The following is a 112070-nucleotide window of genomic DNA, read 5'->3' as shown; positions in this document are numbered from 1 at the left end:
ACCACGCTCACCATCGCCGGCGACGGCACGCAGGAGACCTGGCTGCGTGAACTCACCCGTCGCCACCGCGTGTCGCGCGCCGTGTCGTTCGCGGGACCGGTCGGCCACGACGGGCTGATCACCCTGATGCAGGCGTGTGACGCCATCGTGTTGCCCAGTCGCTACGAACCGTTCGGGATCGTGGCACTGGAGGCCGCCGCGACCGGCGCCCCGCTCGTCACATCGACCGCCGGCGGTCTCGGCGAGGCCGTCGCCGACGGGCTCACCGGTTCGAGTTTCCTCCCCGGCGACATCGCCGGGCTCGCGACGGCGGTCCGCGCGGTGCTCGACGATCCGGCCGCGGCGCAGCGACGGGCCCGCAACGCTCGCGACCGGCTCACCGAGGAGTTCTCGTGGCCGTTGATCGCCGAACGCACCGCGGAGGTGCTGACCGGGGCCAAACGCAGGATCCGACACCACCTGGGCCGGCCGTCGATCGTGGAACGTCCCCTCCCCGACCGTGACATCTGAGAAAAGCGGACATCCGAGAAAGCGGACATCCGAGGAACCGGATCTTTGCGAAAGCGGATGTCGAGAAGCCGTGGTCGTCCCGCGACCACCGCCGGTTAGCCTGCACGCATGGACTTCGACATCGACACCACCTCGCCTGTTCTGGTCACCGGGGCCACCGGTTATGTCGCCGGATGGCTGATCTCGGATCTGCTCGACGCCGGGGTCACCGTGCACGCCGCGGTCCGCGATCCGGACAACGAGCGCAAGACCGCACACCTGCGCCGACTGGCCGACAACGCGCCCGGTGAGATCCGCTTCTTCGCCTCCGATCTGCTGCGTGACGGCTCCTACGACGAGGCGATGGCCGGGTGCGCCGTCGTGTTCCACACCGCGTCGCCGTTCACCACCGATGTGAAGGACCCGCAGAAGGAACTGGTCGATCCGGCGGTGGAGGGCACGCGCACCGTGCTCGAGTCGGCCAACCGCACCGAGTCGGTATGTCGGGTGGTGCTCACCAGTTCGGTGGCCGCGATCTACACCGACGCCGTCGACTGCGAGCGCGCCGGCGGCACACTGGACGAGGACGACTGGAACACCTCGGCGACGCTCGACTACGAGCCGTACAACCTGTCGAAGACCCTGGCCGAGAAGAAGGCCTGGGAGATCGCCGACGCGCAGTCGCGGTGGCAGCTGGTGGTGATCAACCCGTCGTTGGTGATCGGACCCGCGATCGGGCCGAATCCGACATCGGAGAGTTTCGCGATCGTCAGCCAGCTCGGCAACGGCATGATGGCGTTCGGGGCGCCGCGCATCAAGATCGGCGTCGTCGACGTCCGCGAGGTCGCCGCGGCGCACGTGCGGGCGGCGTTCCTGCCCGACGCGAAGGGCCGCCACATCCTGTCGGCCGCCGACACCGACCTGCTCGAGATGGGCAAGGCGCTGCTGCCCCGTTTCGGCCGCCGACGTCCGCTCCCCCGCTTCCCGCTGCCGATCCCGGTGCTGGTGGCCGTCGCCCCGTTCGTCGGTCGCGACCGTCGTTTCGTGAAGCGCTGTTCGGGACGGCCGTTGCGCCTCGACAGCTCGAAGAGTCGCAGCGCGCTGGGGATCTCGTACCGACCGATGCGGGAGTCGTTGGAGGACATGTTCGCCTCGATGCTCGACGCCGGTCAGGTCAAACTGCTCCGTTGAGCGATCGCCGGGTGCGCTCCTACGAGGGGCGGGCCGCGGCTTTCTTGCGTTCGATGTCGGCGAGCGCGCGTTCGAGTTCGGCGCGCTGCTGCGCGCCCTGCTCCCAGGCCTCCGCCCGGTTGCGCACCACCTTCGCCGGCGCGCCGACCGCGATCGAGAAGTCGGGGACGACGCCGCGGACCACGGCATGCGAGCCGAGTACGCACCCGCGCCCGACGATGGTGTTGCGCAGGACCGACACCTTGGCCGCGATCCACGTGTCGGGGCCGATACGAACCGGTCCCTTCACGATCCCCTGGTCCTTGATGGGGACGGTGATGTCGTCCATGCGGTGGTCGAAGTCGCAGATGTAGCACCAGTCGGCGACGAGGGTGGAGGCGCCGATCTCGACGTCGAGGTAGGCGTTGACGACATTGTTCGCGCCGAACACCGCCTTGTCACCGATACGCAGCGAGCCCTCGTGACAGCGGATGGAGTTGCCGTCGCCGATGTGCACCCACCGACCGATCTCCATGCGGGACAGCTCGGGCGTCGCATGGATCTCGACGTTGCGGCCGAGGAACACCATCCCCCGCAACACGATGTGCGGGTTGGCCATCCGGAAGCGCCACAGGCGGACGTAGCGCACCAGGTACCAGGGTGTCCAGGCGCGGTGGCTGATCACCCACCGCAGGGAGTCGAGCGTGAGAAACCGCGTCTGAGCAGGATCGCGACGCCGTCCGGCGCGTCGCCGCGAACGCAGCGAGGCGTTCCACATGCTCGTCATGGCCTCACACCCTAACGCCAGGCGTGTCACCGCCTGAGCCGGGGCCGACCCGCCTCGCGATAGGCTCACCGTCGATCGATCACCGCAAAGGAGCACCATGCGACGCACCCGAACGCGACGGCCCACCGGCGCCGCGGCAGTGGCTCGTGTCGCCGCGGTGCTCGCCGTCGCCGCCGTGGCCGTCAGCTCGTGTTCCGACGGCACCGACGACGTGCGGTCGATCCCGAGCGCCGGGTGGTCGAGCTACGGCGGCAACGCCTCGAACTCCAACTTCGCCTACCCGACCTCACCGAACGATCTGGAGCTGTCGTGGACCCGCCCGACCGGGGGTCCCATCTCGGCGCCGCTGACCATCTCGGGTCGCCAGAACGTCGGTGTGACGTCACGAACCGACAACGGCTGCAACGTCTTCGTGCTGGATTCGCGCGCCGGTCGGAAGAACTTCTGCAAGCGGATGGCCGCCGGTGTCGAACTGAACTCCATGCTCGTCGACCAGTACGACAACGTGTACCTCGGGGAGGCCGGCCTGTTCCTGGCCTACACGGGCAGCGGCGGGATCCGGTGGCGCTTCCCCACCGTCGGAGTGCCGGTGTCGGCGAAGTTCGCCGCGCCCGGCACGGTGCTGGTGACGACGACACAGGGGCAGGTGCTGCTGCTGGATTCGCAGACCGGTCAGGCCGTGGCCCCGGGGGTGTCGTTGCGACCCGATGCCGACGCGTCGCAGCCGTCGTTCGGTCTCGGCGACTGTGTCTCGGCCGGGCCGAACTGTGCGATCGGCGCCAGCCCTGCGGTCGACGAGCAGGCACAGAGGTTCTATCTGAACTTCTGGCCGCAGGGTGCGATCGCCTCGGAGGTACGGGCGCTGAGTTACAGCGAGGTCAACGGCGACCGCGCGCTGCGTGACAGCTGGACCACCCAGATCCCCAGCGGCGTGATCGGGACACCCACGCTGTCGTCGGACCGCACGACGCTCTACGTGTTCGACCGGCTCGGCAGCATCTATGCCCTCGATGCCGCGACCGGGAAACGCAAGTGGGACTACTTCATCGGCGGGTACGGCTTCGGGACGATGACGGTGTCGCCCGACGGCACGATCATCCCGACCGGTGTGATCGGTGCACCGTTGATCTCGGTGAAGGACCGCGGCGACCGCGCCGAGGCCGGGTGGCGCCGCAACGATCTCCAGGCGGTCAGCCTGTCAACGCTCACCGAGGCCGGCACCGCGTGGGTCGTGGCGCGCAACCCGCAGACGAAGGCGCTGAAGCTGCTCGAGGTGTCGTCGTCGGACGGCACCACGAAGCGGACGCTCGATCTGCCGCAGGCGGTCGGGTTCACGACCGGCGTGGCGGTGTCGGCGTCGGGTCGTGTCGCCACGGCCACCAATCTCGGCGAGATCTACTTCTTCGACGCACCGAAGAGCTGATCGCTCTCACGCCGCCCAGGTGATCGGCCACCGGGGCCAGGTGACGTCGATCCGTGGGGCACGCGTGCGCCGCTCGGCCACGAGGTGGGCGAGCTGGTGTTCGATGTCGAGGACCCGGGGCGATTCTTCGACTGTCGGCGGGTCGATCCATGGATCACGACTGGTCGAATGCCGTTGCAGCAGTTGATCGATCCGGTGCAGCTGGTTGGCGCGAAGGGCGTCAGGTGGGTCGGTGTTGCGTCGCCAGCCGTACCGGCCGCGGTCGGGTCCATCGGTGATCTTCTCGGTGGTCCATTGGTGCGGCTCAGTCCCGACGGCGCGGTTGTGGGGTCCACACGCGGGCGCCATGTCGGTGGAGTCGGTAGTGCCGCCGTCGGCCCAATCCTGTTCGGCGTGGTGCATCTCGGTGTGCGCGAACGGGACCGAGCAGTCGTCTTTGCTGCAGCCCTTGTACTTGGCGAACGCCATCAGCCGTTGCGCGGGTGAGGCGAGGCGCCGGGATCGTCCGAAGAAGAGTGGCTCGTTGGTGATGTCGCTGAACACCGCGAGGTGGGTCTGGGCGTCAGCGGCCAATTTCACGACATCGGTGATCGGGAGGTCGCTGCCGGTGGCGGTGCGTGCGATGCCGGCGTGTTCACGCAGCTGGGCGTCGGTGATCGAGACGATGATCTGTGACGGCAGTCCGCGATGTGACCCGCCGAGGAGTCCGCCGGTGACTGCGGCGTCGAGAAGAGCCTTCAGCGCATCGTGATTGCGTTGACTCTGCGAGCGGCAGTCCCGGTCGGCTGCTTGTTTCAGCAATTCCGGATCGGCATCACCGTGATCGCCCTTCGGGGACTGCTCGTCATCCGGATTGTTCATCCCAGGAGCCGCCCATTTCGCCAACACAACGTCGAACAGAGCGCGCGTCATCGGATCGAGTGTCGCGGTGAGCTTCGACATCAACTGCGAGTCCTGGCACCCCAGCGACAGTTTCCGATTCCGAGCCCGATCGCGGTCGTCGGTGAGGGTGCCGTCGGGGTCGAGGTGCGCGAGGATGCGTACTCCGACCGCGCCGAGCTCCTTGGGTGTGAGCGTCGTGGCGAACTCGGCGAGAGCCTTCTCGGCAAAGGCGCGGTGTTCAGGTTCGACCGCGGTGGGGATCTTGTTCATCACGTCGAGTACGGCGTGGACGTGGTCGGGGCCGATCGAACCTGCGGCCAGTTCGCGAGCGGTGTTCGGGCACACCGGCGGTAGCTTCTCGCCGGTCATCGCGTGCATCGGTTCGAGCGCCTGCACTTGTGTCAGACGCTTCTTTGGTTGTGTGATGCGCAGTTTGGTCTGCAGGAACTCGGTGAGGGTCACACACCCGACGGCGCGGTGCGCGTCGCGGTCGGAGACCTCGAGAATGCGGCGGTTACCGATGGACGCGAGTTGGCGGACAGCGGTTTCATGGGTGATCGCCAGTTGCGCGACTGTCTCGTCGTCGTAGGCGTCCGAGGCCTCTTCGGCAATCTCTTTCACAAGGGTTTGCAGGGCAGCGTATTTCGCGACAAGATCGCTCACGTACTACCCCCTCCCCAGGTGGTTCTGTACATCCAGGTTAGCACGGATGTTCGATACTTGGGAGGTTGATTTCAGTGAATAGTGTTGAACGCAAGTGTATTTCGGGTGGGCGTAGTGCGTTCTACCCTACTGACGGCGAAGGCTACTGAGACTTCCGGCCGGTGATGACGATGTTGTAGAAGAACTTCGGGGGCACGACCTTGCGGAGGACGTTCTCGTCGAGCCAGGTGAGGCGCTTCCAGCCACCGAAGGCGAAACGTGCCCAGCCCCAGCCCAGCTTCTCCGGCGGCACGGCCGCCTCGAAGGTGCGCACCGGCCATCCGAGCATCGCCGCGGCGAACTCCTCGGTGGTGGTCGAGACGTCGACGGCGCCGGCGCTGCGCGAGATCGCCTCCAGCTCTGCGGGATCGAAGGTGTGGATGTCGACGACGGCCTCGAGCGCCGCGGCGCGCGAGGACTCGTCGAGTTCGGCCTGCGGTCGCCGCCACGACTGCAGCGGACCGAGCTTGGTGACCGTGGTGGTCGCGGCCCAGGTCGCGCGGCTGAGCCAGCGCGCGTAGAAGTCACCGATCGTCGACGGCTCGCCGGCGAAGATGAAGCGGCCGCCCGGCTTGAGGACGCGGAGAACCTCGCGCAGCGCCTGCTCGACATCGGGGATGTGGTGCAGCACAGCGTGTCCGACCACGAGGTCGAAGGTGTCGTCCTCGTAGGGGATCGTCTCCGCGTCGGCGACACGGCCGTCGACGTCGAGGCCGAGGTTCGTTCCGTTGCGCAGCGCCACCTTGACCATGCCCGGCGACAGGTCGGTCACCGAACCGCGCTCGGCGACTCCCGACTGCATCAGGTTGAGGAGGAAGAACCCGGTGCCGCAACCGAGTTCGAGGGCACGCCCGTAGGGCAGCGTCTCGGTGGCCCCGGCGGCGTCGAACCGACCGCGCGCGTAGTCGATGCAGCGCTCGTCGTAGGAGATCGACCACTTCTCGTCGTAGGTCTCGGCTTCCCAGTCGTGATAGAGCACCTGGGCGAGCTTGGTGTCGGCGAGCGCGGCCTGCACCTGTTCGGCCGAGGCGTGCGGATTGGGTGCGGGATCGTGCGGGGAGGCGGTCATGTGCAGCTCACTTACCGGTGAAGGAGGCCTTGCCCGGCCCGTTGTCGACGAAGGATTTCATGCCGATGGCGCGGTCATCGGTGGCGAACAACGAGGCGAACAGGTGCGCCTCGATCTTGAGTCCGGTGTCGAGATCGGTGTCGAGGCCCTCGTCGATGGCGGCCTTCGCCGCGGCCAGCGCGACACTGGCGCCACCTGCGAACTTCGACGCCCACGCGAGCGCGGCGTTGTAGACCTCGTCGGGCGCGACGACCTCGTCGACCAGACCGATCCGCAACGCCTCCTCCGCTCCGACGAACCGTCCGGTGAAGACCATGTCCTTGGCACGGGGCGCACCGATGAGACGCGCGAGGCGCTGTGTGCCGCCTCCGCCGGGGATGACACCCAGCAGGATCTCGGGGACACCGAGCTTGGCGTTGTCGCCGGCGATGCGCCGGTCGGCGCCGAGGGCGACCTCGAGTCCACCGCCGAGGGCATAGCCCGTGATCGCGGCGACGGTCGGCTTGGGGATCGAGGCGATCGCACCGAGGCCCGCCTGCAACCGCCCGGCGACCTTGCTCATCTCGGCGAAGGTCATGTCGTTCATCTCTTTGATGTCGGCGCCGGCGGCGAGCACCTTCGGGCCGCCGTAGACGACGACGGCCTTGATCGTGTCGTCCTCGGTCGCGGCGAGCGCGGCGTCGGCGAGCTCCTGCTGGACCTGCCGGTTGAGGGCGTTCATCGGCGGCCGGTTGAGCAGGATCGTCCCGACCCCGGGGTGATCGGCGCTGGTCTCGAGGGTCACGAATTCAGGCATGGACGCAGGCTACCGGTAGCGACGCCTATCCCATCGGCGGGGAGCGGCGCCACCCATCGCGCGCGGACATCGATCGAACAGCCGTTAGTCGGCCTCATCACCCGCCTAGTGTGTCCGTTGTGACGACGACCCCGATCCACGCCGAGCTCCGCCGGATCAGCCGCCTGCTGCCGCGCAACCCGATCAACGCCCGCACGGTGCCGCTGGTGCGCGCCGCGACGAGGCTTCTCGCGCTCGTACCGGACCGCGGCGTCGAGACCGTGCGCCTGCCGTCGGGCGCATCGGTCCGCGTGCACCGTCCTCCGACGGCGCCGACAGCGCAGCACCCGGCTCCGGCGATGGTGTGGATACACGGTGGTGGATACCTGTTCGGCACCGCGCGCCAGGACGACGCCCTGTGCGCTCGCTTCGCGCGGACTCTGGGCATCACGGTGGCCGCGGTCGACTACCGACTCGCACCCGAACACCCGTTCCCCGCGCCCGTCGACGACTGCCTCACCGCCCTGCGGTGGCTGGCCGACCAGCCGACGGTGAACAGCGACGCGCTCGCCATCGGGGGCGCCAGCGCGGGTGGCGGTCTGGCGGCGGCACTCGCGCAGCGGGTCCACGACGAGGGCGAGTTCACCCCGGCCCTGCAGTTGCTGGTGTACCCGATGCTCGACGACCGCACCCCAACCCCCGATGCGGACTCCGCGCGGGGGCATCGACTCTGGAGCGGGGCGTCCAACACCTACGGGTGGTCGTCCTACCTCGGCGACACCGACCGCGACCGAGCGGTACCCGCCCGTCGCGCCGACCTCGCCGGGTTGCCACCCGCCTGGATCGGCGTCGGCACCAACGACCTCTTCCACGACGAGGACCTCGCCTACGCGCGACGGCTCACCGAGGCGGGTGTCGCGTGCGAGACCGTGGTGGTGCCGGGCGCCTTCCATGCCTTCGACAAGGCCGCCCCCGGCGCGACGGTGACGCGGGACTTCTTCGACGCCCAGTGCGCCGCGCTGCGGGGCGCACTCGCCTAGGGTCGATCCATGGCAGCCGAATCCGCCGGCTCTCCCGTCGAGCTCACCGTGGGTGACCGGACGGTGCGCGTCTCGAGCCCCGACCGCGTCTACTTCCCCACCCGCGGCGAGACCAAACTCGACCTCGTCGAGTACTACCTGTCGGTGGGCGACGGGATCGTCCGCGCCCTCCGCGACCGTCCGTGTATGTTGCATCGCTACCCGAAAGGCGTGGCAGGGCAGAAGGTGCACCAGAAGCGCATCCCGGCCGGTGCGCCGGAGTGGCTCGAGACCGTCGAGATCTACTTCCCGCGGTACGGGCGCACCGCCGACGAGGTGTGCGTGACCGAACTGGCGACCGTGGCGTGGGCCGTGCAGATGTCGACCGTCGAGTTCCACCCCTGGAACTCACGCAGGTTCGACACCGAGAAGCCCGACGAGTGGCGGATCGATCTCGACCCGATGCCCGACTGCGACTTCGACAAGGTCCGTCGCGCCGCCCACGTCGCCCACGAGGTCCTCGACGAACTGGGCATCCGGGGTTTCCCCAAGACCTCGGGCGGGTCGGGGCTGCACGTCTACGTCCGCATCGAACCGGAGTGGTCGTTCACCGACGTCCGCCGGGCCGCACTCGCTTTCGCGCGAGAGGTGGAGCGCCGCAACCCCACCGACGTCACCACCACCTGGTGGCGCAAGGACCGCGATCCGACGGCGGTGTTCGTCGACTACAACCAGAACACCCGTGATCACACCATCGCGGCCGCCTACTCGGTGCGCGGCAACCCCGATGCGACGGTGTCGACGCCGATCGAGTGGTCGGAGATCGACGACGTCGACCCGCGGGATTTCACCATCGCCACCGTGCCGGCGAGGTTCGCCCGCCTCGGCGACCTGCACGCCGAGATCGACGATGTCGCACACCGCCTCGACACCCTGCTCGAGTGGGCCGATCGCGACGGCGTCACCGCCGACGCACCCGAACCCGATGCGACCCCCGATCCGTCAGAGAGCACGTCCACCGAAGCGAACGGAGAACTCCACTCGTGATGCACCCCCGCGCCGACCGATCTGCCGCACCCGTCCGGGACCCACTCGTGCTGGGACGCCGGGCGTTCCTCGCCTCGGTGGGCGGTGTGGTGGCTGCGGGGTTCCTGTCCGCGTGCGGTGACGACTCGACGCCGCGGCCCACCATCACCCCCGACCTCTCCGGCGCCGACACCACCGTCCGGGTGCAGAACGATCTGTACCGCCACGTCAACGGGAGCTGGCTGAAGACCTATCAGATCCCCGCCGACAAGGCCGGTTTCGCGACGTTCACCGAACTCGACGACACCGCGCGGGAACAGTTGCGCGCCATCATCGAGAAGATCCCCGCCTCGGCCACCGGCGAGGACGCGAAGGTGCGTGACCTCTACGCCAGCTACATGGACACCGCGGCCATCACCGCCGCCGGGGTCGGTCCCGTCACCCCGCTCCTCGACGCCATCTCCGCGGCGCAGACCAAAACCCAACTGACGCAGGGCCTCGCGTCCCTGTCGACCGCGGGCGGCTCCGGGATCATCGATTTCTACGTCGCGCCCGACCAGGAGAACGCCACCCGATACGTCGCCAACATCGTCCAGTCCGGCATCGGTCTGCCCGACGAGTCGTATTACCGCGAGGACAGCTACGCGAAGACCCGCGCCCAGTACGTCGAGTTCCTCACGACCCTCGCCCGCGAGGCCGGGCTCGCCGACCCTGGGGGTGTCGCGACCCGCGCGATGTCCGTCGAGACCGCGGTCGCGAAGGGGCATCTCACGACCGTCGAGAGCCGCGACGCGAAGGCGACCTACAACCCGAAGACGTGGGCACAGTTCACCGCCGAGGCACCCGGGATGGACTGGGAGGCATGGCGTTCGGGTCTCGGAGCCACCGAGTCGCAGTTCTCGCGCGTGGTGCTCACCGGGAACAAGGTCAGCGCGACGGTCGGCACGGTGTGGCGCGACACCCCTATCGACACCCTGCGCGACTACATCCGCATGATCGTGCTGCGCAGCTACGCCCGCTACCTGTCACCGGCGTTCGCCGACGCCTCCTTCGACTTCTTCAGCAAGACTCTCAACGGCGTCGAGCAGCAGCCCGAGCGCTGGAAGCGCGGGGTGACGGTGGTCGACACCCTGCTCGGCGAGGCGTTGGGCAAGAAGTATGTGAAGCAACACTTCTCGTCGACCGCGAAGTCCGACGCCAAGAAGCTGGTCGGCAACCTGCTCGAGGCGTACAAGCGCAGTTTCGAGAAGATCGACTGGTTCAGCGACGCGACCCGCAAGGAGGCGCTGACCAAACTGGGCAAGATCAACGTCAAGATCGGGTATCCCGACACGTGGCGCGACTACTCCGACGTGACGATCAGTCGCACCGACCTGGTGGCGAACTACCGCAACGGATACGCCTTCGAGTCCAGGCGCCAGACCGCCAAACTGGGCACGAAGGTCAACAAGGACGACTGGCAGATGACGCCGCAGACCGTCAACGCCTATTACGACCCCACCTTCAACGAGATCGTCTTCCCCGCGGCGATCCTGCAGTCCCCCTTCTTCAGTCCCGACGCCGAGATCGCGGTCAACTACGGCGGGATCGGTGCGGTCATCGGCCACGAGATCGGTCACGGTTTCGACGATCAGGGCTCGCAGTACGACGGCGACGGCAACCTGCGGGATTGGTGGACCGCGGCCGACCGCGCTGCCTTCACCACGAAGTCCGACGCCCTCATCGCGCAGTACAACACGCTGGTTCCGCAGGGACTCAAGCCCGATCAGCACGTCGACGGCGCCCTCACCGTCGGCGAGAACCTGGCCGACCTGGGCGGGTTGTCCATCGCATTGTCGGCGGCGTCGATCGCTGCGGGGTCCGACGGCCAGAAGGACTTCGACCGGACCGACGTGTTCCTGTCGTGGGCACGCATCTGGCGCAGCAAGGACCGCCCGGCCGCTCTGGCCGAGCAGCTGGCCACCGACCCGCACTCACCCGGCGAGTTCCGGTGCAATCAGGTGGTGCGCAACCTCCCCGACTTCTACTCGACGTTCGGGGTGGCCCCGACCGACGCGTTGTATCTGCCGGAGGCGCAACGGGTTCAGATCTGGTGACCCACGGCGGGGGTCACAGGTCGCCGTAACGATCCGATCCGTCGAACTCGATGCGCACCGCGGTGCCGTCGGAGATCAGTGTCGGCGTGATGGTCTCGATGGTGCGGGGTGCCGCCATGAGGTCGGCGACGGTGTCGAACCCCGCGAGATGGTCGAGTTGGGCCCACGTCGGCGGCAGCAGGAATGCCTCGCGGGCCCGCCACCGCGCCATCACGTCGTCGATGCGGTGCCACCCGGCCGAGGCGGCTTCGGTGGTGCGGTCGTCGGCGACCTGACCCGTCGGCAGCACGGCGAGGAAGAATCGGGTGTCGTAGCGACGCCGCTCGCCCAGCGGGGTGATCCAGTGCGCCAGCGGCGCGAGCAGATCGGCCCGCAACACGAGGCCGTTGTCGCGGAGGAACCCCGCGAGCGAGATCGTCTTGTCGACCAGGTCGGCGCGGGCCGGGTCGTGCGTCGAGGTGTCCGACAGCACGTCGTGTGCCCCCGACCCGGCGAGCAGCACCCCGCACTCCTCGAAGGTCTCGCGTACTGCGGCACACACCAGCGACTGCGCCAACGGCTCGCTGTCGTCTGAGCCGAATTGCTGTGCCCACCAGTCCGGTTGGGGTCCGGTCCAGGCGATGTCGGCCTCGGCGTCGCGGGGGTCGACCCCTCCGCCGGGGAACACCGTCATCCCACCGGCGAAGGCCATCTGCGCCACGCGCCGGATCAGGAACACCTCGATGCCCGGACCGTGGGTGTCGTCGGCGGGTGCATCCCGGACGAGGACCACGGTCGCGGCGTCACGGACCGGGACCGACTCGGGGTCGTCGACGGGGCGGAAGTCGCCGGGGGTGCTCATTCGCGGGCCCGCCGGTGGCCTCCCGCACGACGGGCCCGGCGGGCGAACCACCGGCCGTCGATCCGGTCGAGGGCGATGGTCTGGCTGAACGCGGCGGTGAGGTTGTCCGCGGTCAGCACGTCGTCGAGCAGTCCCTGCGCCACCACCGCGCCCTGCGACAGCAACAGCGCGTGGGTGAACCCCTCGGGGATCTCTTCGACATGGTGGGTGATCAGGACCGTGGCGGGCGCGTCGGGATCGGCGGCGAGAACGCCGAGTCGGGCCACCAGTTCCTCGCGTCCGCCGAGGTCGAGTCCCGCGGCCGGCTCGTCGAGCAGCAGCAGCTCGGGATCGGTCATGAGGGCGCGGGCGATGAGCACCCTTTTGCGTTCCCCCTCCGACAGGGTGCCGAAGCGCCGGTCGGCGAGGTGCTCGGCACCCATCGACTCCAGGGTCTCGACGGCCTGGGCACGATCGACGTCCTCGTACTCCTCACGCCAGCGGCCGAGGACCGAGTAGCCGGCGGAGATCACCAGATCGGTCACCACCTCGTGGTCGGGGATGCGTTCGGCCAGCATCGACGACGTCACGCCGATGCGCGTCGAGAGGTCGCGGATGTCGGTGTGACCGAGGCGTTCACCGAGCAGGTTCGCGGTGCCCGAGGTCGGGTGCGTCTCGGCGGCCGCCATCCGCATCAGCGACGTCTTCCCGGCACCGTTGGGACCCAGGACGACCCATCGTTCGTCGAGTTCCACCTGCCAGGTGATGGGGCCGACCAGCGTCGTCCCACCCCGGACCAGGGTGACGTCGGTGAAGTCGACGAGCAGATCGGGATCGGGCGAGGGCGGCGGGGACACATCGGCCTGGGGCTCAGCGGGGTCGGTCGCATCGGGGTCGGGCACGTTCCCATCGTGCCGCACCGCGACGCCTGTGGTGGGTTCCGACTCGGGTCGGCGACGGTTTCGCCGATCTTCGTCCGGCGAGTGCGTCAGACGAGTGCGAAGTCCGCGAAGTCGAAGCCCGGCACCACGATGCAGCTCACCAGCGAGGCCTCGTCGTCGGCCGATCGCGCGCGTTGCCAGACCCCCGGCGGGACCACGTACTGCGGGCTCTGACCGGCGACGATGTCGGGTCCGAGGACGACCGCTGTCTCGTCGGCGGGCGCGTCGCCCGTGCCTCCGAGCATCAGTTCCACCGCGGCGCCGCGGTGGTGCAACCAGATCTCGGCGCCTCGCACCGTGTGCCACGCCGACTCCGCGCCCGCGGGCAGCAGGAACAGGATGGCCGTACCCGCGGCACGGTCGCCGACATAGCCCCCGGGACCTCCGGATGTGGCCAGCACCGCTTCGGGGATCACGAGATCGCTGCGCCACGTCTCGCGAAACCAGCCGCCCTCGGGGTGCGGCCGGAGATCGAGGTGTTCAGCCCAGTCGGGGAGTTCGCTCATGCCCCGAACCCTCTCATCCCTGCGGTGCCTGTGTGCGTCGCGCCGTGCGGCCGGACGAGAAGGCGCCGCGCGCGGCGACGACCGTCACCGACCCGGGTTCGACCTCGGTGAACCCCGCGTCGCGGACGGCGATGGTGTCCCGACCGTCCGCGTCGACGGCCCGCGACCAGTCGTCGGGTGGGGCGACGGCGACCGTGAGCGGACATCCCGCACGCCACCAGGTCTCGCACTCCGCGAGCGGGTACAGCGCGGCGGCGAGCATCGCACCGTGGCCCACCTGCGCGGCGAGTTTGCCGACGGTCATGTCGAGGTGCGGGTTGACCCAGAGCACGAGTTCCTCGCCGTCCGCCGCGGGCGGCGTGAGGTCACCCTCGACGTCGGTGCCGCCGATCTGCAGTCGCGCGATGCGGCGGTCGAGACCACCGACGGGTCCCGGCACGATCGCGCGGGCCTGCGCGGCACCCGCGGTGACGGTGAGGCCGTCGACCTCGGCCGCCGCGACCCAGTGCGCGCCACGCGCGCGTCGACTGATCTTGCGGATCCGGGCGCCACACCATCCGGCGACGGGATCGTGCCACGGACCGGGCCCGATGTCACCGTCGGCATCCCACTCCGGGTCGACGCGCTCGTCGAGGCAGAGCAGCACGCTCGCGCGGGCGGCCGCGGTGAGGAGGTCACGACGGGGCGGCGGGTCACCCTTCTCGATCCGGAGCACGAGCGGCATCGCGAGGACCCGGCTCGGGTCGGCGGGGTCGGGGGCACCACCGTGCCGCCGCGACAGCAGTCGATACCGGTCGGCGAAGGTCATGGGTGTGTGCGCCGGTCAGGCGAGGGGGACGCGACGCAACATGCCGTCGAGGGCGTCGGCGGCCTCGATCTCGTCGCGCGTGACGCCCAGGATGAACAGCACGGCGTCGAGGAACGGGTGCGACAGGGCGGCGTCGGCGACCTCCTGCAGCGCGGGTTTGGCGTTGAACGCGATCCCGAGGCCGGCGACGGTCAGCATGTCGATGTCGTTGGCGCCGTCGCCGACGGCGACGGTCTGCTCCATCGGCACGCCGACCTGATCGGCGAACGCGCGCAACGCGATGGCCTTGCCGGGACGGTCGACGACCTCACCGATCACCCGGCCGGTGAGCTTGCCGCCGACGATCTCGAGGGTGTTGGCGCGCACGAAGTCGAGTTCGAGGTCGTGGGCGAGCGGATCGATCACCTGCCGGAAGCCGCCGGAGACCACACCGCAGTGATAACCGAGGCGATGGAGTGTGCGGATGGTGGTCCGTGCGCCCGGCGTGAGTTCGAGTGACGCAGCGACCTCGTCGATCACCGAGGCGTCGAGTCCGGCGAGGGCGGCGACACGCTGGTGCAGGGACTCGGCGAAGTCGAGTTCGCCGCGCATGGCCGCCTCGGTGACCGCGGCGACCTCGGCCTCCCGGCCGGCCTTCGCGGCGAGCATCTCGATGACTTCGCCCTGGATGAGGGTCGAGTCGACGTCGAACACGATGAGCCGCTTGGCGCGACGCGCGAGACCGGCGCGCTCCACGGCGACGTCGATGCCGTGGCGTGTCGCGATCTTGGCCAGTCCCTTGCGCAGGGCGGCGTCGGCGGCGACGTCGTCGCGGCTGACGCTGATGAGCAGTTCCAGCCCGGTCAGCGGGTAGTCGGCGATTCCGCGGATCGAGTCGATGTTGCCGCCCTGGGCGGCGAGATCGGTGGCGACGGCGCTGAACGCGCGGGCGGTCACCGGGTTGCCCAGCATGACCACCGCGTGCGACGACACCGTCCGCACGCCCGGGTCGGCGCCGACATCGACGCTGACATCCATGTCGATGGAGCTCATCGCCTGTTCGACGGTGTCCTGCAGGCTCTCCGGATCGCCGGAGCACAGCACCAACACCCCGAGGGTGAGACGCCCACGGATGACGACCTGTTCGACGTCGAGGAGGTCGACACCGTGGCGAGACAGCGCACCGAGCAGTACCGAGGTGACACCCCGACGATCCGGACCTGTCACGGTGATGAGCACAGCCGTACCCGGCGAGGTCATCGGAGTGTCTCCATCGGCGCCCGACGCGGGGTCGGGTGACATGTCAGCTCGGGTCGGAATCCGCCGACGACTCGTGCGAGCCCACGGTGACCGGATCGCGCTTCGCCTCTTCCATGTGCTTGCTCGCCTGGCCGACGTGCGCCTCGGCGTGCATCCGCTCGATCATGTGCGGGTAGTGCAGCTCGAACGCCGGTCGCTCCGAACGGATCCGGGGCAGCTCGGTGAAGTTGTGGCGCGGCGGCGGGCAGCTGGTGGCCCACTCGAGCGAGTTGCCGAAGCCCCACGGGTCGTCGACGGTGACGACCTCGCCGTAGCGGTAGCTGCGGAACACGTTCCACAGGAAGGGCAGTGTCGACAGACCCAGGATGAAGGCACCGACCGTGGACACGACGTTGAGCGTCGTGAACCCGTCCGACGGCAGGTAGTCGGCGTAGCGACGCGGCATGCCCTCGTTGCCCAGCCAGTGCTGCACGAGGAAGGTCGCGTGGAAACCGATGAACGTGAGCCAGAAGTGGATCTTGCCCAGCTTCTCGTCCATCATGCGGCCGGTCATCTTCGGGAACCAGAAGTAGATGCCCGCGTAGGTGGCGAACACGATGGTGCCGAAGAGGACGTAGTGGAAGTGCGCCACCACGAAGTAGCTGTCGGACAGGTGGAAGTCCAGCGGCGGGCTGGCGAGCAGCACACCGGTGAGTCCACCGAAGAGGAACGTCACGAGGAAGCCGACGGAGAAGAGCATCGGCGTCTCGAACGTCAGATGGCCCTTCCACATCGTGCCTATCCAGTTGAAGAACTTGACCCCCGTGGGCACCGCGATCACGAACGTCATGAAGGCGAAGAACGGCAGCAACACCGCGCCGGTGGCGTACATGTGGTGCGCCCACACCGCGACCGACAGCGCCGCGATGGCGAGGGTCGCGTAGATCAGCGTGGAGTAGCCGAAGATCGGCTTGCGGGAGAACACCGGGAAAATCTCCGACACGATGCCGAAGAACGGCAGCGCGATGATGTAGACCTCCGGGTGCCCGAAGAACCAGAACAGGTGCTGCCAGAGGATCACGCCGCCGTTGGCGGGATCGTAGAGATGGGCGCCGAATTGACGGTCGACCTCCAGACCCATCAGCGCAGCGGTGAGCAGCGGGAACGCGAGCAGGATCAGGACGCTGGTCACGAGGATGTTCCACGTGAAGATCGGCATGCGGAACATCGTCATGCCGGGTGCACGCAGGCAGACCACGGTGGTGACCATGTTGACCGCGCCGAGGATGGTGCCGAGACCGCCGACCGCGAGGCCCATGATCCACAGATCGGCGCCCGCGCCGGGTGAGTGGATGGCGTCGGTCAGCGGGGTGTAGGCGGTCCATCCGAAGTCGGCGGCACCACCGGGGGTGATGAAGCCGGCCAGCACGATGAGGCCACCGAAGAGGAACAGCCAGTAGCTGAAGGCGTTGAGGCGCGGGAACGCCACGTCGGGCGCGCCGATCTGCAGCGGCAGCACCACGTTGGCGAAGCCGATGACGATCGGGGTCGCGTAGAGCAGCAGCATGATCGTGCCGTGCATCGTGAACAGCTGGTTGTACTGCTCGGTGGAGAGGAACTGCATGCCCGGGTGGGCGAGCTCGCCGCGGATCAGCAGGGCCATGAGGCCGCCGATCAGGAAGAACGCGAAACACGTGACGAGGTACATGATGCCAAGCATCTTGTGGTCGGTCGTCGTGATCATCTTGTAGATGAACGACCCCTTGGCACCCGTGCGGTCGGGGTAGGCCCTAACCGGAGCCACCTGGGTGGGCTGGTCTACGGCGGTCACAGATCCTCCTGCCTGCGCGCGGCCCGAGAGCCCGCGACAACAAAGTGCACTGGGTTGATCGTAAACCCTCAGACCCCTCTGAGCCGAGCGGGTCCTACGTTCTGTCGTACTACGGAGGCGGCCCGCGCGGCGGAGCCACGGGACGATCCGGACACGGTGCTAGCGTGAGCGTCGACATGAGGGTGGTCGACCCTCGGGCCCGGAGCGGAAGACTGCAGGTGAACGGTATTTCCAAGCGTCGATCGACGATCGTGGCGGCACTCGCGGTCGCGACCGCGACGGCCCTGACCGTGACGGCGTGCGGCGACACCGGCACCCCGCCCGGAGAGGGCAACGTCACCACCACGACGACCAAGATCGCCAACGCGTACCTCGTCGCTCCCGAACGCAACTTCGACAACGCCTGCGGCGCACCGTCGACACCCGACTCCGGGCAGTCCGATGTCGCCCGTATCGCGGTCACCGATCCCGCCCTGCTCGACGCCGTCTGCGCCCTCGGGATCCAGTCGAAGGTGGTGGCGGTCGCCGCCGAGCGCGGATCCATCGCCCGCAACCTCGGCCCCTCCGTGTTGTCGCTGCCCACGATCGGTACGAACCCGTCGCCCGCCGCGGCGCGCGCCGCCGACGCCGATGTCGTCCTCGGATACGACGCATCCCGCGCGACCGCGTTCGGCGGCCGAGCGGTCACCATCGACCGCACCCTGGGGTGGCGCGAACAGTTCGCCGCCGTCGCCGACGGACTGGGCCGCGGCGAGACCGGGCAACGGCGCCTCGACACCTTCGCCGAGCAGGCCCGCCGCGCCGGATTGCGCGTCGACGCCTCTCACTCGCAGGTCGGGCTGGTGCGCTTCGGTGAGAACAGCGAGACCATCGAGGGCACCGGATCGTTCGCGGGCACCATCCTGTCGGCGATGGGTGTCCAACGTCCGGCGACGCAACGCGGCGCCGGAGCGATCACGGTGAACGACGACAACTTCACCGACGCCGACGCCGACCTCATCTACGTCAGTTTCCGGACGAAGGCCGCCCAGGAACACGGCTCGTCGGTGATGCGCAGCGACAAGTGGCTCGACATGGGAGCCCCCGGATACAACCGCGTCCTCGTGGTCGACGACGACATCTGGTACGGCACCGGCGGTCTCGCCGCGGCAGCGGTCGTACTGGGCGACGCGACCCGCTCGCTCAACTCCTCGAGCTGACCCTCGCGGCCCGGGCACCCTTTGACGCCGGGTGACCGCAACGGTGTCGCCCGGATCATGCACGCATCAGCATGAGCTCATGACCGTCACCGATGACCTGCTGAGCAACAACGCCGACTACGCCGCCGGCTTCTCCGGCCCGCTCCCCCTGCCCCCGAGCAAGCACGTCGCGGTTGTGGCCTGCATGGACGCGCGGCTCAACGTGTACGGGATCCTCGGCCTCGAGGAGGGCGAGGCGCACGTGATCCGCAATGCGGGCGGTGTCATCACCGACGACGAGATCCGCTCGCTCGCGATCAGCCAACGACTCCTCGGGACGACCGAGATCATCCTCATCCATCACACCGACTGCGGGATGCTCACCTTCACCGACGACGAGTTCAAGCGCGGCATCCAGGACGAGATCGGCCAGAAGCCGGCGTGGTCGGCCGAAGCGTTCCCCGATCTCGACGAGGACGTCAAGCAGTCTCTCGCCCGCATCGAGAACAGCCCGTTCGTCACCAAGACGACCTCGCTGCGCGGGTTCGTCTTCGACGTCGCCACCGGCAAGCTCACCGAGGTCACCCGCTAGCAACCAGCTCTGCTGCCGCACACGCTCAGTCGGCCAGAAGTGACTCGAAGGCCGACGCCAGTGCCGCGCGCTGGTCAGCCGTCACCTTGTCGGTGAGGTTCGCCCGGATCGAGGCGGCGTGCGCTGGTCGTGCCGGAGTGAGCGCGCGCTCCCCGACCTCGGTGATGCTCACCGTGACCGAGGGGGTGTCGCCGACACTGCGCGCCACCAGATCTCGCTTCTCCATGCGGGTGATCTGGTGCGAGACCCGACTCTTGTTCCACCGCATCGATGTGGCCAGCTCCCCCTGGCGCAGCGTTCCGTGGCCGAGGTCGACCAGACGCGTCAGCACCCCGAACTCCGCCCCGGTCAGATCCGACGCCGCGAGGATGTCGCGCTCCACCGCGGCGTTCACCTTCTCCCCGACCAGCTTGAACTGGTGCCACAGCGCGAGTTCCGTCGGCGTGAGGCGAGCGCTCGATGTCATGAGGCCACCGTATCGACCGCAGGGTTGTCACGACAACCATGCCGACCTATCGTGGTTGTCATGACAACCCGCGCTCCTGCTCCTGGCCCTGCCCCTGCCATCGTCACCGGCGCTTCCCGATCGATCGGCCGCGCCATCGCCGAGCGCCTCGCACGTGACGGCCACCCCGTGGTGGTGAACTACTCCCGCGACGCGGGTGGGGCCGATGAGACGGTGCAATCGATCGTCGCGGCCGGCGGCAGAGCGATCGCCACCCGGGGAGACGTCGCGTCGCCGACGGACGTGGAGGAGCTGTTCGCCACGGCACGAACAGAATTCGGCGCCGTCGGGATCCTCGTCAACAACGCCGGCGTCAGCGTCCTGGGTGAGCTGTCCGAACTCGACGACAACGCCTATGACCGTGTCTTCGACGTCAGCACACGGGGCACGTACAACGGAGTGCGTTCAGCAGCCAGGCATCTGGCCGACGGCGGTCGGATCGTCAACCTGTCGAGCACCGCCGTGGCGGTCACGACGCCGCGGATGGGCGTCTACCTCGCGGCGAAGGCCGCGGTGGAGACGTTCACCCGGGTCGCGGCGAAGGAGCTGGCATCGCGCGGGATCACCGTCAACGCGGTCGCGCCGGGACTGGTGCGGTCCGAGATGTTCGCCGACGGCAAGACCCCCGAGCAGCTCGCCGCCATCGAGAAGGCCTCCCCCGCCGGCCGACTCGGCGGCGTCACCGAGATCGCCGACGCCGTCGCCCTGCTCACGTCATCGGAGGCGAGCTGGATCAGCGGTCAGATCGTCCGCGTCAACGGTGGCGTCGCCTGAACGACGACACGCCCCGGCCGTGGCCGGGGCGTGTCGCAGCAAGTGGAGCGTGTGTCACCGGGACTCTAGAAATCCCAGCCGAAGGCTGCCTAGAAGTCCCAGTCGTCGTCCTCGGTGTTGACGGCCTTGCCGATGACGTACGAGCTTCCCGACCCGGAGAAGAAGTCGTGGTTCTCGTCGGCGTTGGGTGACAGCGCCGAGAGGATCGCCGGGTTCACGTCGGTCTCGTCGCGCGGGAACATCGCCTCGTAGCCCAGGTTCATCAGGGCCTTGTTGGCGTTGTAGCGCAGGAACTTCTTGACGTCCTCGGTGAGACCGACCTCGTCGTAGAGGGTCTCGGTGTAGTCGGTCTCGTTGTCGTAGAGCTCGAACAGCAGCTCGAAGGTGTAGTCCTTGAGCTCCTGGCGACGCTCGGGGGTGCACACCTCCAGCGCACGCTGGTACTTGTAGCCGATGTAGTACCCGTGCACGGCCTCGTCGCGGATGATCAGACGGATGAGATCGGCTGTGTTGGTGAGCTTTGCGCGGCTCGACCAGTACATCGGCAGGTAGAAGCCCGAGTAGAACAGGAACGACTCGAGCAGCGTCGAGGCGACCTTGCGCTTGAGCGGGTCGTCGCCACGGTAGTAGTCCATGACGATGTTCGCCTTGCGCTGGACGTTGACGTTCTCCTCCGACCAGCGGAACGCCTCGTCGATGTCCTTGGTGGAGCACAGCGTCGAGAAGATCGAGCTGTAGGACTTGGCGTGCACCGACTCCATGAACGCGATGTTGGTGAGCACCGCCTCCTCGTGTGGGGTGGCCGCATCGGGGATCAGCGACACCGCACCGACGGTGCCCTGGATGGTGTCGAGCAGCGTCAGGCCGGTGAACACCCGCATGGTGAGCTGCTTCTCGAGATCGGTGAGCGTGCCCCACGACGGGATGTCGTTGGACACCGGCACCTTCTCGGGCAGCCAGAAGTTGCCGGTCAGCCGCTCCCAGACCTCGGCGTCCTTCTCGTCGGGCACCCGGTTCCAGTTGATCGCCGACACACGGCTGACCAGCTTGATGGGCGCCCCGTCGGCGGGTGAATGGCTCTGTGTGGAGGTCATCGTGCGCTCCTGATGATCGGTTCGGTCGGGAAACTGGCTGCGAGACTGGGGTTCACGGACATGCGGGGAGTCACAACATGCACGAGACGCAACCCTCGACCTCGGTGCCCTCGAGCGCGAGCTGACGCAGGCGGATGTAGTACAGCGTCTTGATGCCCTTGCGCCATGCGTAGATCTGCGCCTTGTTGACGTCGCGGGTGGTGGCGGTGTCCTTGAAGAACAGGGTCAGGCTCAGGCCCTGATCGACGTGCTGCGTCGCCGCGGCGTAGGTGTCGATGATCTTCTCGTAGCCGATCTCGTACGCGTCCTGGTAGTAGTCCAGGTTGTCGTTCGTCATGTACGGCGCCGGGTAGTACACGCGGCCGATCTTGCCTTCCTTGCGAATCTCGACCTTCGCGGCCACCGGGTGGATCGAGCTGGTGGAGTGGTTGATGTAGCTGATCGATCCGGTCGGCGGCACCGCCTGCAGGTTCTGGTTGTAGATGCCGTGCTCGCGCACCGATGCCCGCAGCTGACGCCAGTCGTCCTGCGTCGGGATGTGCACGCCTGCCTCGGAGAACAGCTCGGCGACACGTGCGGTGGCCGGCTCCCAGGCGCGGTCGGTGTACTTGTCGAAGAACTCGCCGCTGGCGTACTTCGACTTCTCGAAGCCGCCGAACGACTGGCCGCGCTCCTGGGCGATGAGGTTCGAGGCGCGTAGCGCGTGGAACAGCACCGTGTAGAAGTAGATGTTCGTGAAGTCGATGCCCTCCTCGCTGCCGTAGTAGACGCGCTCACGGGCGAGGTAGCCGTGCAGGTTCATCTGACCGAGGCCGATCGCGTGAGAGCTGTTGTTGCCCTCCTGGATCGACGGGACCGAGGTGATCGCGGTCTGGTCGCTCACCGCGGTGAGTCCACGGATCGAGGTCTCGATGGTCTGCCCGAAGTCGGGCGAGTCCATCGTCTTCGCGATGTTCAGCGACCCCAGGTTGCACGAGATGTCCTTGCCCACCGTGGAGTAGGACAGGTCGTCGTTGAACGTCGACGCGGTCGAGACCTGCAGGATCTCCGAGCACAGGTTCGAGTGGGTGATCTTGCCGTCGATCGGGTTGGCGCGGTTCACCGTGTCCTCGAACATGATGTACGGGTAGCCCGACTCGAACTGCAGCTCGGCGAGGGTCTGGAAGAACTCGCGCGCCTTGATCTTGGTCTTGCGGATCCGACGGTCCTCGACCATCTCGTGGTACTTGTCGCTCACGTTGATGTCGGCGAACGGCACCCCGTAGACGCGCTCGACGTCGTACGGGCTGAACAGGTACATGTCGTCGTTGCGCTTGGCCAGCTCGAAGGTGATGTCGGGGATCACGACACCCAGCGACAGCGTCTTGATGCGGATCTTCTCGTCGGCGTTCTCACGCTTGGTGTCGAGGAAGCGGTAGATGTCGGGGTGGTGCGCGTGCAGGTACACCGCGCCGGCACCCTGACGCGCGCCGAGCTGGTTGGCGTAGCTGAACGAGTCCTCGAGCAGCTTCATGATCGGGATGACGCCCGAGGACTGGTTCTCGATCTTCTTGATCGGTGCGCCGTGCTCACGGATGTTGCTGAGCAGCAACGCGACTCCGCCGCCGCGCTTGGACAGCTGCAGCGCGGAGTTGATCGAACGGCCGATCGACTCCATGTTGTCCTCGATGCGGAGCAGGAAGCACGAGACCGGCTCGCCACGCTGCTTCTTGCCCGAGTTGAGGAAGGTCGGGGTGGCCGGCTGGAAACGGCCCGAGATGATCTCGTCGACGAGGTTGCGCGCGAGGTCGGTGTCGCCGTCGGCCAGCGTCATGGCGACCATGCAGACACGGTCCTCGAAGCGCTCGAGGTAGCGCTTCCCGTCGAACGTCTTGAGCGTGTACGAGGTGTAGTACTTGAACGCCCCCAGGAAGGTGGGGAACCGGAACTTCTTCTTGTAGGCGTAGCCGAAGAGGTCCTTGACGAACTCACGGTCGTAGCGCTCGAGGACCTCGGGCTCGTAGTAGTTCTCCTCCACGAGGTAGTCGAGCTTCTCGTCGAGATCGTGGAAGAAGACGGTGTTCTGGTTGACGTGCTGCAGGAAGTACTGGTTGGCCGCCTCCCGATCCTTCTCGAACTGGATCTTGCCGTCCGCGTCGTACAGGTTGAGCATCGCGTTGAGCGAGTGGTAGTCCATCTCGGCAGGCTCGTGCCCGGCCGGGCCCGGGTGCACTCCCGAGTTGCTCGCCGAGGCGTCGGTCGCGTCTTTGACGGGGGTAACGGTTGGCGACACTGGAGTGCTCCTGTTTTCGGGGGTGGCGTACGAGATGGGAGGCATCACGCGGGGGGACGTGACGAGAAGCTTTGTGTACGAGTCGATCTGACCGACGGCGGCCCGCTTCCGCAGGGCGCGGCGCCGACCGTCAGCAGGCGGTGGGCACGCCGGCGAGCAGTGGTCGCCGGTCGGCGGCGAATCGCGCCAGACCGGCGCGGACCCGCTCGACGTCCTCGGCGGTGCCCATCAGTTCGAAGCGGTAGAGGTACGGGACACGGCACTTGGCCGCGATGACATCTCCGGCGTGGCAGAACTCCTCGCCGAAGTTCGTGTTCCCCGCGGCGATGACACCGCGGATCAACGAACGGTTGTGCTCGTCGTTCAGGAACCGGATGACCTGCTTGGGCACGAAGCCCCCGGTCGCGCGGATCGGGCCGTCGCCGGCGTCGGACGGCTTGCCGCCGCCGTAGGTCGGGCAGATCAGCACGTACGGCTCGTCGACGGCGAGGGTGCCTGCGGTCACCGGGATCCGCACCGACCGCATCCCCAGCTTCTGCACGAACCGGTGTGTGTTCTCCGAGACGCTCGAGAAGTACACGATCAACGGGTCGGGCGAGATCACCGGGGACTCGGCGTTCACGGGGAGGTCGGGGGTCGTGACGGGCACGATGGACCTCCTCGAGCGGGTGGGACGGTGAACGGAGCGATCAGGCGGCGACGGTGGCGAGCGCCTTGATGCGGTCGGGACGGAAGCCCGACCAGTGATCGTCGCCGACCACCACGACGGGCGCCTGGAGGTAGCCCAGCGCCATCACGTAGTCGCGGGCCTCGTCGTCGACGCTGATGTCGACGATGTCGTACTCCAGCCCCTGCTTGTCCAATGCCTTGTAGGTGGCATTGCACTGAACACATGCCGGCTTGGTGTAGACGGTGATGCCCATGGATTTCTCCTCGAGATAGTGACGCTGCGGTGGTCGCGACGGTGATGACAACGGCCCGGGGTGGAGCGGTGATGACAGTGGTGTGATTCGGGCGAGAGGGGGTCGTCGTGACTCATGGCTGACGTGGTCTCTCGGTCTGCAAAACACTACACCTAGTGGGTGACATCTGTCAGCAACACAACAGCTTGCGAATGACATTCATGGAAGTCCCAGGTCGCAGCCCTTTCGCCCGATGCGCCGTCGGCGTGTCGCACGTCACAGTAGGCCGGACATACGACAGTGGCGGCACCACATGTCGTGATGCCGCCACAGCGTCTGCGCCGACGATCCCCCACCGCGCTGCGGACAGGGGTCACCGAGGGGCTCGGGTCAGGCCGCGACACCCACCGCATGGGTGAGGTCGGCGACCGCGTCACGTACCTGCGCGACGATCTCGGGAACCTGCGAGACGGTCCGCTCACCCAATTCCGAGGTCGCGACACCCACCTCGACGCTCTCCACGACGCGGCCGCCGGCGACACCGAGCGACTTGCGCGCGTCGTCCTGCGACCACTTCCCGGCATACCGACCCAGCGACGCGCCGATGGCCGCCACGGGCTTGTCCTTCAACGCACCGGCGCCGTAGGGCCGCGACGCCCAGTCGATGGCGTTCTTGACGACCGCGGGCATCGTGCCGTTGTACTCCGGCGTCACGATCAACACCGCGTCGGCGGCGTCGATGGCCGCACGGAGATCCGCCACCGCCGGGTCGAGGGGCTCGACATCGAGATCCTCGTTGTAGAACGGCACCGCCGCGAGTCCCTCCACGATCTCCACGTGCACCGACTCCGGCGCCGTCGCCGCAGCGACCTCTGCCAGTTGCCGGTTGATCGATCCCGCCCGGAGGCTTCCCACCAACACCGCGATCCGCGTCGTGTTCTCCGACACCGTCACCACTCCTCGTTCTCAGTCCGTCGTGTGTTCTCTGGTACTCGTGCCGCACTGCACCGCCGTGCAAACGGACCAGAGTCCGAATACATTCCCCGCGGGGTGGCCCGATACGCTCGGGGAGTGTCAGGTGAACGCACGTCCAGTACCGGCGACGCCGTGGGCGACCCCACGCAGCGCCCTCGTGCGCGCTCCGCGGCACCGCTCCCGGACCTGCCGATGGGCACCACCGCGCTGCCGATGGCCGGGCCCGGCGAGGGGGAACGTGCCGACGCCGGACGCAACCGACTGCTGCTCCTCGACGCCGCGAAGCGCCTGATCGACAACCACGGCGCCGCCGCGGTGACGATGGACGAGGTGGCCCGTGCCGCCGGCGTCGGCAAGGGGACGGTGTTCCGCCGCTTCGGCAGCCGCGCCGGCCTGATGCTCGCGCTCCTCGACCATTCCGAATCCGAGATGCAGCGCGCCTTCATGACCGGCCCTCCTCCCCTGGGTCCCGGCGCCGCACCACGCGACCGGCTCGTCGCCTACGGTCTCGCCCGGCTGGCCATGGTCTGCGCCCATCTCGACGTCCTGGTCGAGGCCGACGACGCGGCCGGACCGGACCGCCTGTCGCACCCCGCCCGACAGGTGTCGGTCATGCACGTCCGGGCGCTGTTGCGCGACATGGGATTCGCGCCCGTGGACGAGGCGTTGAGCCTCGCGGTGCTCGCACCGCTCGAGGCCGCCGCCATCCACCACCTGACCGAACACGAGGGGCTGACGATCGACGAGATCGGTCACCAATGGGAGCGGTTGGTCGGCTCGCTCACGTCCGGGAGCTGAGCCCCGCACCGCCGGACGACCGCTCGGCACCGGCGTGGGCCCGGTCCTCGGCTCCGCCCGCGACCGGCCGGGGGGAGGGCACCAACGCGCGGAAGAACACCGCCGCACTCGACGCCGCGCGCACCACCACGTCGGGGTCGGCGTCGCCGAGCCAGAGCGAGTGTCCCGCCGAGACCGACACCACCTGACCGGTGTGCGAACGCACCTCGATCGTCCCGTCGATGACCGTGAGGATCTGCGGACCCGCGGCGTCGAGCGAGATCGACGACGACCGCTGCAGACCGGTCCCGTCGAGATCGATCCGCGAGAGCCGGAACTCCGGCGCGGGGGTGCTGTAGATCTTCTCGGCGCCGAGGACGTGGATGTGCGGGTGCAGGTCGGCCGGGGCCGACGGCGCGAAGTCGAGGACGGCGAGCAACTCGGGTACGTCCATGTGTTTGGGGGTCAGGCCACCGCGTAACACGTTGTCGGAGTTGGCCATCACCTCCACCGCCGTGCCCCGCAGGTAGGCGTGCAGGTTGCCCGCCCCGAGGTACAACCCCTCGCCGGGTCGCAACCGCAACCGGTTGAGCAGGAGCACGGTGAGCACCCCGGGATCCATCGGATACGCCTCGCCGAGCTCGAGGACGGTCTGCAGTTCGGTGGCGAAGCGGCGGTCACCCCGGTTGAGGTAGGCGATCGCCCCGTCGAGGACGGCGGGGATGAGCGCGTGCAGGATCGCGTCGGGCAACGTGATCCAGGTGGTGAACAGGGCACGCAACCCGTGCGAATCCGGTTGTCCCGCCAACAGACCCAGGTAGGGGTCGAGCTCGGCGACCTGCAGATCGCGCAGGAGGTCGACGGTGGTGGCGGGCTCCCGGAACCCGGCGAGGGCGTCGAACTCGGTGAGCGCCACCACCAATTCGGGTTTGTGGTTGTCGTCGCGGTAGTTGCGGTCCGGTGCGTCGAGGGCGATGCCGGCCGCGTTCTCCCGGGCGAACCCGGCGCGCGCCTGCGCCAGGGTGGGATGGGCCTGCAACGACAGGGGTTCGTCGGCCGCGAGCACCTTGAGCAGGAACGGCAACCGGTTGCCGAAGGTGTCTGCGCACGCCGGGCCCAGTTGCGCGGCGGGGTCGGTCTCGATCACCGACAACAGGTCCACGTCCTCGTCCAGCGCACGGGCCGGGGCGGCGGGGTGGGCACCGAACCACAGTTCGGCCTCGGGATGCGCCGAGGGTGTCGGCAGCCCCCGCAGCGCCGCCAGGGCGGTTCGCGATCCCCAGGCGTAGGGCCGCACGACCCCTTCGAGCACGTGCATCACACCGCCCCGATCAGCCGCAGGTAGACCGCTGCCATCTCGATCCGCAACGCCGCCAGCAGCAACGGCGCGATGTCCGCGGGGGTGTCGATCCCCTCGACACCGGCGGGGGCGCCGGGTTCGAGAGGAGCGGGCCCGGTGTCGCCGGCGGGACCGACCTCCACCACGTCGGCGTCGCTCAGCACCGACATCCGCTGGTGCAGCGACCACTCGCGACCCGGGGTGGTGATGACCTGCACCCGCACGGCCGGACCGCCTGCGGGACCGTCGAATTCGGGGTCGTGGAAGATCGAGTCGACCTCGCCCGAGGCCTCCGGTCGGGCGGCCTGGGCGGCGACGGCCTCCACGAGATCGCATCCGACGCTGCCCACACCGGCCACGGCGTGCAGCGTGCGCGAGGCGTGTACGGCGAGCACCGTCGACGCCGGGGTGTCCCCCGCCCACGTGACGGGTCGCCCGGAGATCCGCGACGCCAGACCCTTCGCCGCGTTGTGGAAGACCTCGTTGTCGGGGTGGGCGGCGCCGGCCTCGTCGTCGAGGGCCTCGGCCAGCGCCGAGAGGTCGAGGTCGGGCCCGGCGGTGCGTACCGCGCGCAGAGCACGGATCACCGAACTCAGTGCGACGACATGACCGACGAACCGGAACTCCGGCCGCACCGGCACCCGGGGTGACAGATCGAGCGCCGATCCCGCCGCGGCGTCACGGATCGGACCCTCCATGGGTGCGTCGATGACGACCTCGGCACGCCGACGCACCGATCGTGCCGCGGCGTCGGCGAGCGCCATGTCTCCGGCGTCGTCGCCGGACACCACGACGACGTCGAGCGGCCCGATCCATCCGGGGAGGCTGTCGGCGACCACGACCGGCACGTCGGTACGGGCGGCGAGGGTCGCCACGACGAGATCGGCGGCCCGGCGCGCCGTCCCGTGACCGGTCACGATCACCACCGCGCGGGGCCGCAGATCGGCGAGGGGTGCCAGCACCTGCTCGTCGACGGCGGCGGCGACGGCCCGCACCTGAGCCCCGGCGAGCGCCGCGGCGCGCAACAACCCGTGGACGTCGGCGGACTGCAGCCGCGTGACGTCGTCGAGGTCGGGTGCGCCGGTGAGCATCAGATCAGCTTATCGGCGCTCACGGACGGACGATGGCGAGAATGCGGTCCACGAGCTGATCGACACGTGCGGCGTCGGCGGCCTCGGCGTTCAGGCGCAGCAGGGGTTCGGTGTTGGAGGCACGCAGGTTGAACCACGATCCGTCGGCGAGGCTCACCGTGACACCGTCGAGCGAGTCGACGTCGGCGGTCTCGGAGGTGAAGTCGGCGACCACCGCCGCGGTGCTCGCGGCGGCGTCGGCGACGGTCGAGTTGATCTCGCCGGAGGCGTGGTACCGCTCGTAGGCGGCGAACAGCTGCGACGCGGGGACGTCGGTCTCGCCGAGAGCGGCGAGCACGTGCATCGCGGCGAGCATGCCGGAGTCGGCGCCCCAGAAGTCGCGGAAGTAGTAGTGCGCGGAGTGCTCGCCACCGAACACCGCGCCGGTCTGCGCCATCTGCGCCTTGATGAACGAGTGGCCGACCCGCGTCCGCACGGGCGTCCCGCCGAGTTCGCTGACCAACTCGGGAACGGCGCGGGAGGTGATGAGGTTGTGGATGATCGTCGCGCCCGGGTTCTTCGCGAGTTCGCGCGCGGCGACCAGGCCGGTCACCGCCGACGGGGAGACGGGGTCGCCCTTCTCGTCGACGACGAAACAGCGGTCGGCGTCGCCGTCGAAGGCCAGCCCGATGTCGGCGCCGGTCTCGCGGACGTAGGCCTGCAGATCGACGAGGTTCGCCGGGTCGAGCGGGTTCGCCTCGTGGTTGGGGAAGGTCCCGTCGAGTTCGAAGTAGAGTGAACGCACAGTGAACACCGGGGAATCACCCAGGACCGCCGGGACGGTGTGTCCGCCCATGCCGTTCCCCGCGTCAACCGCGACCGTCAGCGGTCTACTACCGGAGAGATCGACGAGTTCGTGGAGATACGCCGCATAGTCCATGAGGACGTCCTGCTCGCTGATGGTGCCGCGCGCACCGTCATGGGGCGCCGTCCCGGAGACGAGTTCGGCCGCGATCGTCGCCAGTCCCGTGTCCTGTCCGACCGGCTTGGCGCCGGCCCGGCACAGCTTGATGCCGTTGTACGCGGCCGGGTTGTGGCTCGCGGTGAACATGGCACCCGGCTGATCGAGACGCCCGGAGGCGAAATACAGCTGATCGGTCGACGCGAGACCGATGAGGATCACGTCCACACCCTGCTCGCACACCCCGTCGGCGAACGCCCGGGAGAGCTCGGGCGAGGAGTCGCGCATGTCGTGTCCGACGACGATCGACGTCGCGCCGTCGGCGCGCACCAGGCGGGCGAAGGCGCGTCCCACGTCGGCGACGAACGGCGCGTCGATCTGCTCGCCGACCAGGCCACGGACGTCGTAGGCCTTCACCACCGCGGCGACGGACTCGGTGGTCCGGTCGGTGGCGACGCTGCGATCCCCGGTCGGGTCAGGCACGGTGGGTCTCCTCGGTGTGACATCGGTGGTGCGGACTTCGAACTCGCAGGGGTCAGCCTAGTCGCAGGAGCCTGCCGGTGACCGACCTCCGATCCCCGCTGCAGAGCGGGCCCGACACCGGTACCCCGACATCGTCGCCGGGAGCCGTGAGGTTACGGCGGATCGCGATCGTCGTGTGGGCGTTGGTCGTTGCGACCCTCGCCGGCACGCGGGTGATGTCGTTCGGGTTCGTCCCGATCATGGCGGTGGTGGTCACCGGTCTGGCCGCGGCGAGCATCGGTCGGCGCAACCCGCTCCTGGTGCTGCGCGACTGGTTGCCGTTCGGCCTCGTGTTGTTCGCCTACGAGAGCACGCGCGGCACCGCGGCGTTCCTCGGCATGCCGACGCGATGGCATCTCGCGGTCGACGCCGATCGCTGGATGTTCGGCGTGGTCCCGACGGTGTGGCTGCAGGAACATCTCAAACACGCCGACCCGCAGTGGTGGGAGATCATCACCAGCGTCGTCTACATGTCGTATTTCATCGTCCCCTACGCCCTGGCGGGCTGGCTCTGGTTGCGCGACCGGATGGCGTGGAAGAAGTTCGTGACGCGGTTCGTCGTGCTGTTCTTCCTCGGTCTCGTCGGCTACATCCTGGTGCCGGCGGCACCTCCGTGGGCGGCGGCGCAGTGCACCGCCGAACAGGTTGTCGGCGGCCCGGCCTTCCCGCCGTGCATCACCGGTACACCCGAGAACGTCCCCGGCGGCGGGGTGTTGGGTCCGATGACCCCCGACGACCCGGCCGCGAAGCCCTTCATCGAGCGGATCTCCAGTCGCGGCTGGGACGTCCTGCACATCGGGCCGGTGCGCGACGTGATCGAGGTCGGTCAGGAACGTTCGAACCAGGTCGCCGCGATCCCGTCCCTGCACGCCGGGTTGACGGGTCTGCTGGCGATGTTCATGTGGCGACGGGTCGGTCCCCGCGGCCGGATCCTGTGGGTGGGCTACGCCGCGGCGATGGCCTTCACCCTGGTGTACTCCGCCGAGCACTATGTGTTCGACCTGATCCTGGGGTGGTCACTGGCCGCCCTCGTGATGGTCGGGTGCGCCGCCGCCGAACGCTGGTGGGCGCGACGCTCGTCTCGACGCGCCGACGTCGGTGACCACGAGGGCCGCGCCGGCGGGGAACGGAACGCGGGCGAACCGTCAGTCGATCGGGTCGGGTAGCACCCGCAGGTGCCCGCGGCGACCGGGGCGCGGTCGCGAACGCGGCGACCCCGGAGCAGCCGAACCCGTGTGTGCCGATCCCGCCGGACCCGCGCCGGTGGTCGACGACCCCACGAACGGCGACCACGATCTGATCGACTCCGATGCCGATCCGGCCGCCCGCAGGCCACCGGCCTCACGGACCGCCTCGGCGAGTGCGGTGAGATCGTCCTCGTCACCGGCAGGGGTCGCCCATCCGCCGGTGCTGCGCATCATCTCCCAGCCCCGCGGGACGGTGATGCGGCTGGCGTGGTCGTCGCAGAGATCCCACGAGTGCGGCTCGTCGGTCGAGGCGAGCGGCCCGACGACGGCGACGGACTCGGCGTAGACGAAGGTCAACGTCGCGACCGCGGGTTGGGCACAGCCGGGCCTGCTGCACTGACGGGGGAGCCTCACCCCGCGAGATTATCCCGACCGACCCCGCCGGGGCAGCAGACACACCGCCGCACGCCGTGTAGTCCGGTGGCGATCTCGGCGTGCTTACACTCTCGCCATGGCACGCAGGGTCCCTCCGGTCGTCTCCCGGCATCGTGGTTCCGCGTCGGGTCCGGGACCCACGCGGCGCCGACGTCGAGATCGTCGCGGCCGCGGCCTGCGGTCGAGTCTGCTGCCGCCGCAGGTACCCGCGGCGAACACGCGCTCGGAGTCGTTCGACCTGGTGGTGCTGGAGGCGTTCGCCGAGATCGATGCGCGGTGGCACGAACAGCTGGGCGATCTCGATCTGGCGGTCGACGAGATACCACGGGTCCTCCCCCGCGACCCCGAGACCGTGCAGTGGCCCGACGAGGTGACCGCGGACGGCGCGATCCCGCTGGCCCGGCTGCTGCCGGCGGGTATCGACGCCAACGGGCGTCCGTCGCGGGCACGGATCGTGATCTTCCGACGACCGCTGGAGAGTCGCGCGGACAAGGGAGCCGATCTGCTCGACCTCGTCCACGAGGTCCTGGTGCACCAGGTGGCGACACACCTGGGGCTCGACGAGGACACCATCGACCCCGAACCCCACTGAACCCGAACGGTTCTCGGGCTCGGCACCCCTGGTCACACCGTCAGGCGTGACACGGACGGGGCCGGCGGGAGATCAGATGATGCCGCGCTTGAGGCGCCGGCGCTCACGCTCGGACAGTCCGCCCCAGATACCGAAACGCTCGTCCTTGTGCAGGGCGTACTCGAGGCACTCGGCCTTCACCTCGCAGCCGGAGCAGATGCGCTTGGCCTCGCGGGTGGAGCCGCCCTTCTCGGGGAAGAACGCCTCGGGGTCGGTCTGCGCACACAACGCGCGGTCCTGCCACTGATCCTCGATGTCGTCGAAGAGGGCATCGAAGTCGTCGGGGACGAGGCTCAGGTGCGGGGTGGACGGCGTGGCGGGCGCGAACGCGGACTCCGCGGCGCTCGTGGCCGTCGGGTAGGCGTGGTTCGACGGGAATCCGTCACCCATCCGGTGCTCGAAAGTCATCGCCGGGCTCCTCGTGAATTCGTTTGCGGCCGCAGGACGGCCGAGGTGGGTGATGACCGTCGCCGCAGGGGCGCAGCCGGTGCGAGAATCGTGGTGCGTGGGGTGGTGCCGGTGTCAGCAGCGTCCGGACCGGACGTTTCGACCCGTTCGAACATGTGATCGAACCCGAAGCGGCTCAACGATTCTCGATCACAAAACGCTAATGACACTGGTGTGATTAGACACGTACGCCGGTGTCTCGGTCAAGCGAAACGGCGAAATTGCCAATACCACTGCCGGTCCGGTATTCCGCGGCGCGACACCACCGGAGTGTCGCACTCCCGGCGTGTCGCATGTCTCGCTTCGGCGTCGGTGGCCACGGGCCACTCCCGCGACGCCCATTAGAGTGGGCGGTCGTGAAGGCAACGGTTCTCGTCGGTGGCGTCGGTGGCGCCCGATTCCTGCAGGGTGCGCGCCATCTGTTCGGCCGCACCCCGTTTCCCGCCGGAGCCGAGTCCACCCCCTCGGACTCCGGGGTGACCGCCATCGTCAACGTCGGCGACGACGCGTGGATGCACGGCGTGCGCATCTGCCCCGATCTCGACACGTGCATGTACACCCTCGGCGGGGGCATCGACCTCGAACGCGGGTGGGGGCGTACCGACGAGACCTGGAACGCCAAGGAGGAGTTGGCGGCCTACGGCGCCGACCCCGACTGGTTCGGGCTCGGCGACCGCGACCTCGCCACCCACCTCATCCGCACGCAGATGCTCGACGCCGGCTACACCCTCGCCGACATCACCGAGGCCCTGTGCAAGAGGTGGCAACCCGGGGTCCGGCTGCTCCCGGTGACCGATGACCGTCACGAGACCCACGTGGTGGTCAACCGCAGCGGCGATCCGGACGACGCGAAGGTGGCGATCCACTTCCAGGAGTGGTGGGTGCGCTACCGGGCGCAGATCCCCACCCATGGGTTCGCCCAGGTCGGCTCGGAGAAGGCGACACCCGCCGTCGGTGTCCTCGAGGCGATCGCCGACGCCGACATCGTGCTGCTGGCACCGAGCAACCCGGTCGTCAGCATCGGCGCCGTCATGAGCGTTCCGGGCATCCGCGCTGCGCTGCGCGCGACCTCCGCTCCGGTGGTGGGCATCTCGCCGGTCATCGGCGGTGCACCGCTGCGCGGCATGGCCGACGAATGCCTCTCGGTGATCGGGGTCGAGACCACCTCGCAGGCCATCGGAGCCCACTACGGCGCACGGTCGGGCACGGGCATCCTCGACGGCTGGCTCGTCGCGCCGGGCGACGGCGCCGACATCCCCGGCATCGCCACCCGTGAGGTGCCGCTGCTGATGAGCGATCCGGAGACGACGGCCCAGATGGTCCGCGACGCCTGCGATCTCGTCGGTGTCGCACATGACGGCTGACCCCCTGCGCCCCGCCGCCGATCACGCGGCGACCGGTGCACTCGAGATCATCGGTGTCCGCGGACTCCCCCGCTTCGCCGAGGGCGACGATCTCGCCGCCGCGATCGCCGCCGCCGCACCGGATCTACGCGACGACGACGTCGTGGTGGTGACCAGCAAGGTGTTCTCGAAGATCGAGGGCCGTATGGTCACCGCACCGATCGACCCCGACGAACGGGACGCGTTGCGGCGCCGCCTGATCGACGCCGAGTCGGTGCGTGTCCTGGCGCGGAAGAACCGCACGCTGATCACCGAGAACGCCCTCGGCATCGTGCAGGCGGCCGCCGGCGTGGACGGGTCGAACATCGACACCGACCAGTTGGCGCTGCTGCCTGTCGATCCCGACACCAGCGCCCGCCGGCTTCGCGACCGACTGGCCGCCGACCCCGGCGTGCGTGTCGCGGTGATCGTCACCGACACCATGGGTCGCGCCTGGCGTAACGGCCAGATCGACGCGGCGATCGGTTCGGCGGGCATCGCGGTGACCCACCCCTACGACGGCACCGTCGACCCGCACGGCAACCCGCTGATCGTCACCGACATCGCCGTCGTCGACGAGATAGCCGCGGCCGCCGATCTGGTGAAGGGCAAGCTGATCGAGACGCCGGTCGCGATCGTGCGGGGCCTTCGTCCCCACGACGATGGTTCGGGCGCACGCGATCTCGTCCGCCCGGGCGACGAGGACCTGTTCTGGCTGGGGACCGCCGAGGCCATCGACCTCGGTCGACGCCAGGCCCTGCTGACCCGTCGCTCGGTCCGCGCCTTCACCGCCGACCCCGTCGAGCCCGCGATCATGGACGCTGCGTTCGCCGAGGCACTGACCGCGCCCGCGCCGCACCACACCCACCCGGTGCGACTGGTGTGGGTGCGCGACCGTGAGCGTCGCACGCGGCTGCTCGACGCGATGGCGCACCGCTGGCGCGAGGACCTCGCGGCCGACGGACGCGACGAGGCGTCCATCGCCCGGCGCGTCGCACGCGGGCAGCTCCTCTACGACGCCCCCGAACTCGTGATCCCGATGCTCGCCCTCGACGGGGCGCACGACTATCCCGACGAGGCGCGCACGCGCGCCGAACACACCATGTTCACCGTCGCGGTCGGGGCCGCGGTCCAGGGACTGCTCGTCGCCCTGTCGGTGCGCGGGGTGGGCAGCTGCTGGGTGGGGTCGACGATCTTCGCCGGCGACGTCGTGACCGACGTCCTCGACGTACCGGCCGAGTGGGAACCGTTGGGGGCCATCGCGATCGGATATGCGCGCGACGCCGACCCCGACCTGCGCCCACCGGCGGACCCGACCGGCACCGTGGAGATCCGGTGACCGCGGCGAGCCTGCACCGGTCGGCGGTGGAGATGCTGACCGGGTGGTCGACCACCGACCCGCATCAGGACTCCATGCGCCACACCGTGCTCGCGTTCCTCGCCGCACGCGACGACGCGTGTCTGCGCCCCTGCGCGCCCGGTCATCTCACGGCCTCGACGATGATCCTCGACCACACGGGGTCCTTCGCGCTCCTCACGCTGCACCCCCGCGTCGGGGCGTGGATCCAGGTCGGTGGGCACTGTGAGCCCGAGGACGACGGCATCGCCGACGCCGCGATGCGCGAGGCGACCGAGGAATCCGGGATCACCGGGCTGACGTTGTCGTCGGAGCCGATCGCACTGCACACCCACCCGATCACGTGCTCGCTGGGAGTGCCCACCCGTCACCTCGACGTGCGCTTCCTCGGCGTGGCGCCTCCCGGCCCCGACGGTGGGTTGCCCGAGATCGTGCGCAGCGACGAATCGGTCGATCTGCGATGGTGGCCGGTCGATGCGCTGCCCGAGGGGACCCACCACGCCGAGATGGCCGCTCTGGTGGCCGCCGCGCGACGAGCCAAGGGCCTCAGCCCAGCCTGACACCCTTGCCGACGGCGACGACGCCGCCGGTGCTGATGGCGTACTTCTCGCGGTCCCGCTCGAGTTCGACCCCGAGGATCTCGCCCGGACCGACGACCACGTTCTTGTCGAGGATCGCCTTGCGGACCACGGCTCCCCGACCGATGCGGACGCCGGGCATGAGGACGCTGCCCTCCACGGTGGCACCGTCCTCGATGATCACGTTCGAGCTCAAGACCGAATTGCGCACCGTCGCAGCGGAGATGATCGACCCGGCGCCGACGACGGACTCCTGCGCGAGACCGCCGTGGACGAACTTGGCGGGCGCCAGGTTCTCGGCCGCGCCACGGATCGGCCAGCGTCGGTTGTAGAGGTTGAACACCGGGTGCACCGACACGAGATCCATGTGGGCGTCGTAGAAGGCGTCGAGGGTTCCCACGTCGCGCCAGTAGCCCTTGTCGCGCTCGGTGGCGCCGGGGACCTCGTTGTCCTTGAAGTCGTAGACGAACGCCTCGCCGCGGTTGACGAACCCGGGGATGATGTCGCCACCCATGTCGTGGTCGGAGTCGCTGTCCTCGGAGTCGGCGCGGATCGCCTCGACCAGTGCCGAGGTGGTGAAGACGTAGTTGCCCATGGAGGCGAAGGTGGCCTCGGGATCGTCGGGGGTTCCCGGCGGGTCCTTCGGCTTCTCCAGGAACTGGGTGATGCGTCCGGACTCGTCGGCGTCGATGCAGCCGAACGCGAACGCCTCGCTGCGCGGGACGCGGATGCCGGCGACCGTCGCCGCGGCACCGGAGGCGATGTGCGCCTCCACCATCTGCTCGGGATCCATCCGGTACACGTGGTCGGCGCCGAAGACCACGATGTAGTCGGGCTCCTCGTCGTAGACGAGGTTGAGCGACTGGAAGATCGCGTCGGCGCTGCCGGTGTACCACCGCGGACCGAGACGCTGCTGCGCCGGGACCGGGGTGATGTACTCGCCGTTGAAGCCCGACATCCGCCACGTCTGCGAGATGTGGCGGTCGAGCGAGTGCGACTTGTACTGGGTGAGCACGCACAGCCGCTGATACCCGGCGTTCACGAGGTTGCTCAGCACGAAATCGATGAGCCGGTACGCCCCGCCGAACGGGACCGCGGGTTTCGCCCGGTCCATGGTCAAAGGGAACAAACGCTTTCCCTCACCGCCGGCGAGAACAATTCCGAGCACGTGCGGCTGTGATCTCACCCTCACAACCTATCCGCGATCTGTGCCAACGGCCACCGGTTCGGCGCCCGGCGATCCCACACGCCCGCCCCGACGCAGAGACGGCGGGCAGGGGTGCGGGTGACGGCGCGCGGGTCTAGCGTCGTCGGTATGCGAGTGGCGATGATGACCCGCGAGTACCCACCGGAGGTCTACGGCGGCGCCGGGGTCCACGTGACCGAACTGGTGCGGCATCTACGACCGCTGGCCGAGATCGACGTGCACTGTATGGGCGCACCCCGCGGCACCGCCCACGTCTACACCGCCGATCCCGGATTGACCGGTGCCAACGCGGCGTTGACGACGATGTCGGCGGATCTGCGCATGGTCGCCGGCGCGGCCGAGGCCGACATCATGCACTCGCACACCTGGTACACCGGGCTCGCCGGACACGTCGCCGCCCAGCTCTACGGGGTGCCCCACGTCCTCACAGCCCATTCGCTCGAGCCGCGGCGCCCGTGGAAGGCCGAGCAGCTCGGCGGCGGGTATCGGTTGTCGAGTTGGGCCGAGCGCAACGCCGTCGAGTACGCCGACGCGGTGATCGCGGTGAGCGCGGGCATGCGTGGCGACGTCTGCGACGCCTACCCCCGACTCGACCCCGCGCGAGTACACGTGGTGCGCAACGGCATCGACACCGCGACGTGGTTCCCCGCCGACAAGCCGTTCGGCGAGCAGTCGGCCCTGCGGTCACTCGGTGTCGACCCGCAGCGTCCCATCGCGGTGTTCGTCGGGCGCATCACCCGCCAGAAGGGGGTGCGCCATCTGATCGCCGCAGCGCACTCCTTCGACCCCGATCTGCAGCTCGTGCTGTGCGCGGGGGCACCCGACACCCCCGAGATCGGCGCGCAGACCGCCGAGGCCGTCGCCGAGCTGTCCCGTACCCGTGACGGTGTGCACTGGGTGCAGGAGATGCTGCCCACCGACCGGGTCCGCGAGATTCTCTCGGCGGCAACGGTCTTCGTGTGCCCCTCGATCTACGAGCCGTTGGGCATCGTCAATCTCGAGGCCATGGCCTGCGGTACCGCGGTGGTCGCCTCCGACGTCGGTGGCATCCCCGAGGTGGTGCGCGACGAGGTGACCGGTCGCCTCGTGCACTACGACGAGTCCGACGAGGCGGGTTTCGAGGCCGGACTGGCCGCCGCGGTGAATGCGGTGGTCGCCGACCCGACCCGGGCCTCGGAGATGGGTGCGGCGGGACGGTTGCGGGCCATCGAGGAGTTCTCGTGGGAGTCGATCGCCGAACAGACCATCGCGGTCTATCAGGCCGCACTCGCTGGGCGGTGACGCCGAACCGCTCGACGGTCGCGGCGGTCAGACGCGGCGGTGGCGTGAGACGGTCACCGAGCAGGTGACATCGACGGTCTCGGGCAAAGCCTGTGCGCGCGCGATGATCTCGTCCTCGGAGGCGTGATGGGCCGACGGCCCCATCATGACCAGGTCGGCGACCTCGGACCGACCGACGGCCATCGTGTGCTCCACCACGACGCGGTCCTCGCGGTCGAACACCCCGCTCAGGGAGTTGCCGATGCGCTCGGGTTTGGCGGGGTCGACCCCGATCATGCCCATCGGGTCGACGATCTCGGCGAGATGGCGAGGCGTCGGTGCCACCACCACCAGCGCGCCGTCGGGCGTCAGCACCCGCGCGAACTCCGCGACGTTGCGGGGGGCGAACACCGACAGCACGGTGTCGATCCGGCCGTCGCCGACGGGTAACCGTTGCCACGCGTCGGCGACGACCGAACCGATCCGATCGTCGACCCGCGCGGTCGCACGGGCGCACGCCTTCGACAGGTCGAGCCCGATCCCCCGTGACGCGGGATCGGCGTCGTCGAGGGCGTGGGAGAGGTAGTGACCGGTCCCGGCGCCGACGTCGAGGCAGACCGGTCCCGACGTCGCGTCGGCGACCGCATCGGCGATCGGGGCGTAGAGACCGGCACCCAGGACACGTTCGCGCGCAGCCACCATCGCGGTGGTGTCCGACCGGAGTCCCCCAGCGGACCGGCCCAACAGGGAGACGTAGCCCTGGCGGGCGATGTCGAAGGTGTGTCCGCGGTCGCAGATGACCGTGGTCGCATCGATGTCGAGGTCGCCCGTGCACACCGGGCACGCGAGCAGATCGATGATCGCCGACAGCATGGAACGCGGGTGCTATCGGCGGAGGGTCGCGGCGGGGTCAGCCGGCGACGACGCCACGCAGTTCTTCACCGAGGGCTGCCGCCTCGTCTGCGGTGAGCTCGACGACCAGACGGCCGCCGCCCTCGATGGGGATGCGCACGACGATTCCTCGCCCTTCCTTGGCTGCTTCAAGGGGACCGTCTCCGGTCCGTGGCTTCATCGCCGCCATGTCACAAGCTCCCTCCGACAACGTCGCCGACAATCGGCGCCGGTTCACGATTCTATGCGCTGCGACACACCCGACGAATTCGGCCGTCGGACGCAGACGCAGGTCAACTCCCCTCGATGATACGGCTCAGGCGTCCTCGGCCCGTGAAGCATCGGTTTCCGCACGCGAGAAATCGTTCGCGTCGCGACCCTGCAGGTCGATGATGACCATGCGCAGTTCGTCGATCTCGCGGGCGAGTTTCTCCAGCGCCCAATCGACTTCGGACTGCTTGTATCCCCGGGCGACGAGGGCGAAGCGCAGCGCGCGCACGTCGTCGCCCGACACTCCGGCGCGCGGTAGGCGGGTCAGCGTCGCATCGCGCTCGAGCGGTGGGAGGTCCTCGCCCCGTCCGAAGACGAACCACACCACGGCGAAGACCGCGCCGATGACGAGCACCATGACGACCAGGTAGAGCAAGAGGGTCTGCACCCTGCGATCATCCCAGACCGGATGCCGCGCCCGGTCCCGACGCAGCCGACCCGGACACCACGACCGCGTCGCCGAAGGTCATCGACAGAGCCCCGATGGACGATCCGAGCAGCGTGCGACCCGGTCGCAGCGCACGCAGTTCGTCGGCGATCGGATGGTCGCCGAGTTCGAGACGTCCGCCGCCGGGACGCGTGCGGACCCCCGCGGCCCGCATGGTCCAGGGCGTCGCGCGGGTGACGCCGTCGAGGTGGGCGTAGGCGGTCAGCGTGGTCGACGAGTCGGTGTCGGGCACGGTGACACCCGGACGCACCCGCAGCGACAGAACCGTCGAGGAGTCGGCCCGCAGTGTCCCGGTGCGGGCCGGACCGCGATGGTCGACGTCGAACTCGGCGAGCGTCTTGGGGAAGCCCCAGATGCCGCGCCCGGCGGCGAGGGTGAAGTCGCCGTCGACCGGGAGCCGATGGATGAGTGCGCATGCCTCGTTGCGCACCACCGACCGCAGATCCCCGAGGACCCCGCCGCGGCCGGTGTCCGCATCGGGCGCATCGTGAGGGCGCACCAGGAAGCAGACCCCGAACTCGTTGTACGGGCCCAGATCACCGTCGACGTAGTCGATGAACACCAGGACGCACACCGCACGTCCCGGTCGCCACCGGATCACCGAGAGGCCGGTGTGGTCGATCGTCTGCTGCGCGGCGGCGGCCGACACCGACACCATCGCGGCGAACGCCGTCGCCGTGCGGATCTGCACCGGCATCGTGACCGTGCGGCCGGCGACCCGGTGCACGGTCGGGCCCGGCGATCCCACGCCTCAGCCGTCCGTCGCCGGCGCCATGACACCCCGGAGCCCGTCGGCACCGAACAGCGGCTCGAGCATCGAGCGATAGTCGGGGCCGCGGCGCAGCATCTGGCCGCCGTCGACGTTGATGACCTGACCGGTGATCCAGGTGGATGCGTCGCCCAGGAGGAACGCGGCCAGCGCGGCGATGTCGGCTACCTCACCGACCCGCGGCAGCGGTGTCGCCTCGCGGTAGTCGGCGCTCAGTTCCGGTGAATCGAGGACGAGCGCCACGAGTTCGGTCCGTGTCAGGCCCGGGCGGATCCCGTTGACACGGACGTTGCTGGCGCCGAGTTCGTCGGCGGCGAGCGCCACGAGGTGGTCGACGGCGGACTTGGTGACCCCGTAGGCACCGAACCACCGATGGGTGTTCGACGCGGCGATCGACGAGATGGCCACCATCGACCCACCGCCGCTCGACACCAGCTCGCGGGCGGCGTGTTTGAACGTGTACATCGTGCCGTTGACGTTGAGGTCGACGGTGTTGCGCCAGGCGTTGCTGTCGATCTGGGTGATCGGGCCGATCGTCTCGCTACCGCCGGCGCACGCGACGACGCCGTCGAGTCGCCCGGTGTGACCGACTGCGGTGGCCACGGCGGCGGCGACCTGGTCCTCGTCGGTGATGTCGGCGACCGCCACGTGGACCGCCCCGGCCCCGGCGCCGATCTCGGCGGCGGCGGCCTCGAGACGCTCACGAGTACGTCCGACGATGGTGACCACGGCACCGGCGGCGGCGAGCGTCTCGGCGATGCCGCGACCGATCCCGCTACCGCCACCGGTGACGAGGATCGACTTCCCCCGCACGGAACTGTCACTGACCGAACCACCGGTCATACCGGCCTCCATCCGTCGCAGAACTAGAACACGTTCTACTCATGGAAGCACATCCGCCGCACGGGCGGCACGGGTTGATCTAGGAGGCGCGGACCTTCTCCACGGCGCCGGGGCGCAGCGTGTCCATCGGCGGGCGGTCGGCGAGGTAGACCTCGGTGGTGTGCGGCGTGAAGGTGCCGTCGGTCTCGGCGGTGAACTGCGTCAGTCCGACTCCGGAGTCGGTGATCCCGCAGCGGTTCATCAGCGTGCCCACGATCTGCCTGCTCATCACCCCGAGCTCGATGAGGGGTCGGTTGCGGTGGGTGCGCACGCCGAGGTTGACCTGCCCGATGCCGGCCATGCCGTAGCGGTCGTAGGTGTCGACCAGCAGGCCGATCTCGACGCCGTATCCGGGCGCGAACGGCACCGCCGACAGCAGTTCGCGGGTGCCGGCGTACTCGCCGCCCAGCGGCTGCAGCACAGCGGTCAGATCGGGCTTGAGCGACGCCAGCAGCGGGCGGGCGACGAGCTCGGTGACGCGGCCGCCGCCGTTGGGGTCCTGCGCGCCGCCGGTGCGCAGCGGACGACGGTAGTAGCCCTTGACCAACTGGATCTCGGGGTTCATCAGCAGCGGGCCGAGCAGTTTCGGCACGAACATCGGGTCGGGGTCGATGAGATCGGAGTCGACGAAGGCGATGAGGTCGCCGGTGGTCGCCGCGATCGAGCGCCACAGCACCTCACCCTTGCCCGCGACCGGCGCCAGCTCCGGTACCGCCTGCTCACGGGAGACGACCCGGGCGCCGGCGGCGACCGCCCGTTCGGCGGTCGCGTCGGTGGAACCGGAGTCGAGGACGATCAGTTCGTCGACGAGGGTGCCCAGCAACGGCACGATCGACGCGATCACCTCCGCGACGGTCTCCTCTTCGTTCAGCGCGGGCAGCACCACCGAGACCGTGCGGCCGCGCTTGTGTGCGACGAGCTCGTCGAGGTCGAACACGGGGTGCTCGAAGGTGTGTGTCTCCGACCAGGCGAGCGTGGACGGGTCGGCGTCGGCCGGAGCGGGCCAGATCTGCGTCGCGCGGCGTGGCGCGGACCCTGTGTGCTTGACGGTCATGCGAGTCCCCTGACTGTTCGTTGGGGCGGACGGGTCCCCGCTATCGCGGCGACCATGTCCACCACACGCCGGGTGGCGGCAACCTCGTGGACCCGGAACACCCGCGCGCCCTGTGCGGCGGCGAGTGCGGTCGCGGCCAGAGTTCCCTCCAGCCGGTCCTCCAGACCCACACCCAGAGTCTCCCCCACGAAATCCTTGTTGCTCAGTGCCATCAGCACCGGCCAGCCCGTATTAACGAGATTGTTCACATGCCGTAACAGGGCGAGCCCGTGGTGGGTGTTCTTGCCGAAATCGTGCGTCGGATCGATGAGGATGTCGGCGCGCGCCACCCCGGCCCGCTCCGCGCGCCGGGCCCCGGCGACAACGTCGGTGAGGACGGCTTCGACCACATCCGGGTAGCGCACGCGATGCGGCCGGGTGCGCGGCACCGCTCCCCCGGTGTGCGAACACACGATCCCGGCGCCGGCGTCGGCGGCCGCGTGCACGAGATCGGGGTCGGTGCCCGCCCAGGTGTCGTTGATGAGGTCCGCGCCGGCCGCACATGCGGCCACCGCGACCTCCGCCCGCCAGGTGTCGACGCTGATGATGACGCCCGGGTGCGCCGAACGCACCCATTCGATGAACGGCACCACCCGGTCGGCCTCCTCGGCGGCGTCGACCTCCACCCCGGGGCCGGCCTTCACCCCGCCGATGTCGACGAGGTCGGCGCCCTCGGCGACCACCCGGTGCACGCGGTCCACCGCGGCGTCGTCGCCGAAGTCCGCACCCCGGTCGTAGAACGAGTCGGGGGTGCGGTTGACGATCGCCATCACCAGCGCCCGACCCGTGTCGACCGGGCGGCCGCACAGGGTCGGGAACCACGACGACGGCACCCCCGTATCGGGTGCGGCGACGGCCGCGCTGTCCATGCGCCTAGTTGCGGGGGGCTTTGGCGCCCGACACGTCGTCGACGTATCCGTCGTAGTACTCGACGTAGCCGTCGGACTTGCCCGCCAGCACGTACAGCGGGTCGTCGCCGACCTCGGAGTAGCCCTGATCGCGCAGCTCCACCTTCATGGTCTTGAACGTCGAGGTCTGCTCGAGCTGCTCGACCACGCGGACGAACAGCGGCAGCGCGTACGAGGGCAGGGCGTCGTAGAGGTGCTTGGCGAGCGACGACCCGTCGAGCTTGTCGCCGTTCTTCAGCGTGACCGCCGCCATGCCTGCCTTGCCGTCGGTGTCGGGGACCTCGACACCGAACACCACCGACTGTCCGATCTGCCCGTCGGCGTCGAGCGCACCCTCGACCTCGGTGGTCGCGACGTTCTCGCCCTTCCACCGGAAGGTGTCACCGAGACGGTCGACGAAGGCGACGTGGGAGAAGCCCTGATCGCGCACCAGGTCGCCGGTGTTGAACCACTTGTCGCCCTTGGCGAAGGCGTCGGTGACGATCTTCTTCTCGGTCGCCTTCGGGTCGGTGTACCCGTCGAAGGGGATCCGGTCGTTGATCTCGGAGATCAGCAGGCCCGGCTCACCCTTCTCGGCCTCCATCGCACGACCGGCGTCGTTGCGCAGCGGCTCACCGGTCTCGCCGTCGTACTGCACGATCTTGTACGGCAGCGGGCAGAAGCCGACGGTGCGCTTGACGTTGAAGATGTTGATGAACGCCAGGTTCGACTCGCTCGCCGCGTAGAACTCGACGATCCGGTCGATGCCGAAACGCTCGGCGAAGGTGTCCCAGATCTCCGCGCGCATGCCGTTGCCGACCGCGACGCGGACCGAGTGTGCCCGGTCGGTGTCCTTCTCGGGCTGTGCCAGCAGGTAGCGGCAGAGCTCACCGATGTAGCAGAACGCGGTGGCCCGGTTCAGGATGATGTCGTCCCAGAACTTCGACGCCGAGAACTGCTTGCCGATCGCGAGACAGGCTCCCGCGCCGAGCACCGACGACAGCGAGACCGTCAACGCATTGTTGTGATAGAGCGGCAGACAGGCGTACATCGTGTCGTCGTGGCGGAGGCGGACTCCCATTCCGCCGATGCCGGACAGCCCGGTCAGCCAGCGGAAATGCGACATCACACTGGCCTTGGGCATGCCGGTGGTGCCGGAGGTGAAGATGTAGAACGCCTTGGTCGACGCGGGCAGAGTCTCGGTGATGGAGGGGTTCTCCTGCGAGAGGTCGGCCGACTTCGCGTCGAGGTCGTCGAACGACAGCACGTTCTTCGGGACGGCCTTCTCGGGGACCGAGTCGAGCGCCTCGCGGGCATCGGGATCGACGATGATCACGTCGGCCTCGAGAACGCCGAGGCTGTGTTCGAGCACGGCCCCACGCTGGTTGTAGTTCAGCATCCCGGCGACCGCGCCGAGCTTCACGATCGCCAGCATGGCGAGCACGGTGTCGGGCTTGTTCTTGGCCAGCACCCCGACCACGTCGCCGGCGACGACGCCGGAGTCGGCGAGCAGCGCCGAGTAGCGGTTGACCCGCCGGTTGCACTCGCCGTAGGTGAAGGACTTGCCCTCGAAGCGCAGGAACGGGCGGTCGGGGTGGGCCCCGGCCTTCTTCTGGAAGAGGCTGCCGATGGTCATCGTGGTGGTCGGCTTGCGCAGAGCCAGGCCCGGCGCGTTGCGCAACATGACCGTCGCATCGGAGGCCAACCCGACGACCCCCTTGGCCATGTCCTTCAATCCGACGCGCGAACGAGACTCAGTGCTCACTAGTGCAGCTCCCCAGGGCAAAGGCGATTGGTGTCGAAGTGAGGTTACCGGCTGGTACACCATCGGATGGCGCGGGTCACAGAATCGGTCACCCGCAGCCGTTCGAGGGCGTGCGCGGAGACGAATCCGTCGCCCTGCAGCGTGGTCAACCACGACATCAGCGGGGCGTAGAAGCCGAACGGGTCGAGCAGCACCACGGGCTTGTCGTGCATCCCGAGATAGCCCCCGGTCCACGTCTCGAACAACTCCTCCAGGGTCCCGATGCCGCCGGGCAGCGTCACGAACGCGTCGGCCCGTTCGTCCATCAGCTGCTTGCGCTGACGCATGGTGTCGGTCACCACGAGCTCGTCGGCGTCGGTGTCGGCGACCTCGCGGTCGACCAACGCGCGCGGGATGATCCCCACGGTCCGACCGCCCGCGTCGCGCGTCCCGCGGGCGACGGCACCCATCATCGACACGTTGCCGCCGCCGGAGACCAGGGTGTGCCCGCCCGCACCGATCGCGGCACCCACCTCCGACGCCAGGGTCAGATACCGCTCCTCCACCGGCCCCGAGGCGCAGTACACACAGATCGCGGTCATCGGTTCGAGGCCTCGATCCGCGCGGCCGCGCGGGTGATGATGTCGACGGTCTCGGCGACGCTGTCGGTGACGTGGAGCAGCGCCACGTCCCGCTCGGACACCGTGCCCGCGGGCACGAGGGTGCCGGTGATCCAGTCGAGCAGGCCCTGCCAGTAGTCCGCGCCGAGCAGCACGATCGGGAAGCGCGTCACCTTCTTGGTCTGCACGAGGGTGAGGGCCTCGAAGAGCTCGTCCATCGTCCCGAAGCCCCCGGGCAGGCACACGAACGCCTGCGCGTACTTGACGAACATGGTCTTGCGGGCGAAGAAGTACCGGAAGTTCACCCCGAGGTCGACCCACTCGTTGAGTGACTGCTCGAACGGCAGCTCGATGCCGAGACCGATCGACCGACCGCCGGCCTGCGCGGCACCGCGATTGGCGGCCTCCATCGCACCGGGGCCGCCGCCGGTGATCACCGCGTAGCCCGCGTCGGCCAGCGCCCCGCCGAGCTCGACGCCGAGCGCGTACTCCGGCGACTCCGGTGTGGTGCGTGCCGATCCGAACACCGTCACCGCGGCGGCGACGTCGGACATGGCGTCGAAGCCGGCGACGAACTCGGACTGGATGCGCAGGACCCGCCACGGGTCGTGTTCGAGGCGATCCGCGCGACGGGCACCGTCGGGATCGGTGGGGTCGTCGACGCCGGTGTCGAGCAGCCGACGGTCGGTCGTGGACTCCATCGACTCCCGATCGAGGCGTTTGCGGGTCGCACCGGAGTAGCAGAGCGGTTGATCGTGATCGTCGGCTGGCACGCCGCCGACGGTATCCGACGACCGTGACCGAGGATCGGATCAGCCCGGGGGGGATCAGGCGGGCGTGCGCAGGTGACGCCGCAGGATGTCGGTCACCTCGGTGATCTGGGCCGTCGGCACGCGCTCGTCGCGTCTGTGCGCGAGGTTCGGGTCCCCCGGCCCGAGGTTGACCGCGGGGATGCCCAGCGCCGCGAACCGGGCGACGTCGGTCCACCCGTACTTGGCGCGTACGCGACCACCGGCCGCCGCCACCAGGGCCTGCGCGGCGGGGTGCGACAGGCCCGGCAGGGCGCCCGGTGAGGAGTCGGTGAGTTCGAGACCGACACGCCCCGAGGTCAACTCGGTCGCGAACACCTCACGGACGTGGTCGAGGGCGGCGTCGACGGTGCGGTCGGGGGCGAAGCGGAAGTTGACGTCGACCGATGCGACGTCGGGCACGACGTTGCCGGCGACGCCGCCGTCGATGCGCACCGCCGAGAGCCCTTCGCGGTACTCACAGCCGTCGATGTCGACCCGACGGGCTTCGTACGACGACAGCGTCGCGAGCACACCCGACAACGCATGGATCGCGTTGTGGCCCATCCATGATCGCGCCGAGTGGGCGCGCGTACCGGTCGCGGACAGGCGCACCCGCAGGGTCCCCTGACAGCCCGCCTCGATCTGACCGGCGGTCGGTTCGCCCAGGATCGCGACGTCACCGTGGAGCCAGTCGGGGAGCTCGCGTTCGATGAACCCGAGCCCGTTGTGCACCGCGGCGATCTCCTCGCAGTCGTAGAAGATCAGCGTGAGGTCGTGTGCGACATCGGTCATCGTCGCGGCGAGATGCAGGAACACCGCGTCGCCGGACTTCATGTCGACCGTGCCGCACCCGTGCAGGACGTCACCCTCGACCTCGTCGACGGTGCGGCGACTCGGGACGTTCTCGGCGATCGGGACCGTGTCGAGATGACCGGCGAGGATCACCCGCGACGGCAGTCCGCGGTCGGTCCGTGCCAGCACGCGGTCACCGTGGCGGAGGATCTCGAAACCGGTCGTCTGGGTGCGCAGTGCGTCTTCGACGGCGTCGGCGAGCGCGGCCTCGTGGTGCGATTCGCTCGCGATGTCGACCAGCGCCGCGGTCAGCTCGATCGGATCGGCGGTCAGATCCAGCGCGGCGGTACCCATGACCGTCGAGGATACGGCGACCGGTCGCCGCCCGGCCGGGGCGGCGTCGACCGAGGGAACAGCCGACCGGGGAATAGTCATCGACGACCCAGCCGTTGCACCGGCGATGACGACACTCGCGATCATCGGTGCAGGAGCGGGACTCGGGGCGGCGGTGGCACGCAGGTTCGGTGCCGAGGGGTTCTCGGTGGGCTTGATCTCCCGCAACCGGTCGCGGGTCGACGCACTCGCCGACAGCCTCGCCGAAGACGGTGTGTCGGCACGGGGTTTCACCGCCGACGTGCGTGACCCGGCATCCATCGCGCCGGCACTCGAGCAGGTGACCGAGACGCTCGGGCCGATCGAGGTGCTGCAGTACAGTCCCCTGCCGCAGAAGGACTTCATGCGTCCGGTGCTCGAGACGACCCCGGCCGACATGGTGGGCCCGGTCGAGTTCTCCATCTACGGATCGATCGCGGCCGTGCACCAGGTGTTGCCCGGGATGCGGTTCCTGGGCGAGAACGCCGGCACGATCCTCTTCGTCAACGGTGGATCGGCGGTCAAGCCGGGACGCGCGGTCACCGGGACATCGATCGCGTTCGCCGGTCAGGCCGCCTACGCGCAACTGCTCCACGAGGAACTGAAGCCCGAGGGGATCCACGTGTCGCAGTTGATCATCGGGGGCGCGATCAGCGCAGACGACCCGCGCAAGAGCCCCGAGACCCTCGCCGGTCACCTGTGGGATCTCCACACCGGTCGTGACCGTTTCCGTCTGCAGGTCAGCGAGGACTGAACACGGTCGGGCGCCGGTGGCCGACGGCGTGATCCACCGGGCCGGTATCGCCGGTAGGGTGTGCTCCCGTGAACGAAGCGACGTCAGCAGCCGGAACCGGGATCGCCACCATCACCGACAGCGGACAGGTGCTCGACACCTGGTTCCCCGCTCCGGAACTCGGTGCGGGTGGCGAGTCGGGGACCGTGACCCACAGCGGTGACGACATCCCCGCCGAGTTCCGGGGCCTGGTCGGCGCCGACGAGGCCCGCGGTGTCCGGACGGTGGCGGTCACGACGACGATCGCCGATCTGTCGCAGGCCCCGAGCGACGCCCACGACGTGTACCTGCGTCTGCACCTGCTGTCGCACCGCCTCGTCGCGCCCCACGGCCTCAACCTCGACGGTCAGTTCGGACTGCTCGCCAACGTCGTGTGGACCAACCACGGACCCTGTGCCGTCGAGGGTTTCGAGCTGACCCGTGCACGGCTGCGTGCGCGCGGCCCGGTCGCGGTGAACAGCATCGACAAGTTCCCGCGCATGGTCGACTACGTGGTGCCGTCGGGCGTGCGGATCGGTGACGCCGACCGCGTCCGACTCGGCGCACACCTCGCGAGCGGTACGACGGTGATGCACGAGGGTTTCGTGAACTTCAACGCCGGCACGCTCGGGAACTCGATGGTGGAGGGCCGGATCTCGGCGGGTGTCGTCGTGGGCGACGGCTCCGACGTCGGCGGTGGCGCGTCGATCATGGGGACGCTGTCCGGCGGTGGGACACAGGTCATCTCGCTCGGCGAACGCTGCCTGCTGGGCGCGAACTCGGGCTGCGGCATCTCCCTCGGCGACGACTGCGTGATCGAGGCGGGGCTCTACGTCACCGCGGGCACCAAGGTCACGGGTCCCGACGGAACCGCGGTGAAGGCGCGCGATCTGTCGGGCACGAACAACCTCCTGTTCCGCCGCAACAGCGTCAGCGGAGCCGTCGAGGTCGTGCCCTGGAAGGGCGACGGCATCGCCCTCAACGCCGCCCTGCACGCCAACGACTGACCCTTCCCGCCGTCGATCGGGCGGTCGTCCGCGTCGAGGAGTGCCCGGTCGGTGGGGTCAGTCGACGGCGACGGTGAGGCGAGCCGCGGCGGCGGCGATGCGTTCGTCGGTCGCCGTGAGCGCGAGGCGCACATGCTTGGTCCCCGACGGTCCGTAGAACTCCCCCGGCGCCGCGAGGATGCCCCGCTCGGCCAGCCACGCGACGGTGTCGCGGCAGGGTTCGTCGCGGGTGGCCCACAGGTACAGACCGGCCTCGGAGTGGTCGATGCGGAAACCGGCGTGGCGCACGGCCGTCGACAGCACGACGCGGCGGTCGAGGTAACGCTCGCGCTGCACGGCCACGTGGTCGTCGTCGGTGAGGGCAGCCAGCATCGCGGTCTGCACGGGGAACGGGACGATCAGTCCGGCGTGCTTGCGCACCGCGAGGAGTTCGGCGATCAGCGACCGGTCGCCGGCGAAGAACCCGGCCCGGTAGCCGGCCAGGTTGGAGATCTTCGAGAGCGAGTGCACCGCGAGCAGACCGGTGGTGTCACCGTCGGAGACCCGTGGGTCGAGGATCGAGACCGGCTCGGCGTCCCACGCGAGGCCCAGGTAGCACTCGTCGGAGATGACCACCGCACCCCGCTCGCGGGCCCAGGCGACGACCTTGCGCAGGTGATCGACACCGAGCACCGCGCCCGTGGGATTCGACGGCGAGTTGATGAACACCGCACCGGGATGGGCGGGTCCGAGCGCGAACAGCGAGTCCGAGCGGACGGGTCGGGCGCCGGCGAGCAGGACACCCACCTCGTAGGTCGGGTAGGCGACCTCGGGGATCACGATGTCGTCGCCGGGACCGAAGCCGAGGAGCGACACGACCGAGGCGATGGCCTCCTTGGTCCCGATGACGGGCAGGATCGACGACGCGTCGACATCGGCGATGCCGTAGCGGCGGATCAGGGCCGCGGCGGCGGCCTCGCGCAGCTCGGTCGTACCGGAGGTGGTCGGGTAGCCGGGGAATCCGGCGCCGTCGTCGAGGCCGCGGCGGATGACGTCGGCGATCTCGTCGACGGGTGTGCCGACCGACAGGTCGACGATGCCGTCGGGATGCGACGCCGCTGTGGCCTTGGCCTCGGCGAGGGTGTCCCACGGGAAGTCGGGCAGCGCTGACGCCACCGACCGCCGCGCGGTCTCGTCGGTCACTCTTCGGTGTTCATGGGTGGCAGACCCTTGATGAACGACGGATCGTTCGAGGTCTTGCCGACCTTGCTGGCGCCGCCCGGCGACCCCAGATCGTCGAAGAAGTCGACGTTGGCCTTGACGTAGGGCTCCCACTCGTCGGGGACGTCGTCCTCGTAGAAGATGGCCTCCACCGGGCAGACCGGTTCGCAGGCACCGCAGTCGACGCACTCGTCGGGCTGGATGTAGAGCATCCGGTCACCCTCGTAGATGCAATCCACCGGGCACTCCTCGACGCAGGCCCGATCCAGCAGGTCCACACACGGCTCGGCGATGATGTACGTCAACTCGGTCACTCCTTCACTCACGTGGTGCTCTACGCACTCGCGTCGCGGCACCCGCCGCACGACACCCGGCCTCCAGTATCCCGTCTGACGGGCCCACGGTCACATCCGGGGCGACGGATGCGGCGGGATCGTCGACGAGACTCGACGGAGTTACTGAGCTCAACTAACCGACAACGTCCAGAATGACCCCATGCACTACGTGATCGGGGTTGTCGGGCTCGTCGTGTTCCTGCTGCTCGCATGGTTGCCGAGCACGAACCGGTCGATGGTGCGTCACAAGCTGCGACCGATCGCGGTCATGCTCCTCATCGAATTCGTGCTGAGCCTGGCGCTGCTGAAGACCGGCGTCGGCACCGACGTCATCCGCGGGATCGAGCGCGGATTCGGCTACCTGCTGGGGTACGCCGCGGAGGGGACGAAGTTCGTGTTCGGCGACCTCACCGACGTCGACGCGAACCCCGCGACGTCGCCCCCGTTCCTGCTCAGCGTGCTGATGCCGATCGTGTTCGTCTCGGCGTTGATCGGGATCCTGCAGTACACGCGCATCCTGCCCCTGGTGGTCAGGATCATCGGCACCGCCCTGTCGACGGTGAACGGCATGGGCAAGCTCGAGTCGTTCAACGCGATCGCCTCGGCCCTACTGGGCCAGTCCGAGGTGTTCATCTCGGTGAAGAAGCTGCTGCCGGTGCTCCCCGCGCACCGGATGTACACCCTCGCCGCGTCGGCGATGTCCACGGTGTCGGCGTCGATCCTGGGTGCCTACATCCAGCTGATCGACGCGCGGTTCGTCATCACGGCGATCGTTCTGAACCTGTTCGGTGCGTTCATCGTGGTGTCGCTGATCAATCCCTACGAGCCGGCCCCCGACTCCGACATCGACACCCTCGTCACCGGCGGCGGACGGGCGCGTCAGTCGTTCTTCGAGATGCTCGGTGAGTACATCCTCGACGGGTTCAAGGTCGCGTTCACCGTCGGCGCGATGTTGATCGGGTTCATCGCGCTGATCGCGATGCTCAACGGCATCTTCTCGGGTGTGTTCGGCGGCACCACGTTCCAGGACGTCCTCGGCTACGCGTTCTCGCCGCTCGCCTGGCTGACCGGTATCCCGTGGGACGAGTCCGTGGCGGCGGGCAGGTTCATGGCCACCAAACTCGTGGCCAACGAGGTCGTGGCCATGCTGCAGCTGACCTCCGGCGACGACGACCTGTCGGCGCGGACGGTCGCGATCGTCTCCACCTTCCTGGTGTCGTTCGCGAACTTCTCCTCGATCGGCATCATCGCCGGGGCCGTGCGCAGCCTCGACGAGAAACAGGGCATCAACGTCGCCCGGTTCGGGCTGCGCCTGCTCTACGGCGCGACATTGGTGAGCTTCATCAGCGCAACCGTCGTCGGCCTCGTCGTCTGACCGGTCCAATCGCGACGTTCACGCGGCCTTCGAATCAGCGGTCCCCTAACCCTCGCCCGGACGACCCATCGGCGGGATGGTGCATGGGTGCTTCATCACCCCACCTCCCGACGCTGTCGCGGCTGAGATCCCCTCGCCCCCGACCCGCGTCCGAAGGAGCCACCGATGACCACGACCATTTCCCCGTTCACCACGTCCCCTCCCGCCGTGCCCGCGCGTACCCGCGGGCGGGTGCAGACGCGGGCCCTACCCACACGTCTGTGCCCGGCCGACCTGCTGCGGCTGACCGACCAGACCGCCGCCGACATCCTCGACGGCAGGCACGACACCGCGCTCCCGGAACAGTGGGACGACGTCGCGCGCTGGTCGACGCGGCTGCACTCCGACGACGACGTCGACATCTGGCTGATCAGCTGGACCGAGGGCACCTCCACCGAACTGCACGACCACGCCGGGTCGCTCGGGGCACTGACGGTGCTGTCGGGGTCGTTGACCGAGTCGCGGTGGACCGGACGCGGCCTTCGCGACCGGGTGCTCGACGCAGGCGATCAGGCCTCGTTCCCGCTGGGGTGGGTGCATGATGTGATGCGCACGCCGGGCACCGCACCGTCGGCCGACCCGACGTTGAGCGTGCACGCGTACTCGCCGCCGCTCAGCGCGATGAGCTACTACGAGGTCACCTCGGAGCATTCGCTGCGCCGGGTACGCACCGAGCTGACCGACGTACCCGAGAAGTGACCGACCGCCTCCCCGAAAGAGTGACCGGCACGATGACACGACACGAGACAGGCTGCACCAGGTGACGACGATCGACGACGTGCTCGCCGCGGCCCGCGCCCGCATCGACCGCCTCCCCGCCGAGAAAGTGGCCGACGAACTCGCCGCCGGCGCAATTCTGGTCGACATCCGACCGGCCGCCCAACGCGCGGCCGAGGGGGAGTCCCCGGACGCGATCCTCATCGAGCGCAACGTGCTCGAGTGGCGCTGCGACCCGGCGAGTGACGCCCGCATCGACGCCGCGGTCGACCACGACGTCCGCTGGATCATCCTGTGCCAGCAGGGATACACCTCGAGCCTCGCCGCGGCCGCCCTGCAGGAACTCGGGTTGCATCGCGCCACCGATGTCATCGGCGGTCACGAGGCGCTCGCCGCCCTGCGATGACGTCCACGGCGCCGCGGACGCTCGAGCAGGCGGCGACGCTGTCCTCCGCCGAACTACTGGCGCTGTATCGCGATCGGCCCGCGCCGACGATCGACGAGATCGCCGGCGAACACCCGAGTGCGTTCCCCCGCGACACCGACGGCGCCGCACGGGACTTCTTCGCACGGCAGGGCCGCGGGCACTGGCTCGGCAAGGCCTACAGCGCCCCGTGTCACGACACCGTCGACGGCATCGGCGAGGGCTACAACCTGTGGCGACGCCGGGACGCCGTGGTGCGCGCAGAACGCTTCGCGTGGCGCATCGAACCGTCGGCGATCGACGGCCGCGATGCCCTCGTGATGCGCTATCGGGCGTTCGGATCCGTCTCGGGCGCACTCGATCTCGCCGACGAGGTGCGCACACTCGTCCCGGGGTCGTTGTTCCTCGGGATCTACCACACGCGGATCGCGCTCCCGGGTTTCACCGGACCACAGCGCGGCCCACGCAGCGAGCCGGCGGTGTTCCTCCTCGGCCCCACCGCCGAGCCGTGGCGAGGCGTCGACGATCCGTCTCTGGAGACGGGACACCGGCCGATCGCCCAGGTCGCACTCGGTGCACTCACCGCGCCGTCGCGCACCCGCCCCTGGGTGGCGCGGGTGGCGCGACGGTTCGTGTCCGGCCCCGGGGTCAGCGACGGCCGCTGAAGAACGCGATGGCCGCGTTCTGCAGGCGCGGTCCACCGGCGTTGATCAGGCCGACCAGTGCGCCGGCACCGGCGCCGATGAGGATGCCGGGGATGCAGCCGACGATGATGCCGATGACGCACCCGACGGCCAGTCCGATACCCGCTCCGATGGCGGCACCGATGCCGGCGCCGGGTGCCGCGCGGTTCAGTTCGGAGATGAACCGTGACTGCGAACTCGCGTCGTGGCGGGGGAAGGCGATGGCACCCGCGTAGCGCTGCACCGAGGCATCGACCCGCGGGGTCACCGACAACGAGGTGGCCCCACGCGACAGGGTCGGCGCCAGGGCGAACTGGCGGTCGGCGACGCTGAAGGTGAGCGGCACCGACGCGATCTGGCGACCGGCGGCGTCGAGCACCGCGACCGACGAGCCGCTGTCGGTGATGCGGAACGTGCCCACGTCGAGAACGGTGGTGACCGTGCGGTTCTGGGTCGAGGTGGCGAACCCGACGCCCTGCTGGCTCGCGGCGACGAGCGGGGCGGGTGAGGCGTTCGCCGTGCCGCCGGCAACGGCGAGGGCCGCGGTGACGACGACCGCGGTGACGGAGGTGCGGATGATTCGCGTGAGGCGCATGACGTGACTCCTGGTCGGGACGTGACGATCGGGCATCAGACGCGGATCACACTACGCAATCAGGACGGATCGGACAGGGCGGACGCGACACCGATCCGTCCCTCGTCGGGATGCTCAGACGCGCACGGGGGCACGGAGGCTCGCCACCGCGGCCTCGGTCGCACGCCGTAGCGCCGACTGCTCCCCCACGTAGTCGGCGACCGCGCCGACCACGGGCAGTGCGCTCAACAGACGCCACGGTTGCCTCGGCGACGGGCGATGTGACAGGACATCGGTGATCGACCGCAGCAGGCCCACCACCGACCCGACCGACCGGACCAGACCCATCGGGCTGAGATCGCGATGCGGATCGGCGGCGACCTCCACCGCCTTCTCCACCCGCGCCACCCCGCGCGCGTCATCCCCGGTGGGCGTGCGCGACAGCACGACCCGCGAGTCGATGACCCGGTCGCAGAGGACCGCGATGAGCTGGTCAGTCTGATCGAAGCGGTCGTGTACGCCGTGCACACGCTGGACCGCGCAGATGATGAACGCCTGGTGGGCGAAGCCGAGCAGATCCTGGACGGGCAGACGGTCGGCGAGCGCTCCGAACACACCGGGGTAGGCGACCAGCGCGGTGCTCAGCCGTCCGACGCGGCCGACCCACCACTCGGTGCGCTGTTCGACGCTCCACTTCTCCCACGTCCGTGTCCCCGGGACCCCCGAGGAGTCGGTGAACCACTGCAGGGCTCGTGTGGCCGTCCCCAGCAGGGAGTCGTCTCCCGGGCGCGGGTCGAACGTCATCCGCTTGATGCCGAACGCATCCCAGTGCTCCACCGCGTCGAGCACCGGGTTGATCACGCCGGTGGCGGTGTGGAGGACCCGCGCGATGTCGTGGTCGGAGATCGTCGGGTGCGGCGATGTGGGGGCCATGGGTCTCCTGGCAGGTCAGGCCGCGGACTCGCGGCGCGCGTGCACGGTGGTCCGTTCGCGGGCGGGGCGCCCGATGGCGGTGGCGATCTCGCGCAGCTCGGCGACGGTCTTCTCCGACCCGTGCTGGGAGCCGGCCATGCGTGAGATCGTCTCCTCCATCAGCGTGCCGCCCAGATCGTTGGCACCGCCCTGCAGCATCACCTGCGTGCCCGCGGTGCCGAGCTTGACCCAGCTGGTCTGGATGTTGTGGATCCGACCGTGCAGCATCACCCGCGCGAGCGCGTGGACCGCACGGTTGTCGCGGTGTGTGGGTCCGGGCCGCGATGCGCCCGCGAGGTAGAGCGGCGAACTCTGGTGCACGAACGGCAGGGGCACGAACTCGGTGAAACCGCCTGTGCGGTCCTGGATCCCGCGCAAGATGTTGAGGTGACCCACCCAGTGTTTCGGGGCGTCGACGTGGCCGTACATCATCGTCGAACTCGAGCGCAGGCCCACCTCGTGGGCGGTGGTCACCACCTCGATCCACTCCGCGGTCGGCAGCTTGCCCTTGGTGAGGACCCAGCGGACCTCGTCGTCGAGGATCTCTGCGGCGGTACCGGGGATGGTGTCGAGGCCGGCCTCGCGCAGCGCGGTGAGCCACTCCCGGATGCTCTGGCCGCCGCGGGACGCGCCGTTGACGATCTCCATCGGCGAGAAGGCGTGGACGTGCATCGAGGGCACCCTGGCCTTCACCGCACGCACCAGGTCGGCATAGCCCGTCACGGGCAGTTCGGGGTCGATGCCGCCCTGCATGCAGACCTCGGTCGCCCCGGCCACGTGGGCCTCCCAGGCGCGGTCGGCGACCTCCTCGGCCGCCAGGGTGTAGGCGTCGGCGTCGCCCTTGCGCTGGGCGAAGGCGCAGAACCGGCAGCCGGTGTAGCAGATGTTGGTGAAGTTGATGTTCCGGTTCACGATATAGGTGACGTCGTCGCCGTTGACCTCCTTGCGCAACGAGTCGGCCAGTGCGACAAGCGCTTCGAGTCCGTCACCGTCGGCGGTCGCCAACGCCAGGTAGTCGGCGTCGCTGCACCCGGCCGGGTCGCGCTCGGCGTGGCGCAGCGCGGTCAGGACGTCGGCGTCGAGGCGCGCGGGTGCCTCATCGGACTTCAGTGCGAGCACCTGCTCGCGCACGGTGTCCCAGTCGCCGAACGCACTGCCGAGATCGCTGCGGGTCTCGGTGTTGCGGCCGTCGGTGTCGATCGCGGTGTGCAGGTCGACGCGTCCACTCGACTGCCAGTCCTCGTCGGGCTCCTGCCACGGACGACCGACGGGGATCACGTCGGCCGCCAGGCCGGTCACCGGGTCGGCCAGGGCGTGTACGTGCCCGGTGATCCGCGGGTCGATCCACGGCTGTCCCGCCAGCACGTACTGCGGTTGTGCCGCAACGCGTTCGGTGAGGGTGTAGCCGGCGGCCGCGGTGATCTCGGCGAGGGTGTCGAGGTTGGGCCACGGCCGTTCGGGGTTCACGTGGTCGGGGGTCAGCGGCGACACCCCGCCCCAGTCGTCGACCCCGGCACCGATCAGCGCCGCACACTCGTCGGCGGAGACGAGGTTCGGCGGGGCCTGGATGCGCATCGACGGGCCGAGCAGGACCCGGGCGACGGCCACCGCGGCGACGAACTCGTCGATGTCGGCATCGGGCACCGCCCGCATCGCGGTGTCGGACTTTGCCCGGAAGTTCTGGACGATCACCTCCTGGATGTGACCGAAGGCCTTGTGGGTCGATCGGATCTCGAGGATCGACTCGGCGCGCTCGAGGCGCGTCTCGCCGATGCCGACGAGGATGCCGGTGGTGAACGGCACCGACAGGCGCCCGGCGTCGACGAGAACGCGCTTGCGGACCTCGGGGTCCTTGTCGGGGCTGCCGTGGTGGCACTCGCCCTTGTCGGTGAACAGGCGCCGTGAGGTGGTCTCGAGCATCATGCCCATCGAGGGGGCGACAGGCTTGAGTCGCGAGATCTCCTGCCAGCTCATCACCCCGGGGTTGAGATGCGGCAGCAGACCGGTCTCCTCGAGAACGCGGATGGAGGCGGCGCGGACGTAGTCGAGGGTCGAGTCGTAGCCACGCTCGTCGAGCCATTGCGCGGCCTCGGGCCAGCGGTCCTCCGGCCGGTCGCCGAGGGTGAACAGCGCTTCCTTGCAGCCGAGTTCGGCTCCGCGGCGGGCGATGTCGAGGACCTCGTCCATCTCGAGGAACGGTCCGTGGCCGTCGCGAGCGAGCTTGCCCGGCACGGTGACGAACGTGCAGTAGTGGCAGCGGTCGCGGCAGAGCCGGGTCAGGGGGATGAACACCTTGCGCGAGTAGGTGACCTGGCGCTCTCGCCCTGCGGCCACCAGGCCGGCGTCGCGCACCCTCGCCGCCGAGGCACACAGGTCGGCGAGATCGTCACCGCGGGCCGCGAGGAGGACCGCGGCCTCGTCGGCGTTGACCGTCGCGCCGTCGCGCACACGACGCAGCGCGCGGCGCATCGCCGAGGCGGTCGGGGACGGTTCGGGGGTCGTCGCCGTGGTCGCGACGGCGTCCGGGAAGCTCGGAGCGGGCAGAGCGGTGGACTCATGGTGTTCGGAAGTCACCTGACGATCATGCGCCATTCGCCGCCGACGGAGGCGATCGAGGCCACCATCACCCTCGCGCCACGGGCAGCCGACCGCTCCAGGACAACACCACGGGGATCCCGACACCCACCGCCACCAGCAACAACGTCCGCCAGTCGCCGAAGAGCAGCGCGTCACCGCCGGGACCGCCGAGCAGGCCGACGGCCACGGCCAGCAACCAGCCGGCGAGCGGCAGGAACCGCAGCGATCCGGTCCCGAGACCTGCGGCCAGCCAGATCAGCAGACCGTTGACCGCGCCGCCGACGACCGCGGTGATCGGCATGGGCACCGAGCCGACGTAGGAGTTCACGAACGCGAGCGACAGCAGACCGACGACGAACCCGTCGACCGCGAGCGCGCCGAGCAGCAGTCGATCCCGGGTGTCCACGGTGCTCACGACTCCCGCGTCGACGGCCCGAAGAGATCGTTCTCGCGGCCGCCCGGCTCGGTCGGTTCGAGGTCGCCGTCCACGAGGATCAGGTGTTCCTCGGCGAAGATCGGCTGCAGGATGTCGTTCGACAGGGCGTATTCGGTACGACTCGGCGACACCGTGACCTGGGTGGCGTGCGCGGCGAGGGCGTCGACCTTGCGGTCGAGGACCGTGCTCACGTCGACGGCGGTGGTGATCTCGTCGTCGCGGTACCGGGGCAGCTCACCGTCGTGCGGCATCCGCCACCCGTCGGGCACGCGGTCCGCGGCCGCGGCGAGACCCTGCGCCAGTGCCGACGCCTCGGTCACCGACCAGTAGTGCTTGGCGACCGACCATCCGCGCTCGCGGGCCTCGGCGACGGCGGCGCCGCAGATCAGGTGCACCGTGAGGTGGTCGGGGTGGCCGTAGGTGCCCGCGGGGTCGTAACCGACGACGACCTGTGGTCGCCGCGCCACGATGACGTCGGCCAGCGCCGCGACCGGTTCGGCGATCGGGGCACCCACGAACGCCCGCGGGTGCGACGCCGACGGCGCGCCGGCCATGCCGGAGTCGCGCCACCGGCCCGCGCCGCCGAGGAACAGCGGTGCGAGCGGCTCGGCGCCCTCGGGACTCAGGGCGGCCAACGCGCGGGTCAGCTCGGCGATGCGGTACCCCCCGAGTTGATCGGCGCCGCCGTCGGCGGCGAGCATCGCCCACTGCTCACCGATGACCTCGCCCTCCTCGCCGAGCGTGCAGGTCACGACGGTGACCTCGGCACCCTCGTCGAGATGGCGGGCGATGATGCCGCCGGTCATGATCGACTCGTCGTCGGGGTGGGCGTGCACCACCAGCAGGCGCTGCCCGGCGCGCGATGCGGTGCGGTCGGAGATGCTCATCGGTCGCTCAGCCGCCAGCCGCCGGTGGCGCCGAAGATGGTCGTCCCGACGGGTCCCTGCAGCGGGACGTCGCGGACGCCGGGTCCGATCGCGGTGAGCATCGAGTCCTGATAGACGGGCAGGTAGACGTGTTGTTCCGCGATCACCTGGGCGGCGGTCCGCAGATCGGCGATCGGGTCGACCGATCCCATCGCGCGGGCGGCGAGACCGACCAGCGTCGGGTCGCACAGTCCCGACACGTTGCTGGGGAAGCGCACCTGATCACTGTCGTTCTCCGCGCCCTGATCCGGGGTCGAGGTCCCGGCGGTGGTGGTCGGCACCGACGACGGCGTCGCACTGCCGGAGGCCGACGCCCCGGTGCCCGAGGCGGGGGCGGCGTCGGTCTGGTCGCATTCCACGGCCGAAGCGAGTCGCGTCGCGGGGGCCACCGACGCGGTGCGCCAACCGACGACGAGGTCCACGTCGCCGCCGGTGAGTGCCGGGCCGTAGAGCTCGGTCGACGTCAGCGCCCGCACCTCGGTGGCGATGCCCGCCGACCGGAGCTGGTCGGCGACGCTGTCGGCCGCGGCGCGGGTGCGGACGTCACCGGCCACGACACCGACTCGCACGCCCAGCGTGGAGCCACCGCGCTGCAGCGGCACCACACCCGTCGGCAGGGTCGGTCCGGAGTTCGCGTCGGTCGTCGAGGGTGTCGTGGTGGTGGTGGTGGTGGGCGCGGTCGACCCGGCCGGGGAGCCGGTCGACGATCCGCCACCGGTGGGGCTCGTCGACACCGCGGACGGCACCGGGAGGTATCCGGCCGACGCCAGCAGAGACGAGATGGTCTCCGGGGACGGACGTGCCGTGTCGACCGCCACGTAACCGGGGTCGGTGGGGGCGAGCACGGCACCGGAGAACGGGGTCACGGTGGACTCCCCCGCGCTCGCGTCGACGAGGACCTGCGGATCGATGATGCCGAGCACCGCCTGCCGCACCGCGGGCACCGACATGGTCGAGGTACGCGTGTTCACCGTGACGCCGAGCGAGCGGCCGACCGGGGTGCGCCCGATGGCCACGCCGGGGATGGCGCCCAGCGTGCCCGCCACCGCGGGCCCACCGGCGAGGGCGACGACGCGGGTGTCGGTGGACCGGATCGACTCGGCGAGCTGACTCGCGGTCCCGACGCGGTGCAGCACGATCTGGTCGACCACGGCCGGTGTCCGCCAGAAGCGGTCGTTGCGTTGCAGCCGGACCTCGTCGCGGCTGGTGTCGATCACGGTGATCGAGTAGCGCCCCGCCGAGACCGGGAGACCGACGTCCATCCCGGTCTGGAACCCCTGGGGCACACCCCGGAGCACATGCGACGGCAGCATCGCCGAGAACAGTTCACGCCAGGCCGGGTACGGCGTGCGGAACCGCACCACCGCCTCCTTGCCGCCGGCCCGGGAGGCGACGTCGTCGATCAGTCGGTATCCGGCGGGGGCGATGGTGCCGGGTTGCCGCGACATCTGCTGCCACAGGTAGGAGAAGTCGTCGGCGGTGACCGGGAGCCCGTCGGACCACTGCGCGTCCTGCGCGATGCGGTAGGTGACGGTGAACGGCGACTGGGCGGTGACCTCGGCGCTGTCGAGGACGGAGGTGTCCAGCGCCCACGACACCCCGCCCGGACCTGCGGTCGGGGTGAAGGCGCTGGGCAGGGTCATCGCCGCCACGGCCGCGGTGACCGGGCTCTGGTCGGCCGACAGGTGCGGGTTGAGGCCCACACCGATGCTGTCGGTCGCAACCGAGATGGTCTGCCCCTGCGGAACGTCGGTGGCCGGGGGCGGGGTCTCGGACTGTTGGACCGGTGGTGGCGGGTCGGCGGTGCACGCCGCGGTCGAGAGCACCGCGACACAGCCGAGCACCACCGCCCACCTGGGCGCGCGCCTGCGCATCGCTGCGACGTCCACCGCCACCGGCCTCGAGATCAGCTGACGCTCTGGTTGCGTGCCTTGGCGCGCGAGCGCTCGCGACCGCGGGCGGTCGCATCGAGCTCCACCTTGCGGACGCGGACGACCTCGGGGGTCACCTCGACGCACTCGTCGCCGGCACAGAACTCCATGGCCGCCTCGAGATCGAGCTGCATGGGCTTGGCGAGGGTCTCCATCACGTCGGCCGAGGACTGACGCATGTTGGTCAGCTTCTTCTCGCGGGTGACGTTGATGTCGAGGTCCTCCTGGCGCGGGTTGATACCCACCACCATGCCCTCGTAGGCGTCGGCGCCGGGCTCGACGAAGAACGTCCCGCGGTCGGCGAGCTGGATCATGGCGAACGGCGTCACCGAACCGGAGCGGTCGGAGACGAGCGAGCCGGTGTGGCGGGCGCGGATCTCCCCGGCCCACGGGGCGTAGCCGTCGAAGACCGCGTTGGCGATGCCGGTGCCGCGGGTCTCGGTGAGGAAATCGGTGCGGAAGCCGATGAGGCCGCGCGAGGGCACCACGAACTCCATGCGGACCCAGCCGCTGCCGTGGTTGGTCATCTCGCCCATACGTCCCTTGCGGGCGGCGAGGAGCTGCGTGACCGCGCCGAGGTACTCCTCGGGCACGTCGACGGTGAGGTGCTCGAACGGCTCGTGCAGCTTGCCGTCGACCTGACGGGTGACCACCTGCGGCTTGCCGACGGTCAGCTCGAAGCCCTCACGGCGCATCTGCTCGACGAGGATCGCCAGGGCGAGCTCGCCTCGACCCTGGACCTCCCACGCGTCGGGGCGGCCGATGTCGAGGACGCGCAGCGACACGTTGCCGACCAGTTCCTGGTCGAGGCGCGACTTCACCATGCGCGAGGTCAGCTTGTGTCCCTTCACTCGACCGACGAGCGGCGAGGTGTTGGTGCCGATGGTGACCGAGATGGCCGGCTCGTCGACGGTGATGCGCGGAAGGGCGACCGGGTTCTCGAGGTCGGCCAGGGTGTCGCCGATCATGATCTCGGGCATGCCCGCGACGGCGACGATGTCTCCGGCGACGGCCTTCTCGGCCGGGGTGCGCTCGACGCCGACGGTGGCGAGCAATTCGGTGATCTTGGACCGCTCGATGACCGGTGCGCCGTCGACCTCGCGCATCCACGACACGGTCTGTCCCTTGGTGAGGGTGCCGTTGTGGATGCGGACGAGCGCGAGGCGGCCGAGGAAGGCCGAGGCGTCGAGGTTGGTGACGTGGGCCTGCAGCGGGGCGTTCACGTCGCCCTTGGGTGCGGGGACGTAGCTCATCAGCACGTCGAAGAACGGGTCGAGGTTCTCGCCCTCGGGGACGTTGCCGTTCTCGGGCGCGACGGTGCTGGCGATGCCCGCGCGACCCGATGCGTAGAGGACGGGCAGGTCGAGCGCGAGCTCGGCGGCCGCGGCGGCCTCGTCGTCGACGTCGGAGGCGAGGTCGAGCAGCAGATCGTGGCTCTCCTCGACGACCTCGGCGATGCGGGCGTCGGGACGGTCGGTCTTGTTCACCAGGAGGATGACGGGCAGCGACGCGGCAAGGGCCTTGCGCAGCACGAAGCGGGTCTGCGGCAGGGGGCCCTCGGAGGCGTCGACGAGGAGCACGACACCGTCGACCATCGACAGCCCGCGCTCGACCTCGCCACCGAAGTCGGCGTGGCCGGGGGTGTCGATGACGTTGATGATCACCTCGGTGCCGTCGGGCTGGACCCGGTGCACCGCGGTGTTCTTCGCGAGGATGGTGATGCCCTTCTCGCGCTCGAGGTCGCCGGAGTCCATCACACGGTCGACCACTTCCTCACGCTCGGTGAACACACCGGATTGGCGAAGCATCGCGTCGACCAGGGTGGTCTTGCCGTGGTCGACGTGGGCCACGATCGCGACGTTGCGGAAATTCGGAACAGCAGTCACTGAGGTTTCTTTCGGGTGATGGACTCGAGGGTCACGGCATGTAAGGGGGTCACGACATGGAAAAGAAGGCCGGAGTGGTGCGCGACCGCACACCAGGGTATCGGTACCGCGGATGAGATGACGCTCACGCCCGTGGCGCAAAGGTAAGGCTCTGCTAACCTGGCACTCGTGTCGAAGAAGATCACGCCGACGACGCTGCACACGGCGAAGTCCAAGAAGAAGTGCTGCCGCAAGTCCATACGGTGCACCAGCTGCCCCGTCGTGCTGCACCGTCTGCGCAAGATCGACGCCGACGAGTTCACGAACAAGCAGTTCTCCAAAGCCCTCAAGAAGGCGCGCGCGGCCTGACCTTGCCGGCCGAAGTCCCCCGCGGAGCCCGTTCGCCTGGGTAACATCGCGCCGAGGTTCATCGGGGAGGGTTTCACCGTGCGTTCACGTTCGTTTGTCGCTGTCATCTCGTCCGCTTGTCTGACCGCGTCCCTCGCGGCGGCGATCGGCGTGTCCTCACCGGCTGCCGCGGCCCCGTGCGGCAACAAGGGCATCTTCGGCTCCAGCCTCGCGTTCGGCAGCAGCTTCGGCGGGCTGCTGGGCAGCCGCAGCGATCAGAAACCGTTGCCGCGCATCAGCACCGGCACCAGCCGCACCGTCGGATGGGTGACCGGCGCACTGTCGAACAACCGCACCGACAGCCGCTTCGGGATCTCCGGGACCGATCTGGGCATCTCGTGGGACAACGGCTCGGGGCAGACCCTCATGGCCTTCGGCGACACCTACGGCGACTGCAACGCCCCGGGCCAGCAGTGGCGCCACAACACGATCATGCGGACCTCCGACACCGACCCCGACAACGGACTGACCGTCGGCTTCGGCGTCCCCGGCGACATCCGTTCGGGCGCATCGGTGTCGGCCGCCGCGCCGCGTACGGCGTCGGAGGCCGTCGGTTCACCCGGCGTGCCCGGTGTCGCGATCACCTCCATCCCGACCGCGGCCATCGCCATCAACGGCGTCCAGTTCATGAACTACATGTCGGTGCGGTCGTGGGGCGCGGCCGGACGGTGGGTGACCAACTACTCGGCGATCGCGGTGTCCCGCGACAACGGGCAGACGTGGACCACGGCACCGAACACCGTGCGTCCCAATCTCCCCACGCCGTCGCCGGGGGTGCGCGTCGTCGACGACAGCAACGGCAAGTTCCAGCAGAGCGCCTACGTCGACGGACGCGACGGCTTCATCTACCAGTTCGGCACGCCCAACGGCCGCTTCGGCGCGGCCTTCCTGGCCCGGTTCCGTCCTGCCGACATCCTCGACCTCGGCAGGTACGAGTACTTCACCGGCGACAAGAAGACGCCGTGGTCGCCGGACAAGACGAAGTCGAACGCCGTGGTGCGCGAACCGGTCGGCGAGTTGTCGGTGGCGTGGAACGCCCGCATCGGGCGATTCGTGATGCTCACCGGCGACGAGAACCGGGGGTCGATCACCCTGCGCACCTCGCGGTCACCGCAGGGCCCCTGGAGCGGCCCGACCACGTTGCTCTCGTCGCGGCAGCTCAGCGGGGTCTACGCCCCGTACATCTACGCCGGGACGTCGCCCGACAGCCCATACCTCTACTTCACGGCATCACGCTGGCAGGACTACAACGTGATGATGATGCGCACGGATCTGTCGCTCATCCCGGTTCCCTGAGCCGTCCGCGCGCGTCGATCACCCGGCCCGCCGTCGATTCGTGCTGTCGGCCATAACGATCCGGTGACCGTTCGGCCGCAAACCGCCTCCGGGATTCGCGCCCTGTACAGGTGTCGGGGATAGTCGGCGAGTAAACCCCATCAGTCTCATCAGTCACACGCGCACCACCCTCGGTGTCGAAACGTGGCGTGGGGACTCGCCTCCGAGGAGCGTCATGCCCGTACTGCGCCGCAGTGCCGTCCTGTTGACCACCGTGTGCACCGCAGCGGCGACGCTCGCCGGTGTCGGGCTGGCCGGCACCGCCACGGCGGCACCGTGCGGCAACGCCGGACTGCTGGGATCGAGCCCGTTGGGCAACGCGATCGGCAGCGCGTTCGGCAGCTTCGGCAGCAGCGGCGGACCCCTCCTGGGCAAGAGCAGCGCGCAGGGACCGCTGCCGACGGTGAACGGCGGCAACACGAAACCGGTCGCGTGGGTGACCGGCGCGAAGTCCCCGAACAACACCGAGGCACACTTCGGCATCTCCGGCACCGACCTCGGCATCGCGTGGGACAACGGCTCGGGGCAGACCCTGATGGCGTTCGGCGACACCTTCGGCAACTGCAACGCCGCCGGCCAGCAGTGGCGACACAACCTGATCCTGCGCACCACCGACACCAACCCGGCCGACGGCGTCACCATCGGCAACGCCGTCCCCGGCGACGTCCGCTCGGGTGCCGTCGTCGGTGCGGCGACACCGACCTTCGCCACCGAGTCGATCCCCGCGCTCGAGATCGCCGGGGTCGAGGTGACCACGATCCCGACCGCGGCCATCGCGATCGACGGCAAGCAGTACATGAACTACATGTCGGTGCGGCAGTGGGGCGGACCGGGCCGGTGGGTCACCAACTCCTCGGCCATCGCGGTGTCGAGCGACAACGGACAGACCTGGGCATCGCAGCCGCAGACGGTGCGCCTGAACCTGCCGGTCACCGTCCCCGGGGTCGAGCAGGTCGATGACAGCAACGGCAAGTACCAGCAGAACGCATACCTGCGTGGTCACGACGACCCGTACATCTACCAGTACGGGACACCCAACGGTCGCTTCGGCGCGGCCTTCCTCTGCCGCTTCCTACCCGGGAACATCCTCGATCTCACGAAGTACCAGTACTTCACCGGCGACACCGACCCCGCCAAGACGTGGTCGCTCGACACGACGAAGTCGAAAGCCGTTGTCACCGAACCGGTCAGCGAGTTGTCGGTGGCGTGGAACAACCGTCTGAAGCGCTACGTGATGCTCTACGGCAACGAGACGACCGGCAACCTCGTGATGCGGACCGCGACGACGCCGCAGGGTCCGTTCAGCGCCCCGACCACCCTGCTCACCAGCGCGCAGCTCGGCGGTGTGTACGCGCCCTACATCTATCCGTCGAACGGCGGCAACGATCAGTACCTGTACTTCACCGCCTCACGGTGGCTCGACTACAACGTCATGATGATGCGCACCGACCTGTCGCAGATCCCCGTCACCTGATCGGCGCGGAGCTGCGGCACGGCGGGTGCCCTAGCAGGGGTTCGGTTCGTCGTTCTTGACCACCGACAGCACCGCGTCACCCTCGCCGATGCGCGCACCGGCGGCCGGTGACTGCGCGACCACGATCCAGTTCCGGTCGAAGATCTGCGCGCGGCCCGCTCCGGTCGCGTCGCGGCTGCGCGAGTAGAAGACACCGCTGCGCTGGATGAGGTCCTGGGCCGCCTGCAGATTCATGCAGACCACCTGCGGCATGATGCCCTCGCCGGACGTCGCGCTCGTCGACCGCGGGACGTCGGGGGTCGAGGACGTCGTCGGCGGCGGGGTGGTCGAGGTGGTGCTCGGGGCGACGGTGACCGTCACAGGCGGCGCGGCGACCGGATCATCCGACCCGCCCGTCCCCACCACGACGGCGATCACGATGACGAGCAGTATCACCGCCGCGCCCAGGATGATCCAGGCACCGGTGTTCGGTGTCCGGCTAGGGGGTTTCGCGAACGGATCGGTCTCGTCGCCGTGGTCGAACCCACGCGTCGGGGGCAGGGACATCGTCGGTGATCCTCACTGGGGGTCTCGCGCGTCGAGCAGCGCGAGGAGGTCGGGAAGCCACGCGGTGTCGGCGGGGACCACCGCTCCGGTTGCGGCCAGACTGCTTAATTCGTCGGGGTCGACCCATCGGATCGCCAGATGTTCGGTGGCCGTGGGGGTCCCGGCGCGCAGCTCGCAGCGCCACGCGAGGAGGTCGACACCCGGTGCCACCTGCACGCGGCCGCCGATCGCCTCACCGACGGTGACCTCGATGCCGAGTTCCTCGACCAGCTCCCGGGCGAGCGCCACCTGCGGTGACTCCCCCGGTTCGACCTTGCCGCCGGGCAGTTCCCACAGACCGGCGAGCTCGGGTGGTCGGGAGCGTTGCGCGACGAGCAGTCGCGCGCGGTCGATCACCGCGCCGGCCACGACGATGCGCGTCATCCGATCACCGCGACCCGGTCGGGATCGATGGCGACACGGAGGGTCTCACCCACCGCCACGGCGAGGGTCGACACCGCCGACACGGTGAACCCGTCGTCGAGGGTGACCGTGAGCAGGTGGTCCTCGGGCAGTGCCGCGACACCGCGCACGGTCGCGGGCACCCCGCGATCCGCGCCGCACACCGTCACCGATCGCGGCCGCAATCCCACAGCGACGTCGATGCGACGTCCGTCGTCGACGAGTCGTTCGTCGATAAGCCGATCGTCGACGGCGACGGTCCCCAGCACGGTCTCCACCGCCGCCGAACCGGCGTCGTGGACGAGCCGTCCCTCGACGATCGTGGTGCACCCGACGAAACGGGCCACCCACTCGTCGACCGGACGACGCCAGATCGTCTCGGGCGCACCGGATTGCACGATACGGCCGTCCGACATGACCGCGATCCGATCGGCGACGACGGCGGCCTCCTGGTGATCGTGGGTCACGAGGATCGCCGGCGTCCGCGCGGCACGCAGGATCTCGGCGATCTCGACGGCGAGTCGCTCGCGCAGTCTGCGGTCGAGTGACGAGAGCGGTTCGTCGAGCAGCAACAGCCGTGGACGTGGTGCGAGTGCCCGGGCCAGCGCGACACGTTGGGCCTGTCCGCCGGACAGGTCGGTCACCGCACGGTCGGCGAGACCGTCGAGACCGACGAGGTCGAGCAGTTCGGTGACCCGCTCGGCGGTCGACGCGCGAGACCACCGCCGCGTACGCAGGCCGTAGGCGATGTTCTGTCCCACCGTGCGTCCCGGAAGCAGCTGACCGTCCTGGAAGACGACGCCGAAGTCGCGCCGGTGGGTCGGTACCGCGGCGAGGTCGACACCGTCGAATCGCACGCTGCCGCCGGCGATCGGTTCGATCCCCGCGACCGCCCGGATGAACGTCGATTTCCCGCAACCCGACGGTCCGAGGAGTGCGGTCACCGGTGCCTCGGCGGTACCGATGTCGAGATCGATGCCGTCGATCACCACGTCCGAACCGTAGGTGACACGCAGTGACCGCACCTCGAGCGTCACAGGTCACCACCCGACGTCGTGCGGAACGACTCCATGACGACCACGGCGACCACGGTCGCGGCGATCATGAGGACCGAACACGCCATCGCGGTGGCGAGGTTGTCGGCGCCGGGCCGATTGAGCGCCGAGCCGATCAGCACCGGCAACGTGGTGGTCCCCGGCCGGGCGAGGAACCCCGTCGCCCCGAACTCCCCGACGGCGATGATGAAGGCGAACGCCCCCGACGCCGCCAGCGGACGCCAGATGAGCGGCAGATCGACCGTGCGCCACACCCGCCACGGACAGGCCCCCAGGGTCGCGGCCGCGTGGCGCAGTCGCGGCGGGATGGCGGCGAGCGCGGGGGCGATCACGCGGATCACCACCGGCACCGCGATCAGACCCTGCACGGCGGGGATGAGCCCGGGCCACGACGCGACGCCGGCGGGCAGCGAGGCCAGCACGATGAGATAGCCGAAGCCGACGGTCACCGCGCTCACACCGAGCGGGACCAACGCGAGGACGGACCCCACGGTGGCCGCCACCCCGCGGGCCCGTTGCAGCGCGATCGCGGCGAGCAGACCGATCACCACCGACAGCACCATCGCCCACAGCGCACTGACGACGCTGTACTGCAGTGTCTGCACAGGGGTCTCACCGTTGACCGCGCGGTTCAGCGAGCGATAACCCGACAGCGTCCACTCCCCGCCCGCGGTGGGTCGCAGCGATCGGACCACGACCACCGACAACGGCCCGGCCAGGACGACCACCGCCCAACCGACGACGAGGGCGGCCATCGCCCGCGAGACCCGACCGCGCGCCCGCGCCGAGGCCTCCCGTGCGACGACCGCCACGGTCCGTGGTGTCACCAGCCCGGAGATGGCGACGACGACGATCACCACGACGACCTGCAGCAGCGACAGGGTCACCGCGGCGGGGAGATCGAAGTAACCGATCGCCTGGGTGTAGACGGCGGTCTCGATGGTCTGCCACCGGCCGTTGCCGAGGATGAGCACGACGCCGAAGCTGGTGGAGCAGAACAGGAACACCAGCGCCGACGCCGACAGGATCGGGACGACCAGACGCGGCAGCACGACGGTCGTGAACGCGCGCCACGGCGTCGCGCCGAGGGTGCGGGCGGCCTGTTCGGCGCGGGGGTCCTGCGTCCGCCACGCCGAACCGACCACACGCACCATGACGGCGACGTTGAGGAAGGCGTGGGCGGCGAGGATGGAGGCGACGCTCCCGTCGAGGCCGAGTCCGGACAGCGGCCCGCCGGAGGAGACGAGGGCACGAAAGGTCATGCCCACCACCACCGTCGGCAGCACGAACGGGACGGTCACACCCACCATCAGCACGGTCGAGGTGCGGGCACTGCAGGTGGCGACCAGCCAGATGATCGGCGCCGCGACCAGCAGGGTCAGCACCGTCGACGCCGCGGCCTGCGCCAGGGTGAACCCGAGCAGACCCCAGGCGTCGGTGCGCCGCGCGAGGCCCAGCACACCCTCACCGTCGGAGACCCCGACCGCACGGACGACGAGCGCACCGACCGGCCACACGAAGAAGACCCCGATGAAGACCAGGGGGATCACGGTGAGGATCGCGACGACCCGGCGGTTGCCGGGATCGCGCGTACCCCGACGGCGGACCGGCCGCAGCCGTCCGGCGCCGGTCACCGCACCGGCCGTGACCTCCTCGGTGGCCGTGACGTCAGCGCCCCAGGATCGAGCGCCACTGCTTTTGCCAGTCCTCACGGTTGCGAGCGATCGAGGCCGCCGACAGGTCCACCGTCGACGTCGGCAACGGTGCGTACTTCTGCCACGTCTCGGGCAACGTGACCCCGTCGCGGACGGGATAGACGTACATCGAATCCGGCAGCGCCTGCTGGACCTGCGGACTCAGCATGAAGTCGACCAGCTTCTTGGCCCCGTCGGTGTTGGCCGCCCCCTTCAGGACCCCCACGTACTCGACCTGTCGGAAGCAGCCGTCGAGCAGCGCCTTCGTCGCGGGGTTCGCCGCGGGTGACGATGCGTACGACACGACGATGGGCTTGGGACCCTTGCCCTCACCGCCGGAGAACTGCTGGTTGTACCCGGTCTCCCAGCCCGACACGACGGTGACGTCATTGGCGCGCATGGCGCGCCAGTAGTCCTGCCAGTCCGACGGGTTCGCCGCGATCGTGGCGAGCAGGAATCCCATGCCCGGCGACGAGGTCGCAGGATCCATCACCACGGTGTCGCCGCGGTAGCGGGCGTCGGTGAGCTGGTCGATCGAGGTGGGGGCCGGGATGTTGCGCTGCGCGAACCACGCCGTGTCGACGTTGACGCAGACGTCGCCGCGATCGACGGGCGTCAGTTCGTCCTTGCCGCCGCTCAGGGCGTACTGCGTGGCGCCGCCGGTCAGTGCCGGTGAGCGGTAGGGCTCGAGGGCGCCGGCATCGACGGCACGCGAGGCGAAGGTGTTGTCGATGCCGTAGACAGCGTCGGCCTTGGGACGCCCCGGCGTCAACGACACCTCCGAGGTCAGCTGTCCCGCGTCACCCGACTGCGACACCTTCAGCTCGAGGCCGGTCTGCTTGCGGAAGTCGGCGATCACCGCATCGGGCAACACGAAGGAGTCGTGGGTGAGCAGCGTGACCGACGCTGTCGAATCGGAGTCGCCGCAGGCGGTCGCCACCGACGCGGTCAGCACTGCACCCATCACCACGATCATCGCGTTGCGACACCACCGCTGCACCCCGTCCGGCCTCCTCCATAGCCCCGGCCGACGACACGGTGTGTCGGGCGCGGAGTCGTTCCCTCGCGATCTAACCAGCCCGCCGCAGGCGGAGCGGGGTGCACCATGGCTACATGGCTTCCGACAGTGACGAACCGACCTCGGGGCACACCTCACGACCTCGACCCCTCTCGCCGGACGAGATCGACGAGGCGCGCCCGACCCTGCCCCGGTGGGAGTGGGGCGACGGCGTGATCCGCAGGTCGATCGAGGCGCCGTCGTTCGCCGAGGCGATCGAGTTCGTCCGACGGGTGGCCGAGGTCGCGGAGCGACGCGACCACCATCCCGACATCGACATCCGCTGGCGCGCGGTGACGCTGGCCCTGAGCACACATTCCGCGGGTGGGTTGACCGCCCTCGACCTCGAATCGGCGCGGGAATACGACGCCCTGGCGGCGGAGCTCAGTGTCTGAACCACCGGTGTCGATCGTGTGTGCAGCGCGTAACAATCGCATCACCAGTCACAAGAGTCACTTCAGTATCACGCTAAGGTCCCTGGACGGTTGTCGACACGCGGTGACCGCCTAGACTCTCCCGCGGCGCCTCTCGAGGTCGCCCACGGGGACGAGATTCGATGGCCACCACCGAGACGGTGGCGCGGCCACAGACGGGAAGTACCACGCTGTGAAGGGTGTTCTAGTGCGAAACGCAGGCGCGCGTCCCGGGTCGTTGACCCGCCGGGCCGTCTACACCACGGCGGTCGCCGTGATGACCGCCCTGGCCGTACCGTCGGTCGCCACCGCAGCCCCGGTCGCCGCACCTCCGGCCGTCGGTCAGCCGAAGGTCGACCAGCAGACGCTCGACTCGGTCGGCGCGTTCTTCCCCGCGATCATCGGATCGGCCGCCACGCCCGGCCCCGACGGCAAGGCCAACCCCGCGCTGATCTCGCAGGCCACCGCACTGGCGAACGCCAAGGGCGTCCCCCCGCAGGTCGGGGCCATCTGGGATCAGGTCGTCGGCTTCCTGAACAACACCACCAAGCCGTCGCAGGTCGCCAAGGTCGCCGCCGCCAACAACAAGGCCGCCGGCAACGACCCGATCATCCCGACGGGCCCCAACGCCCCCAGGATCCAGCAGTTCCTCTACCCCACCATCGGTTTCGGGTGCACCCCCGCCGGCAACTCGGTCGGCACGGCACTGGTGACCGCCGGACCGCAGGCAGCACCTGCCCCCGGCCCCGCCCGCGGACAGGCCGGTTACGTGTACACCAGCCTGGGTACCGGCCCGGCCGTCGACAACGTGCGCAACCCGTTGATCGCGATCTGGATCAACATCGACACCGGTCGCACCGGCCAGATCAACCTCAAGCGCAACGAGAAGATCAACGCCGTCAAGGGTCCGGGCACCTTCACCGCGATCGCGAACACCGGCCGCGGCCGCGTTCTCTCGGCGATCTACGGCGCGGTGACGACGAAGAACAGCAACCGCGTCAACAGCTGCACCATCGTGCCGACCGTGGGTCTCTCCTACATCTGACGCGCGAAACAGACGAACTCACCCGCCACGGCACACGCCGTCGGCGGGTGAATTCTTGTGGGCAACTGCCACATTCGTTGGAAGGCCAGGGCGAAACGCGGTTGGGTCCCGTTCGCGTCTCATAACGATCACATGCCTTGCCGCCCCGCGGACGGCCGTGCAACTGTTCATTTGTACCCCCCTGGCCACTCTCGTCACATCCCGGCGCGTCGACCGACGACCTCGCCGGGAACGGCCATGAGCTTCGAGGAGCCCGACCCCATGCCGATCACCCCACGCGCGCGCCGCGCATCCCTGCGCATCGGTCTCGCCGCCGCGTTCAGCGCGGCGACCATCGCGGTGGCGGCCGCCCCGGCCGGCGCCGCGCCCGCCACGGTCCCCGCCGGCCAGACCACGCCCATCGACTCGGTCGCCGCGGCCGCGCTGTCCGCGCTGACCGGCAATTCCACTGTGACCCAGCAGCAGACCCCGACCGCGTCGGGTCAGGACATCGGCGCCCTGCTCGCCCAGGCCAACGACACCCTGCGCAAGCTCGGCATCCAACCGTTCCTCAACCCGTCGGTGGCGTTCAACTGTGTCGCGCCGACCTCGACCAATCCGTTCGGGCTCGCGCCCGCGGTGGGCGGCGCGGTCGCCGGGCCGTACTCGGCACCGGGACTGCCCGCGCTGCCGATGATCAACGGGGTCGACCCGAACATCGTCAAGAGCGGGGAGACCCTCTACGGTTTCGTGCCCGCCGGCATCACCCCCGACGCGAACACCGCGGGCATGCAGGTCGCCTGGTTCAACATCAACTCCGGCAAGGGTGGTTTCGCGCAGATGGGTGACGCGGCGCAGACCATCATCGATCGCTACCTCGCCGGCGTCCCGGCCGGACCGATCCGCGACGTCGCCGTGGCCACCGTCAAGACCGTGCTCACCACCATCGCGCCCGCGGGGACCCGCCTCGCCCCCGTCGCCACCGGCAAGGGGACCGTGCTCTCAGCGGTGTTCGGAACGGTGAACAGCGGCGGACGCAGCTGCTTCTTCCTCCCGATGGTGGGCATCACCAACGCCTGACCCACACAATCCGACGACGACGGCCGGTCGAGGGCGGTGCCCTCGGCCGGCCGTCGTCGTGTGGTGGTGGTGACCGCTGTCGGATGGAGGACCCGGGTCAGGAGACCTCGGTCGGCACCGTCTTCCCGCTGCGCAGGTCGCCCATGTCCTCGAGTTCCATGCCGTTGGTCTCGGGCACCTTGAACTGCACGTAGAAATACGAGATCGCCGCGCACAGGGCGAAGAACCCGTAGACGTAGGCCAGGCCCAGGGTCTCGCTCAGTTGCGGGAACAGCAGCGAGATCGCGAAGTTGGCGATCCAGTTCATCGCGGTGCAGACACCGAGCGCGACACCGCGGATGCGGTTGGGGAACATCTCCCCGAGCATCACCCACATGACCGGTCCCCACGTCGCGGCGAAGGCGACGACGAAGAGGTTCGCACCGATCAGGGCGAGGGTGCCGTAGGCGTCGGGCAGGGTGACCGAGTCACCTGATCCCTGCTGCTGGGTGAACGCGATGGCTGCGAGCACCAGGCCGATGAACATGCCGACCGAGCCGATCTTGAGCAGTCGACGCCGTCCGATGCGGTCGACGAACAGGATCGCGCCGAACGTCATGACCACGTTGATGACACCGGTGATGACCGAGGTCTTGAACGACTCGCTCTCGGAGAACCCGACCGACTGCCACAGCGTGGTCGAGTAGTAGAAGATCGCGTTGATGCCGACGAACTGCTGCAGGACGGCGATCCAGATACCCACCCACACCAGCGGATGCAGCCCGAATGACGGCCCGCGGATGTCCTTGAGGGACACGTTCGACTCACGCTTGAGCGTCAGCCGGATCTCCTTCACGCGGTTGAGGGGATCCTTCTCGCCGGTGACCTCACGCAGGATGCGGGCGGCCTCCTCGTCGAGGTTGTTGCCCACCAGGTAGCGCGGCGACTCCGGGATCATCAACGCGAGGACGCCGTAGACGATGGCCGGGATGACGCCGACGAAGAACATCCAGCGCCACGCCTCGATGCCGAACCACAGGTCGTTCGACGCGCCACCGGCGCTGTCCTGCAGCAGCGAGTCCGAGAGCAGGGCGATGAAGATGCCGATGGTGATGGCGAGCTGCTGCATCGAGCCCAGTGCACCACGGAACTTCGCGGGCGCGATCTCGGCGATGTAGGCCGGCGCGATGACCGAGGCGATGCCGATGCCGAGACCTCCGAGGATGCGCCACACGATCAGATCCGGGACGCTCCAGGCGAATCCGGTACCGATCGAGGAGATGGTGAACAGGAACGAGCCCACCAGCATCACCGGTTTGCGACCCCACTTGTCGGCGAGGCGACCGGCGAACCACGCGCCGAGCGCGCAGCCCAGGAGCGCGACGGCGACGGCGAAGCCCTTGAAGAACTCGCCGAGCTCGAAGTGCGACCCGATGGAGTCGACAGCACCGTTGACGACGGAACTGTCGAAGCCGAAGAGGAAGCCGCCGACCGCCGCGGCGACGGTGACGCCGATGACCTTGGCGACATGTTGGTCTTGTTTGGTGTCCGGAGCCGATGTGCTCACCTGACCACCCCGATCTGCCTCGTGGAGAGTGGAATCGGCGCCGAGGTCCCTCCGGGCGGAGCGCCCCTGCACCGTGGGGAACGCTACTCCCCACACGCCCCGCCGAGTCGGCGATCGGCGCAGGTGTCGCGACCGACGAATCGACGACCGGCGGAAAGTTAGACTCACCGACATGGTCACACTGCAGATCGCCCAGGACCCGGCCGCCGACGAGTTGCTGTCGAACGATTCGTTCGCCCTGCTCGCCGGCATGCTGCTCGATCAGCAGTTCCCGATGGAGCGGGCGTTCGCCGGGCCCGCGAAGGTCCTCGACCGGTTCGGGACGCTCGACCCGGAGAAGATCGCGACCGCCGACCCCGACGCGTTCGCCGACCTGTGCGCCACTCCCCCGGCGATCCACCGGTACGGGCGGTCGATGGCCAAGCGCCTCCAGGATCTGGCGAACGTGATCGTCGCCGAGTACGACGGCGACACCACGCGGGTCTGGACCGAGGCCACCAGTGGAGCCGATCTCGTCGCGCGCATCAACGCCCTGCCGGGATTCGGCGAGCAGAAGGCCAAGATCTTCACCGCGTTGCTGGCCAAGCAACTCGACGTCAAGCCCCGTGGGTGGACGACCGCGGTCGGCGACTACGGCAAGAAGGGGTTCCGCTCCGTGGCCGACGTCGTCGACGAGGAGTCGCTGAACAAGGTGCGTGCGTTCAAGAAGGAACAGAAGGCGAAGGCCAAGTCGGGGGCCTAGACGGTCGGTCGGGGCGGTGTCGCCGCGAAGGTAGCATTTCGGACATGACCTCTCGGAAGCTCGGCTTGACAACGTCACTCGCCGCTGTCGCCGGCCTCCTCGCAGCATGCGGATCGTCGACGGACTCGGATTCGTCGAACCGCGGTTCGGGGACCGAGACCGATCCGGTGTCGATCGAGAACGCGTTCATCGTGCCGAGGTCGGTGGACGGCGCCTGTGCTCTGCAGATCGGCGACTCCGCGGAACTGCGCTACGTCGTCTCGAATTCATCGACGACCGACGCCGACCGACTCCTGGGCATCTCGACCACCGAGGCCCAGCGTGTCGAGATCACCCCGGCAGCGCCGGTGGCGATCCCTGTCGGCGCCAGGGTCGCGTCGGGTCCCGAGGGGACCCCCGGGCGGCGACACCGCGATCACCACACGCCTGGTCGGTTTGTCCGCATCGGCACGTCCGGGCACCTCGTTCGACGTGTCGTTCCGCTTCGCCGAGTCCGGCACCATCACACTCCCCGTGGCCGTCGAGGCGTGCCCGGTCCGGTGAGACCCGAGGTGCGTCCCACGTCACACCGCGATGGCATAACCTGTCATTCATGGATGTGAGAGTCGGCTACACGCTGCCGTTCAAGGTCGGCTTCGCCGTGACCGGTGTGGCCCTGGCCGCGGTCGAGTCGAGCGTGACCATCGCCCGTCTGACCTTCGAGAACGTCGCCCACGAGGTCAACAACGTCTTCGGCGTCGAGGACACGACCAACTTCTCGGCGCGCACGCCTCTCGCCCTCATCGGGCAGATCGCCGAGATGCTCGGGCCCGACCGGCCGATCGGCAAGATGCTGGCCCAGGACGGCGCCCTCGACCGACTGCTGGCGCCGGGCGGGGTCGTCGACCGTCTCACCGAGGCCGACGGTTCACTCGAGCGCCTCACCGCCCGCGACGGTCTGCTGGACCAGATGGCCGAGGAGGACGGGATCCTGATCCGGCTGGCCTCCAAGGGCGGGCCGCTCGATCGCCTGTCCCGCAAGGGCGGCGTCATCGACCAGTTCACCGAGAACGAGGGCATCCTCGAACGCCTCACCAGCGAGGGCGGGGTGGTCGACAAGCTCACCGCCGAGAACGGCCTCCTCAACAAGATGACCGAGGCCGGCGGCATCATCGATCGCCTCGTCGACGACGGCGGGTTGCTCGATCAGCTCGTGGGCGAGGGCGGCGCGGTCGAGCGTGCGATCGCCCCCGGCGGCACCATCGACCGCATCACCGAGCTGACCGAGGTGATCAGTCGGCTCGCCCCGAGCATCGTCGCGATCCAGGAGACCGTGCACGAGCTGCGCGACGCCGTCGACATGCTCAACAACGCGGTGACCCCGCTGTCGGATCTCGCCGGCCGCCTCCCCAAGCGTCTCGTGCGGGGCAACGGCAAGCAGGCCGAGCTGAACGGTCACCAGCACTGACGTCCGCGCCCCACGATGGTACTGAGCTACGCTTGACCTGAACAAAGGTCGAGGTTGCATCGTGGTCGCATGACCACGACCGCACCTCCCGAACGCCGTGATCTCGCCTCGTTGATGGCGCGGATGACCGGCGACGAGAAACACGACGCCGCCGCCCTGTCCACCCTCGACGTGGTGTGGGCGCTCTACCACGACGTCCTCCACGTCTCCCCGGACCGACCCGACGACCCCGATCGTGACCGCTTCCACCTGTCCAAAGGCCATGGGCCCATGGCCTTCTACGCGACGCTGGCCGCGCACGGATGGTTCCCGGTCGACTGGCTCGACCGCTGGACCGCCTTCGACTCCCCGCTCGGCGCGCATCCCGATCGAACCCTCGTCCCGGGCTGCGAGATCTCCTCGGGCTCACTGGGTCACGGCCTGCCACTGGCCGTCGGCACCGCGCTGGCGTTGCGTGCCCGGGGCAGCCGCGCGCACGTCTACGTCCTCGTCGGCGACGCAGAACTCGACGAGGGCTCCAACGACGAGGCCATCGCGTTCGCGGGCGCCGTCGGACTGCAGAACCTGACCGTGGTGGCCGTCGACAACGCCTCCTCGACCCACAACCGGCCCCACCGACTGCGCGAGCGCTTCGCCCTGGAGGGCTGGTCGGCGACCGAGATCGACGGACACGACCACGACGCGATCGTCGAGGCACTCACCCACCGTGAGCATCGTCCCGCCTTCGTGACGGCACTCGTCGAGAGGAAGAACTCATGACCGATCCACGTACCCGGTTCGCCGACACCGCCGTCGACCTCGTCGAGCGCGACCCCGACGTCGCACTCGTCTACGCCGAGATCGGTGGACAGTTCTTCGGCGCCGCGGCCGCACGACATCCCGACCGCGTCGTCAACGTCGGGATCCGCGAACAACTCCTGGTCGACGTCGGTGCCGGGATGTCACTGGCCGGCGTCTTCCCCATCGTGCACACCTTCGCGCCGTTCCTCGTCGAACGCGCCTACGAGCAGATCAAGCTGGGATTCGCCCACCAGGACGTCGACGGACTGCTGGTCTCGACGGGCGGATCGGTCGACATGTCGACGGCCGGACGCACCCATCAGACCGACGCCGACGTCGCACTGATCGACGCGGTACCCGGATTCGCGATCCATGTGCCGGGCACCGCCGACGAGGTAGAGGCGCTGATGCGTGCGGCCCACCGGCGTCGGGGCCGACACTACGTGCGGGTGACGGCACAGCAGAACTCGACGAGCTTCGACGTCGCCGACGGGCGCCTGCACGTCGCGCGTCGGGGATCGTCGCACCTCGTGGTCCTCGCCGTCGGTCCCAGTCTCGACGCCGCGCTCGACGCGGCGACGGAGATCGCCCGCACCGAGGGCGTCGAGGCGACCGTCTGCTACACCGCGACCGTTCGACCGCTCGACACCGACGGATTGCGTGCGGCGTTGGCGCACAACACCTCCGGCGACCATCCCGCCGTGGTCGTGGTCGAACCGTACCTGGCCGGCACATCGGCGCACCTCGTGTCCGATGCCCTGCTCGACCGGCCGCACCGACTGCTGTCGCTGGGCCACGGTCGAGCCGAACGTCGCCACTACGGCTCTCCCGAACAGCACCTGCAGGCGTCGGGTCTCGATGCCGCCGGCCTGACGCGATCCATCCGGACCCTGCTGCAGCCACGCGCGGCGTAGCGTGATCAACACACGACCGCGACGGGAGACCCACATGGGACAGCCGATACCTGCTCCTTCGCCACCGGAACCGCCGGATCCCGGTCCGCCGATACCGACGCCCGTCCCCGAGCCCGGACCCCCGATGCCGGATCCGCCGGCACCCACACCTCCCGCACCGAGTCCACCGGGCCCGTCCCCGACCCCACCGACACCGCCGACGCCGGATCCGCCACGGCCGACGGTGATCTGACGGGCGCGGACTAGGTAATCAGTCGCGCGGCCAGACGGGCGCGATAGGCGTCGACGTCGGTGAGACCGGTCGGTGATGAGCAGATCGAGATCACCACGCGGTCCCCGATGCCGTGGACGCCGTGCGTCAGGGTCTGCATCGGCGACAGCGCCGGGAAGCCCGCCGTGAACACCACCCGGCCACCACCGAGCACGAGGTCGGCGGCGCCGCGGTCGACGCTCGACACCACGACATTGCCCGTCATGGTGTCGGGGACGACGTCGGCGTCGAAACCCGATACGCCCCAACGGATGAGTGCCGCCGGCACCGACGCCATCGCCGCGGCTTCGGCCACGGTGGCCGGATGCGCGGCTCGGGCGACCGCCGCTGCGACCTCGTCGGCGATGTGTCGGGCTCGGACGGCGCGGTCGGGCTCGGTGATCCACAGTCCGATCCCTGCGTTGCGGAAGTGGTTGCGCGCGGTCCGGACACCGGGTTTCGCGACGGTGATCTCCGCGCGCAGACCGACCGACGGCTCGACCTCGAGATGCTCGGCCAGCGCCTCGGAGATCACCACCAGCGCGCCGAGGGTGACCGAGCCCCCGATCGCCCGCAGGGTGTCGCGGTCGGTGTGGACCGTCCGCAGCTCGCGGCGGTGATCGGGGCGGGTGTTCACGGCCAGCAGCGAGCCTCCGGCAGGAGCGGCCGACACCCGACCCGCGGCGATGTCGCGCTCACGCTGTCGATGCGCCCGGTGGGCACCGACCGCGGCGAGCGTCAGTCGTCCGACCCGAACGGGCGCGGACACCACCGCGCGGGCGACCGCCGCCGCGGGCCAGAAGGCATCGGGGTCCGGGAGCGCGGCGAGCGGCTCGGATCCGAGGAGTCGACGCGCGATGTCGGACGCGAGGCCGCCGTCGGCCAGGGCGTGGGCGATCTGCAGCACAGCGACGACCGCGGGTCCCTCGATCCCAGGGGCGTCGGCGATCGGCGAGAACAGGTGGAGCCGCCAGCCGTGATCGGTCAGATCGATCTGGTCGGCCATCTGCTCACCGAGGACGACCAGACAGTCGTCCCATCCGTCGGCGTGGTGGCGCCGTAGCTGTCGCGTCGACACCACCGCGGGCACCCAGTACGGGAAATCGAGGCTCAGGGGCACCTCGGCCACGCGGATGGACAGATCCGCGACCATCGCGGCACGGCGCATCAGGTCGCGACCGATCTCGTCGAGCGACGCCGCGTCGGGCCCGTGGTCGAAGCAGTAGAGGAGGAACTGGTCGCTCGGGATGGTGCCCGACATCCAGTACGCCTGGGCATCGGTCGCGGTCATCGCTCCCGCGGTCGGGTGTTCCACGCGCCGCACGCTAGCAGCGCGTCCGCACCCGCGCGGACGCGCGACCTCAGGACTTCGGGCGGTTCCCGGCACTCCATGCGTACGGGAGGTCGTCGCCGTTGAGCTCGAACGCCCCGACCGCCTGCAGCTTGTAGATCAGCGGGTTGTGGGTGGCGACGGTCCGCGCGTTGCGCCAGTGTCGATCGAGTCGGAGCCTCTCGGAGACGATCGACGCGCCGCCCACCTCGAACAGCTGTGTGGTGGCCTCGAGGACCTGCGGGATGACGGTGGCCTGTGCCTGCGACGACGCGAGCTCGGCGGCATCGAGGAGCGCGTCGTCGAAGCGACCGGTCGCCAGGGCGTCGTCGAGGGCGGTGTCGAGGGTGTCGGCGACGGCGAGCACCGTGGCACGTGCGGCGAAGGCGGCACTCGACAACCGGCCGACGACCTGCTGGACCAACGGGTCCTCGCGGGGCAGGTCGGCGGCGGCGTGGGTGTAGCTGCGGGTACGCGATCGCACCCAGTCGATGGCGTCGTCGGTGGCGCGGCGGGCGATGCCGGCGAGAACCGCCAGCTGCACCAGCTGGAGGTACGAGGTGCCGTAGGTGCGACCCGCCTGGCCGTAACCGGCGCCGAGCAGGCGATCGTCGGAGATGCGGACGTCGGTGAACTCGGTTGTGCCGCTTGCGGTGAGTCGCTGACCGAAGCCGTCCCAGTCGTCGTGCTGGTGCACGCCCGGCGCGTCGCCGTCGACGAGCACCGACACCCGCTCGCCGTCGAGGTCGGCGGCGACGAGGATGTGATCGGCGTACAGACTGCCGGTGCTGTAGTACTTCGTCCCGTTGACCACGTAGCCGTCGGCGTCGCGGGTGACGGTGGTGCGGTACCGGTCGACGGCCCCGACACCGGGCTCGGTGATCGCGTTGCCCACCAGTCGACCGTCACCGACCGCCCGCAGCCAGCGCTCGCGCGCCTGCGCGTCGGTCGAGAGCAGCTGATCCTCCACGAAGCTCCAGTGCACCCGGAGTGCCTGCGGCAGATTGGATTCGGCGGCCGCGAGATCGATGAGCAGCCGGAACAGCTGACGGACCGTCGCCCCCGAGCCGCCGAACTCGACCGGCACGCGCAGCGCCCCGAAGCCCGCCTCCTTCAGCCATCCCGCCTCGTCGAAGGCGAGGCGACGATCCACCTCGCGCTCGAGTGCGCCCTCGGCGATGCGGGCGAAGATCGGCGCGAACCGTGCGTCGAGGTCGGCGTCGGAGGTGGTGGCTGCGGACGGGGTGGCGGCGGAGGCGAGAGAACTGGTCACGCGGAGACTCCACTGCATCGGTGTGGCCGCGGCAAGGTCTGGACTCACGGTGAGTCGAATCATCGGCCCACCCCGCTCGGGCCGGGCGGTAGCGTCGGGACCCATGCGCCACGGAATCGCCATCCTGCCCGAACACCCCTGGCGGGAGGCCCGTCCGCTGTGGACCGCCGCCGAGGAGCTCGGGTTCGATCACGCGTGGACCTACGACCACGTGGTGTGGGGCGGGCTCCCCGAATCACGGTGGTTCGGGGCGATCCCCACCCTCACCGCCGCCGCGACCGCGACCTCCCGCATCGGCCTCGGCGTGTTCGTCGCGTCGCCCAACTACCGCCACCCGGTGCCGTTCGCCCGCGACCTGCAGGCGCTGGCCGACATCTCCGACGACCGACTGCTCCTCGGTCTCGGCGCCGGCGGCGACCCCGACTCCACCATCCTGGGCGGCCCGGCCCTGACTCCCCGCGATCGTGTCGACCGCCTGCAGGAGTTCACCGATCTGCTCGACCGGGTGCTGCGCACCGATCACGTCAGCGCGACCGGGCGCTGGTTCTCCACCACCGACATGCGACTGCGCGACGAGCCGATCCGGCCCCGGAACCCGTTCCTGTTGGCGGGCAACGGTCCCCGGTCGATCGACTACGCCGCGCGCACCGGTGACGGGTGGATCACCACCGGGCCGAAGGCCGACGATCTCGAGGCGTGGTTCGCCGGCGTCGCCACCTCGGTCGGTCATCTCGAGGCCTCGCTCGAGCGGGCGAGCCGCGACCGAGCGTCGTTCCCGACCTACCTGAGCATCGACACCTCGCCCGCGGTCTCCCTGTCGAGCGCCGAGCTGTACATCGAGATGGTAGGGCGGGCAGCGGAACTCGGCTTCAGTGACGTCATCTGCCATTGGCCCCGCGACACCGCGCCGTACGACGGCTCACTCGACGTGCTCCATGACATCGCCGATCGGGTCATCGGGAGGTGACACCGCGCGGGTGTCGTTGTTTCCGCGACTCGCGGGCACATCGGGTTGACACGACTGCGCGTTACCTGTTGACTTGTCGTCGGTACAAGTTTTTGTGTTCGATAGTCGCTCGCAAGAATTTACACGCGAGGGCGTCGGGACATTCGCAAGATTTCCTTCCGCACCCGTAGTTGTAACCCGAGATGGCGTGAGCTGCGCCTTCTCGCACACTGGAAACAAAGGAAATCTCCCATGACTCAGGGAACTGTCAAGTGGTTCAACGCTGACAAGGGCTTCGGCTTCATCACCCCCGACGACGGCGGCAAGGATGTCTTCGTCCACTACAGCGAGATCCAGGGCGGCGGATTCCGCAGCCTGAACGAGAACGATCGCGTGAGCTTCGAGACCGAGCAGGGCAACAAGGGCCCGCAGGCCGTCGGCGTCACCGCGCTCTGATCTCCACCTGATCTTCGCATCAGCCCCGTCCGGAACCGATCTCGATCGGTGGACGGGGCTGATTGCTGTTCGGGGTGCTCATCGCGCCGCGGGGAGCCGATCGGCCAGGTGGACGAAGGCCGCGGCGCCGGCGAGCGGCGCCTCGTCGCCCAGACCGGCCTCGACCACCCGGACCCGTGACACGTAGTCCAACGGGTGCCGTGCGACATGCGCCCCGATCCGGTCGATGAGATCCGGCGCGACACGCGAGAACCCACCGCCGATCGCGACGACCTCGACGTCGAGCAGTGCTGCGGCACTGCACACACCCTGGCCCACCAGCGATGCCAGCCGGTCCACGGCGCGCATCGCGACGGCGTCACCGGCGGCGAACGCGGCGGCCAACTCCTCGCCGGTGGTCCCCGACCATCCCTGCGTGCGGGCCCAGGCCACGGTGTGCGGACCCGACGCGACCGACTCCAACGTCGTCCGACTGCCCAGGCTCAACTCCCCTGTCGCACCGGACACCTCGATCTGGCCGATGTGACCGGCGTTGCCCGTGACGACCCGCCCGTCGAGGATGATCCCGCCGCCGATTCCGGTCGAGATGACCATCCCGATCATGTTCGCCACGCCACGCGCCGCACCGACCCAGTGCGCGGCCAGCGCGATCGCCACCCCGTCGCGATGGAACGCCAACCGAACACCGGGTAAACGTTCGCCGACGCGTCCGGCGATCACCGACCGCAACGGATGCCTGTCCCACACAGGGAGATTGATCGGGCTCACCGTTCCCGCCCGCTCGTCGATCGGCCCCGCGACACCGACCCCCACACCGACGATCGACCCGTCGGAGACGCCCGCGGCCGCGGCCCGGTCGAGCACACCGTCGACCACCTCGAGCACCGACGCGTCGAGTTCGGCCGCCGAGGCACGTCCACCCGTGGCCGCCCGACACCGCGTCGCATCCGCCAGCGCGCCCCGGTCGTCGACCAGCGCACCCTCGACCTTCGTCCCGCCGATGTCGATCGCCAGCGCCCACCGATCCGTCATGCGCACAGTCTCGCACCGCGCCGCGCACCTGTGGACAACCGCTCGTCGCGACCCGACGTCGCCCCCGTCGGTGTCATGCGTCGCCGGTAGCGTCACAGAGCGATGGACACCGAAGCGAACACCTGGACCCCGGCACGCGCCGCCACCGCCACCACGGTCATCGAGGCCCTGGCCGGCCCCGGCGCCACCCTGCGCGACGACCAGCTGACCGCGGTGTCGGCACTGACGACGCCGGGCGCGCGGGTGCTGGTCGTGCAGGCCACCGGATGGGGGAAGTCGGCGGTCTACTGGGCGGCGACGGCGATCCTGCGTTCCGAGGGCGCCGGCCCGACACTCATCGTCTCGCCGTTGCTGTCGCTGATGCGCGATCAGGTCGCCGCGGCGCACCGCGCGGGTCTACGGGCGGCAACGGTCAACTCCGCCAACATCGGTGACTGGTCAGCCATCGAGGACGATCTGCGCAGCGGAGCGCTCGACGTGTTGTTGGTGTCCCCCGAGAGGCTCGCCAACCCCGGGTTCGGACGTCGGGTCCTCGACGCCGTCGCCGACACCCTCGGCCTGCTGGTGATCGACGAGGCGCACGCCATCTCCGACTGGGGCCACGATTTCCGGCCCGACTACCGACGCGTCGCCGACGTCCTCAAGACGGTCAACCCCGCGATGCCGGTGTTGGCGACCACGGCCACCGCCAACGCCCGGGTCACCGACGACGTCGCCGGTCAGCTCGGGTCGGCGACCCTGGTGCTGCGCGGACCGCTGGCACGACGGTCGTTGCAGCTCAACGTCCTCGACGCGATGACACCGATCGAACGCTACGGCTGGGTGGTCGACCACATCGACCGACTACCGGGATCGGGGATCGTCTACGTCCTCACCGTCGCCGACGCGCAACGACTCGTCGACGCGATCGTCGCGGTGCACGGCGAGGGGATCGGCGTCGCCGCCTACACCGGTCAACTCGACGCCGATCGTCGACACGTCCTCGAGGACGGCCTGCGCGACAACGAACTCAAGGCACTGGTCGCGACGTCGGCGCTGGGGATGGGATACGACAAGCCCGATCTCGGGTTCGTCGTGCACGTCGGTTCGCCTCCGTCGCCGGTGTCGTACTACCAGCAGGTCGGTCGTGCCGGGCGCGCCATCGACGAGGCCGTGGTGGCGCTGTTGCCGTCATCGGCCGACGCCGGCATCTGGGATCATTTCGCGACCGCGACGATCCCCGACCCGAAGCAGATGGCGACGGTGCTCGACGAACTCGCGCGATCCGACGAGGCGCCCTCGGCGATCGCGATCGAGGCCTCGACCGGTATCCGGCGTACACGGGTCGAGTTGATGCTCAAGCAACTCGCGGTCGACGGAGCCGTCGACCGCGTCGACGGTGGGTGGCGGTCGACGGGCACGCCGTGGTCCTACGACGCCGAGCACTACGACGGGATCATCGACACCCGCCGCCGCGAGGCCGACATCATGCGCGCCTACACCCGCGGCGAGCGTTGCCTCATGGCGCTGCTCGTCGAGTCCCTCGACGACCCGGAGGTGACAGCCTGCGGGCGGTGCTCGGTGTGCCGCGGAGCCCTGTCCGACGGTCTCACGGCGACCGCCGATCCCGAGACGGTGCGTGCGGTGTCGGCCACCCTCCGCTCGGGCGCACACGACCTCGACCCGCGGAAGATGTGGCCGGGCGGCGCCTTCGGCGCGAAAGGGCGAATCCCGGGTCACCTCGCGACCGAACCGGGCAAGGTCCTCGTCCACGCCGATGCGCCCGAGTGGACCGACACCCTCGCCGCGGCGCGTCGCGGGGACGAGGAGGCCCTGAACGAGATCTCCTCGGCTGCGGTCGCCGCCCTGTCTGCGTGGCGGACCACCTGGGTGCAGCGACCCGAGATCGCGGTGTCGCTCACCACCGGCGGATCGGGCCGCTCGATCGCCGACCACGTGGCCGACCATCTCGCGTCGGTCGGGTCCCTCGATCGCGCGACACAACCGGTCGACACGTCGACCGATCCCGGTCGCGACGCCTCCGGGGCCGACGAGGCCGCCCAGTGGCGGGCGGCCATGCAGCCGGCACCCGACGTCGCGGGGAGAACGGTTCTGCTGGTGGTCGATTCGTCGCGGTCGGGGTGGCCCGTCACCGTCGCCGGCGCACACCTGCGCGACGCCGGCGCGGTCGCGGTCCTCCCCCTGCTCATCCACCGGCCCGCCTGAGACCGGGCAGGTCAGTCGCGCCAGGCGCCGCGCTGGTACTGCGGCCGGTACGGCGCGTCGTGGTGTCCGATGCCGAGCTCGTGGGCGGCGCGCAACGCCCAGGCCGGGTCACGGAGCGCGGCCCGGGCGAGGAACACCGCGTCGGCCTGTCCGGTGGCCAGGATCGTCTCGGCCTGTTCGGGGTCGGTGATCATGCCGACCGCGGCGGTCGCGATCTGCGCGCCGCTGCGGATGCGCGCGGCGAACTCGACCTGATAGCCGGGGCCGACCGGGATGTCGGCGAGGACGTTGCCGCCGGTGGACGCGTCGACGAGGTCCACGCCGTGCTCGCGGAGCACGCCGGCGAGCTCGACGGACTCCTGCGCGGTCCAGCCGCCCTCGGTCCAGTCGGTCGCGGACACGCGGAACAGCACCGGCACGGTGTCGCCGACCGCGGCGCGCACGGCGTCGGCGACCTCGACCGCGAGTCGGGTGCGTCCGGCGAAGTCGCCGCCGTAGGCGTCGTCACGTCGGTTCGACAGCGGCGACAGGAACTCGTGGAGCAGATAGCCGTGGGCGCCGTGGATCTCGACGGTGTCGAAGCCCGCCGAGCGCGCCCGTCGGGCTGCGTCACCGAAAGCCGTGACCACGTCGCCGATCTCGTCGACGGTGAGAGCCCTCGGGGTGGCGTATCCGTCGAAGGCGACGGCCGACGGGGCCACCGCCTCCCAGCCGCCCTCGGACTCAGGGACCGAGCCGTCGCCGTCGGCGAACGGCGAGTACGTCGAGGCCTTGCGGCCCGCATGCGCGAGCTGCACGCCGATCAGCGAATCCTGGGCGTGCACGAAATCGGTGACACGCCGCCACGCAGCGGCCTGCTCGTCGTTCCAGATACCCGCGTCCTCAGGACTGATCCGTCCATCGGCGGTCACCGCGGCCGCCTCGGTGAGGATCAGGCCGAAGCCGCCGATGGCGTGCGAACCGAGGTGGACCAGATGCCAGTCGGTCGGGATGCCGTCCCGCTCGAAGCAGCTGTACTGGCACATCGGCGACAGCCAGACGCGGTTGGGGACGGTCAGCGAACGCAGGGTCAGGGACTCGAACAGCGCGGGAGTGGTCACGTGAGATGTCAACGACGGCGGGCGCGGAGATCATTCCGCCTGGGAAAGATCTCCCGCGATCGCGCACGTCACGTACCCGCCGGGGCTCAGGTGTCGGCGCGGAAACCTACGTCGGTGTCCTCGGCGAGCACCACGTAGGCGCGACGCCACGCGGTATCGGGGTCGAGGTGCCACACATGACCGGAGCCGGTGGTGTCCTCGGCGAGCAGCACCACCCCCGGGCGCAGGGTGAACCCCTCGTCGTCGCGGGTGCGGAAGTGCAACACCCCGCTCAGGGTGATGACGAGTTGGCGCCGCGGCGCCGGGTGCCAGCCGAGATCGGCCCCGGGTGCGGTCTCGGCGAAGTGCACGCTCGTCGCCGACGCGGCGCTGCTGGTGAGGTGCTCCGGATGCAGGTCGATGACACCGCGTTCGGTGTGCGAGTCACCGTCCTCGCCGGTCCACAGACGCCAGGTCTCGATCACGGCTCTCCCCTTCCACGACACGCGGGTGCGACGCGGTCAACGATAGGCGAGCTCGGAGATCTCCATCGCGATGCGGTGTCTGATCGGTGGCACGCTCAGACCGGCACGGATGACGGTGTTGCGGACGGCGCGGGCCCCGGCGACGTCGACGGTCGCCGCACGGGTCATGCGGTCGGTGAGCCGCAACACGCGGCGGGCGACGGGGCGACGGCGGCGTTCGTAGCTGTCCGGATCGGCTCCGGTGGTGAGGATCTCGACCAGCACGAGCGCATCCTGGATCCCCGTGTTCATCCCCTGCCCGCCCGCGGGTGAGTGGACGTGCGCGGCGTCGCCGGCGAGGAAGACCGCGCCGCGGCGGTAGGTCTCGGCGAGACGGTGATGGACGCGGAAGCGGCCGCTCCAGGCCACGTCACCGACGTCCGCGGCGCCCGCGCGTGCTCGCAGCAGCGCCTCGATGTCGGCACCGGTGGGCTGTTCGGACGGATTGTCGGCGGTCGCCACCACTCGGAATCGGTTGTCGGGCAACGGCGCGACGACCGCGAGGCCGTCGGGCGCGAAGGTCAGCGACACGGTGTCGCGCGCGACCGGCCATACCATCGACACGTCGGCGAGCACGAACGACTGCTCGTACCCCGACCCCGGGAAATCGATCCCGACGGCCGTACGTACGGCGCTGCGCATGCCGTCGGCGCCGATCACAGCGTCGAACCGGACGGTCTGCGACCCACCGGCGGGATCCTGCAGGCGGACGTGACCGTCGGCATCGAGGTCGACGACCCGGGTGTTCCACTCGACGGCGACGCCACACTCGGCGAGCCGCTCGCGCAGGATGGCCTCGGTGTCGGCCTGGGAGATCATGGCGGTGAACGGGTACTCCGTGGCCAGTGTCGAGAAGTCCAACTGCGCAATCGATCTGGCCCCGTCTCGGATGTCGAAGCGGGGCACGCGGACGGCGCGCTGCAGGATCCGCCGGGTCAGGTCGAGATCCTCGAGCACCTCAAGGGTTCGGGGATGCACCACCGCGGCGCGCGAGGTGTTGACCCCCTCGCCCGCGGCGTCGACGATCCGCACAGGCACACCGCGGGCCGCCAGAGCAGTCGCGGCGGTGAGGCCGGTCGGGCCGGCACCGACCACCAGGACGGACGATCGCTCGGAAGTCAACATGCGTTGACTTTAGACCCGATCCGGGTCACCGGTCAACGGTCGTTGACATAGACTCCTCGCATGTCCGATCCGGTACCCCGCGGCGACACCGCCCGCAACGCCGCACGCACCCGCACCGCACTGGTGTCGGCGGCCCGGCGTCGTTTCGCCACCGAGGGATTCGCCGCGACGACCGTGCGGGCGGTCGCCGGCGATGCCGGCGTCGATCCGGCGCTGGTGATGCGGTACTTCGGCAGCAAGCGGGGCCTCTACGAGGCGGCCACGTCGGTCGACCTCCACCTCCCCGACTTCACCGAGGTCCCTCGGCGGCGACTCGGCGCGACGATCGTCGAGACCTTCCTCGATCGCTGGGAGGGACCCGACGGCGAGCCGCTGCAGATACTGCTCGCGTCGGCGCCCACGGAACCGACTGCGGCCGAACAGATGCGGACCGTCTTCGCCGAACAGGTGCGTCCGGCGGTCGCGGCCGCAGGCGCCGACACCGATGTCGCCGCCGAGGTGATCGCCTCCACCCTCATCGGCATGGCGATGATGCGCTACGTGCTGCGCGTCCCCGACGTCGTCGACCTCACGCCCGCACAGGTGGTGTCGACGTACGGCCCGGCGCTCCAGCGCCTGCTGGCCCGACGCTGACGTCAGACCTGCACCGACTCAGATCTGGGGCCCCTTGGCCCGCAGGGTGTCGACGGAGTCCATCGCCTCGCGCAGTTCGGCGAGCCATGCCTCGGTGTGCTGACCCACGAGCTTCACCGACCACACGACCGCGTCGGCGCGCGAGCGGGCCACGCCCGCGTCGACGAGGGTGTCGAGGACCTGACGCTCGGACTGACGCAGCCGCGTCATGACCGGAACGGCCAGGTGCGTGAACATGATCCGCTCCTCACCGATCCGCACTCCCCACGACACCGTGCGCCCGTAGCGGGCCTGCGCCTCGTCGGCGATGGTCATCCGCTGCCCGCGGGTGTCCTCGCGGAAACGCGACGCGCGTCCCTGGGCGGCCGCGGTGCCGTCACCGTCGGCCTCGGGGGCGGTCAGCGTTCCCACCACCGTGATCTCGTCGCGGTCGACGACGACCTCGGGGGCGCCGTCGAACCACTCGTCGGGCACACGGCCGACGAACCACGCCGCCGCGTCACCCGCATCCGGCAACTCGGCCTGCTGCCAACCACCGCGGCGTCCTCCGCCGCGACTCTGTTCCTTGCTCATGGTCACTCCTTCGTTGAGTGATTACATGATTACACGCTTACAACCGAGCGCTGCACAGAATTCGCCCACAGCAGACGTCAGGTGGGCACGGAACTCGACCATCACGCCGGGACGCGCGCACCTCGATGGCCGCGGGTGCGGCCGAATACAGTCGTCGGCATGCCGACACCCGACTTCATCGTCGACCTGCGTTCGAAGATCGGACATGCGCCGCTGTGGTTGTCGGGGGTGACCGCCGTCGTCCTCCGCGACGAGCAGGTGCTGCTGGTCCGGCGCGCCGACAACGGGGCGTGGACGCCGGTGACCGGCATCATCGACCCCGGTGAGGAGCCGGCCGTCGCTGCGGTGCGCGAGGTGCTCGAGGAGGCCGGGTGCGTGGTGGAACCCGAACGGTTGGCGTCGGTGCACGTCACCAGTCCGGTGACCTACCCCAACGGCGACGTCTCGCAGTACCTCGATCTGACGTTCCGGATGCGGTGGGTGTCCGGTGAACCCACGGTCAGCGACGACGAGAACACCGATTGCGGGTGGTTCCCGCTCGATGCCCTGCCGTCGATGTCGGCGGGGATGACCTACCGGCTCGACACCGCCATCGCCGACCGCCCCGACGCGCAGTTCCGCACCGGACCGGCCTGACCTCTCCCGGTCAGGGAACCGGAGCGCAGGTCGGCACCGTCTCCGCGTTCGCGGCCGGGGTCGCCGACGGATCGATCGAGGCGCACACCGGCGTGGTCGCCGCGGCCGAGGCCGGGGTGGATGCGTTCGACGACGCCGGAGCAGACGGGGTGGTGCTGACCGACGCCTCCGACGACGGCGCCGCGGAGGACTGCGACGCCGAGGACGACGCCGGAGCCGACGACGAGGCCGCCGACGACGAGGCCGAGGTCGACGACGAACTGCTCGCCGACGGTGCCGCAGACGAGGACGAGGACGCCGCCGCCGACGACGACGGGGTGGCGATCCGCGCGGCGGCGAGCACCGTGGTCTTGTTGGTGACCGGCGGTGCGGCCTTCATGCCCTCGATGACGCTGGTCTTGCCGGCCTGCAGGGCGCGGTTCCAGTTGTCCCAGTCGTGCCCGCCGTAGTTCGGCAGGCTGATCACCGAGACGCCGGCCTGGGCGGCCTGCAGCTGGAAGAGCACCGTCGACACCGCCGAGAGCGCCTCGAGCAGGATGGCGCTGATCTGATCGGCGGGCTTGAGCTTGGCCATCTCCTGCGGCGACAGGAACGCATTGCCCGAGGAGACGATGAGGACCTGACCGTTCTCCTTCAGCTTGGCGAGGTTCTGCGACGCGTCGTTCTGCTGCCACTGCGCGCTACCCGGCGCACCCCACATGTTGAGGATGCCGTTGGTGTAGTTCGACACCATGGTCTGCGTCGCGAAGACGCCGAGGGCGCCGAGCGGGTTGTTGGTCTGGTAGTACCCCGACATGGCCTGGACGACCTTGAACTGCTCGGGGTGCTTCTCGGCCAGCGTGACCGCGGGGCCCGCCGACATCGACAGACCGACGATCGCGTTGCCGCTCTTCGCGACACCGAACTCGCGGTTGAGGTAGTCGGGCAGCTCCGAGGTCAGGAAGGTCTCCTGCTTGATCGGGGTGTTCGCGGCACCGGCGCCACCGTTCCAGTCGGTGTAGAACGACGACGCGCCTCCGACCGGCATCACCAGCGTGGTGTCGGACTTGCCGTCGTAGACCTTCGCGGCCTGCACGTCGGTGGTCCACGCCGAACGGTCGTCGCGGGCGCGCATCCCGTCGAGCAGGTACACGCCCTGCGTGCTCGTGTTCGAGGCACGGATCTGCACGATGACCCACCGGTTGTTCGACGGCGACCACACCTTGCAGTTCTGCACGTAGTTGCCCGACGAATCCCAGGTGCACCCGGGACGCAGCTTCTCGGGATGTCCGATCAATGCGGCGGCCTTGTTGTTGCTGACCAGCAACGTCGCGAGCGCGAACAGGACGACACACACCGCGAGCACGATGGCCACCGGACGGAGCACCGCCGGTCGCAGCCATGCCGGTCGCGTCGCGGCACCCGAGGAGGCGGGTGCCGGGAAGTGGTCGGTGGGAATCCAAGCCATGCGTGGTGTCCTTCGAGATCGAGAGCGCGTCGCACCTACGTCGTCGCGAGCCCGGCAAACGTTACCGACGACATCGACGCACCGTCGTCCGCGTCAGTCGGCGGCGTTCCCCCGGAGCAACGACACCGCGCGATCGAGATCGACGAGGTCGGCGTACTTCGCCTGCAGATCCATCAGGTTGGCGGCCTGGATCTCTGCCGTCCGGTCGCCGCACGCGTCCGCGACGACGATCGGGCGGAACCCGAGCTGCAGTGCGTCGGTGGCCGTCGCGCGCACGCACCCACTCGTCGACAGCCCACAGATGACGAGGGTGTCGATCCCCCGCGAGCTCAGCGTCGCCGCGAGCGAGGTCCCACTGAACGCGCTCGCGTACTGCTTGGTGACCACCACCTCGCCCCCGACCGGCCGGGGGTCGTCGACGAAGTCGGCCAGCGGCGAACCCTCGGCGAAGACCCGCAGCGACGGGATCTTCTCGACGAACAGTCCCCCGTCGACGATCGCCCCGGTGTCGGGGTCGACCCGATAGCTCACCCGGGTGAACACGACCGGGACGGTGAGCTCACGCGCGGCGGCGACCAGACGGGCCGAGGCCGCCACCGCCGACTCCACCGGCGCACGCAACGGTGAGGAGTCGTCGACGTAGGCGCGGGCGAGGTCGATGGCCAGCACCGCCGGCCGCCGGCCGACGCCGACCGACCCCGCGAAGCCCGAACGGCGGTAGTCGTCGAGCGGGTCGCTCATCGCGCCGCGGACCGGGCCACGCTCACCGGCGGCTGCATCATCGCGCCGCCGATCTCGCCACGCTCACCGGCGGACGGGGTGCGGGCAGGCCCGTCTCGGCCTCACACCGTTCGAGGATCTCCGGGATCGACGGGCCCATGTCGAAGGTCTGCAGTTCGCCTCGTCCGGCGCGGATCTCGTCGCGACGGGACTCGGTGGCCCCGGTGTCGACGACACCGTTCTCGTCGCACACCACCCCGTAGCCGCCGGCCGCACCGTCGACGGTGACCAGTCCACGGCGCACCTCGAGTCCGACGAGGTCGGGATCACGGGTGAGCGGGTCGCCCCATCCCCCGCCGCCCCAGGTCACGAAGTGCAGGACGTCGCCCGGGTACACCGGCGCGTCGTGGATCTTGCTGGGCAGGATGTCGACGTCGCCGTTGCTCCGCACGATCCACTTCCGCCCGCGCGCACCGGGTTTGCCACCGTTGACACCCCACGGGTAGGTCAACCAGCGGTCGTCGTGGATGGCGATAGTGCCCGGCTGCTCGAAGTGGTAGGCGACGTCGACACCGTTGCCGCCGCGGTGCACACCCGCACCTCCGGTGTCGGGCAACGTCTCCCAGCGCTCGACCCGCAGCGGGTAGTACGACTCGAGGTACTCACACGGGATGTTCACGAACGACGGCCACAGCGAGTGACCGTCGGGACCGTCCCCGATCGGCCGCCCGGGGATGCCGCCGAACCCGATCGAGTACAGCTGGAACCATTCGCCGTCGCGCGGACCACCGTCATAGTGGCCGGAGTACATGAAGTGCGGAGACGAGGAGAATCCGGCCGCGTTGAGGATCTCGGGGTTGTTCTGTCCGAGAAGCCCACCGAACAGGTCGAACACGCGGCCGATGCCGTGGTTGCGGCCGTTGAGCGCGGCCGGGTAGGCCGGTTTCCAGAACGAGTTGTCCGGGATGGTCACGTCGATGAGTGGATAGAACCCGTCGTTCCAGAGGATCTGGGGGTCGGCGATGGTGATCACGTAGATGCCGAAGAACATCCGGACGAGGTTCTCGTTGATGAAATAGTTGATCGGCCCCACGGCCTGCGGCGCGTGTTCGGAGAAGTCGAGATGGATCTTCTCCCCGTGACGGGTCAGCTTGATGGTGAGTTCGTAGGGCCCGTAACCACATCCGTCGTCACAGATGTAGTCGCTGAACTCGATGGTCTCGCCGTCGAGAAACAGCGTCGCGAGCAGCACCTTCATCGCCTGGTAGTTGCGGTCGAGCAGGGCGTCGAGCGCCGACAGGTAGACCTCGACGCCGAACCGGTCGCACAACTCGACGATGCGTCGCGACGCGGTGGTGCACGCCGCGACCAAACCGTTGAGGTCGGCGCGGTTCCAGTCGGGCATACGCACCTGGTTGAGGATGATGTCGAGCGCGGTGTCGTTGAGGGTGCCCTGGTCGTAGAGCTTGAAAGGTGGGATCACCACGCCCTCTTCGAAGATGGTGCGTGCATCGGCGGGCATCGACGACGGCGTCTTCCCCCCGACGTCGGACATGTGGCCGAACATCGACGACCATCCGACAACCCGCCCGCTGTGGAAGATCGGCAGCACGATCAACCAGTCGTTGGCGTGGCTGATCGCCGCGCCGCACGCATAGGGGTCGGAGGTCAGCAGGATGTCCCCGTCGCCGACGGTGCCGTCGAAGTTGTCGAGGAAGTCCGGGACGGACAACCCGAACTGGCCGACGACCATCTTGCCGCTCGGGTCGGCGATGAGCGGGAACTCGTCGTGCTGTTCGCGGATGCCGGGCGAGAGCGCGGTGCGGAACAGCACCTCGTCCATCTCGTAGCGGGCGTTGCGCAGGGCGTTCTCGATGATGTCGAGGGTGACCGGGTCGACCGATGTCTTCTCGACCGGGTCGGTGGCGGTTTCGATGATGGTGGCCATCGTGGTTCTCCTGTGCTGGGAGGGAGGTGTGTCGGAGGTCGGTCTGCTCAGACCGGTCGGATGATGAGGCTGCCGCTGGGATCGACGGTGGCGGCGTGACCGGAGAGCACGAGGGTGGTCGAGTCCATCTCGGTGACGATGGCCGGTCCGGTGATCACGTTGCCCGCCAACAACTTCGCACGGTCGTAGATGCCCGCGGTCGTGTGGGCACCGTCCATCCACACCTGCGAGGAGTTCAGCAGGGCCGCCGCGGGATCGGCGGATCCCTCCTCCAGTTCGGTCCAGGCCACCTCGGGGCGCGGCCCGCTGACGGTGACACGCAGGTTGATCACCTCGCGCTCGTTCTTGAGGAGGAACGAGAACAACCGCTTGTGCTCGGTGTCGAAGGCGGTGCCCAACTCCGCCAGCAGATCTCCGTCAGCGCTCAGCACGTCGGGATCGAGGTCGACGGGGATCTCGAATCCCTGTCCGTGATAGCGGAGGTCGACCTGGTAGGTCGCGGTCTGCTCGGCGCGGGGCACGCCCTCGGTCTCGAGGCGTTCGGTCGCCACCTCGGCGAGATCGGCGATCACCGAACGCAGTTCGTCGCTGTCGAGTTCGTTGAAGGCGCGTACCAGGGTGCGCGCGCTCTCGGCCCGCAGACAGGTGGTGGCATCACCGTAGGCGCACAGCACCCCCGGCGACGGCGGGATGATCACCGGCCAGGCACCGGTGAGCCGCCCGAGCGCGTTCGCATGCAGGGGGCCCGCACCACCGAACGACACCAGCGCGAAGTCGCGGGGATCGTAACCCTGCTGGACACTCACGAGCCGCAGTGCGCCGAACATGTTCTCGTTGACGATGTCGATCACACCCGACGCGGCCGCCTCGGGGGAATCGAGACCCATGGCGTCGGAGATCGTCGCGACGGCGGTGCGGGCGGCGTCGACGTCGAGCTTCACCTCGCCGCCGGCGAGATCGCTCGGCAGGTACCCGAGCACCACGTTGGCGTCGGTGACGGTCGGTTCGGTGCCGCCGTTGCCGTAGGCGGCGGGACCGGGATCCGCACCCGCCGACTGCGGTCCGACGCGTAGAGCCTTGGTGAGTTCCGGGACGTGGGCCACCGAACCGCCGCCGGCGCCGACGGTGCGGACGTCGACACTGGTCGCGCGGACCGCGAGGTCACCGACCTTCGTCTCGCGACCGATGCGGGGCTGTCCACCGAGGACGAGGGCCACGTCGGTGGAGGTGCCGCCCATGTCGAAGGTGAGGAAGTCGGAGTATCCGGCCTGCTGGGCGAACCACACCGCGCCGGTCACACCGCCTGCCGGTCCCGACAGCAGCAGCGACACCGGGTCCTCGGCGGCCTTGCTCGCCTGCACCAGGCCGCCGTCGCTGCGCAGGATCGACAGCGGCGCGCTGATCCCCTTCTCCTTCAACGACGAATCGAGATTGGTGACGTAGCGCGAGACCTCGGGTTGCACATAGCTGTTGGCCACGGTGGTGAGGGTGCGTTCGTACTCGCGCATCTCCGGCAGGACATGCGACGACAGCGAGATCGGGATGTCGGGCAGCTCCTCGGCGACCCAGCGCCCGACCTGCTCCTCGTGGGAACTGTTGGCGTAGGAGTTGATGAGCGACACCGTGATCGCCTCGACGCCGGCCCCGGCGAGCTTGCGCAGTTCGGTGCGGGTCTGTTCCTCGTCGAGCGGGGTGATCTCCCCACCGTCGGCGCCGATGCGTCCGACCACCTGCACGGTGTGTTCGAGTTTGGCCAGCGGTTCGGGTTTCGGCCAGATGATCCACCCGGCGAGACCGCCCGGGACGAACGATCGGGCGATCTGCAGGACCTGTCGGAATCCGTCGGTGGTCACCAATCCCACACGGGCGCCGCGTCCCTGGAGGATCGCGTTGGTCGCGACGGTGGTGCCGTGCAGCACCTGGTCGATCTGACCGGGGTCGATGCCCGCGTCGGTGCACACCTTCGTGACGCCGTTGAGCACGCCGATGGACTGGTCCGCCGGCGTCGACGGGGTCTTCGCGCGGTAGGTGCTGCCCGAGGTCTCCTCGAGCAGCAGCACATCGGTGAACGTGCCGCCGACGTCCACTCCGAGTCGGTATCGCATGGGGTCTCCTAGGTGTCGACGGTCGGGTTCGGGCGGGTGGGTCAGATGACGGATCGCGAGGCGAGATCGGCGGTCCGCTCGTCGGACAGACCGAGCAGACCGCGGTAGATCTCGTCGTTGTGCTCGCCGAGTTCGGGTCCGAGGTGGCGGACCGCGCCGGGGGTGTCACCGAGCTTGGGAAAGACGTTGTGCGTGGGGAACTCACCGAAGTCGCGGTGCGCGAGGCGCACGATCGCATCCCGCGCGGCGAAGTGCGGGTCGTCGAACATGTCGCGCGCGGTGAAGATCCGGCCGGCGGGGACGCCCCCGGCGTGCAGGGTCTCGAGCAGCTCGTCGGTCTCGAGGTCGGCGGTCCAGGCGGCGATGATGTCGTCGAGTTCTTCCATGTTCTCCCCGCGGGCAGCGTGGTCGGCGAAACGCGGCACCGACACCAGGTCGTCGCGGCCCATCACCGCGGCGAGACGCGCGAAGACGGTGTCCTGGTTGGCGGCGATGAGGATCATCTCGCTACCCCGGGTGGGATAGACGTTGCTGGGCGACACGTTGGGCAGCACCGAACCGGTGCGCTCGCGTTGGTAGCCGGCCACCGCCCACTCCGGCAGCATCGACTCCATCATGGCCAGCACCGACTCGTAGATCGCCGCGTCGACCAGCTGTCCGCGTCCGGTCACCGACCGGCTGTGCAGGGCGGTGAGCACACCGATGGTGGCGAACACCGCGGCCAGTGAGTCGCCCAGGGAGATACCGGCCCGCGAGGGCGCGTTGTCGGGATCGCCGGTGACGTAACGGATCCCGCCCATGGCCTCGCCGATGGACCCATATCCGGCGCGCGAGGAGTACGGACCGGTCTGCCCGTATCCGCTGACGCGCGCCATGATGAGCCCGGGGTTGTCGGCCCGGAGGTCGTCGAACCCGAGATTCCACCGCTCGAGGGTGCCGGGCCGGAAGTTCTCGACCACGATGTCAGAGCGACCGATGATGTCGCGGGCGAGTTCCTGCCCCTCGGGGGTGCGCATGTTGCACGTGACCGACTTCTTGTTGCGGGCCACCACCGGCCACCACAGTGACTTGCCGTAGGGCTTCTCCCGGCCCCACTGTCGCATGGGGTCTCCGACGCCCGGGGCCTCGAGTTTGATGACCTCGGCGCCGAAGTCGGCGAGGAGTTGTCCGCAGAACGGGCCGGCGAGCAACTGACCCATCTCGACCACCCGGAGGTCGGCGAGCGGGCCGGCGACGGGCGTCGTGTCGGGGGCTGTCTCGTGGGCTGTGGTCATCGGAGTGCTCCGCTCTGCGCCGGTTGGGCCGTCGTTTCCGTCAGTTGGGACGTCGTTCCCGCCGGTTGGGCCGGTGTTCCTGCCCGTTGGAACGCTTCCTCGTCGGCGCGGACCGAGGCGAGGAGCACGGCCTTGGCCGCGCGGACGTGCGACCGCATGACCGCGTCGGCCCACACCTCGTCGCGGGCGCGCAGGGCCGCGACCAACTCGCGGTGGTGTCCCGCGCTGCGCTGCAGGTCCTCGGGGGCGTATCGGTGGAAGGTCCGCATCATCAGCGGGAGCTGGATCACCGCGCTGAGCATCGAGGTGAGGCGGGTGCTCGCCGAGGCGGTGCGGACGATGGCGTGGAACTCCATGTTCGCCGTGGCGATCACCTCGAGATCGTCGGCGTGTGCGGCCGTCTCCATCCGATCGCACAGGTCGGTCATCTCATCGAGCTGCGCGAGCGTGATCCGCGACGCCGCGCGGCCGGCCGCCAGCGCCTCGAGTGTCATCCGGAGGTCGTAGATCTCCTCGAGGTCGTCGGAGGTGAACTGGTAGACGCGGGCCCCTCGGTGCGGCAGCACCTCGACGAGCCCCTCGACCTCGAGCTGCCGCAGCGCCTCACGCACCGGGGTGCGGCTGGCTCCGGTCACCTCGGCGAGTTCTGCTTCGCCGAGACGCTCGCCGGGCCGGTGACGCCCGTCCAGGATGGCCGCCCGGATGTGGGTGTACACCCGGTCCACTGCTCGTTCCACCGATGTCCCCGTTTCCTCAGTTGTATGCAAACTAGGCCACATGATCGAGGTCTGCGAGCTCTTTTCCCAGATTTAACACAGTTCGACCGCAGCCTTGTATGCAAAAGCACGAAGGGCGATGATGGACCAATGGCAACTGCAACGGGCACCGTCGCGCACGTGGTGGAGGTGGGTCCGCGGGACGGGCTCCAGAACGAACGCAAGGCACTGTCGGTGGACACGCGCGTCGAGTTCATCCGGCGCGCGGTGTCCGCGGGGCTCACACGCATCGAAACGGTCAGCTTCGTCAACCCCGCGCGCGTACCGCAGATGGCGGGCGCCGAAGAGGTCATGGCGGCACTCCCCCGGCTCGACGACGTGAACTACATCGGCCTGGTCCTCAACGAGCGTGGACTCGACAGAGCCCTCGCCGCCGGCGTCGACGAGGTCAACGTGGTGGTCGTGTGCTCCGACGAGTTCAGCCTCCGCAACCAGGGTTGCGACGTCGCCGAGGGCCTCGCGCGATGGGAGCGCATCGCCGAGAGGTCGCGCGCGGCAGGCGTGTTCACCACCGCGACACTGGCCGTGTCGTTCGGCTGCCCGTTCAGCGGCGAGGTCCCCGCCGCACGCGTCATCGAGATCATGGACCGCGTGGCGCAGTCGGGCCCGGACGAGATCGCGATCGCCGACACCATCGGGGTGGGCGTGCCGGCACAGGTCCGTGAACTCGGCGCCGGGCTCACCCGCGTCGCGCCGGGAGTCGCCCATCGCTGGCACTTCCACAACACACGCAACACCGGATACGCGAACGCCCTCACAGCTCTCGACCTCGGTGACTGCGCCCTCGACTCGAGCATCGGCGGATTCGGTGGGTGCCCGTTCGCCCCCGCCGCCACCGGCAACATCGCCACCGAGGACCTGCGGTATCAACTCGAACGATCCGGTGTCGCAACGGGAATCGACGGAACAAAGGTCGTCGATGCCGCCACCTGGATCAGTGCTGAACTGGACTCGCCGGTGACAGCGCTGCTCGGTCGCGCCGGGCCGTTCCCCGGTTGACCGGGTGAGTTCCGAACCCCTCGCCCTGCTGCTCGTCGCCGACACCCATCTGCCCAGACGCGCGACGCGGTTGCCGACCGAGGTGCTCGACGCCATCGACCGCGCCGACGTGGTGTTCCACGCCGGGGACTGGGTCGACGAGGCCACTCTCGACCTGTTCGAGGCCCGCGCCGCACGCCTCGTCGCGTGCTGGGGCAACAACGACGGTCCCGGTCTGCGTGCCCGGATACCCGAACGAGCCGATGTGACGCTCGGGGGCCTCCGTTTCACGGTGGTGCACGAGACCGGCGCCGCGACGGGCCGTGAGAAACGCATGGCCGCGGCCTACCCCGACACCGACGTCCTCGTGTTCGGGCACAGCCACATCCCGTGGGACACCCACGCCGACAACGGTCTCCGATTACTGAACCCGGGGTCACCCACCGACCGCCGCCGCCAACCACACCGCACCTTCATGACCGCGACCGTGGCCGACGGTGTACTGCACGACGTGCACCTGCACGAACTCTGAGATCGGCGCGGAACGACCCACCGCCACCCCCGGTGTGCGAGAGTCGAGTCCATCGGAATCGACGAAGGGGCACCATGGCCACGCCGTTCCCCGACCCCGCCCCCGGACTGACGTACTTGACCGAGGGCGGTCCGGAGACCGAGATCATGTACGAGCACGGCTTCGATCTACCGCATTTCGTCATGTTCGGTCTGCTCGACGACCACCGCGCGGTGGTCGTGCTCCGCGGCATGTACGAGCGATACCTCGACGTCGCGGCACGCCACGGATTCGGCGTGTTGATGGCCGGCGTCGACTACCGGGCGAGCCCGGATTGGGCGGCGCGGCTGGGCTTCTCGTCGGCAGAGCTGGCCGACCTCCAACTACGGGGGATCGAGTTCCTGCGCGAGGTCGCCGAACCACGCCGAGCCGAGGTGCCCGCGCTCTACTACGCAGGTGTGGTCGGTCCGCGTCTCGACGCCTACGACCCGGATCGGCAGATCACCGCCGAGGAGTCGCAGACGTACCACGCCGAGCAGATCACGACCCTGGCCCGAGCCGAGGTCGACCTCGTGCAGACGCTGACGCTGAGCTCGGTCCCCGAGGCGGTCGGGGTGTGCCGTGCGGCAGCAGATGCGGGCCTGCCGATCTCGGTGTCGTTCACCCTCGACAACACCACGCACCGTCTGTCGTCGGGACCGTCGTTGCGCGAGGCCGTCGAGAGCGTCGACGCCGAGACCGGCCCCGACCGACCGGCCTTCTACGGGGTCAACTGCTCACACCCGCTCGAGTTCATCCCCGCCATCGAACCCGGCGAATGGTTCCACCGAGTGCGCAGCCTTCGGCCCAACGCGGCCCTGCTCGACAAGATCGAACTGAGTTCGCTGGGGCACCTCGAACGAGGAGACCCCACTCGGCTCGGTGAGTTGATGGGTGAACTGGCGCAGCATTATCCGCACATCGACATCTGGGGCGGCTGCTGTGGCACCTGGGACACCCACCTCGACGAGATCGCCCGCAGGGTCGGGCCGGCGCGTGAGGTGGGCGTCCGAGGTCAGCATCACTGAACGACGATTCGCAGCTGTCACTCCCGAATCGCCACGCACTGTCACTCCTGAATTGCCACGCGCTGTCACTCCTGAATTGCCACGCGCTGTCACTCCTGAATCGCTCCGCGCTTGGCGTTGGTCAGCCGCACCGAGTAGGTGTTGCCCGAACCCGCCAGCGCCGCGTTCACGATCGGCGTGAGTGCGCCGCAGTCGGCGAAGGTCGGGATGGTGACCGGCCCCGACAAAGTCGTGTCGATGCTCGGAGCATCGGTCAACAGGTTCGCGGCGTTGATGGTGCCGGTGAGTGCCACAGTGACCGGTGCCGTGGTGCATGTGGCGGAGGTGGGCACCATGCCGAAGCCGGCGGAGCCGCTCCCGACCCCGGGCATGGTCATGCCACTCACGCGGATCGCGAACGACTGGGTCGCCGCGAGCGTGTAGTTCGCCGAACCCTCCGAGGCCTGGGTCGACGTCCCGGTGATCGCGGAGGGGTTGACGAGGGAGAACGTGTACTGCATGCCCCCGACCGTCGCGGTGGCGGCGGGTGGCGCAAACGTGCCGTCGAACTGCGCCACGTTGGTGTTGGCTGCCACCGTCGAGGTCGGGAAGGCGACCGGCTGGTGGCCGGGGCCGACGGTCAGCGTCGCCGCTCCGTCGAACGTGTAGGGCGCCGAGGGGATCTCGGGCAGATCGTAGGCCGCGGCACCACCCGCGGCCACCGTCGTCAGGGCCGCCGCCACCGCAGCGGCTGCTGCCCACGCGGAGAATTCTCGTGTCGTCGTCATGTCGTGTCCCCTCGTCAGCGGTGCCCCCGTGGCGCCGTCACCGTTTCGACGGTAACGATCACACCGGTCGCGAGCGGCGGGTTTTGGCGAAACGGGCTGTCGATCTGCTTTTCCGCCGCGTCGGCACCGGCGGGCGTGTACCCACCGGTGCCGGCGCGGATTCCGCGACCGGGGACTCAGCCGGCGAGACGGGCGCGCAGTGCCGCCGATGCCGCGCCGGTCGAGTACCGCGGGTTCGTCACGTGGACGTCGAGGGTGTTGTTCGGGCCCGAGATGATGGCGTTGAGCACCCCCGTGAACAGCCCGCAGTTGGCGAACGGCGGAATGGTGTACGTGCCGCGGATGTGCGCGTCGGCCTGCGGGACCTCGGCCAACAGCCGTGCGGCATCGATGGATCCGGCCAGCGTCGCCGTGGTCGGCGGGGTCACGCAGCTGCCGTTCGACGGGACGAGGTTGAGATCCACCGAACCGCTGTCGATGTTGAGCGGCTGCACCGAGTCGATGCGGATCTGGAAGGTCTGCGAGGCCTTGAGTTCCAGCGTCTGACGGCCGTCGGCCGACGTACCCGGGGTGGTCGTGCCGGTCACCTGCGACGGATTGATGATGGAGATCTTGAAGTTTGCCAGCGTCAGCGGCAGGGGTCCGAGGTTGAGGGTGGCCGCGGCCTGCGGGAGCTTCAGCGTTCCCTCGAGGATCTGGGTGTCGGTGCGCGCGGCGAGCGTGGTGCGCGGGAAGTTCACCGGCTGTTGGGTTTTCGAGATCACCGTCGTCGTGTCGGCGTCGAAGTCGATACCGATGCTGTTCGAGGGGTCGAGCGCGGCGTGGGCCTGCGTGGCCGCGACCGCGGTGAACGCGGCCACGGAGAGCACGGATGCGACAGCGGTGGTCAGACGCTTGCTGAGGTTCATGTCGGGGACTTTCGGATGTCGGGTCGGCGTCATCGTCGGCGCCGAATGCCCGGGAAAACTAGCAACAGAGCGCATCGCCACTTGAGTATCGACACCTTTATTTCCGTTAACTACAGTCACGGTCTGCCCGCTTTGGTGCTTTTCACAGTTCGGGCCCCGCGCGACGCAGCCGCTATCGTCGGGAGACATGAACCCCGTGACCCGCGCCGTCGACACCGTTCTCGACCTCACCGTCGTGCCGGGGTACTCCCGTATCGGTTCGGCTGTGCGGCGACGCTTCTGGGCACCCGACCCGACACCGTTCGCCGCGCCGACCGACATCGTGGTGACCGGCGGCTCGTCGGGACTGGGTGCCGCGACCGCGATCGGACTCGCCCGTCTCGGCGCACGAGTCCACCTCGTGGGACGCAGCACCGCAAGGCTCGACGCCTCCGCCCGGACCATCCGCGCGGAGGTTCCCGGCGCCGACCTGGTGGTCCGTGAGTGCGATATCAGCGATCTCGACGCCGCGCGGCGCCTGGCCGTCGACCTGACCACCGATCTCACCGCCCTGCACGCGATCGTGCACTGCGCCGGCGTGATGCCGCCACAGCGCACCGAATCGGCTCAGGGGCACGAGGCCGCTCTCGCGACACACGTCCTCGGACCCGTCGCACTCACCGTCGGCGTCCGCCCCCTGATGGGGCCCGGATCACGGGTCGTGTTCGTCTCCAGCGGCGGGATGTATGCGGTTCCGTTGCGCTCGAGCGACTTCGAGTACACCGAAGGCCAGTACTCCGGGCTGACGGCATACGCGCGCACGAAGCGGATGCAGGTGGTGATCGCCGAGGAACTCGGTGCACGTCTCGCCGACTCCCACGGTCCGGTGGTGCACAGCATGCACCCGGGGTGGGCCGACACCCCCGGGGTCACCGACTCGATCCCGGCCTTCGGACGGGTGATGAAGCCGATCCTGCGCACGGCCGCCGACGGCGCCGACACCATCGTGTGGTTGGCCGCGGCGACCGAGGCCGCGCAGACCACCGGGCGGTTCTGGCAGGACCGCGCACCCCGACCCACGCACTACCCGCCGTGGCGCACCGACTCCGCGCAGACCCGAGAAGCATTGTGGCGGTTCGTCGTCGGGGCCACCGACATCGGTCTCGAGTAGCGGTTCCTATCGATCGAGCGCCTGCGCATGGGTGAGATCGAGGACGAACAGCGCCGCGCCCTGCACGATCACCGCCGCACCGTGTCCGCGCGCCTGCTCGGCGCTGATGCGGCCACCGAAGCTCGGGGTGTGGGCGACGAGGTGTGCACCTCCGGCGACATAGCCGACGTCGAGTCCGGTGTTGACGAGCAACAATCTCCGCAGCTTCGGTGACGTCGGCGGCGTCGTAGACCGCGTCGAGATCGCGGCGATGGCCACGTCGATCGCACCCCACATCGCGTTCTGCAGACCGAACGCCCGCGACCTCGGATTCGGCCCGGCCACCGCGAGCGCACCTCCCGCCACCGTCGACACCCCGCCCCACACGGCGAGCCTGCGGGCGAGACGTCGGGAGACCTCCGGGGCGCGATCGATGCTCATCGCTCCATCATGCCGCGCGGTTCGGCGGCGTGATCGCTATCGACGCCCGCAGTTCGGCGGTGCCGATCCCGCGAGCGAGTGCGGCGAGCAGCACTGCGCACCCCGCCCCGGAGAGCACGAATGCCGCGCCGAACAGGGCGGTGTACCCGAACAGGTCGCCCACGACGCCGGCGGCGAACCCCGCAGCGCCCTGGGAGAACACGACCGCGCACGCCAGGAGGGTGTAGTCGCTGCCCGCGTACTCACGCTGACAGGCGTCCATCATGAGCGCGAACACGATCACCGTGGCGGCACCGCCGAGGACGTGTTCGGCGACGCTCGCCGTCACGAGCAGCGGCAGTCCGCCGACGTCGAACGACGCGACGACGTAGAGCAGGAGTGCGACGGTCTGCGCGGTGCCCGCGACGGCGAGGGCGTGTGTGCGACCACGCCGGAAGGCGTACCACCCACCGAGCGCCGCGCCGAGCAGCGCCGACACCGACGACAACGCACCCTCGATGAGGGCGATCTGCGACAGCGTGAGACCGGCGTCGGACAGGAACGGGCCGACCAGAGCGGATCCCATCGAGTTGCCGAACTTGTAGGCGGCGACGAGGAGGATGACCGCGATCATCCCGGGGCGGCGCAGGCGTGCGATCCACGCGACCGACATCGCCGCGGCGCGGGGTCGGGTCTCGGGTGCGCCGGCATCGTCGGCGGTCTCGGTCTGCGCGCGCAGGAACCACACCGGGATAATGGACAGCACCAACAGTGCGGCCATCGCGACGAACAGCACGCGCCACCCTACGAGGGAGAACAGCCACAGCAGCGCTCCTCCCCCGACGATCATCCCGATCCGGTAGGCGCCGACCTGGATGGCGTTGCCGAGGCCGCGTTCCCGCGGACCGAGCAGCCGTACCGCGAGACCGTCGGTGACGATGTCCTGCGTCGCGGAGATGGCGTTGACCACCGCGATGCCGATGAAGAGCCACGTCAGCGTCGTCGACAGGTTCAGGCACGCGAGGATCAGAGCGACTGCGGCGGAGGCGGATTGGAGGCCGAGCAGCCACCGCCGCCGTGACCCGTACCGATCGACGTACGGCGCCCACAGGAACTTCAGCGCCCACGGTGCGAACAAGATCCCGGTCGCACTGATGGTGACGAGCGAGTACCCGGACCTGCGCAGCACCACCGGCAGCGCCTGCGTGAAGAACCCGAACGGCAGGCCCTGCGCGAAATAGAGCGTGGTCAGCAGGACCAGCGCACCGGCGGTGAGCGACCGCGCGCCGGCTGCGGGGGTGACCGTCACGTCGGCCACCACCGCGCGGCCTCGATGTCGACGATCCCGCGTCGCAGCGGCGTCCCCTCGGTGTGCCAGTGTTCCTGGGCGTCGATCATGAGATGCGGCGGCAGAGTGCCGTTCGCGCGCACCACCCGCCACCAGGTCACCGCCTCGCCGTCGCGGGCCATCACCCCTCCCACGCCCCGTGGACCGCCGCGCTGCAGGTGTTCGGCGATGGCCCCGTAGGTCATCACCCGCCCGGGCGGGATCGAGTCGACGACATCGAGCACCGCCATGGTGAAGTCGTCGCGGTCAACGCTCACGTGCCGTGGATCCATACGATCACGGTCCGAGACTATCGACCGCGGGCCGTGTCCGGTCGGTCTGGCGGTCGGAGTGCGTCAGCTGCCGCCGAGTTCTTCGGCGAGCATGACGATGATGCCGCTGGGGCCTCGCAGGTAGGAGAGTCTGTAGATGTCGCGGTAGGTGGCGATGCCGCGCAGGGGGTGGCAACCGTGGGTCGCGGCGGCGGCCACCGCGGCGTCGATGTCGTCGACGGAGAACGCGACGCGGTGCATGCCGATCTCGTTGGGGAGCGTGGGGCTGGTCGGGATCGCGTCGGGGTGGATGTACTCGAAGAGCTCGATACGTCCGTTGCCGTCCGGCGTCTGCAGCATCGCGATCCTGGCGTGATTGCCGTCGAGGCCGACGGCGGTGTCGGTCCATTCGCCGCTGACGGTGTCGCGTCCGATGACCTCGAGCCCGAGGTCGGTGAAGAACGCGATCGTCGCTTCCAGGTCGTCGACGGCGATACCGACGTTCTCGAGTCTGATGGGCATGCGCTCGACGCTAGCGAAAGATGAACGGCCGCAGACGGTGGCCGGTCACGTCGATGCCGAACCGATGCGCCCCTGGATCTCGCGGATCGTGTCGCCGAGGATGCCGCGCGTCATCAAGCCGGGCCCCAGCGGTCCACCGGATTCGGTGCTCACCGGCGGCAGCTGACGCAGTATCGCCTGCTCGCTCAGGGTGCACTGTGCCACCTGCCAGGCGATCTCGTCGGCGACCGACTCGGTGACACCGGGGTTCGCGAGCGACACCGCCTTCACTGCGTAGGCCGCGGCACCGAGCGCGTGAGCACCCATGTGGGCGACCCCCGACGCCTGGGCCACCGACCGAGCGGCTGCGGCACCGGCGGGGGTCGTCGCGGCGCCCGCCGCGCGCACCGCGATCATCCGCTTCCCGATCTCGACCGCCGCGCAGCTCTCCCCCGCATGGAAGGCACGCGTTCGGACGAGGGCGTCGTGGATCGCGTCCGCCGCGTCGGGCTCGGCGTCGAACAGCGGGAGTACCCGCTCGGCGCAGGCCGCTGCCCAGCGTGCGATCGCTCGGCGGTCGGCGTCGTCGAGGGTCTGCGTCGAGGTCACTCGTCATGCGTAGCAGTTCATCCCGAACCGCGGGAAGTACTGCTACGGATCTGTGTCAGGGTGGGGCGCATGAACGCCGATCGGATCGAGACCGGTGCACGTCGCCTTCGACGGGCGTCGTGGTGGGTCTTCGTGGTCGTCGCGCTGGCCGCGGGGCAGGTGTCGTGGCTGAGCCTCGCGAACGGGCGGACGGTCACCTACAACGGCTCGTATGTCCCGCTCGAGGGTGTGGAGATGTCGAAGGCCTACTCCACCTCGCTCGAGATCAGCTACGCGGTGCGCGGGGGTATCGAGTGGACAGGGATCGTGACCGCCTGCGCGGCAGCACTTGTGGTCGTCGCGGCGATCGTGCAGGCCGCCTACGCGAGACGGCGACCGATGGTGGCCGTCCTCACGGTGCTCGCGTCACCCGTCGCGATCCTCGCCGTGGCCGCCGCCGTCAACGGCATCGGCGGCATCACCTTCCGCCTGTCGGTGGCCGTGGTGATCGTCCTCGCCGCGGTCGCCGTGCACGAAATCGCGTCGATGCGGTCAGGTGCTCCTGACGGTGGTCGCGCCGGCCGATGATCCGTCCCGACGTGCAAGGACGAAACCCTGGGAGTGGGAATCGCCCGGGCGAGCCTCGCGCTCGACGACGGTGATCGGGCGCAGCCCGACCGCGCGCAGACGTTCGGCGACATCGTCGGCGCGGTGCAGGTGGGCAGCCATCGTAACGTCGTGCCCGTACGCACCGGTGATGACACAAGGGCCGTCCCCGGCCTGAAACGCGACCAGCAGAACACCTCCGGGTCGGAGCACTCGTGCGAATTCTCCGACGACCGGATCGAGCTGATCGGGCGCGGTGTGGATCACCGAATACCAGGCGAGGATCCCGTCCCGGCTGTCGTCGGGGTGGGGAAGATCGGCCAGGTCAGCGCGCAGGATGCGGCGTGACGGGTGCGCGCGTCGCGCATGGTCGACCATGCGCGACGACAGGTCCACACCGTCGATGTCCAGCCGCTCGTCCAGCGACTGTAGGTGGGTGATCATGCGACCACCGCCGCACCCGGCGTCGAGAACCTCGACGCCCGGCAGCATCTGGACAAAATCCTTGATCAGCGCGAGGTCACTGTCGGCCTCGAACGATGTGTCGGCGACCATCTCGACGTAGGAGTCCGCCACCGCGTCGTACGCCTCTCTGATGTCGGTCACCACACGACCGACATCGGTGGCAACCGGTGTCGCTGAACGACACGAACTGCTACAAGAGTGCTCACTGTCAGGACGAGAACAGCGTCAGGTCGTCCTCGGAGAAGTAGTTCTGCGTGACGGCATCGACGCGGACCAGGTAGCGGCCCCGGCCGCTGTCGATGTGGACGACGGTGCCGACGTTGCCGGTCATCACGTCGCCCGTGATCTGCACCGTGTCACCGATCGCGAATGCTGCCACGTTGATCTCCGGTGTCAGACGTTGAAACGGAACTCGACGACGTCGCCGTCGTGCATGACGTAGTCCTTGCCCTCCATGCGGACCTTGCCCGCGGCCTTGGCGGCGGCCATGGTGCCCGCGGCGTCGAGGTCGTCGAACGACACGATCTCGGCCTTGATGAAGCCCTTCTCGAAGTCGGTGTGGATGACCCCGGCGGCCTTCGGGGCGGTGTCGCCCTTGTGGATGGTCCACGCGCGCGACTCTTTCGGGCCCGCGGTGAGGTAGGTCTGCAGGCCAAGGGTGTGGAACCCGGCGCGGGCCAGCGAATGCAGCCCGGGCTCGGTCTGACCGATCGAGTCGAGCAGCTCCTGGGCGTCGTCGGCGTCGAGCTCGAGCAGCTCGCTCTCGACCTTCGCGTCGAGGAACACCGCGTCGGCGGGGGCGACCGCGGCGCGCAGCTCCTCCTTCTTCGCGTCGTCGGTGAGCACCGACTCGTCGGCGTTGAAGACGTAGAGGAACGGCTTGGTGGTCATCAGGTGCAGATCACGCAGCGACGAGAGATCGATCGAATCCTGCTGCGAAAACAGCGTCTTGCCGCTGTCGAGCAGCTCCTGCGCCTTCTGCGCGGCGGCCAACGAGTCGGCCAGACTCTTGTCCTTGCGGGCGTCCTTCTCCAGGCGCGGGATGGCCTTCTCGAGGGTCTGCATGTCGGCGAGGATCAGCTCGGTCTCGATGACCTCGATGTCGGCTAGCGGATCGACGCGGCCGTCGACGTGCACGACATCGTCGTCGGCGAACACACGGACCACCTGGCAGATGGCCTCGGCCTCGCGGATGTTGGCGAGGAACTGGTTGCCCATGCCCTCACCCTCCGACGCACCCTTCACGATGCCGGCGATGTCGACGAACGACACCGTCGCGGGCAGGATCTTCTCGCTGGAGTGGATCTCGGCGAGGCGACCCAGACGGGAATCGGGCAGTTCGACCATCCCGACGTTCGGCTCGATGGTGGCGAACGGGTAGTTCGCGGCCAGCACATCGTTGCGGGTCAGGGCATTGAACAGGGTTGACTTGCCGACGTTGGGCAGTCCGACGATTCCAAGGGTGAGGCTCACGAGGGTCCAGTCTAGTTTTCGCCGGTCATCCGGCAGACACCCGTGGGCGTCGGCGGCTACTCCGTGCGGTCGTCGGCCGGCTTTTCTGCACTGTCGACGGGGTTGTCTGCCCGGTCGACGGTGGTACCTGCCCGGTCGGCGGGGTCGGGGGCAGCGGCGTCGACGACGGCGGGGTCGTCGGCGAGGACCTTCACCTCGTCGGGGTCGGTCTCCCCCGTGCGCAACGACACCTGCTCGCCGTAGTACCGGATGATCACCGCGCCCGAGGCGGCGACGGGAACCGCCAAGAACGCGCCGATGACGCCGAACAGGGTGCTGCCCAACGTGACCGACAGCAACACGATGACGGCGTGGAGGTTCATCGACTTCGA

Annotated in this window: 114 protein-coding genes (2 of these 114 cut by a window edge); 42 read left to right on the top strand and 72 right to left on the bottom strand. The window is 69.3% G+C overall.

Annotation, left to right across the window (positions count from 1 at the left end; genetic code table 11):
* Together ACQ7HM_RS15395 and ACQ7HM_RS15390 are read left to right on the top strand one after the other, a co-directional pair.
* Positions 1–510: the end of a glycosyltransferase family 4 protein gene (locus tag ACQ7HM_RS15395; protein WP_434217123.1), read on the top strand. Its footprint begins 738 nt before the window's first position; the window shows 510 of its 1248 coding nt (coding positions 739–1248); the start codon falls outside the window, past its left edge; it ends in the stop codon at positions 508–510.
* A 108-nt stretch (positions 511–618) separates the two neighbouring features.
* Positions 619–1680 carry an NAD-dependent epimerase/dehydratase family protein gene (locus ACQ7HM_RS15390; protein ID WP_434217122.1) on the top strand — a complete coding sequence of 354 codons (1062 nt, stop codon included), beginning with the start codon at positions 619–621 and terminating at the stop codon, positions 1678–1680.
* A gap of 19 nt (positions 1681–1699) precedes the next feature.
* Here the strand turns inward: ACQ7HM_RS15390 and ACQ7HM_RS15385 are convergent, their stop codons facing one another.
* A complete protein-coding gene (locus tag ACQ7HM_RS15385) occupies positions 1700–2446 on the bottom strand; it encodes an acyltransferase (RefSeq protein ID WP_434217121.1) in 747 nt (248 codons plus the stop codon).
* A gap of 97 nt (positions 2447–2543) precedes the next feature.
* Here ACQ7HM_RS15385 and ACQ7HM_RS15380 point away from each other — a divergent pair, with 97 nt between their 5' ends.
* Positions 2544–3869 carry a PQQ-binding-like beta-propeller repeat protein gene (locus tag ACQ7HM_RS15380; RefSeq protein WP_434217120.1) on the top strand — a complete coding sequence of 442 codons (1326 nt, stop codon included), beginning with the start codon at positions 2544–2546 and terminating at the stop codon, positions 3867–3869.
* Positions 3870–3875: 6 nt separating this feature from the next.
* Here ACQ7HM_RS15380 and ACQ7HM_RS15375 read toward each other — a convergent pair whose 3' ends face one another.
* The 3 genes from ACQ7HM_RS15375 to ACQ7HM_RS15365 form a co-directional block, all read right to left on the bottom strand.
* Entirely contained in the window at positions 3876–5414 is a 1539-nt protein-coding gene (locus ACQ7HM_RS15375; protein WP_434217119.1) for a DUF222 domain-containing protein, read from the bottom strand.
* A 142-nt stretch (positions 5415–5556) separates the two neighbouring features.
* Complete coding sequence (locus ACQ7HM_RS15370) at positions 5557–6522, bottom strand: class I SAM-dependent methyltransferase (protein WP_434217118.1); 966 nt, start codon at positions 6520–6522, stop codon at positions 5557–5559.
* Between the two features lie 7 nt (positions 6523–6529).
* Complete coding sequence (locus ACQ7HM_RS15365; protein WP_434217117.1) at positions 6530–7318, bottom strand: enoyl-CoA hydratase/isomerase family protein; 789 nt, start codon at positions 7316–7318, stop codon at positions 6530–6532.
* Positions 7319–7437: 119 nt separating this feature from the next.
* Here ACQ7HM_RS15365 and ACQ7HM_RS15360 point away from each other — a divergent pair, with 119 nt between their 5' ends.
* The 3 genes from ACQ7HM_RS15360 to ACQ7HM_RS15350 are packed head-to-tail and all read left to right on the top strand — an operon-like array spanning position 7438 to position 11438.
* The gene (locus tag ACQ7HM_RS15360) at positions 7438–8337 is read left to right on the top strand and encodes an alpha/beta hydrolase (RefSeq protein ID WP_434217116.1); all 900 of its coding nucleotides are present in this window, start codon (positions 7438–7440) and stop codon (positions 8335–8337) included.
* A gap of 9 nt (positions 8338–8346) precedes the next feature.
* On the top strand, positions 8347–9363 hold the full coding sequence (ligD, locus tag ACQ7HM_RS15355) for a non-homologous end-joining DNA ligase (protein WP_434217115.1): 1017 nt from the start codon (positions 8347–8349) through the stop codon (positions 9361–9363).
* Positions 9364–9410: 47 nt separating this feature from the next.
* On the top strand, positions 9411–11438 hold the full coding sequence (locus ACQ7HM_RS15350; protein WP_434217114.1) for a M13 family metallopeptidase: 2028 nt from the start codon (positions 9411–9413) through the stop codon (positions 11436–11438).
* Between the two features lie 13 nt (positions 11439–11451).
* On the opposite strand, the gene ACQ7HM_RS15345 is transcribed toward ACQ7HM_RS15350, so the two are convergent.
* The 6 genes from ACQ7HM_RS15345 to ctaD form a co-directional block, all read right to left on the bottom strand.
* Complete coding sequence (locus ACQ7HM_RS15345) at positions 11452–12279, bottom strand: NUDIX hydrolase (protein WP_434217113.1); 828 nt, start codon at positions 12277–12279, stop codon at positions 11452–11454.
* Positions 12276–13115, bottom strand: coding sequence for an ABC transporter ATP-binding protein (locus ACQ7HM_RS15340; protein WP_434217485.1), 840 nt, complete (start codon positions 13113–13115; stop codon positions 12276–12278). The genes ACQ7HM_RS15345 and ACQ7HM_RS15340 overlap by 4 nt, the downstream gene beginning before the upstream one ends.
* 131 nt (positions 13116–13246) lie before the next feature.
* Positions 13247–13705 carry a cupin domain-containing protein gene (locus ACQ7HM_RS15335; RefSeq protein WP_434217112.1) on the bottom strand — a complete coding sequence of 153 codons (459 nt, stop codon included), beginning with the start codon at positions 13703–13705 and terminating at the stop codon, positions 13247–13249.
* Positions 13706–13718: 13 nt separating this feature from the next.
* Positions 13719–14513, bottom strand: coding sequence for an aminoacyl-tRNA hydrolase (locus ACQ7HM_RS15330; RefSeq protein ID WP_434217111.1), 795 nt, complete (start codon positions 14511–14513; stop codon positions 13719–13721).
* A 15-nt stretch (positions 14514–14528) separates the two neighbouring features.
* Positions 14529–15752, bottom strand: a complete 1224-nt coding sequence (gene serB, locus ACQ7HM_RS15325) for a phosphoserine phosphatase SerB (RefSeq protein ID WP_434217110.1) — start codon at positions 15750–15752, stop codon at positions 14529–14531.
* A gap of 43 nt (positions 15753–15795) precedes the next feature.
* Positions 15796–17562, bottom strand: a complete 1767-nt coding sequence (gene ctaD / locus ACQ7HM_RS15320) for an aa3-type cytochrome oxidase subunit I (RefSeq protein ID WP_434217109.1) — start codon at positions 17560–17562, stop codon at positions 15796–15798.
* 218 nt (positions 17563–17780) lie between these two features.
* On the opposite strand from ctaD, the gene ACQ7HM_RS15315 reads away from it, so the two are divergent.
* A complete protein-coding gene (locus tag ACQ7HM_RS15315; protein ID WP_434217108.1) occupies positions 17781–18761 on the top strand; it encodes an ABC transporter substrate-binding protein in 981 nt (326 codons plus the stop codon).
* Positions 18762–18840: 79 nt separating this feature from the next.
* A complete protein-coding gene (locus tag ACQ7HM_RS15310) occupies positions 18841–19332 on the top strand; it encodes a beta-class carbonic anhydrase (RefSeq protein ID WP_434217107.1) in 492 nt (163 codons plus the stop codon).
* Positions 19333–19357: 25 nt separating this feature from the next.
* On the opposite strand, the gene ACQ7HM_RS15305 is transcribed toward ACQ7HM_RS15310, so the two are convergent.
* Positions 19358–19798 carry a MarR family winged helix-turn-helix transcriptional regulator gene (locus tag ACQ7HM_RS15305; RefSeq protein ID WP_434217106.1) on the bottom strand — a complete coding sequence of 147 codons (441 nt, stop codon included), beginning with the start codon at positions 19796–19798 and terminating at the stop codon, positions 19358–19360.
* Between the two features lie 60 nt (positions 19799–19858).
* Between ACQ7HM_RS15305 and ACQ7HM_RS15300 the strand changes: the two genes are divergently transcribed.
* Positions 19859–20611 carry an SDR family oxidoreductase gene (locus tag ACQ7HM_RS15300; RefSeq protein WP_434217105.1) on the top strand — a complete coding sequence of 251 codons (753 nt, stop codon included), beginning with the start codon at positions 19859–19861 and terminating at the stop codon, positions 20609–20611.
* An 89-nt stretch (positions 20612–20700) separates the two neighbouring features.
* Here the strand turns inward: ACQ7HM_RS15300 and nrdF are convergent, their stop codons facing one another.
* The 5 genes from nrdF to ACQ7HM_RS15275 all read right to left on the bottom strand — a co-directional run bounded on the left by nrdF (position 20701) and on the right by ACQ7HM_RS15275 (position 25827).
* Positions 20701–21705, bottom strand: a complete 1005-nt coding sequence (gene nrdF / locus ACQ7HM_RS15295; RefSeq protein ID WP_434217104.1) for a class 1b ribonucleoside-diphosphate reductase subunit beta — start codon at positions 21703–21705, stop codon at positions 20701–20703.
* Between the two features lie 70 nt (positions 21706–21775).
* Positions 21776–23977 carry a class 1b ribonucleoside-diphosphate reductase subunit alpha gene (gene nrdE, locus ACQ7HM_RS15290; RefSeq protein WP_434217103.1) on the bottom strand — a complete coding sequence of 734 codons (2202 nt, stop codon included), beginning with the start codon at positions 23975–23977 and terminating at the stop codon, positions 21776–21778.
* A 130-nt stretch (positions 23978–24107) separates the two neighbouring features.
* On the bottom strand, positions 24108–24581 hold the full coding sequence (nrdI, locus tag ACQ7HM_RS15285; RefSeq protein ID WP_434217484.1) for a class Ib ribonucleoside-diphosphate reductase assembly flavoprotein NrdI: 474 nt from the start codon (positions 24579–24581) through the stop codon (positions 24108–24110).
* A gap of 85 nt (positions 24582–24666) precedes the next feature.
* The gene (gene nrdH / locus ACQ7HM_RS15280; RefSeq protein ID WP_434217102.1) at positions 24667–24900 is read right to left on the bottom strand and encodes a glutaredoxin-like protein NrdH; all 234 of its coding nucleotides are present in this window, start codon (positions 24898–24900) and stop codon (positions 24667–24669) included.
* 369 nt (positions 24901–25269) lie between these two features.
* Entirely contained in the window at positions 25270–25827 is a 558-nt protein-coding gene (locus ACQ7HM_RS15275) for an NAD(P)H-dependent oxidoreductase (protein WP_434217101.1), read from the bottom strand.
* Positions 25828–26046: 219 nt separating this feature from the next.
* Between ACQ7HM_RS15275 and ACQ7HM_RS15270 the strand changes: the two genes are divergently transcribed.
* Entirely contained in the window at positions 26047–26652 is a 606-nt protein-coding gene (locus tag ACQ7HM_RS15270) for a TetR/AcrR family transcriptional regulator (RefSeq protein ID WP_434217483.1), read from the top strand.
* Here ACQ7HM_RS15270 and manA read toward each other — a convergent pair.
* From manA to ACQ7HM_RS15255, 3 genes are read right to left on the bottom strand one after another with little or no spacing between them, the layout of a single operon-like run.
* Entirely contained in the window at positions 26636–27949 is a 1314-nt protein-coding gene (manA, locus tag ACQ7HM_RS15265) for a mannose-6-phosphate isomerase, class I (RefSeq protein WP_434217100.1), read from the bottom strand. The two genes, ACQ7HM_RS15270 and manA, sit on opposite strands and share 17 nt — an antisense overlap.
* Positions 27949–29061 (bottom strand): hypothetical protein, encoded by a 1113-nt coding sequence (locus tag ACQ7HM_RS15260; RefSeq protein ID WP_434217099.1) that lies wholly within the window; start codon positions 29059–29061, stop codon positions 27949–27951. The genes manA and ACQ7HM_RS15260 overlap by 1 nt, the downstream gene beginning before the upstream one ends.
* A 19-nt stretch (positions 29062–29080) precedes the next feature.
* Positions 29081–30484 carry a phosphomannomutase/phosphoglucomutase gene (locus ACQ7HM_RS15255; protein ID WP_434217098.1) on the bottom strand — a complete coding sequence of 468 codons (1404 nt, stop codon included), beginning with the start codon at positions 30482–30484 and terminating at the stop codon, positions 29081–29083.
* 77 nt (positions 30485–30561) lie between these two features.
* Between ACQ7HM_RS15255 and ACQ7HM_RS15250 the strand changes: the two genes are divergently transcribed.
* Positions 30562–31689 carry a phosphatase PAP2 family protein gene (locus ACQ7HM_RS15250; RefSeq protein WP_434217097.1) on the top strand — a complete coding sequence of 376 codons (1128 nt, stop codon included), beginning with the start codon at positions 30562–30564 and terminating at the stop codon, positions 31687–31689.
* Here ACQ7HM_RS15250 and ACQ7HM_RS15245 read toward each other — a convergent pair.
* Entirely contained in the window at positions 31669–32124 is a 456-nt protein-coding gene (locus ACQ7HM_RS15245; RefSeq protein WP_434217096.1) for a DUF3499 domain-containing protein, read from the bottom strand. The two genes, ACQ7HM_RS15250 and ACQ7HM_RS15245, sit on opposite strands and share 21 nt — an antisense overlap.
* Positions 32125–32221: 97 nt before the next feature.
* On the opposite strand from ACQ7HM_RS15245, the gene ACQ7HM_RS15240 reads away from it, so the two are divergent.
* Positions 32222–32737: a metallopeptidase family protein gene (locus tag ACQ7HM_RS15240; RefSeq protein ID WP_434217095.1), complete on the top strand. Its 516-nt coding sequence runs from the start codon at positions 32222–32224 to the stop codon at positions 32735–32737.
* A 72-nt stretch (positions 32738–32809) separates the two neighbouring features.
* Here ACQ7HM_RS15240 and ACQ7HM_RS15235 read toward each other — a convergent pair whose 3' ends face one another.
* Positions 32810–33166: a WhiB family transcriptional regulator gene (locus ACQ7HM_RS15235; RefSeq protein WP_434217482.1), complete on the bottom strand. Its 357-nt coding sequence runs from the start codon at positions 33164–33166 to the stop codon at positions 32810–32812.
* Positions 33167–33579: 413 nt separating this feature from the next.
* On the opposite strand from ACQ7HM_RS15235, the gene cofD reads away from it, so the two are divergent.
* Genes cofD through ACQ7HM_RS15220 form a run of 3 tightly spaced genes read left to right on the top strand, consistent with a single transcriptional unit; the run spans position 33580 to position 36522 of the window.
* Positions 33580–34587 (top strand): 2-phospho-L-lactate transferase, encoded by a 1008-nt coding sequence (gene cofD / locus ACQ7HM_RS15230; protein ID WP_434217094.1) that lies wholly within the window; start codon positions 33580–33582, stop codon positions 34585–34587.
* A gap of 4 nt (positions 34588–34591) precedes the next feature.
* Positions 34592–35944, top strand: coding sequence for a coenzyme F420-0:L-glutamate ligase (locus ACQ7HM_RS15225; protein ID WP_434217481.1), 1353 nt, complete (start codon positions 34592–34594; stop codon positions 35942–35944).
* Complete coding sequence (locus ACQ7HM_RS15220; RefSeq protein WP_434217093.1) at positions 35941–36522, top strand: NUDIX hydrolase; 582 nt, start codon at positions 35941–35943, stop codon at positions 36520–36522. The genes ACQ7HM_RS15225 and ACQ7HM_RS15220 overlap by 4 nt, the downstream gene beginning before the upstream one ends.
* Here the strand turns inward: ACQ7HM_RS15220 and glgC are convergent.
* Positions 36509–37726, bottom strand: coding sequence for a glucose-1-phosphate adenylyltransferase (glgC, locus tag ACQ7HM_RS15215; protein ID WP_434217092.1), 1218 nt, complete (start codon positions 37724–37726; stop codon positions 36509–36511). The two genes, ACQ7HM_RS15220 and glgC, sit on opposite strands and share 14 nt — an antisense overlap.
* Before the next feature lie 129 nt (positions 37727–37855).
* Here glgC and glgA point away from each other — a divergent pair, with 129 nt between their 5' ends.
* Positions 37856–39028: a glycogen synthase gene (gene glgA / locus ACQ7HM_RS15210; protein ID WP_434217091.1), complete on the top strand. Its 1173-nt coding sequence runs from the start codon at positions 37856–37858 to the stop codon at positions 39026–39028.
* 27 nt (positions 39029–39055) lie between these two features.
* On the opposite strand, the gene ACQ7HM_RS15205 is transcribed toward glgA, so the two are convergent.
* The 11 genes from ACQ7HM_RS15205 to dapE all read right to left on the bottom strand — a co-directional run bounded on the left by ACQ7HM_RS15205 (position 39056) and on the right by dapE (position 48548).
* Complete coding sequence (locus tag ACQ7HM_RS15205) at positions 39056–39880, bottom strand: putative RNA methyltransferase (RefSeq protein ID WP_434217090.1); 825 nt, start codon at positions 39878–39880, stop codon at positions 39056–39058.
* Between the two features lie 37 nt (positions 39881–39917).
* Positions 39918–40088: a DUF3117 domain-containing protein gene (locus ACQ7HM_RS15200; RefSeq protein ID WP_082501978.1), complete on the bottom strand. Its 171-nt coding sequence runs from the start codon at positions 40086–40088 to the stop codon at positions 39918–39920.
* 126 nt (positions 40089–40214) lie between these two features.
* Complete coding sequence (locus ACQ7HM_RS15195) at positions 40215–40526, bottom strand: DivIVA domain-containing protein (RefSeq protein ID WP_434217089.1); 312 nt, start codon at positions 40524–40526, stop codon at positions 40215–40217.
* 37 nt (positions 40527–40563) lie between these two features.
* Positions 40564–41313: an acetoacetate decarboxylase family protein gene (locus ACQ7HM_RS15190; protein WP_434217480.1), complete on the bottom strand. Its 750-nt coding sequence runs from the start codon at positions 41311–41313 to the stop codon at positions 40564–40566.
* A gap of 54 nt (positions 41314–41367) precedes the next feature.
* Positions 41368–42228 (bottom strand): SDR family oxidoreductase, encoded by an 861-nt coding sequence (locus ACQ7HM_RS15185; RefSeq protein WP_434217088.1) that lies wholly within the window; start codon positions 42226–42228, stop codon positions 41368–41370.
* Between the two features lie 79 nt (positions 42229–42307).
* Positions 42308–43321: a glucosyl-3-phosphoglycerate synthase gene (locus tag ACQ7HM_RS15180; RefSeq protein ID WP_434217087.1), complete on the bottom strand. Its 1014-nt coding sequence runs from the start codon at positions 43319–43321 to the stop codon at positions 42308–42310.
* Positions 43318–44229 (bottom strand): dihydropteroate synthase, encoded by a 912-nt coding sequence (gene folP / locus ACQ7HM_RS15175; RefSeq protein WP_434217086.1) that lies wholly within the window; start codon positions 44227–44229, stop codon positions 43318–43320. Before folP ends, ACQ7HM_RS15180 begins: the two co-directional genes overlap by 4 nt.
* Positions 44230–44233: 4 nt before the next feature.
* A complete protein-coding gene (locus tag ACQ7HM_RS15170) occupies positions 44234–45973 on the bottom strand; it encodes a long-chain-acyl-CoA synthetase (RefSeq protein WP_434217479.1) in 1740 nt (579 codons plus the stop codon).
* Between the two features lie 83 nt (positions 45974–46056).
* Positions 46057–46593: a TIGR00730 family Rossman fold protein gene (locus ACQ7HM_RS15165; RefSeq protein ID WP_434217085.1), complete on the bottom strand. Its 537-nt coding sequence runs from the start codon at positions 46591–46593 to the stop codon at positions 46057–46059.
* On the bottom strand, positions 46590–47312 hold the full coding sequence (locus tag ACQ7HM_RS15160) for a TIGR00730 family Rossman fold protein (RefSeq protein WP_434217478.1): 723 nt from the start codon (positions 47310–47312) through the stop codon (positions 46590–46592). Before ACQ7HM_RS15160 ends, ACQ7HM_RS15165 begins: the two co-directional genes overlap by 4 nt.
* 126 nt (positions 47313–47438) lie before the next feature.
* Positions 47439–48548: a succinyl-diaminopimelate desuccinylase gene (dapE, locus tag ACQ7HM_RS15155; RefSeq protein ID WP_434217084.1), complete on the bottom strand. Its 1110-nt coding sequence runs from the start codon at positions 48546–48548 to the stop codon at positions 47439–47441.
* Here dapE and ACQ7HM_RS15150 point away from each other — a divergent pair.
* The gene (locus tag ACQ7HM_RS15150; protein WP_434217083.1) at positions 48547–49320 is read left to right on the top strand and encodes an SDR family NAD(P)-dependent oxidoreductase; all 774 of its coding nucleotides are present in this window, start codon (positions 48547–48549) and stop codon (positions 49318–49320) included. The two genes, dapE and ACQ7HM_RS15150, sit on opposite strands and share 2 nt — an antisense overlap.
* 68 nt (positions 49321–49388) lie before the next feature.
* Complete coding sequence (dapD, locus tag ACQ7HM_RS15145) at positions 49389–50345, top strand: 2,3,4,5-tetrahydropyridine-2,6-dicarboxylate N-succinyltransferase (RefSeq protein WP_434217082.1); 957 nt, start codon at positions 49389–49391, stop codon at positions 50343–50345.
* Between the two features lie 57 nt (positions 50346–50402).
* Here the strand turns inward: dapD and dapC are convergent, their stop codons facing one another.
* Positions 50403–51527, bottom strand: coding sequence for a succinyldiaminopimelate transaminase (dapC, locus tag ACQ7HM_RS15140; protein WP_434217081.1), 1125 nt, complete (start codon positions 51525–51527; stop codon positions 50403–50405).
* Positions 51524–51850 (bottom strand): ferredoxin, encoded by a 327-nt coding sequence (fdxA, locus tag ACQ7HM_RS15135; RefSeq protein ID WP_045823463.1) that lies wholly within the window; start codon positions 51848–51850, stop codon positions 51524–51526. Before fdxA ends, dapC begins: the two co-directional genes overlap by 4 nt.
* A gap of 190 nt (positions 51851–52040) precedes the next feature.
* On the opposite strand from fdxA, the gene ACQ7HM_RS15130 reads away from it, so the two are divergent.
* From ACQ7HM_RS15130 to ACQ7HM_RS15115, 4 genes are all read left to right on the top strand, one after another.
* Complete coding sequence (locus tag ACQ7HM_RS15130) at positions 52041–53255, top strand: NupC/NupG family nucleoside CNT transporter (RefSeq protein ID WP_434217080.1); 1215 nt, start codon at positions 52041–52043, stop codon at positions 53253–53255.
* 165 nt (positions 53256–53420) lie between these two features.
* A complete protein-coding gene (locus ACQ7HM_RS15125) occupies positions 53421–53993 on the top strand; it encodes a cysteine dioxygenase (RefSeq protein ID WP_434217079.1) in 573 nt (190 codons plus the stop codon).
* 52 nt (positions 53994–54045) lie between these two features.
* On the top strand, positions 54046–54417 hold the full coding sequence (locus tag ACQ7HM_RS15120) for a rhodanese-like domain-containing protein (RefSeq protein WP_434217477.1): 372 nt from the start codon (positions 54046–54048) through the stop codon (positions 54415–54417).
* Positions 54414–55100 (top strand): hypothetical protein, encoded by a 687-nt coding sequence (locus ACQ7HM_RS15115; protein ID WP_434217078.1) that lies wholly within the window; start codon positions 54414–54416, stop codon positions 55098–55100. The genes ACQ7HM_RS15120 and ACQ7HM_RS15115 overlap by 4 nt, the downstream gene beginning before the upstream one ends.
* Here ACQ7HM_RS15115 and ACQ7HM_RS15110 read toward each other — a convergent pair.
* The 7 genes from ACQ7HM_RS15110 to typA all read right to left on the bottom strand — a co-directional run bounded on the left by ACQ7HM_RS15110 (position 55084) and on the right by typA (position 64420).
* Positions 55084–55713: a hypothetical protein gene (locus ACQ7HM_RS15110; protein WP_434217077.1), complete on the bottom strand. Its 630-nt coding sequence runs from the start codon at positions 55711–55713 to the stop codon at positions 55084–55086. The genes ACQ7HM_RS15115 and ACQ7HM_RS15110 overlap by 17 nt on opposite strands.
* A gap of 114 nt (positions 55714–55827) precedes the next feature.
* Complete coding sequence (locus ACQ7HM_RS15105; protein WP_434217076.1) at positions 55828–56625, bottom strand: hypothetical protein; 798 nt, start codon at positions 56623–56625, stop codon at positions 55828–55830.
* 15 nt (positions 56626–56640) lie between these two features.
* The gene (locus ACQ7HM_RS15100; protein WP_434217075.1) at positions 56641–59256 is read right to left on the bottom strand and encodes a bifunctional FO biosynthesis protein CofGH; all 2616 of its coding nucleotides are present in this window, start codon (positions 59254–59256) and stop codon (positions 56641–56643) included.
* Between the two features lie 31 nt (positions 59257–59287).
* The gene (locus ACQ7HM_RS15095) at positions 59288–59656 is read right to left on the bottom strand and encodes a facilitated glucose transporter (protein WP_434217074.1); all 369 of its coding nucleotides are present in this window, start codon (positions 59654–59656) and stop codon (positions 59288–59290) included.
* Complete coding sequence (gene mshB / locus ACQ7HM_RS15090) at positions 59653–60564, bottom strand: N-acetyl-1-D-myo-inositol-2-amino-2-deoxy-alpha-D-glucopyranoside deacetylase (protein WP_434217073.1); 912 nt, start codon at positions 60562–60564, stop codon at positions 59653–59655. Before mshB ends, ACQ7HM_RS15095 begins: the two co-directional genes overlap by 4 nt.
* Positions 60561–62492 carry an ABC transporter family substrate-binding protein gene (locus ACQ7HM_RS15085; protein WP_434217072.1) on the bottom strand — a complete coding sequence of 644 codons (1932 nt, stop codon included), beginning with the start codon at positions 62490–62492 and terminating at the stop codon, positions 60561–60563. The genes mshB and ACQ7HM_RS15085 overlap by 4 nt, the downstream gene beginning before the upstream one ends.
* A 17-nt stretch (positions 62493–62509) precedes the next feature.
* Positions 62510–64420, bottom strand: coding sequence for a translational GTPase TypA (gene typA, locus ACQ7HM_RS15080; protein WP_434217071.1), 1911 nt, complete (start codon positions 64418–64420; stop codon positions 62510–62512).
* A 168-nt stretch (positions 64421–64588) separates the two neighbouring features.
* On the opposite strand from typA, the gene ACQ7HM_RS15075 reads away from it, so the two are divergent.
* From ACQ7HM_RS15075 to ACQ7HM_RS15065, 3 genes are all read left to right on the top strand, one after another.
* Positions 64589–64768 (top strand): hypothetical protein, encoded by a 180-nt coding sequence (locus tag ACQ7HM_RS15075; RefSeq protein WP_434217070.1) that lies wholly within the window; start codon positions 64589–64591, stop codon positions 64766–64768.
* A 150-nt stretch (positions 64769–64918) separates the two neighbouring features.
* Complete coding sequence (locus ACQ7HM_RS15070; RefSeq protein ID WP_434217069.1) at positions 64919–66103, top strand: DUF4185 domain-containing protein; 1185 nt, start codon at positions 64919–64921, stop codon at positions 66101–66103.
* A gap of 214 nt (positions 66104–66317) precedes the next feature.
* Entirely contained in the window at positions 66318–67616 is a 1299-nt protein-coding gene (locus ACQ7HM_RS15065) for a DUF4185 domain-containing protein (protein ID WP_434217068.1), read from the top strand.
* Between the two features lie 30 nt (positions 67617–67646).
* Here the strand turns inward: ACQ7HM_RS15065 and ACQ7HM_RS15060 are convergent, their stop codons facing one another.
* From ACQ7HM_RS15060 to ACQ7HM_RS15040, 5 genes are read right to left on the bottom strand one after another with little or no spacing between them, the layout of a single operon-like run.
* Complete coding sequence (locus tag ACQ7HM_RS15060; protein WP_434217067.1) at positions 67647–68162, bottom strand: PASTA domain-containing protein; 516 nt, start codon at positions 68160–68162, stop codon at positions 67647–67649.
* Between the two features lie 12 nt (positions 68163–68174).
* Complete coding sequence (locus tag ACQ7HM_RS15055) at positions 68175–68585, bottom strand: (deoxy)nucleoside triphosphate pyrophosphohydrolase (protein ID WP_434217066.1); 411 nt, start codon at positions 68583–68585, stop codon at positions 68175–68177.
* Positions 68582–69640: an ABC transporter ATP-binding protein gene (locus ACQ7HM_RS15050; protein WP_434217065.1), complete on the bottom strand. Its 1059-nt coding sequence runs from the start codon at positions 69638–69640 to the stop codon at positions 68582–68584. The genes ACQ7HM_RS15055 and ACQ7HM_RS15050 overlap by 4 nt, the downstream gene beginning before the upstream one ends.
* Complete coding sequence (locus ACQ7HM_RS15045) at positions 69637–71370, bottom strand: ABC transporter permease (RefSeq protein WP_434217064.1); 1734 nt, start codon at positions 71368–71370, stop codon at positions 69637–69639. The genes ACQ7HM_RS15050 and ACQ7HM_RS15045 overlap by 4 nt, the downstream gene beginning before the upstream one ends.
* On the bottom strand, positions 71327–72316 hold the full coding sequence (locus tag ACQ7HM_RS15040; RefSeq protein WP_434217063.1) for a thiamine ABC transporter substrate-binding protein: 990 nt from the start codon (positions 72314–72316) through the stop codon (positions 71327–71329). Before ACQ7HM_RS15040 ends, ACQ7HM_RS15045 begins: the two co-directional genes overlap by 44 nt.
* A 149-nt stretch (positions 72317–72465) precedes the next feature.
* Between ACQ7HM_RS15040 and ACQ7HM_RS15035 the strand changes: the two genes are divergently transcribed.
* The 3 genes from ACQ7HM_RS15035 (at position 72466) to ACQ7HM_RS15025 (ending at position 74926) form a co-directional block, all read left to right on the top strand.
* Positions 72466–72804: a 4a-hydroxytetrahydrobiopterin dehydratase gene (locus ACQ7HM_RS15035; RefSeq protein ID WP_434217062.1), complete on the top strand. Its 339-nt coding sequence runs from the start codon at positions 72466–72468 to the stop codon at positions 72802–72804.
* Positions 72805–73030: 226 nt separating this feature from the next.
* A complete protein-coding gene (locus ACQ7HM_RS15030; RefSeq protein WP_434217061.1) occupies positions 73031–73867 on the top strand; it encodes an Rv1157c family protein in 837 nt (278 codons plus the stop codon).
* Positions 73868–74104: 237 nt separating this feature from the next.
* Positions 74105–74926 (top strand): hypothetical protein, encoded by an 822-nt coding sequence (locus tag ACQ7HM_RS15025; RefSeq protein ID WP_434217060.1) that lies wholly within the window; start codon positions 74105–74107, stop codon positions 74924–74926.
* A 97-nt stretch (positions 74927–75023) separates the two neighbouring features.
* On the opposite strand, the gene ACQ7HM_RS15020 is transcribed toward ACQ7HM_RS15025, so the two are convergent.
* Entirely contained in the window at positions 75024–76472 is a 1449-nt protein-coding gene (locus ACQ7HM_RS15020; protein WP_434217059.1) for a sugar porter family MFS transporter, read from the bottom strand.
* Positions 76473–76644: 172 nt separating this feature from the next.
* On the opposite strand from ACQ7HM_RS15020, the gene ACQ7HM_RS15015 reads away from it, so the two are divergent.
* The 4 genes from ACQ7HM_RS15015 to ACQ7HM_RS15000 all read left to right on the top strand — a co-directional run bounded on the left by ACQ7HM_RS15015 (position 76645) and on the right by ACQ7HM_RS15000 (position 80355).
* Positions 76645–77214, top strand: coding sequence for an HhH-GPD-type base excision DNA repair protein (locus ACQ7HM_RS15015; protein ID WP_434217058.1), 570 nt, complete (start codon positions 76645–76647; stop codon positions 77212–77214).
* A gap of 592 nt (positions 77215–77806) precedes the next feature.
* On the top strand, positions 77807–78661 hold the full coding sequence (locus tag ACQ7HM_RS15010; RefSeq protein WP_434217057.1) for a hypothetical protein: 855 nt from the start codon (positions 77807–77809) through the stop codon (positions 78659–78661).
* Between the two features lie 69 nt (positions 78662–78730).
* Positions 78731–79420: a transketolase gene (locus tag ACQ7HM_RS15005; RefSeq protein WP_434217056.1), complete on the top strand. Its 690-nt coding sequence runs from the start codon at positions 78731–78733 to the stop codon at positions 79418–79420.
* Positions 79417–80355: a transketolase family protein gene (locus ACQ7HM_RS15000; protein WP_434217055.1), complete on the top strand. Its 939-nt coding sequence runs from the start codon at positions 79417–79419 to the stop codon at positions 80353–80355. The genes ACQ7HM_RS15005 and ACQ7HM_RS15000 overlap by 4 nt, the downstream gene beginning before the upstream one ends.
* A gap of 242 nt (positions 80356–80597) precedes the next feature.
* Here ACQ7HM_RS15000 and ACQ7HM_RS14995 read toward each other — a convergent pair whose 3' ends face one another.
* Both ACQ7HM_RS14995 and ACQ7HM_RS14990 read right to left on the bottom strand, forming a co-directional pair.
* Positions 80598–81920 (bottom strand): wax ester/triacylglycerol synthase domain-containing protein, encoded by a 1323-nt coding sequence (locus ACQ7HM_RS14995; RefSeq protein WP_434217054.1) that lies wholly within the window; start codon positions 81918–81920, stop codon positions 80598–80600.
* Positions 81921–81966: 46 nt separating this feature from the next.
* Positions 81967–83226, bottom strand: coding sequence for an acyl-CoA dehydrogenase family protein (locus ACQ7HM_RS14990; RefSeq protein ID WP_434217476.1), 1260 nt, complete (start codon positions 83224–83226; stop codon positions 81967–81969).
* Positions 83227–83311: 85 nt separating this feature from the next.
* On the opposite strand from ACQ7HM_RS14990, the gene ACQ7HM_RS14985 reads away from it, so the two are divergent.
* Both ACQ7HM_RS14985 and ACQ7HM_RS14980 read left to right on the top strand, forming a co-directional pair.
* Positions 83312–84175, top strand: a complete 864-nt coding sequence (locus ACQ7HM_RS14985; RefSeq protein WP_434217053.1) for an LLM class flavin-dependent oxidoreductase — start codon at positions 83312–83314, stop codon at positions 84173–84175.
* 231 nt (positions 84176–84406) lie between these two features.
* Positions 84407–84610, top strand: a complete 204-nt coding sequence (locus ACQ7HM_RS14980; RefSeq protein ID WP_045823485.1) for a cold-shock protein — start codon at positions 84407–84409, stop codon at positions 84608–84610.
* 78 nt (positions 84611–84688) lie between these two features.
* On the opposite strand, the gene ACQ7HM_RS14975 is transcribed toward ACQ7HM_RS14980, so the two are convergent.
* Positions 84689–85642, bottom strand: coding sequence for an ROK family protein (locus ACQ7HM_RS14975; RefSeq protein WP_434217052.1), 954 nt, complete (start codon positions 85640–85642; stop codon positions 84689–84691).
* 102 nt (positions 85643–85744) lie between these two features.
* On the opposite strand from ACQ7HM_RS14975, the gene ACQ7HM_RS14970 reads away from it, so the two are divergent.
* The gene (locus ACQ7HM_RS14970) at positions 85745–87847 is read left to right on the top strand and encodes a RecQ family ATP-dependent DNA helicase (protein ID WP_434217051.1); all 2103 of its coding nucleotides are present in this window, start codon (positions 85745–85747) and stop codon (positions 87845–87847) included.
* Positions 87848–87858: 11 nt separating this feature from the next.
* Here ACQ7HM_RS14970 and ACQ7HM_RS14965 read toward each other — a convergent pair whose 3' ends face one another.
* The 3 genes from ACQ7HM_RS14965 to ACQ7HM_RS14955 all read right to left on the bottom strand — a co-directional run bounded on the left by ACQ7HM_RS14965 (position 87859) and on the right by ACQ7HM_RS14955 (position 90575).
* A complete protein-coding gene (locus ACQ7HM_RS14965; protein WP_434217050.1) occupies positions 87859–88947 on the bottom strand; it encodes an NADH:flavin oxidoreductase/NADH oxidase in 1089 nt (362 codons plus the stop codon).
* A gap of 86 nt (positions 88948–89033) precedes the next feature.
* Positions 89034–89411 carry a cupin domain-containing protein gene (locus ACQ7HM_RS14960; RefSeq protein ID WP_434217049.1) on the bottom strand — a complete coding sequence of 126 codons (378 nt, stop codon included), beginning with the start codon at positions 89409–89411 and terminating at the stop codon, positions 89034–89036.
* A gap of 36 nt (positions 89412–89447) precedes the next feature.
* Positions 89448–90575 carry an FAD-dependent monooxygenase gene (locus ACQ7HM_RS14955; RefSeq protein ID WP_434217048.1) on the bottom strand — a complete coding sequence of 376 codons (1128 nt, stop codon included), beginning with the start codon at positions 90573–90575 and terminating at the stop codon, positions 89448–89450.
* Positions 90576–90635: 60 nt separating this feature from the next.
* Here ACQ7HM_RS14955 and ACQ7HM_RS14950 point away from each other — a divergent pair, with 60 nt between their 5' ends.
* Entirely contained in the window at positions 90636–91208 is a 573-nt protein-coding gene (locus ACQ7HM_RS14950; RefSeq protein ID WP_434217047.1) for a TetR family transcriptional regulator, read from the top strand.
* Between the two features lie 18 nt (positions 91209–91226).
* Here ACQ7HM_RS14950 and ACQ7HM_RS14945 read toward each other — a convergent pair whose 3' ends face one another.
* Positions 91227–91781, bottom strand: a complete 555-nt coding sequence (locus tag ACQ7HM_RS14945; RefSeq protein ID WP_434217046.1) for a hypothetical protein — start codon at positions 91779–91781, stop codon at positions 91227–91229.
* A gap of 159 nt (positions 91782–91940) precedes the next feature.
* Here ACQ7HM_RS14945 and ACQ7HM_RS14940 point away from each other — a divergent pair, with 159 nt between their 5' ends.
* A complete protein-coding gene (locus ACQ7HM_RS14940) occupies positions 91941–92417 on the top strand; it encodes an NUDIX hydrolase (protein ID WP_434217045.1) in 477 nt (158 codons plus the stop codon).
* A 10-nt stretch (positions 92418–92427) separates the two neighbouring features.
* On the opposite strand, the gene ACQ7HM_RS14935 is transcribed toward ACQ7HM_RS14940, so the two are convergent.
* The 6 genes from ACQ7HM_RS14935 to ACQ7HM_RS14910 form a co-directional block, all read right to left on the bottom strand.
* Positions 92428–93864: an alpha/beta hydrolase gene (locus tag ACQ7HM_RS14935; RefSeq protein ID WP_434217044.1), complete on the bottom strand. Its 1437-nt coding sequence runs from the start codon at positions 93862–93864 to the stop codon at positions 92428–92430.
* Between the two features lie 93 nt (positions 93865–93957).
* Positions 93958–94605: an isochorismatase family protein gene (locus ACQ7HM_RS14930; protein ID WP_434217043.1), complete on the bottom strand. Its 648-nt coding sequence runs from the start codon at positions 94603–94605 to the stop codon at positions 93958–93960.
* A 37-nt stretch (positions 94606–94642) separates the two neighbouring features.
* The gene (locus ACQ7HM_RS14925; protein ID WP_434217042.1) at positions 94643–96532 is read right to left on the bottom strand and encodes a hydantoinase B/oxoprolinase family protein; all 1890 of its coding nucleotides are present in this window, start codon (positions 96530–96532) and stop codon (positions 94643–94645) included.
* 47 nt (positions 96533–96579) lie between these two features.
* Entirely contained in the window at positions 96580–98637 is a 2058-nt protein-coding gene (locus ACQ7HM_RS14920) for a hydantoinase/oxoprolinase family protein (protein ID WP_434217041.1), read from the bottom strand.
* Between the two features lie 41 nt (positions 98638–98678).
* Positions 98679–99911, bottom strand: coding sequence for a CaiB/BaiF CoA transferase family protein (locus tag ACQ7HM_RS14915; protein ID WP_434217040.1), 1233 nt, complete (start codon positions 99909–99911; stop codon positions 98679–98681).
* Complete coding sequence (locus tag ACQ7HM_RS14910) at positions 99908–100648, bottom strand: GntR family transcriptional regulator (protein WP_434217039.1); 741 nt, start codon at positions 100646–100648, stop codon at positions 99908–99910. The genes ACQ7HM_RS14915 and ACQ7HM_RS14910 overlap by 4 nt, the downstream gene beginning before the upstream one ends.
* 129 nt (positions 100649–100777) lie before the next feature.
* Between ACQ7HM_RS14910 and ACQ7HM_RS14905 the strand changes: the two genes are divergently transcribed.
* The 3 genes from ACQ7HM_RS14905 (at position 100778) to ACQ7HM_RS14895 (ending at position 103243) form a co-directional block, all read left to right on the top strand.
* A complete protein-coding gene (locus tag ACQ7HM_RS14905) occupies positions 100778–101686 on the top strand; it encodes a hydroxymethylglutaryl-CoA lyase (RefSeq protein ID WP_434217038.1) in 909 nt (302 codons plus the stop codon).
* 4 nt (positions 101687–101690) lie between these two features.
* Positions 101691–102197, top strand: coding sequence for a metallophosphoesterase family protein (locus ACQ7HM_RS14900; RefSeq protein WP_434217037.1), 507 nt, complete (start codon positions 101691–101693; stop codon positions 102195–102197).
* Between the two features lie 74 nt (positions 102198–102271).
* Positions 102272–103243: a homocysteine S-methyltransferase family protein gene (locus tag ACQ7HM_RS14895; protein ID WP_434217036.1), complete on the top strand. Its 972-nt coding sequence runs from the start codon at positions 102272–102274 to the stop codon at positions 103241–103243.
* 89 nt (positions 103244–103332) lie between these two features.
* On the opposite strand, the gene ACQ7HM_RS14890 is transcribed toward ACQ7HM_RS14895, so the two are convergent.
* Together ACQ7HM_RS14890 and ACQ7HM_RS14885 are read right to left on the bottom strand one after the other, a co-directional pair.
* On the bottom strand, positions 103333–104010 hold the full coding sequence (locus tag ACQ7HM_RS14890) for a hypothetical protein (protein WP_434217035.1): 678 nt from the start codon (positions 104008–104010) through the stop codon (positions 103333–103335).
* 176 nt (positions 104011–104186) lie between these two features.
* Positions 104187–104918 (bottom strand): hypothetical protein, encoded by a 732-nt coding sequence (locus ACQ7HM_RS14885; RefSeq protein WP_434217034.1) that lies wholly within the window; start codon positions 104916–104918, stop codon positions 104187–104189.
* 187 nt (positions 104919–105105) lie between these two features.
* Here ACQ7HM_RS14885 and ACQ7HM_RS14880 point away from each other — a divergent pair, with 187 nt between their 5' ends.
* Positions 105106–106068 carry an SDR family NAD(P)-dependent oxidoreductase gene (locus ACQ7HM_RS14880; protein WP_434217033.1) on the top strand — a complete coding sequence of 321 codons (963 nt, stop codon included), beginning with the start codon at positions 105106–105108 and terminating at the stop codon, positions 106066–106068.
* Between the two features lie 6 nt (positions 106069–106074).
* Here the strand turns inward: ACQ7HM_RS14880 and ACQ7HM_RS14875 are convergent, their stop codons facing one another.
* From ACQ7HM_RS14875 to ACQ7HM_RS14855, 5 genes are all read right to left on the bottom strand, one after another.
* Complete coding sequence (locus ACQ7HM_RS14875; RefSeq protein ID WP_434217032.1) at positions 106075–106488, bottom strand: DUF6992 family protein; 414 nt, start codon at positions 106486–106488, stop codon at positions 106075–106077.
* 7 nt (positions 106489–106495) lie between these two features.
* On the bottom strand, positions 106496–107776 hold the full coding sequence (locus ACQ7HM_RS14870) for an MFS transporter (RefSeq protein WP_434217031.1): 1281 nt from the start codon (positions 107774–107776) through the stop codon (positions 106496–106498).
* Entirely contained in the window at positions 107773–108072 is a 300-nt protein-coding gene (locus ACQ7HM_RS14865) for an MGMT family protein (protein ID WP_434217030.1), read from the bottom strand. The genes ACQ7HM_RS14870 and ACQ7HM_RS14865 overlap by 4 nt, the downstream gene beginning before the upstream one ends.
* 78 nt (positions 108073–108150) lie before the next feature.
* On the bottom strand, positions 108151–108588 hold the full coding sequence (locus ACQ7HM_RS14860) for a VOC family protein (RefSeq protein ID WP_434217029.1): 438 nt from the start codon (positions 108586–108588) through the stop codon (positions 108151–108153).
* 45 nt (positions 108589–108633) lie between these two features.
* On the bottom strand, positions 108634–109176 hold the full coding sequence (locus ACQ7HM_RS14855; protein ID WP_434217028.1) for a putative immunity protein: 543 nt from the start codon (positions 109174–109176) through the stop codon (positions 108634–108636).
* 69 nt (positions 109177–109245) lie between these two features.
* Between ACQ7HM_RS14855 and ACQ7HM_RS14850 the strand changes: the two genes are divergently transcribed.
* Positions 109246–109743, top strand: a complete 498-nt coding sequence (locus ACQ7HM_RS14850; RefSeq protein WP_434217027.1) for a hypothetical protein — start codon at positions 109246–109248, stop codon at positions 109741–109743.
* On the opposite strand, the gene ACQ7HM_RS14845 is transcribed toward ACQ7HM_RS14850, so the two are convergent.
* The 4 genes from ACQ7HM_RS14845 to ACQ7HM_RS14830 all read right to left on the bottom strand — a co-directional run.
* Positions 109708–110367, bottom strand: a complete 660-nt coding sequence (locus ACQ7HM_RS14845) for a class I SAM-dependent DNA methyltransferase (protein WP_434217026.1) — start codon at positions 110365–110367, stop codon at positions 109708–109710. The genes ACQ7HM_RS14850 and ACQ7HM_RS14845 overlap by 36 nt on opposite strands.
* 67 nt (positions 110368–110434) lie before the next feature.
* On the bottom strand, positions 110435–110605 hold the full coding sequence (locus ACQ7HM_RS14840) for a hypothetical protein (protein ID WP_434217025.1): 171 nt from the start codon (positions 110603–110605) through the stop codon (positions 110435–110437).
* Positions 110606–110619: 14 nt separating this feature from the next.
* Positions 110620–111699 carry a redox-regulated ATPase YchF gene (gene ychF, locus ACQ7HM_RS14835; RefSeq protein WP_434217024.1) on the bottom strand — a complete coding sequence of 360 codons (1080 nt, stop codon included), beginning with the start codon at positions 111697–111699 and terminating at the stop codon, positions 110620–110622.
* Between the two features lie 56 nt (positions 111700–111755).
* Positions 111756–112070 carry the end of an AI-2E family transporter gene (locus ACQ7HM_RS14830; RefSeq protein WP_434217023.1) on the bottom strand. Its footprint extends 930 nt past the window's final position, so 315 of the gene's 1245 nt are visible here — the last part of the coding sequence; its start codon lies beyond the right edge, outside the window; it ends in the stop codon at positions 111756–111758.

The organism is Williamsia sp. MIQD14 (genome assembly GCF_051025635.1).
Taxonomy (GTDB): Bacteria; Actinomycetota; Actinomycetes; order Mycobacteriales; family Mycobacteriaceae; genus Williamsia_A.
This window is presented reverse-complemented; position numbering and strand designations above follow the sequence as displayed.

Bases quoted from the DNA above. Each gene is read 5' to 3' on its own strand.
- ACQ7HM_RS14980 (WP_045823485.1), top strand. From the start codon at position 84,407: ATGACTCAGGGAACTGTCAAGTGGTTCAACGCTGACAAGGGCTTCGGC.
- mshB (WP_434217073.1), bottom strand. From the start codon at position 60,564: ATGAGCATCTCCGACCGCACCGCATCGCGCGCCGGGCAGCGCCTGCTG.
- ACQ7HM_RS14940 (WP_434217045.1), top strand. From the start codon at position 91,941: ATGCCGACACCCGACTTCATCGTCGACCTGCGTTCGAAGATCGGACAT.
- ACQ7HM_RS15190 (WP_434217480.1), bottom strand. From the start codon at position 41,313: ATGCCGGTGCAGATCCGCACGGCGACGGCGTTCGCCGCGATGGTGTCG.
- ACQ7HM_RS15240 (WP_434217095.1), top strand. From the start codon at position 32,222: ATGGCACGCAGGGTCCCTCCGGTCGTCTCCCGGCATCGTGGTTCCGCG.
- ACQ7HM_RS15345 (WP_434217113.1), bottom strand. From the start codon at position 12,279: ATGAGCACCCCCGGCGACTTCCGCCCCGTCGACGACCCCGAGTCGGTC.
- ligD (WP_434217115.1), top strand. From the start codon at position 8,347: ATGGCAGCCGAATCCGCCGGCTCTCCCGTCGAGCTCACCGTGGGTGAC.
- ACQ7HM_RS15195 (WP_434217089.1), bottom strand. From the start codon at position 40,526: ATGGTGCTCGTCATCGGCGCGGTCTTCGCCGTGGTGTGGTTCGTCTTC.
- ACQ7HM_RS15180 (WP_434217087.1), bottom strand. From the start codon at position 43,321: ATGACCGTCAAGCACACAGGGTCCGCGCCACGCCGCGCGACGCAGATC.
- ACQ7HM_RS15380 (WP_434217120.1), top strand. From the start codon at position 2,544: ATGCGACGCACCCGAACGCGACGGCCCACCGGCGCCGCGGCAGTGGCT.
- ACQ7HM_RS15055 (WP_434217066.1), bottom strand. From the start codon at position 68,585: ATGACGCGCATCGTCGTGGCCGGCGCGGTGATCGACCGCGCGCGACTG.
- manA (WP_434217100.1), bottom strand. From the start codon at position 27,949: ATGCACGTGCTCGAAGGGGTCGTGCGGCCCTACGCCTGGGGATCGCGA.
- ACQ7HM_RS14895 (WP_434217036.1), top strand. From the start codon at position 102,272: ATGGCCACGCCGTTCCCCGACCCCGCCCCCGGACTGACGTACTTGACC.
- ACQ7HM_RS15100 (WP_434217075.1), bottom strand. From the start codon at position 59,256: ATGGCGCATGATCGTCAGGTGACTTCCGAACACCATGAGTCCACCGCT.
- ACQ7HM_RS14955 (WP_434217048.1), bottom strand. From the start codon at position 90,575: ATGTTGACTTCCGAGCGATCGTCCGTCCTGGTGGTCGGTGCCGGCCCG.
- ACQ7HM_RS15385 (WP_434217121.1), bottom strand. From the start codon at position 2,446: ATGACGAGCATGTGGAACGCCTCGCTGCGTTCGCGGCGACGCGCCGGA.
- ACQ7HM_RS14920 (WP_434217041.1), bottom strand. From the start codon at position 98,637: ATGCGATACCGACTCGGAGTGGACGTCGGCGGCACGTTCACCGATGTG.
- ACQ7HM_RS15130 (WP_434217080.1), top strand. From the start codon at position 52,041: ATGCACTACGTGATCGGGGTTGTCGGGCTCGTCGTGTTCCTGCTGCTC.
- ACQ7HM_RS15040 (WP_434217063.1), bottom strand. From the start codon at position 72,316: ATGGGTGCAGTGCTGACCGCGTCGGTGGCGACCGCCTGCGGCGACTCC.
- ACQ7HM_RS15110 (WP_434217077.1), bottom strand. From the start codon at position 55,713: ATGCGCCTCACGCGAATCATCCGCACCTCCGTCACCGCGGTCGTCGTC.
- ACQ7HM_RS15035 (WP_434217062.1), top strand. From the start codon at position 72,466: ATGGCTTCCGACAGTGACGAACCGACCTCGGGGCACACCTCACGACCT.
- ACQ7HM_RS14875 (WP_434217032.1), bottom strand. From the start codon at position 106,488: ATGAGCATCGATCGCGCCCCGGAGGTCTCCCGACGTCTCGCCCGCAGG.
- ACQ7HM_RS15165 (WP_434217085.1), bottom strand. From the start codon at position 46,593: ATGACCGCGATCTGTGTGTACTGCGCCTCGGGGCCGGTGGAGGAGCGG.
- ACQ7HM_RS15205 (WP_434217090.1), bottom strand. From the start codon at position 39,880: ATGCTGTCGGCGATCATCGATCTGCTCGCGTGCCCGGTGTGCACGGGC.
- ACQ7HM_RS15015 (WP_434217058.1), top strand. From the start codon at position 76,645: ATGGTCACACTGCAGATCGCCCAGGACCCGGCCGCCGACGAGTTGCTG.
- ACQ7HM_RS15365 (WP_434217117.1), bottom strand. From the start codon at position 7,318: ATGCCTGAATTCGTGACCCTCGAGACCAGCGCCGATCACCCCGGGGTC.
- serB (WP_434217110.1), bottom strand. From the start codon at position 15,752: ATGACCTCGCCGGGTACGGCTGTGCTCATCACCGTGACAGGTCCGGAT.
- ACQ7HM_RS15200 (WP_082501978.1), bottom strand. From the start codon at position 40,088: ATGGCGGCGATGAAGCCACGGACCGGAGACGGTCCCCTTGAAGCAGCC.
- ACQ7HM_RS14925 (WP_434217042.1), bottom strand. From the start codon at position 96,532: ATGGCCACCATCATCGAAACCGCCACCGACCCGGTCGAGAAGACATCG.
- ACQ7HM_RS15025 (WP_434217060.1), top strand. From the start codon at position 74,105: ATGAGCTTCGAGGAGCCCGACCCCATGCCGATCACCCCACGCGCGCGC.
- ACQ7HM_RS14880 (WP_434217033.1), top strand. From the start codon at position 105,106: ATGAACCCCGTGACCCGCGCCGTCGACACCGTTCTCGACCTCACCGTC.
- ACQ7HM_RS15235 (WP_434217482.1), bottom strand. From the start codon at position 33,166: ATGGGTGACGGATTCCCGTCGAACCACGCCTACCCGACGGCCACGAGC.
- nrdH (WP_434217102.1), bottom strand. From the start codon at position 24,900: ATGGGCATCACCGTCTACACCAAGCCGGCATGTGTTCAGTGCAATGCC.
- ACQ7HM_RS14990 (WP_434217476.1), bottom strand. From the start codon at position 83,226: ATGCAGTGGAGTCTCCGCGTGACCAGTTCTCTCGCCTCCGCCGCCACC.
- ACQ7HM_RS14950 (WP_434217047.1), top strand. From the start codon at position 90,636: ATGTCCGATCCGGTACCCCGCGGCGACACCGCCCGCAACGCCGCACGC.
- ACQ7HM_RS15370 (WP_434217118.1), bottom strand. From the start codon at position 6,522: ATGACCGCCTCCCCGCACGATCCCGCACCCAATCCGCACGCCTCGGCC.
- ACQ7HM_RS15150 (WP_434217083.1), top strand. From the start codon at position 48,547: ATGACCGTCGAGGATACGGCGACCGGTCGCCGCCCGGCCGGGGCGGCG.
- ACQ7HM_RS15160 (WP_434217478.1), bottom strand. From the start codon at position 47,312: ATGGAGTCCACGACCGACCGTCGGCTGCTCGACACCGGCGTCGACGAC.
- ACQ7HM_RS15170 (WP_434217479.1), bottom strand. From the start codon at position 45,973: ATGGCCAAGGGGGTCGTCGGGTTGGCCTCCGATGCGACGGTCATGTTG.
- ACQ7HM_RS14890 (WP_434217035.1), bottom strand. From the start codon at position 104,010: ATGACGACGACACGAGAATTCTCCGCGTGGGCAGCAGCCGCTGCGGTG.
- folP (WP_434217086.1), bottom strand. From the start codon at position 44,229: ATGGACAGCGCGGCCGTCGCCGCACCCGATACGGGGGTGCCGTCGTCG.
- ACQ7HM_RS15125 (WP_434217079.1), top strand. From the start codon at position 53,421: ATGACCACGACCATTTCCCCGTTCACCACGTCCCCTCCCGCCGTGCCC.
- ACQ7HM_RS15305 (WP_434217106.1), bottom strand. From the start codon at position 19,798: ATGACATCGAGCGCTCGCCTCACGCCGACGGAACTCGCGCTGTGGCAC.
- ACQ7HM_RS14850 (WP_434217027.1), top strand. From the start codon at position 109,246: ATGAACGCCGATCGGATCGAGACCGGTGCACGTCGCCTTCGACGGGCG.
- ACQ7HM_RS15390 (WP_434217122.1), top strand. From the start codon at position 619: ATGGACTTCGACATCGACACCACCTCGCCTGTTCTGGTCACCGGGGCC.
- ACQ7HM_RS15260 (WP_434217099.1), bottom strand. From the start codon at position 29,061: ATGCTCACCGGCGCACCCGACCTCGACGACGTCACGCGGCTGCAGTCC.
- ACQ7HM_RS15105 (WP_434217076.1), bottom strand. From the start codon at position 56,625: ATGGCCCCCACATCGCCGCACCCGACGATCTCCGACCACGACATCGCG.
- ACQ7HM_RS14970 (WP_434217051.1), top strand. From the start codon at position 85,745: ATGGACACCGAAGCGAACACCTGGACCCCGGCACGCGCCGCCACCGCC.
- ACQ7HM_RS14930 (WP_434217043.1), bottom strand. From the start codon at position 94,605: ATGAGCGACCCGCTCGACGACTACCGCCGTTCGGGCTTCGCGGGGTCG.
- ACQ7HM_RS15065 (WP_434217068.1), top strand. From the start codon at position 66,318: ATGCCCGTACTGCGCCGCAGTGCCGTCCTGTTGACCACCGTGTGCACC.
- ACQ7HM_RS15115 (WP_434217078.1), top strand. From the start codon at position 54,414: ATGACGTCCACGGCGCCGCGGACGCTCGAGCAGGCGGCGACGCTGTCC.
- glgA (WP_434217091.1), top strand. From the start codon at position 37,856: ATGCGAGTGGCGATGATGACCCGCGAGTACCCACCGGAGGTCTACGGC.
- ACQ7HM_RS15310 (WP_434217107.1), top strand. From the start codon at position 18,841: ATGACCGTCACCGATGACCTGCTGAGCAACAACGCCGACTACGCCGCC.
- ACQ7HM_RS15335 (WP_434217112.1), bottom strand. From the start codon at position 13,705: ATGAGCGAACTCCCCGACTGGGCTGAACACCTCGATCTCCGGCCGCAC.
- ACQ7HM_RS15330 (WP_434217111.1), bottom strand. From the start codon at position 14,513: ATGACCTTCGCCGACCGGTATCGACTGCTGTCGCGGCGGCACGGTGGT.
- ACQ7HM_RS15010 (WP_434217057.1), top strand. From the start codon at position 77,807: ATGGATGTGAGAGTCGGCTACACGCTGCCGTTCAAGGTCGGCTTCGCC.
- ACQ7HM_RS15300 (WP_434217105.1), top strand. From the start codon at position 19,859: ATGACAACCCGCGCTCCTGCTCCTGGCCCTGCCCCTGCCATCGTCACC.
- ACQ7HM_RS15000 (WP_434217055.1), top strand. From the start codon at position 79,417: ATGACCGATCCACGTACCCGGTTCGCCGACACCGCCGTCGACCTCGTC.
- ACQ7HM_RS14975 (WP_434217052.1), bottom strand. From the start codon at position 85,642: ATGACGGATCGGTGGGCGCTGGCGATCGACATCGGCGGGACGAAGGTC.
- ACQ7HM_RS14915 (WP_434217040.1), bottom strand. From the start codon at position 99,911: ATGACCACAGCCCACGAGACAGCCCCCGACACGACGCCCGTCGCCGGC.
- ACQ7HM_RS15185 (WP_434217088.1), bottom strand. From the start codon at position 42,228: ATGACCGGTGGTTCGGTCAGTGACAGTTCCGTGCGGGGGAAGTCGATC.
- ACQ7HM_RS15270 (WP_434217483.1), top strand. From the start codon at position 26,047: ATGGGCACCACCGCGCTGCCGATGGCCGGGCCCGGCGAGGGGGAACGT.
- ACQ7HM_RS14935 (WP_434217044.1), bottom strand. From the start codon at position 93,864: ATGGCTTGGATTCCCACCGACCACTTCCCGGCACCCGCCTCCTCGGGT.
- ACQ7HM_RS15005 (WP_434217056.1), top strand. From the start codon at position 78,731: ATGACCACGACCGCACCTCCCGAACGCCGTGATCTCGCCTCGTTGATG.
- ACQ7HM_RS15060 (WP_434217067.1), bottom strand. From the start codon at position 68,162: ATGTCCCTGCCCCCGACGCGTGGGTTCGACCACGGCGACGAGACCGAT.
- ACQ7HM_RS14905 (WP_434217038.1), top strand. From the start codon at position 100,778: ATGGCAACTGCAACGGGCACCGTCGCGCACGTGGTGGAGGTGGGTCCG.
- dapE (WP_434217084.1), bottom strand. From the start codon at position 48,548: ATGGGTACCGCCGCGCTGGATCTGACCGCCGATCCGATCGAGCTGACC.
- nrdF (WP_434217104.1), bottom strand. From the start codon at position 21,705: ATGACCTCCACACAGAGCCATTCACCCGCCGACGGGGCGCCCATCAAG.
- ACQ7HM_RS14945 (WP_434217046.1), bottom strand. From the start codon at position 91,781: ATGAGCAAGGAACAGAGTCGCGGCGGAGGACGCCGCGGTGGTTGGCAG.
- ACQ7HM_RS14985 (WP_434217053.1), top strand. From the start codon at position 83,312: ATGCGCCACGGAATCGCCATCCTGCCCGAACACCCCTGGCGGGAGGCC.
- ACQ7HM_RS14885 (WP_434217034.1), bottom strand. From the start codon at position 104,918: ATGAACCTCAGCAAGCGTCTGACCACCGCTGTCGCATCCGTGCTCTCC.
- ACQ7HM_RS14860 (WP_434217029.1), bottom strand. From the start codon at position 108,588: ATGCCCATCAGACTCGAGAACGTCGGTATCGCCGTCGACGACCTGGAA.